Genomic DNA, 115,343 nt, shown 5'->3' with positions numbered 1-115,343 from the left:
AGGAGGCGTCCGCGGCCTCGTAGGTGTAGCCCTTGAGCTCGCGCTCCTTGACCCGCTCGACGACCCGGCCGACCAGCTCGCGGTCGTCGCCGAGGTCGACGCCGAGCTCCTTGCCCTTGAGCTCGATGGAGGCGCGTCCGGCCATGTCGGAGACGAGCATCCGCATGGTGTTGCCGACCAGTTCGGGGTCGATGTGCTGGTAGAGGTCGGGGTCGACCTTGATGGCGGAGGCGTGGAGTCCGGCCTTGTGCGCGAAGGCGGAGACACCCACGTAGGGCTGATGGGTGGAGGGCGTCAGATTGACGACCTCGGCGATGGCGTGCGAGATGCGGGTCATCTCGGCGAGCGCGCCCCGGGGCAGCACCCGCTTGCCGTACTTGAGCTCGAGCGCGGCGACGACCGGGAAGAGGTTCGCGTTGCCGACCCGCTCGCCGTAGCCGTTGGCGGTGCACTGGACGTGCGTGGCGCCCGCGTCGACGGCTGCCAGCGTGTTGGCGACGGCGCAGCCGGTGTCGTCCTGGGCGTGGATGCCGAGCCGGGCGCCGGTGTCGGCGATGACGGTGGCGACGACGGCCTGGACCTGGGCGGGGAGCATGCCGCCGTTGGTGTCGCAGAGGATCACGACGTCGGCGCCGGCCTCGTGGGCGGCGCGGACGACATCCTTGGCGTACTGCGGGTTGGCCTTGTAGCCGTCGAAGAAGTGCTCGCAGTCGACGAAGACCCGGCGGCCCTGGGAGCGCAGGTAGGAGACGGTGTCGCGGACCATCTCCAGGTTCTCGTCCAGGGTGGTCCGCAGCGCGAGCTCGACGTGCCGGTCGTGCGACTTGGCGACCAGGGTGATCACCGGGGCGCCGGAGTCGAGGAGGGCCTTGACCTGCGGGTCCTGGGCGGCGTTGCCGCCGGCCCTGCGGGTCGCGCCGAAGGCGACGAGCTGGGCGTGCCGGAAGTCGATCTCCTGCCGGGCGCGGGCGAAGAACTCGGTGTCACGCGGGTTGGCGCCGGGCCAGCCGCCCTCGATGAAGCCCACGCCGAACTCGTCGAGGTGCCGCGCGATGGTCAGCTTGTCCGCGACGGTGAGGTTGATCCCCTCGCGCTGCGCCCCGTCGCGCAGCGTGGTGTCGAAGACGTGGAAGCTGTCGTCGGGACGCGAGCTCGCGTCGGTCTCCGTGGTCATGACTGTGTTGGCTCCTGTCGGATGTGGCTCCGGAAGGTCTGGCTCCACTTGCCCCCATTTTCGCGCGCGGTCCGTCTCCGGCGTGGGTGGGGCCGGAAAACGAAAAAACCCCTCGCGGGTGCGAGAGGTCTGCGCGCGGGTCTGGGGCACGGTGTCCACTGCCGCGGAGGTCGAGCCGCGGTTCAGCGGTCACTGCGGACCGGCGCGCTGCTGCCGATAATCATCGTGGTAGCAAGCACGCCCGCAGTCTGCCACACGCCTGCGGCGCGCGGGACACGGATCTCACGATGCGGGCACACCCGCCCACGCCGGGGCACGGCGATGGCGTACAGCAGGTGACGTCGGGGCGCGGATGCCGGCCGGAAGAGCTCGATCGGGTCTCCTCGCGTGCCTTACGGGCGCGCGACCAGCGCGTCCTCCACGAACTCCCTGACGTGGGCGAGGACCTGCTCGCGCCCGGTGCCGGGGATGCCGACCGCGACATGGACGCTGAACCCGTCGAGGAGGGCCCGCATCCGGGCCGCGAACCGGTCCGGGTCCACCGCCCGGAACTCCCCGCGCGAGACGCCCTCGGCGATCAGCGCGACCAGGTCCCGGTGCCAGGCCCCCTCGATGGCGGCCTGCCGGGCGCGGGCGTCGGCCTCGGCGTTCTGCGACCGGTTCCAGACCTCCAGCCAGAGGGTCCAGTGGGGGTCCCGGGGACCGTCGGGGACGTAGACGTCGATGTATCCGTCGAGCCGCTCGCGGGCGGTCCCGGGCCGCGAGAGCAGCGCACTGCGCTCGGCGCCGAGCCGCCCCTCGCTCCACTCCAGGGTCTGCAGGAGCAGCTCGTCCTTGGTGCGGAAGTAGTAGAGCAGGTGCCCGCTGCTCATCCCGACCTCTCGCCCGAGCCCTGCCATGGTGAGCCCGTCGAGCCCGCGCTCGGCGATGGTGTCCATCGCGGCGGCGAGCAGCTCCTCGCGAGGCGGGGCGGCCTGGTTGCGGCGCCGGGGGCCGGCGGGGTTGATGCGGGTCACTCGTACGTTCTACCTCATGCCGTTCGTCGTGGTTCCGTCCGCGTTCCGCCCGAAGGCGGCCTCCAGGACGGCGGGGAGATCGTCCTCCGGAACGGTCGTGCGCAGGTCGGCGAAGACCCCTGCGAACGTCTCGTCGTCGATGACTCCCAGGTGCTCCCGCCGCAGCTCGCGGATCACCTCGACGAGCTCGGGACGCAACCGCATCCACGCGCGGGACGTGCGGATCTCCTCGGCCACCTGGTCCATGAACCAGCGCATGACGTCGTACGGGATGCGATGGGGCCCCGACACGGGGTCGACGCACACGGTCGGCTCCCGTGCCGGATCCTCGTCCGGCACGCTCGCCGTCACCGGCGCCCGGTTCCCGCCCCGCTCGGCCGGCTCCGGGTACCAGGCGTCATCGGGTACGGAGGATCCGGAGCGCGTAGGCCCGGTCCTCATGCGTGATCGGCGGCATGGCCGCAGGCTGTCACAGCCCGCGGCCCGCCCATCGGATTTCTCAGACCTTCGGCTGCTGCTGTGTGATGCAGTGAATGCCGCCCCCACCTGCGAAGATCGCCCGCGCGTCCACCAGCGTCACCGTCCGTTCCGGGAAGAGCCGGCGGAAGATGCCCGCCGCGAGCTCGTCGTTCGGGTCGTCGAAGCCGCACAGCACCACGCCGCCGTTGCAGAGGTAGTGGTTGATGTACGAGTAGTCGACCCAGTCACCCTCCTCGTCCTTCAGGACCGTGGGGGCCGGGATCTCGACGATCTCCAGGGTGCGGCCCTTCGCGTCGGTCTGGCCGCGCAGGAGGTCGACGTACAGGCGCGAGCGCTCGTGGTCGGGGTGGGCCGGGTCCTGCTGGCTGTGGACGACCACGACGCCGGGCTTGGCGAAGGCGGCGACGATGTCGACATGGCCTTGGGTGCCGTAGAGGCCGTAGTCCCCGGCCAGACCGTGCGGGAGCCAGATCGCCTTCGTCGTGCCGAGCTTCGCGTGGATCTCGGCCTCGACCTCCTCGCGCGTCCACTCGGGGTTGCGGCCCGCGCCGAGCTGGACGGTGTCGGTCAGCAGGACCGTTCCCTCACCGTCGACGTGGATCGCGCCGCCCTCGTTGACGAGCGGCGAGGAGAGCACCGGCACCCCGGCCAGGTCCGCGACATGGCGGGCGATCTTGGAGTCGTGCTCCCAGCGCGCCCAGTCCTGCGCGCCCCAGCCGTTGAACACCCAGTCCACGGCGGCCAACCGCGAGCCGTCGGTCACGAACGTGGGGCCGATGTCACGCATCCAGGCGTCGTCCAGGTCCCGCTCGACCAGGTCGACCGAGTCGCCGAGCAGGGCCCGCGCGGAGTCCAGCTGGCCGGGGCCGACCACCATCGTCACCGGCTCGAAGCGGCGCACGGCACGGGCCACCGAGGCCCAGGCGGCGCGCGCCTCGGCCAGCTCCTCCTCGTTGGTGAAGGTGGGGTTGGGGCCGGGCCAGGCCATCCAGGTGCGCTCGTGCGGGGCCCACTCGGGCGGCATGCGGAAGCTCATCAGATGCGTCCTCAGAGGAAGTAGAGACGGTTGAGGGAGATGGACTCGGCCGGTTCGGAGCGGATCGGGTCGCCGTCCAGCGACACCAGGCCCGTCCGGCCGTCGACCGAGACGTCTCCGATACGGGAGTTGAGGAGCAGGTCGCCGGGGCCGATGCCGCGCGTGCCGCGGACGGCCACGCGGCGACGGCGGGTCGGCATCGAGTCGGAGCCGAGGTCGACGGCGGCCTGGGCGACGAAGGCGACGGAGATGTCGGCCGGGGTCGCCCCGTGGGCTCCGAACAGCGGTCCGAGGACGAGCGGTTCGCAGGTGTCGGTGGCGGCGTTCGGATCGCCCACGACCCCCCACGCCGGGAAGCCGGACTTCAGCACCATCTGGGGCTTGGCGCCGAAGAACTCGGGCCGCCACAGCACGATGTCGGCCATCTTGCCGACCTCGATGGAGCCGATCTCGTGCGCGAGGCCGTGGGCGATCGCCGGGTTGATGGTCAGCTTGGCCATGTAGCGCAGCACGCGCGCGTTGTCGTCGTGCGCGCCGTCGCCCTCCAGCGGGCCCAGCTCGGCCTTCATCTTCCCGGCCATGGCGAAGGTCCGGCGTACGGTCTCGCCGGCCCTCCCCATCCCCTGCGCGTCGGAGGAGGTGATCCCGATCGCGCCGAGGTCGTGCAGGACGTCCTCCGCGCCCATCGTCCCGGCCCGGATCCGGTCACGCGCCATGGCGGCGTCGCCGGGGAGGTCGGTCTTCAGGTCGTGGACGGAGACGATCATCCCGTAGTGCTCGGCGACCGCGTCACGGCCGAAGGGCAGCGTGGGGTTGGTGGACGAGCCGATGACGTTCGGCACGCCGGCCATCTTCAGGACGTTGGGCACGTGTCCGCCGCCGCAGCCCTCGATGTGGAAGGCGTGGATCGTACGGCCTTCCAGGACGCGCAGGGTGTCCTCGACGGAGAGGCACTCGTTCAGGCCGTCGCTGTGCAGGGCGACCTGGACGTCGTGCTCCTCGGCGACCCGCAGGGCGGTGTCGAGGGCGCGGGTGTGCGCGCCCATGTCCTCGTGGACCTTGAAGCCGGACGCGCCGCCCTCGGCGAGCGCCTCGACGAGCGGGGCCGGGTCCGAGGAGGAGCCGCGGGCGAGGAAGCCGATGTTGACGGGCCAGGCGTCGAAGGCGTTGAAGGCGTGCTTGAGGGCCCAGGGCGAGTTGACGCCGACGCCCCAGACGGGGCCGAACTCCTGGCCGATGACCGTGGTAACACCGGAGGCCAGCGAGGCTTCCATGATCCGCGGCGACAGCAGGTGGACGTGGGTGTCGACGGCTCCGGCGGTGGCGATCAGGCCCTCGCCGGAGACGATGGAGGTGCCCGTGCCGACGACGACGTCGACGCCGTCGAGGGTGTCCGGGTTGCCGGCCCGGCCGATGGCGTGGATGCGGCCCTCGCGGATGCCGATGGACACCTTGCGGATGCCCTGGACGGCATCGATCACCAGGACGTTGCTGATCACGACGTCACAGGTCTCGCGGACGGCCGCGGCCTTGAGGTGCAGGCCGTCGCGGGCGGTCTTGCCGAAGCCGGCGAGGAACTCGTCGCCGGGCTTCTGGGAATCCGACTCGACCCGGACGACGAGCCCGGAGTCGCCCAGGACGACCCGGTCTCCGGCGCGGGGGCCGTGAACCGACGCGTACTCGTACGGGTCCATCAGTTGCCCTCCTTCGGGGACTCGGCACCCAGGTAGCCACAGGCCGCCGCCCTGCGCAGCGCCTCTTCCTTCGCGCCCGGCTCGTCCAGCGGGCCGTCGACCAGGCCCGCGAAGCCGATGGCGACGCGGGCGCCGCCGATCGGGACGAGGCCGACCTCGGCCTCGCCGCCCGGGTCGAAGCGGAACGAGGACCCGGCGGGGACGGCGAGCCGCATGCCGTAGGCGGCGGCGCGGTCGAAGTCGAGGCGCGGGTTGGCCTCGAAGAAGTGGAAGTGCGAGGTGACGCTGACGGGGACGGCCGCGGTGTTGCGGACGGTCAGGGTGAGCGCGGGCTGCCGCTCGTCCTGCGTGGGCCCCGGCAGCAGGGCGCCCGGGGCGCCGTCGCCGAGTGCTCCGCCGCCGATCGGGTCGGAGACGACCGCGAGCCGCGAGCCGTCGTCGAAAACGGCCTCGACATGTACTTCGGTGACGACGTCGGCCACACCCGGCAGCACGTCGTCCGGGCCGAGGACCGAGCGGGCCGCCGCGATCGCCTCGGCGAGTCGCTTCCCGTCGCGGGCCGCCTCGCAGACCGTGTCCGCGATGAGGGCGGTCGCCTCGGGCACGTTCAGCCGCAGGCCTCGTGCCCGGCGGGCCCTGGCGAGCTCCGCGGCACCGAAGAGCAGCAGCCGGTCCCGCTCGGTGGGGGTCAGTCGCACCTGGAAAACACCTCCTGTTTGAGCAACACTCTAAATGGTGAAACCGCTGGATCCAAGCATTGACGTACGCGGGAGTAGTGGGTCACATTGAGCGCCACTCAAAAACCTGTCCGTCCGCTTGCCCGCAGGGAGCCCCCATGCCGATAGAACAGCGCGGAGTCGACACCATCCCCGAAGCGGAACGCACCAGCGGTCCGCGTGACCTCGTCTCGATCCTCCTCGGATCCAACCTCTGCCTCGGCGTGATCGTCTTCGGCTGGCTGCCGGTCTCCTTCGGCCTCGGGCTGTGGGCGTCGGTGACCTCCGTCGTCGCCGGCACACTCGCCGGCGTCGCCGTGACCGCCCCGCTCGCCCTCGTCTCGCTGCGCACCGCGACGAACCTCTCCACCTCCAGCGGCGCCTTCTTCGGCGTCCGGGGACGGCTCGTCGGCTCCGTCGTCGGTCTCCTGCTCTCCCTCGGCTACACCGCGCTGACGCTGTGGATCGGCGGGGACGTGATCGTGGGCACGCTGGACCGGCTGGTCGGGCTGCCGACCGGGGACGTCACGCACACCGTCGTGTACGCGGTGCTCGCCGCCTGCACGGTCGTCGCCGCCGTCTACGGCTACCGGCTGCTGCTCAAGCTCAGCAAGGCCCTCGCGATCGGCATGACCCTGCTGCTCGCGCTGGGGCTGTTCGCGTACGCCGGGGACTTCACCACGGCGGCGGTGCCCGAAACCCCGTACCTGCTCGGCTCGTTCTGGCCGACCTGGGTGCTGTCCGCGGTGGCCGCAGGGCTCAGCGGACCGGTCGCCTTCATCACGCTGCTCGGCGACTACACGCGTTACATCTCGCCCGAGCGGCACAGCTCGAAGTCCGTCTGGCGAGCCACCTGCCTGGGCCTGCTCGTGGGCCTGCTGATCCCTCAGCTCTTCGGCACGTACACGGCGTTGGCGGCGCGCGGCGCCCTCGACTACGCCGGGCCGCTCGTCGACGCCTCCCCCGTCTGGTACCTGGTGCCGCTGCTGCTCGCGGCCACCGCCGGCTCGGTCGGCAACGCGGGGCTGATGCTGTACTCGATGGGGCTCGACCTGGACGCGATCCTGCCCCGCGCGACGCGCACGCGGGCGACGCTCGTGGTCGCGGTGGTGGCGACGGCCTTCGTCTTCCTGGGCCACTTCGCCACGGACGCGCAGACGGCGATGACGTCGTTCGTGCTGCTGCTCACCGCGATCGGAACCCCGTGGGCGGTGATCACGCTGATCGGGCACGCGCGATGCGCGGGCGCGTACGACCCGGAGGCGCTGCAGGTCTACAACCGCCGGGCGCGGGGCGGGGCGTACTGGTTCACGGCGGGGTGGAACGCGCGGGCGACCGCCTCGTGGGCGATCGGCGCGGGCGTGGGCCTGGCGTCGGTCTCCACGCCGCTGTACGAGGGCCCTCTCCTCGCCCTCACGGGCGGGATCGACTGCAGCTTCGTTCTCTCGGGTGTGGTGGGCGGCGGGCTGTACGCGGCCCTGACGCCGAAGCCGGCGGTGGCGGCGGAACCGGAGGCCGCCGTCTCCTGACGGCAGGCGGGGGTGCTGCGGGGGGAGGTGTGCGGGGGCGCCCTGGATCCGGGGCGCCCCCCCTTGTGCGTACCGGGCGCCCCGTATGCGTACCGGGCGCCCTCGCACGCGTACCGACTAGCCCAGCTGGTGCGTCCAGCCGTGGACGTCCTCCGCCTTGCCGGTCTGGATGGCGAGCAGCGCCTCGCGCAGGCGCATCGTGACCTCGCCGGGCTCTCCGTCCGACTGCCGCCACTCGCCGCGGGCCGCCTTGACCGTACCGACGGGGGTGATCACCGCGGCCGTGCCGCAGGCGAAGACCTCCGTGAGGGTGCCGTTCAGCGAGTCGGCGTGCCACTGGTCGATGGAGACGCGGCCCTCCTCCGCCTCGTAACCGAGGTCCTTCGCGAGCTGGAGGAGCGAGTCACGGGTGATGCCGGCGAGGAGCGAACCGGTCAGCGTGGGCGTGACGATCCGGGGCTTCCCGCCGGCCTCGGAGCCGTACACGAAGTACAGGTTCATGCCGCCGAGCTCCTCGACCCACTTGTGCTCCACGGCGTCGAGGTAGGCGACCTGGTCGCAGCCCTTCGCCGCCGCCTCGGCCTGGGCGAGCAGCGAGGCCGCGTAGTTGCCGCCGGTCTTGGCGTCGCCCACACCGCCGGGGACCGCGCGGACGCGGTCCTCGGAGAGCCAGATGGAGACGGGCTTCACACCGCCGGGGAAGTACGGACCGGCGGGCGACGCGATGACGACGAAGAGGTACTCGTTGGCAGGCCGGACGCCGAGCCCGACCTCGGTCGCGATCATGAACGGACGCAGGTAGAGGGACTCCTCGCCGCCGTGCGCCGGGACCCATGCCTTGTCCTGCTGGACGAGCACGTCACACGCCTCGATGAAGGTCTCGACGGGCAGCTCCGGCATCGCCAGACGGCGGGCGGACGCCTGGAAGCGCCGGGCGTTGGCGTCGGGGCGGAAGCTGGCGACCGAGCCGTCGGGGCGGCGGTAGGCCTTCAGGCCCTCGAAGATCTCCTGCGCGTAGTGCAGGACGTTCGTGGCCGGGTCGAGGGAGAGCGGGCCGTACGGCACGAGCTGGCCGTCGTGCCAGCCGCGGCCCTCGGTCCACCGGATGGTCACCATGTGGTCGGTGAAGTGGCGGCCGAATCCCGGGTTGGCCAGGATCGCCTCGCGCTCCGCGTCGGACAGCGGGCTGGAGGAGGGCTTGAGCTCGATCGTGGGCGTCGTCATGAGTGCTTGTCCTTCACCGGTTGTGTGTGACGGACCGCGCTCACGCCGCTATCAGTGCTCTGCTAGGACGTCCGAGCTTTCCCGCATGCCGCGGCCCCACGCTCGATTATCGCCCGTGGGGTCCGGTGCACGAAAACGGTGTGCATACGGTCCAGGATGTGATGGTGGCACCCTGCGACCGCATAGGTACAGCCGCCGGGTGCGGAATGCGACCCGGCGGCTGTGTGATGCGTCAGTCGGCGGGTCAGCTCGCTACGCGTACCGCGAGCGCGTCACCGATCTCGTCCGTCGTACGGAGGGAGTCGCCGCGCTCGGTCAGGTCGGCGGCGACGGCCGCCTCGATGCGGCCGGCCTCGTTCTCGTAACCGAGGTGGCGCAGCAGGAGCGCGACGGACAGGACGGTGGCCGTGGGGTCGGCCTTGCCCTGGCCCGCGATGTCCGGCGCGGAGCCGTGGACCGGCTCGAACATGGACGGGAACTCGCCGCTCGGGTTGATGTTGCCGGAGGCGGCGACGCCGATGCCGCCGGAGACGGCCGCGGCGAGGTCGGTGATGATGTCGCCGAAGAGGTTGTCGGTGACGATCACGTCGAAGCGCTCGGGCTGCGTGACGAGGAAGATCGTCGCCGCGTCCACGTGCAGGTAGTCCGTGGTGACCTCGGGGAACTCCTCGGCCACCTTGTTGAAGATGTTGGTCCAGAGGTGACCCGCGTACGCCAGGACGTTGTTCTTGTGGACCAGCGTCAGCTTCTTGCGCGGGCGGGCCTGGGCGCGGGCGAAGGCGTCGCGGACGACGCGCTCGACACCGAAGGCCGTGTTGACGGAGACCTCGGTGGCGACCTCGTGCGGCGTACCGGTCCTGATCGAGCCGCCGTTGCCGGTGTACGGACCCTCGGTGCCCTCGCGGACCACGATGAAGTCGATCTCGGGCTGGCCCTTGAGCGGGGTCGACACGCCGGGGAGCAGCTTCGAGGGACGCAGGTTGACGTGGTGGTCGAAGAGGAAGCGGAGCTTCAGCAGGAAGCCGCGCTCCAGCACGCCGGACGGGACCGACGGGTCGCCGATCGCGCCGAGCAGGATGGCGTCGTGCTGCTTCAACGCCGCGACATCGGCGTCGGTGAGGGTCTCACCGGTCGCGTGGTAGCGCTTGGCGCCGAAGTCGTACTCCTTCGTCTCCAGCTTCACGTCCTGCGGGAGCGCGGCGGCGAGGACCTTGAGGCCCTGGGCCACGACCTCCTGGCCGATGCCGTCGCCGGGAATGACTGCGAGATTGATGCTGTGAGACATGTCGGCACCCTACTCCTCGTCCCAGCGGCTGACACTCATTGTCCACCATCCGGACGGATTCGCTTGCGGCGAGATTCTTTGGATTTCGTTCATCCCGTGTCTGGCGCGCGGTCGTAAGTTACTGGCAAGTTGCCCGCCATGACTGAGGACACCCCACGCTTCGGGATCCCCGAGGCCCTCGCCCGTCGTATGTCCATGCCGGAGCAACACGAGTACCTGCGCGCGAAGTTGACGCGGCGTCGCGTTCTCGCCGGGTCGGCGGCGGGGGCCGCCGCGGCCGGTACCGGGTTGCTCGCGACCGGCCCGGCGGCCGCCTCCCCGGCCTCCGGCGCGAGCGTCCGCCCGAACCTCGGCCCGACCCTGGTGACGGCCGCCGCCACCGCCGCCGTGGACGGCTCGCTCGTCGCGCCGTTCGGGCGCCACCTCGCGTTCGGCGCGGACCCCCGGACCCGGATGCGGATCTCCTGGCAGGTGCCGTTCGCCGTCTCCCGCCCGTACGTCCGGGTCGGGACGCGCCCGTGGGAGCTCGGGGCGCGCGTCGAGGCCGAGGTGCGCGCGCTGCACACGCCCTCGCTCTCCCGGAAGCTGCCGGCGGTCGACCAGTACTACCTGCACGTCGGTCTGGACGGGCTGCGGCCCGGCACGACGTACTACTACGGCGTGGGGCATGACGGTTTCGACCCCGCCTCCCCCGAGCGGCTCTCCACGCTCGGTTCGTTCCGTACGGCTCCGGCGGCGCCCGAGACCTTCGTCTTCACGGCCTTCGGCGACCAGGGCGTGAGCTACCACGCGCTCGCCAACGACCAGCTGATCCTCGGCCAGAACCCGGCCTTCCACCTCCACGCCGGCGACATCTGCTACGCCGACAGCACCGGTCAGGGCAAGGAGTCGGACACGTACGACGCCCGCGTCTGGGACCAGTTCCTGGCGCAGACGGAGAGCGTGGCGGCGCGCGTGCCGTGGATGGTGACGACGGGCAACCACGACATGGAGGCGTGGTACTCGCCGAACGGCTACGGCGGCCAGGCGGCCCGCTGGTCGCTCCCGGACAACGGCCCGGACCCGGACCGCGCGCCGGGGATCTACTCCTTCACCTACGGCAACGTCGGGGTCGTCGCGCTCGACGCCAACGACGTCTCGTACGAGATACCGGCCAACCGGGGCTATACGGAGGGGCGCCAGACCGCCTGGCTGGACCGGCGGCTCGGCGAGCTGCGGGCCCGCCCCGAGATCGACTTCGTGGTGGTCTTCTTCCACCACTGCGCCTACTCGACCTCCACCCACGCCTCGGACGGCGGAGTCCGCGACGCGTGGCTGCCGCTGTTCACCGAGCACCAGGTGGATCTGGTGATCAACGGCCACAACCACGTCTACGAACGCACGGACGCGATCAAGGGCGGCGAGGTCGGCAGGCCGGTGCCGATCGGCGGGACGACGGACCCGACGCGCGACGGCATCGTGTACGTGACGGCCGGCGGCGCGGGCAAGGATCTGTACGGCTTCGGGCTCGGCGTCCAGGACAGCTACGAGGGGCACGTCCACGACCACGAGCACATCGTGACGTACCACTGGACCAAGCTGCGGCTGCCGGACCCGGACACCGTGGAGTGGTCGCGGGTGCGCTACACCGGCTTCTCGTTCCTGGCGGTGGAGGCGGTGGCCGGGGCTTCGCCGGTGCTCAAGGTCTCGGCGCTCGCCGAGAGCGGCGAGCGCATCGACCACTTCGAGGTCAAACGGTCCTAGACGAGGGGCTCAGTGGCCCGTGGACCCGCCGTTGTCGCGGCGGTCGAGGGCCCGCTGGAGGGCGGCGGCGGCGTTCTTACGGGCGTCGTCGCTGGGGCGGGTGGCGGAGTGGCGGACGCGGCGGACGGTCTCAGCGGCCATGGGGATCGACTCCTTGAGATCAGTGGTGATCCGAGATCAGTGGTGATCGAAGGCGCCGGAAGGGGCGGGGAGCGCCGCCGCAGGGGTTGCCTGCACAGGGGCATCGCGCTCACGACCGCCATTCGCTGATGGAGCGAGACGTTCGGCTCCTACAAAGCTAGGACAGGCGGCCGCGTCTGTCTCCACAATTACTCGGACTTCCTACTATCTGAGACGGCGGGTTTCCCGCAGGGCCCGGATGAGGGCCTGGACGGCGAGCGATTTCGCCAGTTCAGGGGTGGTGACATAGCCGACGGACCGGGTCGGGGGCTCTGGACCGAGATCGCTGATCGCCACCGAGGGCGGTGCTCCGACCAGGGACATCTCCGGCATCACGGCCATCCCGAAACCGCTGCTCACCATCGACAGCACCGCTCCGTCGTCCTCGGCCTCGACGGTCGCCGGCGGCAGCCACTCCTGGGCCGCCCACCACTCGCGGGTGTACGAGGTGCAGTTCTCCGCCCAGTCCACCAGCGGCAGCGAGCGCGGGGCCGCGTGACCCGCCGGGTGCACCAGGGCGTACCCCTCCTCGACGAGCACCCCGCCGACCAGCCCGGGCGGTACGGGAGAGGTCGTCCCGATCGTCGCGACACCGAGGTCCGCCCGCCCGTCCAGGACCTCACCGGCCGTCCCGCGCCCCACCTCCCGCACGATCCGCACCTCGGGGACAATCTCGGGATGGCGGGCGGCCAGGCGCTCGAGGGCGGGCGGCAGCAGATGCAGGGCGGCGCTGCGGAAGGCTGCGATCCGCAGCGGCCCGGCTGCGGTGCCGGTCTCCGCGCCGCGCACCTCGGCGGCCATCACCTCCAGAAGCCGCAGCACCCGTCGCGCGTAGGCGAGGGCCCGCTCCCCGGCCGGCGTGGGTGTGGCGCCCGTCCGCCCCCGGTCGAAGAGGACCGCACCCAGCTTGCGCTCGCTGGCGCGCACCGAGTGGGAGACGGCGGACTGCGTCATGCGGAGCGCGACGGCGGCGGTCGAGAAGCCGCGCTCGCGCCCGACGGCGACCAGGACGCGCAGCTCCCGGGGCGCGAGATCGTTCATCAATGGGGTCTCACCTCGGGGTATGAGCGGAATTCATGGCTCGGTCGGTTCCATCGACGCAACCTACTGCCCGACCGCCGGATTCCTTCCTACGGTCTCGGGCATGACGAACGACACCATGATCACCGTCCAGCAGACGGCCCGCCCCGACGGCTTTCCCACCCCGGCCCACTTCGCCTTCGTCGAGGGCCCCGTCCCCGCCCCGGCGCCCGGCACCGCCCTCGTCGAGAATCTCCAGTGGTCCGTGGACCCCTACCACCGTGAGGCGATGGAAGACGGTTCCCTGTGGGCGCTGAACGCTCCCATGGAGGGGCGCACCCTCGGCCGGGTCCTCGACTCCCGTACGCCGGAACTGGCCCCCGGCGACCTGGTCCTGCACCGCGAGGGCTGGCGCACCCACGCCGTGGTCGCGCCGGACGAGGCGAGGCCGGTTCCGGACTTCGACGGCGTGCCCCTCGCCGCGCACCTGAGCGTGCTCGGCGGTACGGGCCTGTCGGCCTATGTCGGCCTGACCCGGATCGCGCGGCTCCAGCGGGGCGAGGACCTGTTCGTCTCCGCCGCGGCCGGCGGGGTCGGCACGGCCGCCGGCCGTTTCGCCCGCCTCCTCGGCGCCGGCCGGATCGTGGGCAGCGCGGGCTCGGCGCGCAAGGTCGCGTACCTCACCGAACGGGTCGGGTACGACGCGGCGTTCGACTACCACGGCGGACCGGTCACCGAACTGCTGGCCGAGGCGGCCCCGGACGGGCTCGACGCCGTGCTCGACGGCGTGGGCGGCGACCACCTGGAGGCCGCCATCGCCGCGCTGCGCGACCACGGCCGGATCGCCTGGGTCGGCGCCGTCGCTCAGTACCACTCCCTCTCCGCTCCCCCGCCCGCCCCGCGCAACCTCTTCGACGTGGTGGGCAAGAACCTGCGCCTCGAAGGCTTTCTGGTGCGCGATCACCAGGACGCGCAGCGGGAGTTGTACGACTTCGCGGTGCCCCACCTCCAGAGCGGGCGACTGCCGCTGGACGTGACGGTGGTGGAGGGGTTCGAGAACATCGTGGACGCCTTCCTCGGGATGCTGCGCGGCGAGAACACCGGGAAGATGCTGGTGTCCCGGCTCGTCGACCACGCTAGCTAGATTGCTTTCCTACCTAGGTGGTGATGGAATGCACTCATGGCCGCAGACCGCAGATCCAGCTGGCTCAAGGGAGTCCTCGACCTGCTCGTCCTCTCCTGCCTGACCGACGGCGAGAGTTACGGGTACGAGATCGCCAAGTCGCTCGCCGAGGCGGGACTCGGCGAGGTCAAGGGCGGGACGCTCTACCCCGTGCTCAACCGGCTGGAGGAAGCGGGCCTGCTGGAGGCCGAGTTCCGGGCCGCCGAGCGGGGACCGGGGCGCCGTTACTACCGGCTGACCGAGCGGGGGCGCGAGCATCTCGCCACCGAGAGCGGGGCCTGGCTGGACTTCCACACGGCCGTACGGATGAAGCTGCACCCAGGGGGATCGACACCATGACCACGGACACGTACTTCCAGGAGCTCGCCACCGCGCTGCGCACCGCGGGCGTGCCGCGCGCGCAGATCGACGCGACCGTCGACGACCTGCGCGGCCATCTCGCCCAGACGGGGATGACGGCGGAGGAGGAGTTCGGTCCGGCCGCCGCCTTCGCGGCGCAGCTCGGCGGTCTCGCGCCGCTGCCCGGCGAGCCGGACGAGGCGGCGGAGAGCTGGACCTGGACCGCGGACCTCTTCAACGACCGGCGGATGCTGGCGGTCCACGGCGACCAGGGCTGGGAGGTGGAGTCCCTCGACGCGCTCGGACGGTTCGTGTGCCGCCGGGCCCCGGGGGCGGCGCTGCGCTGGGAGTACCGGCGCGAGGTGATCAAGGGCCGGCGCCGCGATCAGGTCTTGGGAGAGCTGGAGCCCGAGGGCTGGGAGTTGTGCGGCGAATGGATGATGTACGGCTACTTCAAGCGCCCGAAGGCGGCGAGCGCGGGCCCGGCGGGCGAGCTCGGCGCCCGTCCGGCACGCCCTCGCGGATGGCTGTTCCTGAGCCGCCGGGGCAAGGTGGCGCTCGCCGTCTGGGCGGTCGCCGTGGTGGCCTGCCTGGCGGCGGTCGGCATGGGGCTCGGGATGCCGGGGTACGCCATCGCGCTCTTCGGCGTGGGCTGGGCGATCTCGGCGACGTACACGGCGAAGCTGGAGACGGACAAGGGGCGCGTGGGCCAAGGCCGTTGAGGGGGCGGACGGACGCGGTGGCACCGGCCGCGCCGCTCCCGAGCCTCACATCACATCGCCGTCACGCCAGTCGAAGACGAGCGGGGCGGCGGGGTCGGGCAGGCGGCCGCCCCCGGCCGGGCGCAGATACGTGGAGTCCTCCTCGTCCCGCAGCCGGACGATCCCGTCCGGGCTCAGGACCTCGATCCGGCCCTGCCACAGCGTCCAGCCACGGGCGCGGTAGAGCGCGGCCCCCTCGTCGGAGGCGGACAGCGCCCCGAAGGCGTACGCCCCGTCGATCACCCGCTCCAGTTCGGCCATGACGACGCCGGCCAGTCCCTGCCGACGCCGATCGGCGCGGACGGCGACACCTTCGACGTAACCGACGCGCAGGGAACGTCCGTCGTGCAGCACTCGGCGCATGACCACGCTGCCGTGGGCGGCGACGCCCCGCTCGTCCTCCACGCAGGCGTGCACGCCACCGAGGGTGTGGTCCCAGTCCTCGTCGGAGAAGTCTCCCTCGAAGGCGGTGTCGAGCATCTGCCGGACGGCGAGGAGCCGTTCGGTTCCCAGAGCGTGGGTGGGCGCGGTCGTCAGAGTCATGCTCCGAGTCTCCCCCTCCACGCCCACCTAACCACTCACCGGCTCTTGACCAGTTAACCCTGACGGTGCTTGACTCCCACTTATAACCATCAAAGAAGACTTGAGGGGTTAGGCATGCTCACCGTGCAGCAGGTACACCACCGCACCACCACGGTCCGGGGCCACGAGATCCATTACCGCGAGGCGGGCTCGGCCGACGCCCCCGTCCTCCTCCTGCTGCACGGCTTCCCCACCAGCTCGCACATGTTCCGCGACCTGATCCCGCTGCTCGCCGACCGCTACCGGCTCATCGCCCCCGACCATCTCGGCTTCGGCCGCAGCGCCGCGCCCCCGGCCGACGAGTTCGACTACACCTTCGCCGAACTGGCCGCGCTCACCGCCGAGTTCACCGAGACCCTGGGTCTCGCCCGGTTCGCGCTGTACATCCAGGACTACGGCGCCCCCATCGGCCTGCGCCTGGCCCTCGCCCACCCCGAGCGCATCACCGCGATCGTCACCCAGAACGGCAATGCCTACGAGGAGGGCCTGGGCAAGGAGGCCTGGGCGCCCGTCCTCGCCCTGATCGCCGACCGCACCCCGCGGACGGAGGCCCCGGTCCGCGCGATCCGCTCACTGGACGGCATCAGGTGGCAGTACGAGACGGGCGTCCCGGCCGAGTTCCGCGACCTCCTCAGCCCCGACGCCTGGCATCACGACGCGGCGCTGATGGCCCGCGACGGCCAGGACGCCGTCCAGCTGGACCTGATCAGCGACTACGGCTCCAACTTCGCCCTCTACCCCGCGTTCCAGGAGTACTTCCGCACCTCCCGGGTCCCCCTGCTCGCGGTCTGGGGCGCGGGCGACGAGGTCTTCGTCCCGGCGGGCGCCGAAGCCTTCCGCCGCGACCTCCCGCACGCGGAGATCCACCTGCTCCCGACGGGTCACTTCGCCCTGGAGACACACGCGCCGTCGATCGCGGCGCTCATCGGCGATTTCCTCGAACGCGCTGTGCGGGTGGACGCCGACAGGGCACCCCGGTGACCCCGCCCGCACAGGAACCGCCCCCGTCCTCGGTTGGGGGACCCAGGAGGGGGGCGGTGTCAGGGGGGCCTCAGGGAGGCGGGGGCGTCAGCCCATGTGGGGGTAGCCGTAGTCGGTCGGCGGGACCAGGGTCTCCTTGATCGCGCGGGTCAGCGTCCAGCGCATCAGGTTCTGCGGGGCGCCGGCCTTGTCGTTCGTGCCGGAGGCGCGGCCGCCGCCGAAGGGCTGCTGGCCGACGACGGCGCCGGTCGACTTGTCGTTGATGTAGAAGTTGCCCGCGGCGTAGCGGAGCTTGTCCATCGCGTGGGCCGCGGCGGCGCGGTCACCGGCGATGATCGAGCCGGTCAGCGCGTACGCCGACACCGACTCCATCTGCTCCAGCATCTGCTCGTACTTGTCGTCCTCGTAGACGTGCACGGCGAGGATCGGGCCGAAGTACTCGGTCGTGAAGACCTCGTTCTCCGGGTCGGAGCACTCGATGACGGTCGGGCGGACGAACCAGCCCTCCGAGTCGTCGTAGCTGCCGCCGGCGACGATCGTGCAGGTCGGGTCGGCCTTCGCGCGGTCGATCGCGGCCTTGTTCTTGGCGAAGGCACGCTCGTCGATCACGGCGCCGATGAAGTTCGACAGGTCGGTGACGTCACCCATCTTGATGCCGTCGACCTCGGCCGCGAACTCCTCCTTGAAGCCCGAGTTCCAGAGGGAGGCCGGGACGTACGCGCGCGAGGAAGCGGAGCACTTCTGGCCCTGGAACTCGAAGGAGCCGCGGGTCAGCGCGGTCTTCAGGATGGCGCGGTCGGCGCTCGGGTGGGCGACGACGAAGTCCTTGCCGCCGGTCTCGCCGACGATCCGCGGGTAGGAGCGGTACTTCTCGATGTTGTTGCCGACCGTCTTCCACAGGTGCTGGAAGGTCTTGGTCGAGCCGGTGAAGTGGATACCGGCCAGCTCCGGGTGGTTCAGGGCCACCTCGGAGACGGCGATGCCGTCGCCCGTCACCAGGTTGATGACGCCCTTGGGCAGACCGGCCTCCTCCAGGAGCTCCATGAGGAGCACCGCGGAGTGGGTCTGCGTCGGGGACGGCTTCCAGACCACCACGTTGCCCATGAGGGCGGGGGCGGTGGGCAGGTTGCCCGCGATGGCGGTGAAGTTGAACGGCGTGATCGCGTAGACGAAGCCCTCCAGCGGGCGGTGGTCCAGACGGTTCCACACACCCGGGGAGTTCGCCGGCGGCTGCTCGGCGAGGATCTGGCGGGCGTAGGACACGTTGAAGCGCCAGAAGTCGACGAGCTCGCACGGGGTGTCGATCTCGGCCTGCTGGGCGGTCTTCGACTGGCCGAGCATGGTGGAGGCGGCCAGCGTCTCGCGCCAGGGGCCGGCGAGCAGCTCGGCGGCGCGCAGGATGATCGCGGCGCGGTCGTCGAAGGACATCGCGCGCCAGGCCGGAGCGGCGGCCAGGGCGGCGTCGACGGCGTCCTGGGCGTCCTGCCGCGTGGCCCCGGCGAAGGTGCCGATGACGGCCTTGTGGTTGTGCGGCTGTACGACGTCGACGCGCTCACCGCCGCCCATGCGCTTCACGCCGCCGATGGTCATCGGCAGCTCGCGCGGGTTCTCGGCCAGCTCCTTGAGCTTGGCCTCCAGGCGGGCACGCTCGGGGGAACCGGGGGCGTAGCTGTGCACCGGCTCGTTGACCGGAGTGGGGACCTGGGTGACAGCGTCCATGAGTCTCGTAACTCCTTGTGAGAGGTGGGCTCAGCCCTTGGTGAGGATGGAACGGGCGAAGAAGAGGAGGTTGGCCGGCTTCTCCGCGAGGCGGCGCATGAAGTAGCCGTACCAGTCGGTGCCGTACGCGGTGTAGACGCGCATGCGGTGACCCTCGGCGGCGAGACGGTTCTGCTCCTCGCTACGGATGCCGTACAGCATCTGGAACTCGTACTCGTCCAGTTTGCGCCCGGCGCGGCGCGCGAGCTCCTGGCCGATCGAGATCAGGCGCGGGTCGTGCGAGCCGATCATCGGGTAGCCCTCGCCGTCCATCAGGATCTTCATGATCCGGACGTACGCCTTGTCGATCTCGGCCTTGTCCTGCAGGGCGACGGACGCGGGCTCCTTGTAGGCGCCCTTCACGATCCGGACGCGGGAGCCGTCGGCGGCGAGGCGGCGGGCGTCCTCCTCCGTGCGGAAGAGGTACGCCTGGATGACGCAGCCGGTCTGCGGGAAGTCCTTCCGCAGCTCCTCGTGGATGGCGAACATCGAGTCGAGGGTGGTGTGGTCCTCGGCGTCGAGAGTGACCGTGGTGCCGATCCCGGCGGCGGCTTCGACGACCGGGCGGACGTTGGCCAGAGCCAGCTCGTGCCCGTTCTCCAGCGCCTGGCCGAACATCGACAGCTTGACGGACATCTCGGCGCGCTCGCCGAGGCCCAGCTCCTCGAGGCGGCCGATGAGCTCCAGGTAGGCGTCCCGGGCGGCGTAGGACTGCTCGACGGTGGTGATGTCCTCGCCCACGACGTCGAGGGTGACCTCCAGGCCCCGGCCGGTGAGGTCCTCGACGATCGGGATCACGTGCTCGACGGTCTCACCGGCGATGAACCGGTCGACGACCTGCTTGGTCCCCGGGGCGGCCGAGACGAAACGGCGCATCTTGTCGCTGCGGGACGCGGCGAGGATCACGGGACCCAGCACGGGGCACCTCCTGAGGGCGGGGTGTTGAAAGGTGCCGTATCCGAACGTACGGAAAGTTTCGGAAACAGCACGGAGAACCACCGTGAAACCTAAGGATCGCTCCGATCGTCTGCCATCGACAGCTGTCACGCATCCGTGGACGGCATCTCAGACATCTGTATGAAGGATCCGGCGGCGGGTGCGAGAATGGCCGGGTGAAGGGCGATTACCAGGAGCTGGTGGACGAGATCTCGGCACTGCTCGGCGCCCCGGCGACGCTGGAGAACCGGGATTTCGGTCTGATCGCCTTCGGGGCCCACGACAGCGACAGCTTCTTCGACGAATCCGCGCTGGACCCGGTCCGCACCCGCTCGATCCTGACCAGGAAGTCGACGCCGGCGGTCCGGGCCTGGTTCGAGGGCTTCGGCATCACCCGGGCGACCGGGCCGGTGCGGATCCCGGCGGCGCCGGACGCGGGAGTCCTCCGGGACCGGATCTGTCTGCCCGTACGGCATCGGGGCATCGTCCTCGGATACGTCTGGCTCCTCGACGCCGAGCCGGGGCCCTCCCCCGCCCGGCTGGCGGCGGCGATGGAGGTCGCCGCCCGGATCGGCGACCTGCTCGCGGACGAGGAGCGGGCGGGCGCGGACCTCTCCCGAGAGCTGCGGGCGGCCCTGAGCGCGGAGCGCGGCTGGCAGTACGACATGGCACTCGCGGCCCTGCGCACGGCCCTCGGTCCCGACGCGGACGGTCTGCACGCGCTGGTGTGCGTCGCCCCGTGGCCGGACGAGGAGGGCCCGTCCTTCCGTACGATCCCCGGCGCGGCGGCGCTGTGCACCCTCCCGTGGCGGCTTCCGGCGGGATCGGGCTCCGGCGGTACGGCCGGCCGGACCGGGTACGGCGAGGCACCGGGCCCCACCGGAGCGGACCCGGGCGCCGGACCCGGTGCGCGCGGCGCGGCCGGGGCCCGATCGCGACACGGCGAAGCATCCGGGGGTGCCAAGGTCCGGGACACGACGGACGCCGCCGGCCCCCTCGCCGTCACGGGACCGGCCGGGCCGTACGGCGCCCGGGGATCCGACACCGCCCACGCGCTGGCGGTCGTGGTGCGCCTGCGGTCCGCCGACAACCTGGCGCCCGCGACGACGGCGGCCACCCGGCTGCGGGACGCCGCCGGCCCGGGCGCCGTCGCGGGCATCGCCGGGCCCCGGCGCGGGCTCCCGGAGCTCGACACGGCCTGGCACGAGGCCACCGCCGCCGCCCGGGCCGCCGCCGCCCAGCCCCGGCTCGGGCCGCAGGCCCTCTGGTCCGCCATCGGCCCGTACCGTCTGCTCACCGCCCTCCCGGCCGGCGAACCCGACCCGGCGGTCCGCGCCCTCCTCACCCCCGCCCACGCCGAACTGGCCCGCACGGCCGAGACGTTCCTCGACCACGCGGGCCAGGCGGGCCGCACGGCGGCCGCCCTCGGCATCCACCGTCAGACCCTCTACTACCGCCTCTCCCGCGTCGAACAGCTCACCGGCCTCGACCTCGACGCGGGCGAGGACCGCCTGCTCCTCCACATGGCGCTCAAGGCGGCGCGACTCTGACGGCCTCCAGCGGTTTATAAGATCAGGCTCATGCCGATGGGGAGCAGGGCAACGGAAACCTGGGCACCGCCGACGCCCACCGAGCGGTCGCTGCGCGAGGCGGTGACGCGGGGGGACGAGGCGGGGTCGCTCGACGTACTCGCCCGCGGGCGTCTGTACGTACTGACCGCCCGGGTGCACGCCGACGCCCCGGGCTACACCGCTCCCCTGCCGTCGCAGCGCGACAAGGCCGCCCGCCGTACCGTCGTCCCGGTCCTCACCGAGGGCATGCTGCCGCCGTGGCACCCGGAGTGGGTGTTCCGGCAGACGACGCTCGACCAGCTCGCACAGGCATGGCCGGACAACAAGTGGTGGCTCGCGGTCAATCCGGACACCCCGTACGCCGCCGTCCTCCAGGCCCGGCCCGCGCATCGCCAGGCGTGGCGGGACGCCGCCGCGCGCTCGGCCGGGTCGACGCGGATGCGGCTGATCACCCACGCCGGCGGACACCTGCACGGGCCGGTCGCGTCCGGTCTCGCGCTCGGCGCCCATCTCGCGATCGTCAACGGCCTCGCGTGGAACCTGCTCGGCGCCGCCTACGAGGACTACCCGACGGACGTCGCGCGGCTGCGCAGCCCGTGGGGCGTCACCCAACGGGCCGGTTACCACCGGACGTTCGAGAGCCTGCTGGCCACCCGGCTCGTCGGACGCGTCGCCGAACTCGTCCTGCGGACCCGGCGAGGGCTCGTGGCGCGGCTCGGCCGGACGCCCTCCCCCGAGGAGTGGGCCGCCGGGGTCACCACGGCCCTCGGCGGACGGTACGCGGACGAGGACGACCTCCGGGAGGCCGCCGAGTTCCGGCGGAGGATCGCGCACTACGAGGACCGGTTCCGCGCCGACGGCGTCCTCGCGCCCGACGGCCGGGTCGACACCCTGGCCGCCTTCGACCACGGCCGCGCGGTGAACGTCGTACGCCTGGCGCTCGGCGCGCGGTACTGCGACCCGGCGGAGGCCGAGCAGGCCGTCCTGCGGATCGTCGGCCCCGCCCGGCAGGCGTACGGCTCCTGGGCGGACTTCTCCCTCGGCTACCTCCTCGCCCGGCTGATCCACTTCGACGAGGGCGATCCCGAGGGCATGTACCAGGAGTGCCTGGCTCTCCACCGCACCCTCACCCAGGACCCCGCGAGCCCGTACCGGAACATCCCATGGTCATGACTCCCCCGCCCGTTCCCCCGCCCCTCCCCCACGGCGTCCCCTGGGCGCCGCCGACGGAGACCGAGCACCTGCTGTACGAGGCGGGCCTGCGGGGCGACGTGGAGGCCCAACTCCGCGTGCTCGCCGGGACGCACCTCTTCATCGGCGTGCCGAAGGCCGAGGTCGACGCGGAACCCGAGACGGTCTACTGGCGCGCCCTGCCCCACGAGAGCGGGCGCACCGTCCGGCCGCTGCTCACCCGGGGGATGCTGCCGCCCTGGCACCCGGAGTGGGTGTTCCACAGCGTCACGCTCCGGTGGGCCGCCGAGTTCGAGGGATGGCGTGATCCGTGGCAGCTGCTCGCGGTGAACGGCGGCACCCCCGCGCAGCTGCTGCTGCCCACCACGCCGCAGCACCGCGCCTTCTGGCTCCGCTGTTACGCCGAGAACGACCGGGCGGCCGGCGACCGGCTCGTCGCCCTGCGGCACGGCGCCCTGTACGGGCCGCTCGCCTACGGCCTGGCCTGCGGCGCGCACCTGGCGATCGGCAACGGCGTTCCGTGGAACGAGGTCGGCACCGTGTACACCGGCTACACCGACGAGCTCGACACGCTGAGCGAGTCGTGGGGCATCACCGATCGCGCGGGCTGGCAGCGGCAGTTGAACGTCCTGCTCGACGCGCGCAACAGCCCGCCGGAGCCCGACTTCGCCCTGCGGGTGCGCGAGGAGCTGCGGTCCCGTCACGGCGAGCTGCCGTCGCCCGACATGTGGCGCGAGACCGCCGCGGGCCACGCCCAGGACATCGGCGCGGGCCAGGCGGCGGTCACGCACATCGAGGAGCTGGTGCGCCGCATCCTGCGGTACGAGGCCCGGTTCCGCGCCGACGGGCTGCTGCCGCCGGACGGCAGGGTGCGGACGACGGTCGCCTACGACTACGGCCGGGCGGTCAACCTGGCCCGCTGGGGCCTGTCGGCCCGGTTCTGCGCGCCGCCGGAGGCCGAGCAGGCGATCGTCTACGCGGGGGCGCTGAGCAAGTCGGCGTACACCTCGTGGCAGGAGTTCTCGGCCGGGTACGCCCTGGGGCGGGTGCTGCGCTTCGACGGCGAGGAGTACGGCCGGTTCTACGAGCAGAACGTCATCGCGCACCGCGCCCTGTCGGAGCACGAGGGCAGCCCCTGGCACCACATCCCGTGGCGCTGACGGGCCGCTGCCCGCCGCGGGGACGGTGCCGGGCCGGCGGGTGCCGGGCCGGCGCGCCCGGTCCTTCGTGCCAGTGCCGGGGTGTCAGTCGCGCTCGCCCATCAGGACCCTGAGCCCCTCGGTCAGATCGTCCGCCGTCGGCGCCGTCTCCGGGTCCACCATCCACTGGATCATCACGCCCGTCGCCAGCGCCTGACAGAGCAGACCCGCCACCCTGGCCTTCTCCGGGTCCGCCTCGGGGTCCAGACCCAGGAAGGTCTCGGCCATCCCCAGGCGGCCTTCGCGCTGCGGCTCCTTGATCGCCTCGCGGAGCTTCTCGTCGTCGTCGAGACGCGTGACGACCTCCGTCTGCAGCTTCCAGACCGGCCGGCTGGCGTCCGCCGCCCCGATGACCTGCTCCCAGACGGCGTGGAAGCGCTGGTACGGATCGGCCGGCAGCTCCTTCCTGTCCTCACCGCCGCCGGCCGGGCCGACCTGGTCGCCCCACTCCTCCGTCAGCGCCAGGTAAGCCTGCTGGAGCAGCGCGTCCTTGGAGCCGTAGTGGTAGCCGATGGAGGCCAGGTTGGTGCCCGAGGCGGCGACGATGTCCCGCGCCGTGGTGCGGGCGTACCCCTTCTCCAGGAGGCAGCGCTTGGCGCCGTCGAGCAGGTCTTCGCGATGTCCCATGACAGCACTGTACCCGGCACCTAGACGACCGTGTAAGACGGACGTCTGCGTACCGGGTACGGATGCGGGAGCGTACGAACGCCCCTCAGGTCAGATCAGGTTGACCGAACGGGCCGAGGTCGCGCCGATCTCCTCCGCGATCTCCGCGAGCACGTTCGCCGGCACCGTGTCGTCGACGGTGAGCACGACGAGGGCCTCGCCGCCCTCCTCCGTACGGGAGACCTGCATGCCCGCGATGTTCAGGCCGGCCTCACCGAGGATCCGGCCGACGGTGCCGACGACACCCGGACGGTCTTCGTAGCGCAGCACCACCATGTGGTCGGCGAGCGCCAGGTCCACGTCGTACTCGCCGACGGCGACGATCTTCTGCAGGTGCTTGGGGCCGGCCAGCGTGCCGGAGACCGAGACCTCCTCGCCGCCCGAGAGCGTGCCGCGCACGGTGACCATGTTGCGGTGGTCCGGCGACTCGCTCGACGTCGTCAGCCGAACCTCGACACCGCGCTCCTGCGCGAACAGCGGGGCGTTGACGTACGACACGGTCTCGTCGACCACGTCCTCGAACACGCCCTTGAGCGCGGAGAGTTCGAGCACCTTCACATCGTGCTGGGTGATCTCGCCGTACACCTCGACGTCGAGACGGACCGCGACCTCACCGGCCAGCGCGGTGAAGATCCGGCCGAGACGCTCGGCGAGCGGCAGGCCCGGCTTGACGTCCTCGGCGATGACACCGCCCTGGACGTTGACCGCGTCCGGCACCAGCTCGCCGGCGAGCGCGAGGCGCACCGAACGGGCGACCGCGATACCGGCCTTCTCCTGCGCCTCGTCCGTGGACGCGCCGAGGTGCGGGGTGCAGACGACCTGGTCGAGCTCGAAGAGCGGGGAGTCCGTGCAGGGCTCCTTCGCGTACACGTCGAGGCCCGCGCCGGCGACCCGGCCCTCCTTGAGGGCGGAGAAGAGCGCGGCCTCGTCGACGATCCCGCCGCGCGCGGCGTTGACGATCCGGACGCTCGGCTTGACCTTGTGCAGCGCCTCGTCGCCGATGAGACCGAGGGTCTCGGGGGTCTTCGGCAGGTGGACGGTGATGAAGTCGGCGACCTCCAGGAGCTCGTCCAGGGCCAGCAGCTTCACCCCCATCTGGGCGGCGCGGGCCGGCTGCACATAGGGGTCGTACGCGACGATCTTCATGCCGAACGCGGACATGCGCTGGGCGACCAGGACACCGATGCGGCCGAGGCCGACGACGCCCAGGGTCTTCTCGCTCAGCTCGACGCCCGTGTACTTCGACCGCTTCCACTCGCCGTTCTTCAGAGCGGTGTTGGCCTGCGGGATGTTGCGGGCGGTGGCGACGAGCAGACCGCACGCGAGCTCGGCGGCGGTGACGATGTTCGAGGTCGGCGCGTTGACGACCATCACGCCGGCCTTGGTGGCGGCGGAGACGTCGACGTTGTCCAGACCGACGCCGGCGCGGGCGACGACCCGCAGCTTGTTCGCGGCGGCGATGGCCTCCGCGTCGACCTTGGTCGCGGAGCGGACCAGGATCGCGTCCACATCGGCGATGGCGGGGATCAGCTCGTCGCGGTCGGCGCCGTTGCAGTGCCGGATCTCGAAGTCCGGGCCCAGCGCGTCGACGGTGGCGGGCGACAGCTCTTCAGCGATGAGTACGACAGGTTTCGAGCTCACGTGAGTCCTCACAGATCCAGTGCGGACGGCCGTCCCGACGGCCGCAGGCGGTGGAGGGGGCTTGCCGCGTGAAAGCGCACGACGCTGTGGGCCTGAACGCGAATGTTGTTGAGAGTGTAGTGGTGCGCCGGCGCGCTTCATGCGCCTCGTTGGAAGGATCACCCGTCCGTGGTTGGACGGGCTGTCCAACGATGTGGGGAGGGGCCGGACACACCGTCCGGCCCCTCCCCCGAGGCTTACGCCTCCTCGTCGTTCACCCAGCTCATGAGCTTGCGCAGCTCCTTGCCGGTGGTCTCCAGGAGGTGCTTCTCGTCCTGGGTCTTGTACTCGTTGTACTTCTTCAGGCCACCGTGGTACTCGTCCATCCAGTTCTTGGCGAACGTGCCGTCCTGGATCTCGGTGAGGACCTTCTTCATCTCGGCCTTGGTGGCGTCGGTGATGATGCGCGGGCCGGTGACGTAGTCGCCCCACTCGGCGGTCTCGGAGACCGACCAGCGCATCTTCTCCAGGCCGCCCTCGTACATGAGGTCGACGATGAGCTTCAGCTCGTGGAGGCACTCGAAGTAGGCGATCTCCGGCTGGTAGCCGGCCTCGACCAGGGTCTCGAAGCCCGCCTTCACCAGCGCCGAGGCGCCACCGCAGAGGACGGCCTGCTCACCGAAGAGGTCGGTCTCGGTCTCCTCGGTGAAGGTCGTCTTGATGACGCCGGCGCGGGTGCCGCCGATGGCCTTGGCGTACGAGAGCGCCAGGGCGAAGGCGTTGCCGGTCGCGTCCTGCTCGACGGCGGCGATCGCGGGGACGCCGCGGCCCTCCTCGTACTGACGGCGGACCAGGTGGCCCGGGCCCTTCGGGGCGACCAGGGCGACGTCCACGTTGGCCGGGGGCTTGATGAAGCCGAAGCGGACGTTGAAGCCGTGGGCGAAGAACAGCGCGTCGCCGTCCTCCAGGTTGCCCTTGATGGACTCCTCGTAAACCTGGGCCTGGATCGGGTCCGGGATCAGGATCATGATGACGGAGGCCTCGGCGGCCGCCTCGGCGGGCGTCACCACGCGCAGGCCCTGCTCCTCGGCCTTGGCCTTGGACTTGGAGCCCTCGTGCAGACCGACGCGGACGTCGACACCCGAGTCACGGAGCGACAGCGCGTGGGCGTGGCCCTGGCTGCCGTAACCGATCACCGCGACCTTGCGGCCCTGGATGATGGACAGGTCGGCGTCGTCGTCGTAGAACAGCTCGGCCACTGGGAATCTCCTTGATGTGCTGGTGTTGCGTCCCACCGTACGGCGGGGAGCGGAAGGAAAGTTTTCGGGTCTCGCCAGGCGGACCGCCGAACGGACCGGCGGTTGACCGCCCGGCGGTCCGTGAGGGGTCAGGCGCTGCGGTCGAGGGCGCGCAGCGACCGGTCCGTGATGGACCGGGCACCACGCCCTATGGCGATCGTGCCGGACTGCACGAGCTCCTTGATGCCGAACTGCTCCAGCATCTTGAGCATCGCGTCGAGCTTGTCACTCGAACCGGTGGCCTCGATGGTGACCGCCTCGGGCGAGACGTCCACGGTCTTGGCGCGGAACAGCTGGACGATCTCGACGATCTGGGATCGGGTCTCGTTGTCGGCGCGGACCTTCACCAGGACGAGCTCGCGCTGGATCGCGGCGCTGGGCTCGAGTTCGACGATCTTCAGGACGTTGACCAGCTTGTTGAGCTGCTTGGTCACCTGCTCCAGGGGCAGGTCCTCGACATTGACCACGATGGTGATGCGGGAGATGTCGGGGTGTTCGGTGACACCGACGGCGAGCGAGTCGATGTTGAAGCCGCGGCGGGAGAACAGTGCGGCGATCCGGGCGAGGATGCCGGGGGTGTTCTCCACCAGGACGGAGAGCGTGTGCCTAGTCATGTGCGTCGTTCCTCTTCCTACGGCTCTCGGTCTCAGTCGTCTTCGTTGTCGCCGAAGTCGGGGCGGACGCCCCGGGCGGCCATGACCTCGTCGTTGGAGGTGCCGGCGGCGACCATCGGCCAGACCTGGGCGTCCTCGTGGACGATGAAGTCGATCACCACCGGGCGGTCGTTGATGGCGTTGGCCTCGGCGATGACCTTGTCCAGGTCGGCCGGGTCCTCGCAGCGCAGCGCGACACAGCCCATGGCCTCGGACAGCTTGACGAAGTCCGGGACGCGGGTGCCCTTGGAGGGCTCCAGGCCGGTGGCCTCCGGGCCGGAGTGCAGCACCGTGTTGGAGTACCGCTGGTTGTAGAAGAGGGTCTGCCACTGGCGGACCATCCCCAGGGCGCCGTTGTTGATGATGGCGACCTTGATCGGGATGTTGTTGAGCGCGCAGGTGACCAGCTCCTGGTTGGTCATCTGGAAACAGCCGTCGCCGTCGATCGCCCAGACCGGGCGGTCCGGCATGCCGGCCTTGGCGCCCATGGCGGCCGGGACGGCGTAGCCCATCGTTCCGGCGCCGCCGGAGTTCAGCCAGGTGGCCGGCTTCTCGTAGTCGATGAAGTGGGCGGCCCACATCTGGTGCTGGCCGACGCCCGCGGCGAAGATGGTGTCGGCGGGGGCGAGCTGGCCGATGCGCTGGATGACCTGCTGCGGCGAGAGGCTGCCGTCCTCCGGCAGGTCGTAGCCGAGGGGATAGGTCTCGCGCCAGCGGTTGAGGTCGATCCACCATGCGGTGTAGTCGCCCCTGTTGCCCTCGCTGTACTCGGCCTGGACGGCCTGGACCAGGTCGGCGATGACCTCGCGGGCGTCACCGACGATCGGGACGTCGGCGGCGCGGTTCTTGCCGATCTCGGCCGGGTCGATGTCGGCGTGGACGATCTTGGCGAACGGGGCGAAGCTGTCCAGCTTGCCGGTGACGCGGTCGTCGAAGCGGGCTCCGAGGGCGACGATCAGGTCGGCCTTCTGCAGCGCGGTGACGGCGGTGACCGCACCGTGCATGCCCGGCATTCCCACGTGCAGCGGGTGGCTGTCGGGGAACGCGCCCAGCGCCATCAGGGTGGTGGTGACGGGGGCGCCGGTGAGCTCGGCGAGGACCTTCAGCTCGGCGGTGGCGCCGGCCTTCAGGACGCCGCCGCCGACGTACAGGACGGGGCGCTTGGCGGCGGTGATGAGCTTGGCGGCCTCGCGGATCTGCTTGGCGTGCGGCTTGGTCACCGGGCGGTAGCCGGGCAGGTCGGTCTGTGGCGGCCAGCTGAAGACGGTCTTCGCCTGGAGGGCGTCCTTGGCGATGTCGACCAGGACCGGGCCGGGGCGGCCGGTGGAGGCGATGTGGAACGCCTCGGCGATCGTCCGCGGGATGTCCTCGGCCTTGGTGACCAGGAAGTTGTGCTTCGTGATCGGCATCGTGATGCCGCAGATGTCCGCCTCCTGGAAGGCGTCCGTGCCGATGGCCTTCGAGGCGACCTGGCCGGTGATCGCGACCAGCGGGACGGAGTCCATGTGCGCGTCGGCGATCGGGGTGACCAGGTTGGTGGCGCCGGGGCCGGAGGTCGCCATGCAGACGCCAACCTTGCCGGTGGCCTGGGCGTAGCCGGTGGCGGCGTGGCCCGCCCCCTGCTCGTGACGGACCAGGATGTGACGGACCTTCTTGGAGTCCATCATCGGGTCGTACGCGGGGAGGATGGCGCCGCCCGGAATACCGAAGACGGTGTCGGCCCCCACTTCCTCGAGAGAACGGATGAGGGACTGCGCACCCGTGACGTGCTCGACGGTGGTGGCGGTCTGTCCGCCGCTACGGGCCCGCGGCTGCGGATGGTGCCCGGTGGCCTGCTCGGTCATCAGCATTCTCTTCTCGAAGCAGAGGGTTTTTGCGAGGGTTTTGCGAGGGTTTGGCGGGAGCCGGTGCAACAAAAAACCCCTCGTGCCGGGAGGCAAGCGAGGGGAGCGCGTCGGTAGCGTTCAAGCCGGGCCGTTGTCTGGCCCTGCTTCAGCCGACGCGCTTTCCAAGTACGAGAATTCGGGTGCGCATGGCACTGACCCTCCCCCCGACGCACTATCAGTGTCAAGTGGGTGGGACGGGCGTCTCAGTATTTGAGCGGATCGGGGGATGGTTTCCGACAGGGACGGGAACCGCTTCGACGTCCCGTCCGGGAAGCGGATAGTCGTCCCGTACGAGCGCGCGGCGCAGCCGGTACTCGTCCAGCGGTCCCGCGAAGGCCATGCCCTGGCCGTGCGTGCAGCCCATGGCGCGCAGGGCGAGCACCTGCTCGGGCACGTCCACGCCGTCGGCGACGGACTGCAGGCCGAGGTCGCGGGCGATACGGAGCAGCCCGCTGGTGATCTTGCGGAGGCGGGCGGACTCGACCACGCCCTCGACCAGACCTCTGTCCAGTTTCAGTACGTCGACGGGGAGGCGGCGCAGGGCGTTGATGGCCGCGTATCCACTGCCGAAACCGTCCAGCGCGATCCGTACGCCGAGACGGCGCAGGGCGACGAGTCGCTGCTCCAGCTCGTCGAAGGAGACCCGCGGGTCGCTCTCGGCGAGTTCGATCATCAGGGATCCGGACGGCAGGCCGTGGCGGGTCAGCAGGGCCTCGATCGAGCCGAGCGGCAGCGAGCGGTCGAGCAGACCGCGGGCGGAGAGCCGGACGGAGACGGGCGTGCGATGGCCGAGTCTGGCCCGTTCGGCGGCCTGCTCGACGGCCTCTTCGAGGAGCCAGCGGCCGAGCTCGGCGGTGCGCTCGCCGGCGTCGGCCGCCCGCAGGAACTCGGCGGGGGTGAAGAGGATGCCCTGCGCGGAGCGCCAGCGGGCCTGGGCGGCGACGGCCATGATCCGGCCGGTGGTGAGGTCGACGACCGGCTGGTGGAGCAGGGCGAACTCGCCGTCGTGGAGCGCGGTGCGCAGCCGGGTGGCCAGTTCGGTCCTGCGGACGACTTCGGCCTGCATCTGCGGGGCGTAGAGCTCGACGCGGTCCTTGCCGCCGGCCTTGGCCCGGTACATCGCGAGGTCGGCGTTGCGCAGCAGGTCCCCGGCGCTGATGCCGGGCTCGGCGAAGGCGACGCCGATGGAGGCGGCGACCCGTACGTCGTCGCCGCCCTCCAGGCGGTACGGCTGGGAGAGCGTGAGGCGCAGCCGGTCGGCGATCTCGTGGACCTGGAACTCGCGCGCCGACCGGTCCCGTGCGCCGTCGCCGAGGATGAGGGCGGCGAACTCGTCGCCGCCGAGGCGGGCGGCGGTGTCCCCGGCCCGTACGGAGTCCTGGAGGCGGCGGGCGGCCTGGATCAGCAGTTCGTCGCCGGCCTGGTGGCCCAGCCGGTCGTTGACGGCCTTGAAGCCGTCGAGGTCGATGAAGAGGACGGCGGTGCCGGGGTCGGAGGCGCGCCGGCCGCCGAGGGCCTGGCGGACCCGCCGGGTGAACAGGGCGCGGTTGGGGAGGTCGGTGAGGGGGTCGTGCTCGGCGTTGTGCTGGAGCTGGGCCTGGAGGCGGACCCGTTCGGTGACGTCCCGGCTGTTGAAGATGAGACCGCCCTGGTGGCGGTTGACGGTGGACTCGACGTTGAGCCAGTCGCCCCTGCCGGAGCGGAAGCGGCATTCGATCCGGGTCGTGGGCTCCTCCGCGGGAGAGGCGGCCAGGAACCGGCGCACCTCGTGAACCACGCCGCCCAGGTCCTCGGGGTGGATGAGCGAGGCCAGCTCCGAGCCGATCAGCTCCTCGGCGTCGCGGCCGTAGACCCCCGAGGCGGCGGGGCTCACATAGCGGAGTATGCCGCTGGGCGCGGCGATCATGATGACATCGCTGGAGCCCTGCACCAGGGACCTGAAGTGGTTCTCCTTCTGCGCCAGTTCGTGGGTGAGGGCGATGTTGTCGAGGAGCATGATGCCCTGTCGTACGACCAGGGCGAGCACGACCGTGCAGCCCGTGAAGACGACCACGCGGTCCACTCTGCGTCCCTCGACGACGTTGTACAGGATGCCGAGCGTGCAGACGGCCGCGGCGAGGTACGGGGTGAGGGCGGCGAGCGAGCCGGCCACGGGGCGGCTCGGGGTGCGCGGGCCGCGCGCGGCGAAGGCGGCGTCCGGTGCCCGGCGCGCTCCCCAGGGCGCGTACGCGAGGAGCAGCGAGCCGGCGAACCAGCCGGCGTCGAGCAGCTGGCCCGAGGTGTAGTTCTCGCGCAGCAGCGGCGAGGTGAACAGGGCGTCGCACAGCACGGTCAGGGCGAGGGCGGCGATGGCGGTGTTGGTGGCCGAGCGGTTCACGTTGGAGCGGCGGAAGTGCAGGGCGAGGACCATGCTGACGAGCACGATGTCGAGGAGCGGATAGGCCAGCGACAGCGCGGCCCGGGCGACGCTCTCGCCCTCGAAGTGCGCGGTGTGCGCGAGGGCGAGGCTCCACGAGAGGGTCAGCAGGGAGCCGCCGATGAGCCAGGCGTCGAGCGCCAGGCAGACCCAGCCGGCCCGGGTGACGGGCTTCTTGGCGAGGACGAGCAGACCGACGATGGCGGGCGGGGCGAAGAGCAGGAAGAAGAGGTCGGCGATCGAGGGGCTGGGCACCTCCTGGTGGAGGACGACCTCATACCACCCCCAGACGGCGTTTCCGGCGGCGGCCATGGCGGAGGAGAAGCCGAAGAGCAGCCAGGCGGGGCGGAAACGGCTCTCACGGACGCGGGCGTAGAGGAGGCAGGAGACGGCGGCCGCGAGGGCGGCCGCGCTGAGGCCGAAGTCTCCCATGATCAGCGCCAGTTGCCGCGATCCCCAGCCGAGCGCGGCGCCGGTGGCGTAGCCCGCGCAGATCAGCCCGAGGGCGATCTGCGCGACGACCGGGCCGCGTCCGGGCGGCGTGGGGCCGGGGCGCACGGGGTCGGGCCGGTGCGGTGCGGGAGCGGGCGGGGGGCCGGAGACGGGGGCGGGGGCGGCTCCGCCGGCGTGGTGGCGCTCGATGAGCGCGCCGGGGGTGGTCATCGGTGCTCCCCGGCCCTCGGCCGTGCCGTCGCTCCCGCCCGCGGTGAGGTCGGCGGCACCCTTCCCGCCGCGCGGCAGGGCGAGGGAGCCGGTGGGCCCGTCGGTGTCCGCCTCGGTGGGGCGCCGGTCGGCCTGGGCGGGGAGGGCGGCCGCGCCGCGCACCTCGCCCGGGCGGGTGCCCGCCGCGTCAGTCCCCGTGTCGTCGTCGCGCGCGAGGGTCGTCGACGGCGGTCCCGCCGCGTCGGATCGTCGGTCCATCGGCCGTACTTCACCCGTCGCCCCCCTCGGAATCTGATGACCCGTCACGTCGCTCCCCAGCGTCAGCCGTCCTCGACGCGGCCCCCCGCATCGGGACGATACACCAGGTTGGTCACTCAGGGACAGGGGTGCAGTACTCTCCGTGACGATCACGGAATGGTGAGCGACCCTCGCGGAGCCGCCCGGACCCGGGCGTCCGGCGGGCCGTCGGCTCAGGTGGTCAGGACCATGTTCACCAGCCGCTCACCCGCCGCGAACCGGGTCAGCTGGGAGGCGATCAGCCGCTTGGCGCGCGGCAGGAACGCCGAGGTGGAACCGCCGACATGAGGACTCACCAGGACACCGCGAGCGTGCCACAGCGGGTGCCCGGCCGGGAGCGGTTCGGGGTCGGTGACATCGAGCGCCGCGGTGATCCGGCCGCTCTCGACCTCCTTGAGCAGCGCGGCCGTGTCCACGACCGGTCCCCGCGCCACGTTCACCAGCAGGGCGCCGTCCTTCATCCGGCCGAGAAAGCCCGCGTCGGCGAGGTGCCGGGTCTCGGGGGTGAGCGGCGTGGAGAGCACGACCACGTCCGCCCGCGGCAGCAGGGCGGGCAACTCGGCGAGCGGGTGCACCGGTCCGCGCTCCGTGGTGCGTGCGGAGCGCGCGACGCGCACCACCCGCGCGCACTCGAACGGCGCGAGCCGGTCCTCGATGGCGGCGCCGATCGACCCGTACCCCACGATCAGCACCGACTTGTCCGCGAGCGCCGGATAGAAGCCGGCGCGCCACTCCTCGGCGTCCTGCCCGCGCACGAAGCCGGGAATACCGCGCAGCGAGGCGAGGATCAGGGCGAGGGTGAGCTCGGCCGTACTGGCTTCGTGCACCCCCTTGGCGTTGCACAGCTCGACCCCGGGGCGCAGGGCGGGAAGGCCGGGGGTCACATGGTCGGTCCCGGCGGAGAGCGTCTGCACGGCCCGGAGCGACGTCATACCGGCGAGCGGCCGGACGGCGATCTCCGAACCCTTCATGTAGGGGACCACGTAGAAGACGCAGCGCGCCGGATCGGCGGGGAAGTCCGGTCCGCCGTCCCAGAAACGGTAGTTCAGCCCCGACGCGCCCGGTGCGGGAAGTCCGTCGATCTCCTCCGCCGGAATCGGAAGCCACACGTCACGGGTCGTGTCATCGAGTGTCATGACCGGGAGGCTATGCGAAGAATCCGGTGCGCCATTGGTTACTTTGGGGGACGGCACAGGGAGGGGTACCGGCAGGTGGAGCGCAGGACTATCGGGGCGGCGGCGCTCGACGTGGGGGCGGTGGGCCTGGGCTGTATGCCGATGAACTGGGCCTACAGCGGCTCGCAGCAGCGGGGCGACCGTTCGCTGCGGACGGTGCACGCCGCGCTGGACGCCGGGGTGAGCCTGCTCGACACCGCCGACATGTACGGGCCCTTCACCAACGAGCTGCTGGTGGGACGGGTGTTGAAGGAACGCCGGTCCGAGGCGTTCGTCTCCACGAAGTGCGGCCTCCTCGTCGGCGACCAGCATGTCGTGGCCAACGGTCGTCCCGGGTACGTCCGGCGGGCCTGCGACGCCTCGCTCAGGCGGCTGCAGACGGATGTGATCGACCTGTACCAGCTGCACCGCGCGGACCCGGAGGTTCCGGTCGAGGAGACCTGGGGTGCCATGGCCGAGCTGGTGTCGGCGGGCAAGGTGCGCGCGCTCGGGCTGTGCGCGGTGGGCGCGCGGGCGGCCCGGCGCAGTGGAGCGCCCCATGTGTACGACGGAACGATCCGCCAGCTGGAGCGGGTCCAGCAGGTCTTCCCGGTGAGCGCGGTGGAGGCCGAGCTGTCGGTGTGGTCGCCGGAGGCGCTGGAGCGGCTGCTGCCGTGGTGCGAGGCACGGGGTGTGGGGTTCCTCGCCGCGATGCCGCTGGGGAACGGTTTCCTGACCGGGACGCTCACGCCCGGCGGCGGCTTCGAGCCGGACGACCCGCGGGCCCGGCACCCCCGCTTCACGGCCGAGATGATGGCGGCCAACCAGCCCTTGGTCGCGGGGCTGCGGCGGGTGGCGGCCCGGCACGGCGAGGAGGTCACCCCGGCGCAGGTGGCGCTGGCGTGGGCGCTGGGGCAAGGACGGCACGTGGTACCGATCCCGGGGACGAAGCGGGAGTGCTGGGCCGTGGAGAACGCGCGGGCGGCCGACCTCGTCCTGACGGCGGCGGACCTGGCGGAGATCGCCGCGCTGCCGCCGCCACGGGGGTCGTGGGACTGAGAGCGGGAACGCGATCGGGTCGAGCGGTGTATCAAGGGTGAAGGGGATGCCGCTCCGAGAGGGGACCGAACCGTGAGCCGACCTGTTGTGAAGGCCCTGTGGGGCGCCGCCGTGTTCCTCCTGGTGGTGGGATGCGCCTCGGGCGAGGGCGCGGGCGGGGAGCGGACCACGCCCTCCGCCTCACCGCCTTCCGCCTCGTCGCCCGCCGCCTCACCTCCGGCCGCCCCCTCGCCGCAGGCGCGGGTGACCGTCACGGGCACGCTCACGGAGGATCTGAGGTCGCCGTGGGGTGTGGCGGCGCTCGCGGACGGGGATCTGCTGGTCTCCTCGCGCGACGAGCGGACGGTCACCCGGGTCGACGCCGGGACCGGGAGGAAGACACCGGTCGGAGAGGTGCCGGGGGTGGTGCCCGGAGGCGAGGGCGGACTCTTGGGCCTGGCCGTGCGGGGCGGCTTCGTGTACGCGTACTTCACGGCGGACTCGGACAACCGCATCGTCCGGATGCGGTACGGCGGCGGGGCGACGGACCGTCTTGGCACGCCCGAGGTGATCCTCTCCGGCATCCCGAAGGGGAACGTCCACAACGGCGGGCGGATCGCGTTCGGTCCGGACGGCATGCTGTACGCCGGCACGGGCGAGCGGGGCGAGCCGGACCTGGCGCAGAGCGTGGAGTCGCTGGGCGGGAAGATCCTGCGGATGACGCCCGAGGGCGACCCCGCGCCCGGCAATCCCTTCCCCGGTTCGGTGGTCTATTCGTACGGGCACCGCAATGTGCAGGGCCTCGCCTGGGACACCGAAAGGCGGCTGTGGGCGGCCGAGTTCGGTCAGACGACCTGGGACGAGCTGAACCTCGTCGAGCCGGGGAAGAACTACGGCTGGCCGGAGGTGGAGGGCCGCGGGAACGCCTCCGGCTTCGTGAACCCGGTGGCCCAGTGGAGGACGTCGGAGGCCTCGCCGAGCGGGATCGCCTACGCCCGGGGCGCGATCTGGATGGCCGGACTCCGGGGCGAGCGGCTGTGGCGCGTCCCGCTCTCGGGCGCCGAACGCGCCGGGGAGCCCGAGGCGTTCCTGACCGAGGAGTACGGCCGGCTGCGCACGGTGGTGGCGGCGGGTGAGGGCCGGCTCCTGCTGACGACCAGCGAGACCGACACACGGGGTACACCCGGCCCCGGTGACGACAGGATTCTCCGGCTGGACGTGCGATGAGGCGGCGGACACGAGGGGGTGGGCCGACGGTGGACGGGGAACGACTCCTTCGGCCGACGAAGGAGTGGGAATGACCGATACGGACAGGGCGGGTCGGGGCAAGTGGCCGTTCCGCCGGCGCGGCCGGGGCTCGCGGTCGGAGACGGAGACCTCGGCCGCACAGGCTCCTCCGTCCTCGGCCGCCGTACCCGGGCCGTCGCCGGCCCCGGACGCGGCGGACAGCGAGGGTGAGCTGACAGGCCTCGGCTCGTACCGGATCACCCATCACGAGGGGGAGAACGGCATCCCCGTGATGAAGGTGAAGCTCTCCCTGACGCCGTCGGGAATGACCCGTCTGAAGCTGAGTCATCTCGTGCGCGAACACGGTCCGCACCACCCCGAGGTCGTGCGGCTCTCGTTCGAGCTGGCCGAGCAGCTCCGCCGTGAAGGAGAGTTCGACGAGGCGGAGGAGGTCTTCCGCTGGGTCGTGGCGGAGCGCAGGGCGGATCTGGGGCCCGCCCACCCCGACACCCTCGCGGCTGAGACCGCTCTCGCGTCCCTGTTACGGGCGCGCGGACGGCCGGAGGACGCGGAGCGGCTCCGCCGTTCCGTCTTCGTCCAGCGCGAGGCGACCCTGGGCCCGGACCACCCGGACACGCTCACCGCCCTGGCGGATCTGGCCCTCGTCGTGCACGAGCTGGAGCGGCACGAGGAGGCGGAACAACTGGCGCGCACCGCGCTCGATCGCCGGACGCGGGTGCTGGGGCCCGAGCACGAGGACACGCTCGTCAGCCGGAACACGCTGGCGGGGGTGTTGCGGGCCCGGGGCGCGCTGGAGGCGGCCGGGGCGCTCTATCTCTCGGTGCTGCGCGATGCCGAGCGACTCCTGGGACCGGAGTCGAGGCTGACCCTGACGGCGCGGATCAACCACGCGGCCGTCCAGTACCACCTCGGGCATGTCGCCGAGGCCGCGGAGTCGATGCGTGGCGCGGTGCGGCAGTCGGTGAGGATCAAGGGCGCCGGCGATCCGGACACGCTCTCCGCGCACGCCACCCTGGGCGCCATGCTCCAGGCACTCGGCCGGGTCGAGGAGGCCGCGGCGGAGCTGCGGGCGGCCGTCGAGGGCATGGAACGGTTGCACGGCGCCGGCCATCCGGACGTCCTGGAGTACCGCACCAGCCTGGCCGCCACCTTCTTCAACGCGGGCCGGCACGCGGAGGCCGAGGAGGAGTGCCGCCTGGTCGTCGCCGGCTACGAACGGCTCTACGGCGCGGCCGACCCTCGCACCGCGCAGGCCCGGGAGAACCTGCGGATGGTCCGGGCGGCCCGGGGGTAGCGCGGGCGGGGCGCTCAGGGGCCGATGTGGATGTGCGCTCCCCACAGCGAGGGGAGCAGCGGATGGTCCGTGTGCGCCCGCCGTACGGCGGCGTGCAGCGCGTGCGCGGCCCCGTGCGGGAGCCGGCCGTAGAAGGACTGGGCGATGCGCGGGGCGATCTCGTCCGCCACGGGCCACAGCGTGCCCACGACATGGCGGTATCCGGCGAGTTGGAAGGCGCTGGTGATGTGGATCGCCTCGTCCGCCAGCTCGGGGCGGGTCCCGGAGGTGGAGCAGCTGGAGAGGTACGCCAGGCCGGCTCCCGACGGCCGCAGGGCGGAGATGTCGCTGACGGTGAGCGCCCCTTCGAGGTGGTCGTGGGTGAGGATGCGCGAGGCGGAGGGGTCGTGCGGGTCGGTGACGGCGTGGCAGACGAGATGGACGAACGGGCTGGAGCGCAGGGCCTCCCGGACACGGACACGGGTGGCCTCGTCGCCGGTCAGCAGGCGTGCCTCGGTGGTTCCGGGCAGCAGTGTCCGCACCGCTTCCGCTTCGCGCAGGGCGTTCGGCAGGGGCGCGGCCCCCGGCGTGTTCCGTATGGCCACGACCAGCGGCGGTCGCATGCCTCCCGGGGCGGGTCCGGGCCGTCGGCGCGCGTGGTGCAGAGCGCCGACGGTCGGGGTGTAGGAGGAGACGGCGAGGTCGAGTGCGCAGCGCGGCCGGTCCGGGTCGGCCCGGGCGCCGTGGTAACCGGCGGCGTGCAGCGGCAGGAAGGCCAGCGTGCCCTGCGGGCACCACCAGATCCGCCGGGGCGACTCTCCCGGGGCGGGCGGTTCCGTGTAGCCGAGGCGCTGGAGTACGGGTCCGGTGATGGTGTCCCACAGCCATTCCAGTACGCCCGAGAGGGTCTCCTGCGCGGACCAGATCTCCTCCAGGGAGGCTCCGGACCGGGAGGCGGCGCGGGTGGCGTCGAGGAAGAGTGCGACCTGCTCGGCCACGGTGCCGGAGCGCACCTTCAGCGGCAGGACGTCGATCGAGCCGTCGGTCACGATGACGGCGTCGCAGCGGATGCTGATGTTGAGGAGCACCACGGGTCCGTCGCCCGCCTGGCGGAGGATCTCCTCGGCCGGGGGCGGGCGCAGGAAGCCGTCGAACCCCGGCAGCTCCCGGATGCGGCGCAGTAGTCGCTGCCATGCGGCGGCGTGGGCGCGTCGCCGTTCGGCGGCCTGTTCGGTCGTGACCGCCGGGGCGGAGGGGCCGGCCGTCCCGCCGGCCTCCTCCTCGCTCTCCTCGCGCAGCCGCAGGAACTCGTCGGCCAGGGCGGGGGCCTGGTCGCGCAGCCGGTCGAGGTCGAGGTCCCGGGTGCGCAGCAGCCGGCCGAGGAGCACTCCCCTGCCGTGTTCGAGGACCTCCAGGGCTTCCTCGGGCCGTCCGGCCTGGAGGGCGTAGGCGGCGGCCTCCGCCGCGATGCCCGGCAGGCGGGCGAGCGCGTACTGCTGGTCGCTGCGGGTGAGGCTGCGGGTCGCCAGCTCGGGCAGCAGCGACGTGGCCGTCCGCAGGGCGCGCCACGCCGTCTCCCAGTCCTCCAGTACGCCGGACACCTGGCCCCAGGTGACGTGGGCGGCGAGCCGTTCGCGCACCGGAGCCGAGGTGACCGTCGCGATGTCGCGGGCGACGGCGAGGGCCTCGGTGAGCAGGTCGCGGTCCCCGGTCCGCAGGTGCAGGCTGTACAGGCCCTCGGCGAGGGCCTGTCCGGGCTTGATCCGGTCCGGGTCGTCCTGGGGGCGGGCCCGTACGACGGTACGGAGGAGGTCGACGCACTCCTGGAGGTCGGCGAGGTCGTGGCTGATCTCGTAGCGGCCGCGCAACGACTGGGCGAGGTTGTGTCCGGCGACCTCCTGCTGGGTGGGCAGCAGGCTCATGGCATGGCGTTGCAGGCCGATCGCCTCGTCGAGGTCGGCCGGTGTGCCGTCGGCGTGTTCGAAGCGGGCGAGGAGGGCGCGGGCGAGGTTGCTCGTCGCGCTCGCCCGCAGGCCCGGGTTGCCGGCGGTGAGGGCCTGCCGGAAGGCGCCGAGCGCCGCGCTCAGCGCCTCCGGCCGAGCGGTGTGGTGGAACCGGGCGAGGTGGGCGTCGCCGAGCAGGACGAGCACGACCGGCCGGTTCGCGTCCCCCTCGGGCAGCACCAGCAGGGCTTGGCGGCACAGTTCGGCGCACCGGTCGAGGTCCGTGATGTCACCGTGGACGCCGAAGCGTTGGTTCAGGCACGCGGCGAGGCCGGCCTGGTCGAGGGCCCGGTCGGCCGCGTCCCGGTCGGTCGCGGCGGCCAGCGCTTCGCTGTGCAGTGCGATCCCCTCGTCGAGGTCGGCCACGGCTCCGCGCGCCGCGTGCCGGGTCCGCAGGGCGGTGGAGAGTTTGTTGCGCAGGGCGCAGGCGTTGTGGTGGCCGAGACCGGGTTTGCCCAGGGCCGCGCGGAGCAGGGTGACGGCCTGGTCCAGGGAGTCGGCCTCCCCGGTCAGGTCGTACCGGGTGTCGTACGCCGATCCCAGCATTCCGGTCAGCACGGCCCGCCGGGCGCTGTCGGCGGGTTCGCCGGCGACGGCGCCCCGAAGCACGGCGATCGCCTGGTCCGCGAAGTGCGGCCGGCCGGTCCTCACGCCCCGGTCCTGCAGCGCGTCGGCGGCCCGCAGTGCGGCCTCGCCGTGGTCGGCGGTCCCGGGGGCGGTGTTCGAGACCGCGCGCAGGCGCAGGGCGATCACCGTGTCCAGGTCCTCCAGCCGGCCGGTGTCGTCGTAGCGGTCCTGCAGAGCTTGTGCCAGGGCGCCGAGGAGGGCCTGCCGTTCCGGGCGGTCGGCGGGCAGCAGGGCCAGGGCCCGGGAGTGGGCGTCGATGGACTCGTCGCGCGGGCCGGGCTCCCGCGTCAGCCTGTGGAGAACGCCGAGCGCGGAGCCGAAGTTGACCAGCCGGATCGCGAGGTCCTCCTGTTCGGCCTCGGGGGTCAGGCGTACGGACTGGCGGTACAGACGTACGCACTCATCCAGGTCGCCCCGGTCCCCGGTCAGGCGGTTGCGGTCGAAGAGCGTCTCGGCGAGGCCGGCCAGCTGGGCGGGCAGCTCCAGCCCGGCCCGCTGGTCGCCGGAGAGCGCCCGCCGCTGCCAGTCGACGGACGCGTCGAGATGAGCGGGGTCGCCGGTCGCTCCGTACAGCCGCCGCAGGGCGCGTCCGAGCCCGTAGGCGTAGGCGGGCCGGTAGACGTGGTCGGCGGGAGCCTCGTCGAGGGCCTGACGGTAGAGGACGACGGCGTCTTGGAGGGGGCCGAGAGCGCCGGTCCGCTCGTACGTCAGTTCCTCGGTGTAGGCGAGGTTCCGGAAATGGACGTGCCGGTCGGGGGTGCGCGGGCCGAGGGAGGCCACGGCCGTGTGGAACACGGTCCGGGCCCGCTCGAGAGCGGTGGGGTCGCCGGAGCGGATGTAGTCGTCGAGTTCCCGGAGTCCGCGCTCGTGCAGAGCGTGGACACGGTCGTTGCGGCGGCGGTCCCCCATCGCTGACATGAGGCCACGGTATTGCGCTTCGGCGCCGAGGGGGGCCTCAACGGGTCATACGGCGGGCGGCACTTCGGGATGCTCGTACGTGTCCGGCGGCGGCAGACCTTGCCGCCAGGACGCGCACAGGGCCGCCGCCCGGGTGCGCTCCTCGTCGAGTCCGGCCGGCAGCGGAAGGTGCAGAGCCCGCAGCAGATCGAAGCGGTGCAGGTCGAACGCGGTGTGTACGGCGTCTCCGTAGGCGACGGCCGCCTGGACTGCACCGTGGTAGGCGAGGCAGGCGACGGTCAGGGGGATCAGGGCCAGGGCGAGCCACCACCCGCTGGACCACAGCAGTACGGCGGCGGTGAGCCCGGTGACTCCCCCGGTGACGGCGAGCCGCACGGCGCCGTCGAGCGAGTCGCGGGAGTCGTCGACGAGGGCGCGCGACCGGTCGCCGAGGACCAGGTAGAGGCGGGGCCAGGCCACCGCCGCGTCCCAGCCGTGGTCACGGCCCGCGGTGTCGAAAGCGGCGGTCAGGACGTTGCCCAGGGCGGTGGGCCGGACGAGGTGGTCGGGCAGCGGATACCGGCGGCGCAGTCGCGCGGCGGCCGCGCCGGCCCGCTGCACGGCCGCCGCCGTCACCTCCTCCGGCGGCCCGCCGCCCGTGGCCCGGGGCAGTACCGTACGGCGTTCGAGCCGGGCCTTGCGGCGGCGCTGCCGGGCGCGGCACAGCCCCGCGCCGAGGACGTCGGGCCAGCCACCTTGGAGCAGCCGCACCATGGCGAGTTGCAGGGGCTGGAAGACCACGGCGACGACGGTGATGCCGGCGGCGATCAGCACGATCTCGCCGACGCCGAGGCCGGCTGCGGTGCGCCAGGCGCGGCGCATCGACAGGGCGCCGCCGGGGGCGCCCGCCCAGACCAGCCAGAGGATGCTCAACGCCCCTGCGTAGGTGGGGAGGTAGGAGACCAGGAAGAACCGTCCTGAGCTTCCCGAGGCGAGGCCCGAGGGTGCCGTGGCGACGGTGGCGAGGCTGGCCTGGCTCATCGGCGGCTCACCGCAGTTCCATCGGTCCGTGGCCGTCCGTCTCGCACGACGGCCGGTACCGCTCGTCGTAGAAGGCGGTCCAGGCCGTCCGGTCGCAGGACGGGCAGCCGAAGGTCAGCAGGGTGTACTGGGTGGATTCGACGGGCTGGCGGCCACGGTCCTCCTCGCCCGCGCCCCGCACGACCCCGAGCGCGCGCACGGTGCTCAGATGGCCCCGGGTGGTGACCCCGACGACCCTGCCGCCCACGACGAGGACCACGCCGTCCGCCGTCGGCCGGGTGGCCAGCAGGAGGTCGAGCGCGCCGGCGGTGTCGTCCAGGGTCGCGCCGTCCGGCACCTCGAGCCGTGCCGCGCCGTCCGGCGCCGCGCCCTGTCCCACCAGCATCGCGTACTTCATGCAAGCTCCCCCAACGGCTTCCGCTCGGCTCTTCGTTCGGCTGTCAGTCTGCCCGCTCGGCGCGGCCGTTCAGACGGTTTCCCGGAGAAGGTGGAGGCGATGGGCCATCGCCGCGGCCTCGCCACGGCCGGAGACGCCCAGCTTGGCGAGGATGTTGGAGACGTGGACGCTCGCCGTCTTCGGCGAGATGAAGAGCTCCTCGGCGATCTGGCGGTTGGTGCGGCCCGCGGCGACCAGGCGCAGGACGTCCTGTTCCCGGGGGGTCAGGCCGAAGGTGTCGTCGCCGTGCCGCGGCTGGGGGGCGCCGGCCGGGGCGGTCAGCGGGAGGCGAGCGCGGGCGGCGAGGAGTTCCACGTCCTCGCGCAGCGGGTGCGCTCCCAGGCGTACGGCGGTGGCGTGCGCCTCGCGCAGCAGGGTCGCGGCCTCCTCGCGCCGGCCGCCTTCGACCAGGAGGACGTCGGCGAGGCGGTGCCGGGCGAGGGCCAGCTGGTAGGGGCGCTCCGTCCGTCCGTACGCGGCGACGCTCTCGGCCCAGCGCTCGACGGACGCGCGGCCCTCGGCGCGGTCGAGCTCCGCCGAGACGTGCAGGGAGTAGGCCTGCCAGACGGGGGCCGGGGTCGCCAGCCGCCGCGCGCACCGGCGGATCAGGGCGAGCGCCTCGTCGCGTCCCGGCGCGGCGGCGGGCAGGCCGAGCCCGTCGGCCTCCGCGGTGGCGGCGGCGAGGAGCAGCGGCCAGCCGTCGCGGTGGGTGCCGGGCGGGAAGCCGCTCTCCGCGGCCCGGGCGAGGACGGTCCGTACGTCCTGGATCCGTCCGGCCGCGGCGGCGATGCTCAGCTCGACCAGTTCCACCGGAACCGTGTACTGCGGCATCGGATCGGCCTTGCCGTAGTGGCCGCGGGCTGCGGTCAGCAGGGCGGTGGCCGTGTCCGGCTCCCCTCGGGCGACGGCCAGTTGGGCCAGGCGCACGGCGGCGGTCCCGCGGGGCTTGGAGCTCGTTCCGGCGCGCTCCAGCCACTCGCAGTTGTGCTGGGCCTCCTCCCACAGCCCGAGGGGGAGCTGGGACTCGGCCTGGTTGGCGCGGATCCAGCCCTGGCTGTCGAGCAGTCCGTGCTCGCGGGCGAACCGGATGCCGTCGTCGGCGACCTCGACGGCCTCGCGGGAGCGACCGAGGTTCTCCAGGGCGTGCGAGAGGTTGATGTGGGCGCGCGCGGACTCGTGGTAGAGGCCGAGTGCGCGGGTGCGGTCGCGCACCTCGTACAGGGCGGCGATCCCCTCGTCGCGGTCGCCGGCGGAGACCTGGAGGGTGCCGAGGGTGAGCCGGGCATGGAGCTCGATCGCCTCGTTCTTGACCAACCGGGCGTATTCGTAGGCGCGTTCGGCGGCGGCGAGACTCTCGGGGCCGGGCTTGTGGAGCATGCCCCAGCCGGCGGCCACTGCGAGGACGACGGCGTGGACGGCCGACGGGGGCAGCCCGCGGACGAGTTCCTGCGCGGTGGCGATCTCGGCCCAGCCGTCGGAGCGGCCGAGGCCGGACATGACGCGGGAGCGTTCGGTCCAGAACCAGGCGGCCCGCAGCGGGTCGCGTTCTTCGCCGTCGTCCCCCTCGAGCAGCCGCAGCGCCATCTTGCCGATCTTCAGGGCGCGTTCACGCTCACCGCAGACGCGGGCGGCGACGGCGGCCTCGGCGAGCAGGTCGAGGTAGCGCAGGGGGGTGGTCTCGGGGTCGCAGCCGCAGGCGGGGTAGGCCTCGGCGTAGTCCAGCGGACGCAGCGAGCCGCGCACCTCGGCGGGAACCTCGTCCCACAGCTCCATGGCCCGTTCCAGGAGCCGTAGTTGCTCCGCGTACGCCGAGCGCTTGCGGGTCTCGACGGAGGCGCGGAGCACGGCCGGGAGCGCCTTGACGGGGTCGTGGGCGTGGTACCAGTAGGTGGCGAGGCGGGTGGCGCGTTCGTCGGGCCGTACCAGCGAGGGGTCGGCCTCCAGGGCTTCGGCGTAGCGCCGGTTGAGGCGGGAGCGTTCGCCGGGCAGCAGGTCGTCGCTGACGGCCTCGCGGACCAGGGAGTGACGGAAGCGGTAGCCGTCGCCGTCGGGGACGGCGAGCAGGATGTTGGCGCCGACGGCGGCCCGCAGGGCCTCGATGAGCTCGTCCTCGGGGAGCCGGGCGACGGCGGCGAGCAGCGCGTACTCGACGGCGGAGCCGCCTTCGGCGACCGTTCTGGCGACCCGCTGGGCGTCCTCGGGCAGCGCCTCCACCCGTACGAGCAGCAGATCGCGCAGGGAGTCGGTGAGGGAGCCGGGTGTGCGGCCGGAGCCCTGGGAGGCGACGAGCTCCTCGACGAAGAAGGCGTTGCCGTCGGAGCGCTCGAAGATCTCGTCGACGAGGGCCGGGTCGGGTTCGGCGGCGAGGATGCCGGTGAGCTGGCGGCGCACCTCGGCGCGGGTGAACCGGGGGAGTTCGATGCGCCGGACGGTCCGCAGCCGGTCCAGTTCGGCGAGGAGGGGGCGCAGCGGGTGGCGGCGGTGGATGTCGTCGGCGCGGTAGCTGGCGACGACCACGATCCGGCCGCGGCGCAGTGTGCGGAAGAGGTACGCGAGCAGGTGCCGGGTGGAGGCGTCGGCCCAGTGCAGGTCTTCCAGGACGAGCACGATCGTGTGGTCGGCGGCGAGCCGTTCCAGGAGCCGTACGGTCAGTTCGAAGAGGCGGGCGGTGGCGTCCTCGTTGGACGGCTCGTGGCTGCCGACGTCGCCGAGTTCCGGCAGCAGCCGGGCCAGTTCGCCCTCCTGCCCCGCCGCGGCGGCCGCGAGCTCCTCGGGGAGCCGGCGGTTCAGGGAGCGCAGGGCGGTGGAGAAGGGCGCGAACGGCAGTCCGTCCGCGCCCACCTCCACGCAGCCCCCGAGGGCGACGATCGCGCCCCGGCCGCAGGCGGCGTCGACGAACTCCTCGATGAGCCGCGTCTTCCCGACACCGGCCTCGCCGCCGATGAGGAGAGCCTGCGGCTCGCCGTCCGCGTGGGCCCGGGCGAGCGCGTCGGTGAGGGCGGTGAGTTCGCCGGCCCGGCCGACGAACACGGGGCTGACTGAGCTGGTCTCCACGGCGCCGAGCATCGCACAGCCGTCCGGGACCGTCCTCATACGGGGGTCACGCGGCCCGGGCGAAGCGGCTCCGCTCGGCTCCCACCCGCCCTTCCGCGTCTTGGTCGCCGGACCGGCGCGCGGCGGCCTTCGCGGCCCGCCGCGCCTTGGCGGCCTGCCGGGACAGACGCTGGGCGGTTGCCTCACGGACGAGGTCGGTGTGGTGGGCGCGGTGCAGTTCGTACGCGAACATCTCGTTCTCCCTGGGGTGTCGGTATCGCTCCTCGCGATGCCTCTACTGTCGTCGCCCAGGGGGTGCGGCCACATCGGGAGAGTGCCGGATCTTCGGGGTCAGGGGGGCCTTAGGGGGCTCCCGGGGATGCCTTAGGAAGTGGCGGTCGGGAGGCCGAGGAGGAGGTCGAAGTACATCGCGCCCGAGAGCAGCAGTCCGATGCCGCCGAGGACGGCTCCGGCGACGGCGACCGCGCGGACCCAGGCCGGGCGGCCGGGGCGGGTGAGGACGAGGACGAGGACGGCGGTGATCAGGGCGAGGAAGGCGAAGACGCCGTTGACGAGGGCGGTGGCGTGCCAGGCGTCGCCGTAGATCTCGGAGATCTGCTGGGCGGTGCTGCCGCCCTGGGAGGCCTTGATCTGGCCGATGAGGGCTTCCCGCTCGGCGGCGATCTTGCCCGTCCAGGTGCCGGTCAGGGCGGCGACCCCGAGGGCGGCCGAGACGACGGCGGCGGCGCCGGCGCCGAGGCCCGAGGCACCGGAGGTGCCCGGCGAAGCCTCGTCGTCGGCCTCGTCGGTCAGGTCATCGGTCAGGGCGTCGTCGGCGTCGTCGGCGGTCAGATCGTCGGCGGTCAGATCGTCGTCCAGCGGGGCGACCGTGTCCGCGGCGGACTTTCCGGGCGCTGCTGTCTCATCGGTCTTGGCATTCATGACGGGCACGCTAGGCGGCCCCCATGAGAGGCGTCTTAAGACTCCCTCTCAGACCTTCCCAGCCACCTCCGCGGCCGCCTCCCCGGCCCGCCAGTGCGGCGCGAGGACCGACCAGATCTCCTCGTCATGGCGCTGCCCCCGGTAGAGGTAGCTCTCCCGCAGCACACCCTCCTTCGTCATCCCCAGGCGCCGAGCGACGTTGATGCTCGGCTCGTTCCCGGACGACACCACCCACTCCACGCGATGGATGCCCCGCTCCTCGACCGCCCAGTCGACGAGGACGCGTACCGCCCGCGTCACCAGACCCTTGCCGACCGCCGACGGCTCCAGCCAGCAGCCCGCCTCGGCGACGCCCTGGGCGACGTCCATCGTGCGCAGGATGACGGCGCCGACGAGCCCGCCGTCGTACCAGATGCCGAGGATCCGCCCCGTGTCGGCCGCGGTCTTCTCCGCGTACGCCTGGAGGAACGCCCGGCTCGACTCCAGGTCCTTCACCACGTCGGGCAGTCCGTTGTGCCGCCCGATGAACTCACGGCCGCGGTCGATGTGGGCGAGGAACTCCTCGGCGCGCCACGGCTCCAGCGGTCGCAGCTCGGCGCCGTCGTCACCCAGCGATATCGCGAACATCCTCGTTCTCCTCGGGCCTCGAGAGCGTCACGCGTTGCGTGGGGATCTTCGCACGCGTGGCGTCCCGCACGTCGGCGGCCGCACGGCACTCGGGAGGTTCGATGCTGATTCTCGGCAGCCGCCGGTCGAGCCACCGCGGAAGCCACCAGTTCGCCCCGCCGAGCATGTGCATCAGAGCGGGGACGAGCAGCGTCCGCAGGACGAACGCGTCCAGGGCGACGGCCGCGGCGAGCGCGATGCCGAACATCGCGATGACCCGGTCGCCGGAGAGCACGAACGCCAGGAAGACGGAGATCATGATGACGGCGGCGGAGTTGATCACCCGGCTGGTCTCGGCGAGGCCGACCCGGACCGCCCGCCGGTTGTCCCCGGTCTCCAGCCACTCCTCGTACATCCGGCTGACCAGGAAGACCTGGTAGTCCATGGAGAGCCCGAAGAGCACGGAGACCATGATGACCGGGAGGAAGGGTTCGATGGGTCCCGCGCTGCCGAGCCCGACCAGCTCGCTCCCCCACCCCCATTGGAAGATCGCGACGACGATCCCGAAGGAGGAGGCGACGGCGGCCACGTTCATCGCCGCGGCCTTGAGCGGGATGCCGATCGAGCGGAAGGCGAGCAGGAGCAGCAGACAGCCGAGCGCGACGACGACACCCACGAAGAGCGGCAGCTTGCCGACGATGATCTCGGCGAAGTCGTCGTACGACGCCGTCACACCGCCCACATGCACGTCGAGGGAGGTCCGGTGCTCCGCCGTCGGCAGGACGTCCGCGCGCAGCCGGTCGACGAGGTCGCTGGTGGCCTTGGACTGGGGTGAAGACTCCGGTACGACGGTCAGGACCGCCGCGTCTCCGGCGCTGTTGTAGATGATCGGCGAGACGGACTCGACCCCGCGGGTGTTCGCCAGCGTGGCGGGCAGCTCGTCGAGCGCGACCCGGTCGTCGGCGCCGTCGAGCTGGGCGACGAGGGTGAGGGGCCCGTTCACCCCCGGCCCGAAGCCGTCGGCGAGGAGGTCGTACGCCTTGCGGGTGGTCGCCGTGGCCGGGTTGTTGCCCTGGTCGGAGGTGCCCAGGTGGAGGGAGAACGTCGGCAGCGCGAGGACCAGCATGACCACGGCGGCGACCGCGCCCAGCAGCTTGGGGTGGCGCTCGACGAAGGCGGACCAGCGGGCGGCGAACCCGGTGGGCAGCTCGGGCTGCGGGCCGTGCTCGGCGAGCCGCGCGCGTTCGCGCCGGCTGAGGGCGCGCATCCCGATGAACGAGAGGAGCGCGGGCAGCAGCGTGACGGAGGCGGCGACGGTCAGGACGACGGTGAGCGAGGCGGCGATGGCCACGCCGTTGAGGAAGCCGAGCCGCAGGATGAGCATGCCGAGCAGGGCTATGCAGACGGTGGCGCCGGCGAAGACGACGGCGCGGCCGGTGGTGGCGACGGCGATCCGGGCGGCTTCGGGGACGGCCAGTCCTCGCTTGAGTCCCTTGCGGTGGCGCGTGACGATGAACAGCGCGTAGTCGATGCCCACGCCGAGACCGATGAGCATGCCGAGCATGGGGGCGAAGTCGGCGACGGTCATGACATGGCCGAGGAGCACGATCCCGGAGTACGCGATGCCGACGCTGACGAGCGCGGTGGCGATGGGGAGCGCGGAGGCCGCGAGGGAGCCGAAGGCGAGGAAGAGGACGGCGGCCGCGACGACGACGCCGACGGCCTCGGCGATGTGTCCGCCGGGGGCCTCGGTGAGGGCGACGGCCGTGCCGCCGAGCTCGACCTGGACGTGGTCGTCGGCGGCCGCCTTGGCGGTGTCGACGAGGGCCTGCGCCTGGGCCTCGGGGATGTCGTCGGCCTGGGCGTGGAAGGTGACGGTGGCGTAGGCGGTGTGCCCGTCCTCGCTGATCGCCGCGTGGGCTCCGGGAGACTGCTCGTAGGGCGAGGTCACGGCGGCGACGCCGGGAAGCTCGGCGACCTCGTGGAGCATGTCGGTCATGCGCTGCTCGACGGCGTCGGCGCGGACGCTGCCCCGGTCGGTGTGCCAGACGATGGTGTCGTTGTCGCCGCCCGCGCCGGAGAACCGGCTGTCGAGGAGGGCGGTGGCACGGCCGGACTCGGTGCCAGGGGCCTCGTAGTCGTTGGAGTACGCGCTGCCGGCGAACGATGCTCCGGCGACGGCGCCGCCGAGGGCGACGAGCCAGAGCAGAACGACGACGAGGCGGTGCGTGACGCACCACCGTGCGATGGCTGCCAAAGGACGTGCTCCCTGGTGGTTCGTGGATCTTTACCGGGGAACAGCCCGCAAAGAACGCATGACCTCTATGACGCCACTCTCCCAGCCTTAAGAGATCCTTTGCCCCTTTCGTGGTGTTAGTCACAACGGTGCGCGGAAGGCCGGCCCGTTGATCGAGACGCTTCCGCGCACCGCACCCGCACCGCGGCGGGCTCAGCCGGAGACGCTCGCGCGGCCGTTCTCGATGTGCCCCATCAGACGCCGGCGGAAGCCGCCCGGGGCCGTGACCTCGATGTCGTACCAGCCGTGCGCGTCGGAGGCGGAGTGGACGACCGTACGGCTCCTGCCGGGCTTGACGGTGACCGTGCGCGTCCAGCCGTCGCGACCGGAGAGGTCCTCCTGGTCCACGTATCCGAGCGGCCGGACGGTGAAGGAGATGGGGGCGGCGGAGGTGTTGCGGACGGTGAGGTGCAGGTCACGGTCGTGGTGGTCGATGTGCGAAGCGACCTCGGCGCCGCCCTCGGCGGGGCCCTCGAACTCGCGGCGGAAGCCGTTCGGGCCGGTGATCGTGAAGCGGTAACGATCACCCGCGAGCGGGACCGCCCATTGCGCCGTGCCCCTGACGTCCCGGTGCTGGGGGACGGCGAACTCTCCCGCGTACGGGTAGAGGGCGAAGTGCGCGCTCGCCCTGCCCTTGTTGCTGAGCGCGACGGTGATCCCGGACGCGCCGTCCCCGACCGTGGCGGAGGCGTCCGGCTGGTAGGGCAGCGGGCGGGCGGGGCGGCGGCCGGGTTCCTGGACCGGCATGCGCTGCACCAGCGGGGGCTGCGGCCGCCAGCGGCCGCTGAACGGCGGGATCGGCCCGGGCTGCTCGACCTCGGGCCGCCGGTGGGCGCGCCGGAAGTCGAAGGCGGAGGTGAGGTCGCCGGTGACGGTCCGCCGCCACGACGTGATGTTGGGCTCCTCGACGCCGGTGAGCCGCTCCAGGAAACGGACCACGGAGGTGTGGTCGAAGGTCTCCGAGCAGACATAGCCTCCGACCGACCAGGGCGAGACGACGAGCAGCGGGACGCGGATGCCGAGGCCGGTGGGCAGGCCCTTCCAGCGCTCAGCGTGTCCCGCCGGGTCGTCGGCGTTCGGGACGGGCGGCGGCACGTGGTCGAAGAAGCCGTCGTTCTCGTCGTAATTGATCAGGACGACGGTGTGGCGCCAGACGTCCGGGTGCGAGCCGAGGGCGTCGAGCACCTTGTAGACCAGGGTGGCGGAGGCGATCGGCGAGGAGGAGCCGGGGTGCTCGGAGTCGATCGCGGACGGGACGAGGTAGGACACCTCCGGCAGCGTCCCGGCGGCGACGTCGGCGCGGAAGGCGTCGGCGAGCGTCCCGGTCTCGACGCGGCGCAGCCCGCGCTCGAAGAGGGAGCGCTCGGCGTCGGTCAGCGTGGCCACGCCGTCCTCGAGGGCGGCGAGCAGCCTGGCCCGCTCGGCGGTGTCGTCGGTGTCGCGGACTGAGGCGTAGAAGGACTCCATGAAGGTGTGGCCGCCGGTGCCGGCCAGCGCCTTGCGGGCGATCTTCTTGAAGGAGGTGAAGAACTCGATGTTGTTGTCGGTGAAGTTCTCCCACTCCGTGTACGTCTTCCAGGACCGCCCGGCCGCTTCGAGACGCTCGGCGTACGTCGGCCAGCCGTAGCCGGGGTGCGTCCCCTCGGCGTAGGCGGCGTTGGTGACGGCCCGGCTGCCGTCGGCCTCGAAGCCGGTCCAGCCGGACCACAGGTGGTTCCGGTTGGGGCTCGTGGAGGTGTGGATGGAGGAGTGGTAGGCGTCGCAGATGGTGAAGGTGTCCGCGAGTTCGTAGTGCAGCGGCAGGTCACGCCGGTCGTAGTACGCCATCGTCGCCGCGGTCTTGGCGGAGACCCAGCCGTCCATCCAGCCGCCGCGCCAGGCCTTGCCGCCGCCGCTCCACGAGTGGTCGAGGTCGCCGATGTACTGGAGGTCCTTCTTCTGCGCCTCGGCGGCCTCCCGGATGGGGAAGGGCAGGACGGTCCGGCCGAGCGGGGCCGGCTGCTCGAAGACCGACGCGCCGGAGGGGAGTTCGATGGCGTTGCGGTCACCGAAGCCGCGGACCCCGCGCAGGGTGCCGAAATAGTGGTCGAAGGAGCGGTTCTCCTGCATGAGGATCACCACGTGCTTGACGGCCGACATGCCTCCGGCCGGCGGCTCGGCGGCCATCGCGGCCTGCAGCGACGGCGGGAGCATCGAGCCTGCCGCGGCGGCGCCGAGGGCGCCTCCGCCCAGCGCGAGGAGCCTTCTGCGGGATATCTCGGGTGACAAGACCGGCCTCCAGTCGACGGCCAATGGTTCGCCTTCGAGCCATTGGGTGGTTCGCCGGGGACGGTAGTGAGAGCGAATGACGGAGAGAAGACTCTGTGACGTCCCGGTGGTGAACGTCCAAGAGGACTCGACGTCCGTCCAAGCGATATCCGGCCACTACCGCGCCGCCGCGTGGAAACGGGCGACGAGATTCACATGCGGGCACATGAAATTGACAGGACTTCCAAAGGAAGGAAGGCTGCACACGGCGTGACATCTCTGCCTGCGTACGTGCGAACGGCGGCAAACAGAGGTCCACGTTGCAAGGCCAGCCGATCCTGCGCAAGTCAGGCTCCAGCCTGCGCATGATCGTGCATCCGTGTCCGACCCGGATGTCTCCCCGTGCGTCGGCCGTGGAGGGCGGCCACCTTCGACCGGCCGATCCCTGGGGGGACGATGACCGCCAATCAGATATCCGAGCTCGCACCCCTTGCGGGATCGGCTCCACCGGCGCCCGCCGAGGCGACCCCGTCCGGTCCTCCCGCACAGGACGCCGCCGCCCTCAAGAAGGCCCAGCCTCCGCGCCTCGCGCTCGTCGACGGTCTGCGGCTGGTGGCGGCCCTCGTGGTCGCCGCGTTCCACTTCCTCGGCACGACGAATCCGGCCATCTGGGGTGAATCCCCCAAGGTCTTCGCGTACCTCGTGCACCGTGCCTCCATGTACGGCTGGCTCGGCGTCGAGATGTTCTTCCTCATCAGCGGCTTCGTGATCTGCATGAGCGCCTGGGGCCGGACACCGGGCGAGTTCGCCATCTCCCGGATCTCACGCCTCTTCCCCGCCTACTGGTGCGTCACCCTGCTGATCGTCGCGCGCATCGCGCTGATCCCCATGCAGACCGGTGACATCTGGTCGGTCATCCACCCGCGCGTCATCGTCGCGAACCTCACGATGTTCCCCGGCCCGCTCAAGGTCGACCTGCTCAACGGGGTGGCGTGGACGCTGGACGTGGAGGCGCGCTTCTACCTGCTCATGGTCCTCGTACTGAAGTTCGGCGCGACGTACGAGCGGATGCTGGGCTTCTGCACCGTGTGGCTCGTCGCCGCGTTCATCACCCACTCGATGCAGATCAAGCTGCTCGACCAGTTCGTCCTCAGCATCTACGCGGGTCTGTTCATCGCCGGCATCGTGCTCTACCTCATGTGCCGCTTCGGCCAGAACCTCATGCTCTGGACGATGATGGGCATGGCCTGGGCCTATCAGCTCAGCGTCATGCAGGTGCGGGTGAACTGGCACCTCGCCACGTCCAACACCACCAAGACGGTCTCCTGGACGCTGTGCGCCCTCCTCCTCACCGCGTTCCTCGTGGTCCTGATGCTGGCCACGCTCGGCCCCCTGAAGAACCTCCGATGGCGCTGGCTGGTCACCGCCGGAGCGCTCACGTACCCCTTCTACCTGGTGCACATGAGCCTCGGCATCCCGCTGGCCAAGGGCCTCACCCGCCACGTCCCGGCCCTCGGTCACTGGGGCAACATCGTGGTGACGACGACAGCCATGCTGCTGCTGTCGTACGTCATCTACCGCTGGGTGGAGAAGCCTCTCGGCAAGCTGATACGGAGGAAGCTCCAGCGCGGTCTGAAGCCCAAGGAGAAGCCGGGCTTCGCTCACTGAGCCGAGGCCGAGGCCAAGCCCAAGAGGGCTAGAAGAGGTCTGCCAGCAGGACGACGGCGCCCGGGACTGCCTGTCCCAGGGCGCCGCGCCACAACCTGGGGTCGGAGACGAAGAGCATGATCCCGCCGCCGATCATGAACGCGGAGAGGTAGATGATCAGCGTCCGGCCGGCGGTCTCGTGGCCGAGGTGGAGGGCGACGAAGCCGGCGATCATGCCGAGGGCCAGGAAGAGGTTGTAGAAGCCGACGTTGAACCGCCAGAGCCGGACCTCGGGGGCGTCGGCGGTGCTGCCGGTGAGGAAGACACGGACCCGCGGGTGCCCGTAGAGGAAGCTCTCCAGGGGCCAGACGAAGACGTGGACCGCGGCGGCGATCAGGGCGAAGACCTGGCTGACGACGTGCATGCCGACCATGGTCGCGGCCCCCGGGGCGGGACCGAAGGCCCGCGCCCGAACGTCACCCGCACGGCACAACCGTGATCGTGGAGAACAGCCTCTACAACCGGCCGTGGGACCAGTGGGGGGACACCGCGCCGCGCGAGCGCTCCATGAGCAACGCGGTCGTCGTCGTCAAGCGCCCGTAGCTCCCACCAGCCCACCCACCCCCGCGAACTCGCACCAGACGATCTTGCCGGGGTTGCGCTCCCCCACGCCCCAGCGGTCGGCGAGGGCTTCGACCAGGAGGAGGCCGCGGCCCGACTCGTCGGAGGGTTCGCGGCGGTGCGGGGTGCCGTCGCCGCTGTCGTGGACCTCGACGCGGAGGGGGCCCGGCCGCTCCAGACGCAGATGGAGGCGGTAGCCGCGGCCGGGTGGGACGCCGTGGAGGAGGGCGTTGGTGGCGAGTTCGCTCACACACAGGAGTACGTCATCCGTACGCACGTCCAGCCCCCAGTCGGTCAGCGCCTTGCGGGCGAACTCCCTGGCGAGAGGGACGGATCGGCGCTCGCGCCGGAAGAACGCCTGGTGAAGGAGGGTGAGTTGGTTGCTCATGGTGGCACGATGACGTTTCGCGCCGCATCCACCCCAGGTGGCGAAGCCGTACACATTCTTTGTACGGCTTCGAAATGCGTCGGGTACGCGCGGGGCGGGGAAGGCACCGCTCATGCAGCAGGCAAAGAAGCCCGGGAAGAAAGTCCCCTCGTGGGAGGTCGTCGGAGCCCTGGTCGGGCTTTACCGGAAACACGCGGGGATGACGCAGCCGCAGCTCGCTTCGATGGTGTGTGTGGGGCTTGAGACGCTGGGCTCGATCGAGCAGGGGCGGCGGCCGCTGAGACTCAAGCTGGCGGCAGAGCTGGACGAAGTGCTGGATACGAAGGGGGCGTTGACGGCAGCCGTGGGGAAGGTACCGGAGCGGGAACGGTACCCGGAGTTCGTACAGGACTTCATCGACGAGGAGGCGCGGGCTCTCGGCCTCCTCTGGTACGAGAACAAGGTCGTGCCCGGCCTGCTCCAGACGCCCGAGTACGCACGTGCGATCTTCGACTGCCTCTACCCGCCCCTCACGGAACAGCAGGCCGAGGAGCGGCTCCTGGCCCGCATCGACCGGCAGCGGATCTTCGACCAGAAGCCCTGGCCACCGATGATGACGTTCCTCATCGATGAGTCCGTCCTGGAGCAGCCGATCGGAGGCGCGGATGTCCTGCGCGGAGAGATCCGGCATCTGCGGGAGATGGCAGAACTGCCCTTCCTCGCCATCCAGGTGATCCCGAAGAAGCGCACCACACATGCCGGACTCGACGGCCCCATGGTGCTCATCGAGACGCCCGAACACGCCCACCTCGCGTACATCGAAGGCCAGCGCGTCAGCTTCCTCATCGACGACCCCGACGAGGTCGGCATCCTCCAGCGGAAGTATGGAATGCTGCGATCACAGGCCCTCACGCCAGAAGAAACCATGGGCCTGCTGGATCGCCTGGCAGGAGAGACATGAGCTCAGCAGCACTCACATGGTTCAAGTCCAGCTACAGCGGTAGCGAAGGCGGCGCCTGCCTCGAAGTCGCCTACGACTGGCGCAAGTCCAGCTACAGCGGCAGTGAAGGCGGCGACTGCGTCGAGGTGGCCGCCCACCCCGCCGCCGTCCACGTCCGCGACTCCAAGCTCGCCGACAGCAGCCCCGTCTTCAGCGTCTCACCCGCCGCCTGGGCCGAGTTCATCACGGAGGCGACGTGTTAGCGGAGTCGCTGACCGCCCTGGCCGCAGCGGGCGGCGGAGCCGTGGTCGCCGCCATGGCGACGGACGCGTGGCAGGTCACCCGGGACGGGGTGGTTCAGCTGTTCCGGGGCCGGGAGGGGGTGGCCGCGCGGCTGGAGGAGGACGCCGCCCTGGTCGAGGGCGCGGAAGACCCGGACGGAGTGCGCCAGGCACTGCTGCCCGCTTGGGTGGTACGGCTCGGTGCCCTGCTGGCCGAGCACCCCGAGTACCAGGACGAATTGCGTCGGCTGATCGGGGACGCGCCCCGGGCCCAGTCGGTGCAGTACATCACCGGCCACGACCAGAGTCGTAACCACGGCGCCATGTACGGCAACGTCATCGTGCACGAGGCCCCCGAGCCCCGCTCCGACGCGTGAGCGTCGAGCAGCACGTCACGTCCACCGGCGGGTACGCGTACGGCGTGATCGGTGGGGACATCCATGTGTTCGGAGACGGGTCGCCCGTCTATCTCCTCCAGAATTGGCGCCCCGCCCCCGAAGCCGACCCGGAGTGGCTCCGCGAGTTACCGAGCCGGATGCTCAACTCCCGTTTCGAGGTGGTCCCGTTCACCGGGCGGGAGGCCGAGCTGGCCGACCTGCGCGCGTGGCGCGACCAGGGGCCCCGGCTCGCCGTCCGCTGGATGCACGCGCCCGGCGGGCAGGGCAAGACGCGCCTCGCGGCCCGGTTCGCCGACGAGACGCAGCAGACCGGCTGGCGGGTCGCCGCCGCCACGCACGGCCCCAGCTCTGTGCAGCCGCCACCCGGCAGCCAAAACCTGACCACCGACGGTCACGGTGGCGTGCTGCTGATCGTCGACTACGCGGACCGCTGGCCGCTCACCCACCTGACCTGGCTCTTCAGGAACGCCGTCCTGCACCAGGAGGGGGTACGGGCCCGGGTTCTCCTGCTCGCCCGTACCGCCGACGCCTGGCCCGCCATCCGCAACTCACTCGAAAACCAGCAGGCCGGTACGAGCAGCCATCTCCTGAGCGAGCTCCCGTCCGGGTCCGAAGCTCGCGCGGAGATGTACGACGCCGCCCGGGACGCCTTCGCCGTACGGTACGGAGTCCCGGCCGTGCCCGGCCCCCCACCCCCGTACGGGCTGACCCTCGCCCTCCACATGGCCGCCCTCGTCTCCGTCGACGCCCACTCGCACGGCCGCCGCCCGCCCACCGACATGGCCGGACTGACCGTCTACCTCCTCGACCGGGAGCATCTGCACTGGGCCACCCTGCACGCCCGGGGCGGTACGTATGCCACCCCGCGGCAGGCCATGAACCGGGCCGTCTTCGCCGCCGCGCTCACCGGGACGCTCGACCGGCCCACGGGGTCGGCCGTCGTGGCCGGTCTTGAGACCGGCTTGTCCCCCGGCCGGGTCCTCGACGACCACGCCTTCTGCTACCCGGCCGCCGAGCCGGAGCGCGGCACGGTTCTCGAGCCGCTCTACCCGGACCGGCTCGCCGAGGACTTCCTCGCCCTCACCCTCCCGGGGCACGGCGCCGACTATCCGGCCATGGAGTGGGCCCCGCCCACGACCGCGAGCTTGATCGGTCCGCACGCCGAGCGCGCGGTCACCTTCCTCGCCTCCGCCGCCCAGCGCTGGCCCCACCTCGGGCCACAGCACCTCTACCCCCTCCTCACCGCCGACCCCGGCCTCGCGGTCGCCGCGGGGGGCGCTGCCCTGAGCGCGCTCGCCGTCCTCGACGACATACCGCTGCGGCTCCTCGCCGCCATCTGCGCCGTCTTCCCCGACCGCCATGTGGATCTTGACGTGGGGATGGCCGCCCTCATGCGCCGGACCGTCCACACGATGCTCACCGTGGACGACTCCCCCACCGCTCGGGCGACCGGCTACTACCACCTCAGCACCCGCCTCCTCAACGCGGGCCACCTCGACCAGGCCCTGGTCGCGGCCGAACGGGCCGTCGCCGCTCAGCAGGAAGCCCCCGACGACGTTCCGGCACGCGCCGCCGCTCTCGCTCGCCTCGGCAGGTGCCTGGGCAAGACCGGGCGGCCCACGGAGGCCGTGACGGCGATCGAGTTGTGCGTCGCCGTGTTCGAGCGGCTCGTCGAAGCCGAGCCCGCGCGATGGGGTGGGGACCACGCCGGAGCTCTCAACGACCTGGGCGCCTGGCTGTCCAGGACCGACCGGCACCACGAGGCGCCGGCCGTGGGGAAGCGGGCTGTGGCCGCCTGGCGCAGGTTCGTCTCTTTGCGTCCCGAACACGAGCAACACTTGGCCGAGGCCCTGCACAATCTCGGCAACTACCTGTCCGCGATGGGCCGTTGGCCCGAGGCCGCCGACGCCACCCGCGAGGCGCTCACGATCTGGCTGCCGCTCGCGGCGCGGGAACCCGCCGCCTACGAACCAGACCTCGCGGGCGCGCTCGTCAACCTCGGGAACCAGTTGAGCGCCCAGGGGAGGCAGTCCGATGCCCTGCTGCTCCTGCGTCAGGCGGTGACGACCCTGCGCGCCCTTGCCAGGGTCAACGCCGCCGCGCACGAGCCTGATCTCGCCCTCGCGCTGACCAATCTGGGCGCCGACCTGGCGGCGACCGGTCGTCTGCCCGAAGCCGTGGACGCGTCGGCCGAGGCCGTCGCGATCCGCCGCCGGCTCGCCGCGGGCAACCTGGCCGCCCACTCCCCCGGCCTCGCGCAGTCGCTGTCGCTTCTGGCCGGCCACCTGTTGGGGGTGGACCGTCCGGCCGAGGCCCTCGTCGCCGCCGAGGAGGCCGTCTCGATCAGCGAGCGCCTGTACGCCGAGCATCCCGAGCTCCACCGGGCCGATCTCGCCCGGTCGCTCTCCCACCTCGGCCTGTGCCTGGAACCCGCCGGGCGGTCTTCCGAGGGTCTCGCCGCGGCCCTCCGCGCCGTGGAGCTGTACCGTACGGCCTTCGACGGCAACCCCGCCGCATACACCTTCGACCTCGCCCGCACGCTCCTCGACCTCGGCCGCTTCCTCGCCCTCGACGGGCGGTGGGAAGAGGCGCTGGGCCCGCTCGACGAGGCCGTCTCGCTCGCGCAACGGTCCGTCGCCGCCAACCCGCCGGTATACGGATTACTCCTCGAGGAGCTGCACCAGGCCCGGGCCGGCTGCCTCACGATGCTACGAAGAGGGCGGCGCCCCCGGTCGTGAGACCCGGGGCGCCGCCCTCGTACGCGTACGAGAAGAACAGGGTCAGCCCTCGCTGACGCCCAGCTTCTCCAGGATCAGGTCCTTCACGCGCGCCGCGTCCGCCTGGCCGCGCGTCGCCTTCATGACCGCGCCGACCAGCGCGCCGACCGCCGCGACCTTGCCGCCGCGGATCTTGTCGGCGATGGCCGCGTTGGAGGCGATGGCCTCGTCGACGGCCGTACCGAGCGCGCCCTCGTCGGAGACGACCTTCAGGCCGCGCTTCTCGACGACCTCGTCGGGACCGCCCTCACCGGCGAGGACGCCCTCGATGACCTGGCGAGCCAGCTTGTCGTTCAGGTCGCCGGAGGCGACGAGCGCCGAGACCCGGGCCACCTGGGCCGGGGTGATGGCGAGCTCGTCCAGGGACACGCCCGCCTCGTTGGCGGAACGGGCCAGTTCGCCCATCCACCACTTGCGGGCCTGGTCCGCCGGAGCACCGGCGTCCGTGGTCGCGACGATCAGGTCGACCGCGCCCGCGTTGAGGATCGACTGCATGTCGTGCTCCGACACGCCCCACTCCTCGCGGAGCCGGTTGCGGCGCACGCGCGGCAGCTCGGGCAGACCGGCACGCAGCTCCTCGACCCACTCGCGGGACGGGGCGACGGGGACGAGGTCGGGCTCCGGGAAGTACCGGTAGTCCTCGGCGTTGTCCTTGATCCGGCCGGAGGTGGTGGAGCCGTCGTCCTCGTGGAAGTGACGGGTCTCCTGCACGATCGTGCCGCCCGACTGGAGGACGGCCGCGTGCCGCTGGATCTCGAAGCGCGCCGCCCGCTCCACGGAGCGGAGCGAGTTGACGTTCTTCGTCTCCGAGCGCGTGCCGAACACGGACGTGCCGTGGGGACGCAGCGACAGGTTCACGTCGCAGCGCATCTGGCCCTTGTCCATCCGCGCCTCGGAGACGCCCAGTGCGCGAATCAGCTCCCGCAGCTCGGCGACGTACGCCTTCGCGACCTCGGGGGCCCGCTCGCCGGCGCCCTCGATCGGCTTGGTGACGATCTCGATCAGCGGGATGCCGGCCCGGTTGTAGTCGAGCAGCGAGTGCGAGGCGCCGTGGATCCGGCCCGTCGCGCCGCCGATGTGCGTCGACTTGCCGGTGTCCTCCTCCATGTGGGCGCGCTCGATCTCCACGCGGAAGATCTCGCCGTCCTCCAGCTGGACGTCCAGATAGCCGTTGAAGGCGATCGGCTCGTCGTACTGCGAGGTCTGGAAGTTCTTCGGCATGTCCGGATAGAAGTAGTTCTTCCGGGCGAAGCGGCACCACTCGGCGATCTCGCAGTTCAGCGCGAGACCGATCTTGATGGCGGACTCGACGCCGATCGCGTTGACGACCGGGAGCGAGCCGGGCAGGCCGAGGCAGGTCGGGCACGTCTGCGAGTTGGCGTCCGCGCCCAGCTCGGTCGAGCAGCCGCAGAACATCTTCGTCTTCGTACCCAGCTCGACATGGACCTCCAGGCCCATGACGGGGTCGTACGCCGCGAGGGCCGCGTCGTACGACAGCAGTTCAGTGACGGTCACGGTGAGACTTTCCCTCTCAGCCCAGCAGGACGTCGTCGTCGCCGAGCTTCTTCAGCTCGCGGTAGAGCAGAGCGAGGCCGGTGACGATGGCGGCGGCGGAGACAGCGGCATCGACGAGACGGAGCGTGTCATTGTCCCTGCGGGCCATACGGGCCTGCTTGACGACGCTGATCGCGCCGAAGGCGGTGGTGCCGATCGACAGGTATGTACCGGCCTTGGAATTCTTGAATCCCTTGGCCTTGATGGGCATGGGGCTCACAGCGACGGTGCCTCCTCAAGCAGCGGGTGCCCCCACTTTTCCACGAAGGCGGCCTCGACGGCGGCGCCGACCTTGTACAGCCGGTCGTCCTTCATGGCGGGGGCGATGATCTGCAGCCCGACCGGCAGCCCGTCCTCCGGCGCGAGACCGCAGGGCAGCGACATGGCGGCGTTGCCGGCCAGGTTGGTCGGGATGGTGCACAGGTCCGCGAGGTACATCGCCATCGGGTCGTCGGCGCGCTCGCCGATCGGGAAGGCCGTGGTGGGGGTCGTCGGGGAGACGATCACGTCCACCTGCTCGAAGGCCTTCTCGAACTCGCGGGTGATGAGGGTGCGGACCTTCTGGGCCGAGCCGTAGTACGCGTCGTAGTAGCCGGAGCTCAGCGCGTACGTACCGAGGATGATGCGGCGCTTGACCTCGTCGCCGAAGCCGGCCTCACGGGTGAGGGCGGTGACGTCCTCGGCGGACCTCGTGCCGTCGTCGCCGACGCGCAGGCCGTAGCGCATGGCGTCGAAGCGGGCCAGGTTGGAGGAGCACTCGGACGGCGCGATGAGGTAGTACGCCGAAAGGGCGAGGTCGAACGTCGGGCAGTCCAGCTCGACGATCTCGGCGCCCAGCGACTTCAGCAGCTCGACGGACTCGTCGAAGCGCTGGACGACACCGGCCTGGTAGCCCTCGCCGCGGAACTGCTTGACGACACCGACGCGCATGCCGGCGACGGAGCCGTTGCGGGCGGCCTCGACGACCGGCGGGACCGGGGCGTCGATGGAGGTCGAGTCCAGCGGGTCGTGCCCGGCGATGGCCTCGTGGAGGAGCGCCGCGTCCAGGACCGTACGGGCACAGGGGCCGCCCTGGTCGAGGGAGGACGAGAAGGCCACCATGCCGTAGCGGGAGACCGCGCCGTAGGTCGGCTTGACGCCGACGGTGCCGGTGACGGCGGCGGGCTGACGGATCGAGCCGCCGGTGTCCGTACCGATGGCGAGCGGGGCCTCGTACGAGGCGAGGGCGGCGGAGGAGCCGCCGCCCGAGCCGCCGGGGATACGGGTCAGGTCCCAGGGGTTGCCCGTGGGACCGTAGGCGCTGTTCTCGGTGGAGGACCCCATGGCGAACTCGTCCATGTTGGTCTTGCCGAGGATGACGACGTCGGCGGCCTTGAGGTTCTTGACCAGGGTCGCGTCGTACGGCGGGATCCAGCCTTCGAGGATCTTCGAGCCGACGGTCGTGGGAACGCCGACGGTGGTGAAGATGTCCTTGAGCGCGAGGGGGACACCGGCCAGCGGCCCGAGCTTCTCGCCCTTCTCCCGCTTGGCGTCCACGGCACGGGCCTGGGCGAGGGCGCCCTCGCGGTCGACGTGGAGGAAGGCGTGGACCTTCTCGTCGACGGCCTCGATGCGGGCCAGGTGGGCCTCGGTCACCTCGACGGCGGTGAGCTCGCCGGAGGCGATCTTCCCCGCGATCTCGGCGGCCGTGAGCTTGATGATGGTGCTGTCCGTCATGGTGATTAGTCCTCCCCCAGGATCTGCGGCACCTTGAAACGCTGCTGCTCCTGGGCCGGGGCGCCGGAGAGCGCCTGCTCGGGGGTGAGCGACGGACGGACCTCGTCCGCGCGCATGACGTTCGTCAGCGGCAGCGGGTGGGAGGTCGGCGGTACGTCTTGGTCGGCGACCTCGGAGACGCGGGCGACCGCGCCGATGATGTCGTCGAGCTGACCGGCGAAGTGATCGAGCTCTTCGCCCTTCAGCTCCAGACGCGCCAGCCGTGCGAGGTGGGCGACCTCCTCGCGCGTGATGCCAGGCATGCGATCCTCACGGGGTGCGTTTGATGGTGTTGAGCCCAATCCTATGGGGCCCGCGCCGCTGCCCGTGAAACGGTTTGCCCGGGGGCGCCGGGGAGCCCGCCGCCGAGGGGGTGGGGCAGGCGCCGCCGACGGGCCCGTGCGGGGCTCCACCCGGGCCCGCGCCGCTGCCCGTGAAACGGTTTGCCCGGGGGCGCCGGGGGAGGCCGCCGCCGACGGGCCGGGACATGTGCCGTCGGCGGGCCCGTGCGGGGCTCCGCCCGGGTCGGACCGCCGGGACGCCGGGACGCCGCCCCGTCTCCCTACTGCACCACCTGGTCCTTGTTCCGCTCGGCCGCCAGGTCCGCGGGGCGGCGCCAGCCGTGCTCGCCCCGGGCGCTCAGCCAGGCCGTGGCCTCGCTCGGCGGCATCGCGGCGGCGACCAGCCAGCCCTGGACCGCGTCGCAGCCGAGGTCCCGCAGCCGCTCCCAGGTCTCGTCGTCCTCGACGCCCTCCGCGACGACGAGCAGGCCGAGCGAGTGCGCCAGGTCGACCGTACAGCGGACGATCTCGGCGTCCTCGGTGTCGACGGCGAGCCGGGCCACGAAGGAGCGGTCGATCTTCAGCTCGCTCACCGGCAGGCGGCGCAGATGCACCAGGGAGGAGTAGCCGGTGCCGAAGTCGTCCAGGGACATCTTCACGCCGTGGCCCGTCAGGCCGGCCAGGGTGTCCGCCGCCCGCTGGGGGTCCTCCAGGAGGACGTGTTCCGTTATCTCCAGCTGGAGCGCTCCCGCCGGGACGCCGTGGCGGGCGAGCCGCGCCGCGACCGCGCCGGCGAAGCCGGGGGTGTGGACGTCGCGCGGGGAGACGTTGACCGCGACAGGAACGTTCAGGCCCTGCGCCCGCCACCGCGCGACCTGCGCGAGCGCCGTCTCCAGGACGTACTCGGTGAGGTGGGGCATCAGTCCGGAGGACTCGGCGATCGCGATGAACTCGTCGGGGGGGACCCGGCCGCGCTCCGGGTGCACCCAGCGCACCAGGGCCTCCAGGCCGGCGACCTGCCCGTCGAAGCGGACCTTGGGCTGGTAGTGCAGCTCGACCTCGCCGGCGTCCAGGGCGCGGCGCAGGTCGCCCAGGAGCCCGAGACGGTCGGGGGTGTTGGAGTCGCGCTTGGACTCGTACACCTCCACGCCCGTACGGTCCCGCTTCGCCTGGTACATCGCCACGTCGGCCCGGCGCAGCAGGCCCTCCGCGTCGAGGGCGTGGTCGGGGAAGACGGCGACTCCGGCACTGGCCTCCAGGACGAGGGTCAGCCCGTCGAGGTCGAGCGGGGAGGAGAGTTCGGCGACGAGGTGGCGGGCGACCCGCTGGGCGCTCGTCGTGGAGTCGGCGGTCGGCAGGAGCACGGCGAACTCGTCGCCGCCGAGCCGCGCGGCCTCCGCCCCGCGCGGCAGGGCGAGCTTGAGCCGCTCCGCGATCTGGAGCAGCAGCCGGTCTCCGGCGAGGTGCCCCAGGGTGTCGTTGACCGAACGGAAACGGTCGAGGTCGATCAGTACGAGGGCGGAGCGCGCCCCCTCCCCCTCGGCCGCCTCCAGCGCCGTCCAGGCCCGCTCCAGCAGCCACTGACGGTTCGGCAGCCCGGTCAGCGGGTCCTTCAGCTGTTCCTCGGCACGGGCGCGGGCGATCCAGAGAGTGGAGTCGAGGGCGATGAGGGGGACGGCGAAGAGCGGCAGCAGCACCGGCTGGGAGACGGCGACGACGCAGATGAGCGGGGCGATGCCGAGGAGGGCGACGGCGACGAGGCCCTGCCGGAGCAGGGCGGTGCGGGCCACGGTGGGCAGTCCACCGCCCTGCGGCGCCAGGGCATACCACAGGAGGAGCCGGGTCACCACCAGATACGCGGCCGCGGCGAGCGCGACTTCCGGTACGTCCGCGATCCCCCAGTCGAGGGGCCGCCACGGCTCCTCGACCGTCGGTACGTCGCCGAACGCGGCGAGGACCAGGGCGGCGGCGCCGATGCCGAGGACGTCCACGGCGCCGTGCAGCAGCCCTTGGCGCCAGCGGTGGCGGCGGGCCACGCCGACGAGGACGACGACGGCCATGGAGACGACCCCGGCGGGCACCCAGCCGTACAGGAGGAGCACGGCGAGGGTGAGGGCGGCGCCGGAACCGGTGCCGCCCCACCAGCGGTCGCGGCCGAGCGCGACGAGGTGGCCGACGATGAGCCCGGTGAGGACGGCGAGGGACCAGCCCGCGGCGCCGGCCGGGAAGAGTCCGTGACCCGTGGTCAGCGCTCGGTAGAAGCCGGTGGCGAGCAGGACCGCGGCGATGCCCACGAAGGCTCCGGGCAGCCCGGAGGTGATGCCCACGAAGGCCGCACGGCCGGGCGGCCGTGAGACCCGGGCGGCACTCTCGGTCGGTTTCATTCCGTCCCTCTCACAGCCGGCGGTGCCGTTGCAACGCGATGGGCCGTTGTCATGCCGCCACGACCGGCGGAGCCCTGCACGGTCGTGGCTGACAGACGCACGTCACAACAGTAGGCCGCGGAGGGCGCCGACGGGCAGCGCTCTCCATGTCTTGCCCGAATGCGACCCGGCCACCCGTAACGATCTGGTATGCGCCGAACGGGTGACGTTCAAGGGCCGGAACACGCCTATCCGGTGACCGGAACCGCTGCCTCTCGGGCGGCCTCGGAACCCTGCTCCAGCAGCACGACGAAGCCGTCCTCGTCCAGAACCGGAACCTTCAGCTGCATCGCCTTGTCGTACTTGGAACCGGGGTTTTCACCGACGATCACAAAGTCGGTCTTCTTCGAAACGGAACCGGTCACCTTCGCTCCGAGGCTCTGCAGCGACTCTTTTGCGCCATCCCTGGTGAAGTTCTGCAGGGTGCCCGTGACGACGACCGTGAGCCCCTCCAGCGGACGCGGCCCGTGGTCCTCTCCGGCGCCCTCCTCCTCCAGAAGGACCCCGGCCTCGCGCCACTTGCGCACGATCTCGCGGTGCCACTCCTCGGCGAACCACTGCTTCACCGCGGTCGCGATGATCCCGCCGACCCCGTCGACGGCCGCCAGCTCCTCCTCCGTGGCCTGCTCGATCCGGTCCAGGGAGCGGAACTCACGGGCCAGCGCCTGGGCGGCCACCGGGCCCACGTGCCGGATGGACAGACCGTTGATGAACCGCGCCAGCGGTCGCGTCTTGGCGGCCTCGATGTTCGCCAGCATCGCCAGGGCGTTCTTCTTCGGCTCGCCCTTCTGGTTGGCGAAGACCGTGACGACCTTCTCCTCGCCCGTCTTCGGGTCCCGCTTGGGCAGCCCGCTGTCCGGGTCGAGGACGTACGCCTTGATCGGCAGCAGTTGTTCGATGGTCAGGTCGAACAGATCGCCCTCGTCCACCAGCGGCGGCTCGGCGGGCTCCAGCGGCCGGGTCAGCGCCGCCGCGGCCACCGAACCGAAGTTCTCGATGTCCAGGCACTCCCGGCCGGCCAGATAGAAGAGACGTTCACGCAGCTGCGCCGGACACGTCCGCGCGTTGGGGCAGCGCAGATCGATGTCGCCCTCCTTCATGGCCCGCAGCGGCGTCCCGCACTCGGGGCACTCGGCCGGCATCACGAACTCCCGCTCGGTGCCGTCCCGCAGATCGGCCACCGGACCGAGGATCTCCGGGATGACGTCACCGGCCTTGCGCAGCACGACCGTGTCGCCGATCAGCACGCCCTTGGCCTTCACCACCTCCTGGTTGTGCAGGGTGGCGAACTCGACCTCGGATCCGGCGACCGTGACCGGCTCCACCTGCGCGTACGGAGTGACCCGGCCCGTGCGGCCGACGCCGACCTTGATGTCGACCAGCTTGGTGTTGACCTCCTCCGGCGCGTACTTCCAGGCGATCGCCCAGCGCGGAGCGCGCGCGGTGGAGCCGAGCCTGCCCTGGAGCGGGATCTCGTCCAGCTTGACGACGACGCCGTCGATCTCGTGCTCCACGGAGTGCCGGTGCTCGCCGAAGTACGCGATGAACTCCCGCACCTCGTCGAGGGATCCGACCACCTTGTTGTGACGGGCGGTCGGCAGGCCCCACTCGCGCAGCAGGTCGTACGCCTGCGAGAGACGGCTGATGTCGAAGCCCTCGCGGGCGCCGATGCCGTGCACCACCATGTGCAGCGGGCGGCCCGCGGTGACCTTGGGGTCCTTCTGGCGCAGCGAACCGGCCGCCGCGTTGCGCGGGTTGGCGAACGGCTTGTCGCCGGCCTCCACCAGGCGGGCGTTGAGCCCCTCGAAGGCCTCCATCGGGAAGTAGACCTCGCCGCGGATCTCGACGAGGTCCGGGATGCGCTCACCGCGCAGCCGGTCCGGGATGTCCGCGATCGTACGGACATTGGGAGTGATGTCCTCGCCGGTGCGGCCGTCACCGCGGGTGGCGGCGCGGGTCAGCCGGCCGTGCTCGTACGTGAGGTTCACGGCGAGGCCGTCGACCTTGAGCTCGCACAGGAAATGGTGGTCGGGAGTGCCCACGTCCCGGGCGATCCGCTCGGCCCAGGCGGCCAGTTCGAGGTCGTCGAAGGCGTTGTCGAGCGAGAGCATGCGCTCACGGTGCTCGACGGCCGTGAATTCCGTCTCGTACTGACCCGCGACCTTCTGCGTGGGCGAGTCGGGCGTGCGCAGCTCCGGGTACTCCTCCTCCAGCGCCTCCAGGTCGCGCAGGAGCTTGTCGAACTCGCCGTCGCTGATGACCGGCTGGTCCTTCACGTAGTACCGGAAGCGGTGCTCTTCGATCCGCTCGGCCAGGTCGGCGTGCTTCTCCCGCGCCTCGGCGGGCGGAGCCCCCTGTTCGACTGCCACCGTTACTCGTCCTCCCGTTGCCTCGAAGCCCTGTCACTCAGGGTTGTCCGCGAGCGATCTCGCCGCCCGCGCGCAGTGGGCAAGGGCAGCTCGGGCATATGCGGGCGAAGCGCCCGCGAGCCCGCATGTCGGGGTGACGACCACGGACTCGGCGAGAGTCCCCGGATTCAGCCCCAGCCTGCGCCACAGCGTCCTGACACCCATGACGCTACCGCCAGGGTCCGACAATGCCGTGTCGGTGGAGGGCACCACGCCCGCGAACAGCCGGGTGCCGGACTCCACGGCCTCGCCGATCGGCTCCTCGTCACGTTCGGTGAGGAGGCCGAAGTCGAACGAGACACCGGCGACTCCGGCCCGGCGCAGCAGCGCGAACGGTACGTCGGGGGCGCAGGAGTGGACGATCACCGGGCCGTCGTGGACGGCGATCACCTGGCGCAGGGCGCTCTCCACGACCTGCCGGTCGACGGCGCGGTGGGTGCGGTAGCCGCTGGCGGTGCGGACGTGGCCGCGCAGGACGGCCGTCAGCGACGGCTCGTCGAGCTGGAGGACGAGCCGGGCGCCGGGCACGCGCCGGCGCAGCTCGGCGAGGTGGGCGCGGAGCCCCTCGGCGAGGGAGCCGGTCAGATCGCGGCAGGCCCCGGGGTCGCCGAGGGCGGCCTCGCCGCCGCGGAGTTCCAGGGCGGCGGCGAGCGTCCACGGCCCCACCGCCTGGACCTTGAGCGGACCCTCGTAGCCCTGGGTGTACTCCTCCAGGGCGTCGAGGTCCTCACCGAGCCAGGACCGGGCGCGCCGGGTGTCCCGCCCCGGCCGGTCGCTGACCCGCCAGCCGCTGGGCTCCACGTGCGCGTACATCTCGACGAGCAGGCCGATGGTCCGCCCGATCATGTCGGCGCCGGGTCCGCGGGCCGGCAGCTCCGCGAGGAAGGGGAAGTCCTCGAAGGACCCGGCGACGGTCTTGGCGGCCTCCCGCGCGTCGCCGCCGGGCATGGATCCGACGCCGGTCGCGGGGCCCCAGGTGAAGGACGTCTTCTCGGTGTTCTCGCTCACACCGGGAAGCGTACGCGGAGCCGGTGCGGAGCTACCGTCCCGGCCTCACGGTCAGGTCGTTGATCTCCGCGTCGCGGGGCAGGTCGATCGCCGTCAGGATCGCCGTCGCGACCGACTCGGGGTCGATCCACCGCGAGGCGTCGTACTCCTTGCCCTCCTGGGCGTGCACCTTCGCCTGCATCGGGCTCGCGGTCCGCCCCGGGTAGACCGACGTGACCCGCACCCCGTGGCCGTGCTCCTCCTGGCGCAGGGAGTCGGCGAGCGCCTTCAGCCCGTGCTTGGAGGCGGCGTAGGCGGCCCACTCGGCGTGGGCGCTGAGCCCGGCGCCGGAGTTGACGAACACCACGTGCCCCTTGGAGAGCCGCAGTTGCGGCAGGAAGTGCCGGGTCAGCTCGGCGGGGGCGACGAGGTTGACGTTCAGCTGGTGGTGCCAGGTCTTGGGGGTGAGCTCGCCGACCGGACCGAGGTCGACGACGCCCGCGATGTGCAGCAGGGTGTCCACCCGCTCGGGCAGGCTCTGGTGCGAGAACGCCCAGGACAGCCGGTCAGGATCGGCGAGGTCCCCGACGAGCGTCCGCGCCCCGGGAAACTCCCCCGCCAGCTCCTTGGCCCGCCCCGCGTCGCGCGCGTGCAGCACGAGCTCGTCCCCGCGCGCGTGCAGCCGCCGCGCGACGGCCGCGCCGATGCCGGAGCCCGCTCCGGTGATCACATGAGTAGCCATGGGAGCCATCGTCGCACTCCGGCGGGCGGGCGGGGGGTCAGCCGGAGGGGGTGGATCGAGCCAGGTCGCCCTGGGTCCTATTCGCCCACCTCTCCGTCGATCGCTTCGCGGAGCAGGTCGGCGTGGCCGTTGTGGCGCGCGTACTCCTCGATCATGTGGGTGAGGACGTAGCGGAGCGAGATGACCTCACCCCGGAAGTCCACCGTGTCGTCGAGGGACTCGAAGGCATCCGTGACGGCACGGGAGTCCTCGCACGCCTCACGCCAGAACACGAACGCCTCGTCCACGTCGGCGTCGTCCACGTGGAATTCGGCGAACTCGCCCTTGACGCTGGGCCAGAGGGCCTTGCGGTCCTCTCCGCTCAGCGCCGACCGGAACCAGCTCCGCTCGACCTCGGCCGCATGCCGTACGAGGCCCAGGAGGGACAGGCCCGAGGTCGGAACCGCCTTCCGCTTCAGTTGGCCGCCGGTCAGCCCCTGGCACTTCATGGCGAGGGTCGCGCGCTGGTAGTCGAGGAACGCGATCAGCGACGCGCGGTCGCCTGCAGTCTTGGACGGGTGTATGCGCTGGTCATCAGTCATCTGGCGATGATCGCAGGGGACCGGTGGGTCTCGGTCGCGCCCTGGCACTCACGTTCGCGAACTCAGTGGATGCCCGCCGACTCCTCCAGGTACGCGAGCGCCGCCACGCCGTCCTCCGCGAAGAAGACGAGATCGGTGAGCGGCAGCGGCAGGAAGCCCTCGGTCTCCATGCGGCGGAACTGGGTCTTCAGGCCGTCGTAGAAGCCCGCCGTGTTCAGCAGGACCACCGGCTTGGTGTGCAGGGCGTGCTTCTTCAGCTCCAGGATCTCGGTCGCCTCGTCGAGCGTGCCCGTGCCGCCGACCATGATGACGATCGCGTCGGACTTGGCGAGCAGCAGCGCCTTGCGTTCGGCGAGGTCCTTGGCGACGACCATCTCGTCGGTGCCGGGGCGGGCCTTGGCGGCGAGGAAGTCGACGGAGACGCCGACGAGCCGGCCGCCCGCCTCCTGGACCCCGTCGGCGACGACCTTCATCAGGCCGACGTCGGAGCCGCCCCAGACGAGGGTGTGGCCGGCCTTGCCGAGCAGGGTGGCGAACTCGCGGGCGGGGGCGGTGTAGCGCTCGTCGAGGTCGGCGGCGGAGAGGAAGACGCAGATGTTCATGGGCACCACCGTAGGGCCTGGCCTCGGGGTTCAAGATTTTCCGGGAAAACGCGCCGGGCACCGATGAGTTCCGGGAACGGCCCCGGTCGTAACCGGCATGGACGAGGCGAGCAGCACACTGAGCAGGGCCCGGGGGCGGGTCACGTCGGGGGACGGTACGCGGATCGCGTACGAGCGGCAGGGCGAGGGCCCGCCGCTGATCGTGGTGAGCGGCGCCCTGTGCACCGCCGGTGGGGAGCGGCCGCTGGCCGACCTCCTCGCGCCGCACTTCTCGGTCGTGACGTACGACCGGCGGGGCCGCGGCGGGAGCGGTGACACCGGCCCGTACGCGGTGGAGCGGGAGATCGACGACCTGGCCGCCCTGATCGAGGAGGCGGGGGGTGACGCGTACGTCCACGGCATGTCGTCGGGCGGGGCGCTGGCGCTGGCCGCTGTGGCCGCCGGGCTGCCGGTCGAGCGCCTGTCCGTGTACGAGCCGCCCTACTCGGCCGACTCCGGAGCGCGCGAGACCTACGCGGCCCACCGGCGTCGTCTGACCGGGCTCCTGGACCGGGGACAGCGGGCAGCGGCGCTCGAGCTGTTCCTGGCCGACGCGATGGCACCGGAGGCGCTGGCCGGCATGCGGCGTTCGGCGGCGTGGCCGGGGCTCGAGGCCGTGGCGCACACCCTCGCGTACGACCACGCGGTGCTGGGCGACGGTCTGGTGCCGTACGGACGGCTCGGCGGGGTCCACGCGCGCGTGCTGGTGGTCGACGGCGGCGCGAGCCCCGCCTGGATGCGGCGCGCGGCCCTGGCCGTCTCGACCGCTCTCCCCCGGGGCCGCCACCGCACTCTGACGGGCCAGACCCATGTGGTGGCGCCGCATGTGCTCGCGCCGGCCCTGGAGGAGTTCTTCACGGAGGAGTGAGGGCGGCGGCGGAGTCTTCCCGGCGCCGCCACCGGGCTACGCGCCGCTCGGACCGCCACGGCCCTCGGACCGCCGCGGCACTCGGACCGCCGCGCCGCTCGGACCGCCACGGCCCTCGGACCGCCGCGGCACTCGGACCGCCGCGCCGCTCGGACCGCCGCGACCCTCAGACCGCCGCCGCCTCGGACGTACGCCGCTCCGTCGTCGCGATCGTCGCCGAGCCCACCACGCGCGTGCCGTCGTACAGCACGATCGCCTGCCCCGGGGCCACGCCCCGGACGGGCTCGTCGAAGCTCACCCGCAGCTCGCCCTCCACCAGCTCCGCCGTCACCGCGGTCTCGCCGCCGTGCGCCCGCAGCTGGGCGGTGTAGCGGCCGGTGCCCTCCGGGGCCGTGCCGCACCAGCGGGGCTTGATCGCGGTCAGGGCGGTCACGTCGAGCGCCTCGACCGGGCCGACCGTGACCGTGTTGTTCACCGGCGAGATGTCCAGGACGTAGCGCGGCTTGCCGTCCGGCGCGGGGTGTCCGATCCGCAGCCCCTTGCGCTGGCCGATGGTGAAGCCGTACGCGCCCTCGTGCGTGCCGAGCTTCCGCCCCGCCTCGTCGACGATGTCGCCCTCGGCCGTGCCGAGCCGGGAGGCCAGGAAGCCCTGCGTGTCGCCGTCGGCGATGAAGCAGATGTCGTGGCTGTCGGGCTTCTTCGCCACCGCGAGACCGCGCCGCTCCGCCTCCGCCCGGATCTCGTCCTTGGTGGTGAGGGTGTCGCCCAGCGGGAACATGGCGTGGGCGAGCTGCTTCTCGTCGAGCACGCCGAGGACGTACGACTGGTCCTTGGCCATGTCGGAGGCCCGGTGCAGCTCGCGCGAGCCGTCCTCCTTGAGGACGACCGTGGCGTAGTGGCCGGTGCAGACCGCGTCGAAGCCGAGCGCGAGCGCCTTGTCGAGCAGCGCGGCGAACTTGATCTTCTCGTTGCAGCGCAGGCAGGGGTTGGGTGTGCGGCCCGCTTCGTACTCCGCGACGAAGTCGTCGACGACGTCCTCGCGGAATCGCTCGGCGAGGTCCCAGACGTAGAAGGGGATACCGATGACGTCGGCCGCCCGGCGTGCGTCGCGCGAGTCCTCGATGGTGCAGCAGCCGCGCGCGCCCGTACGGAAGGACTGCGGGTTCGCGGAGAGCGCGAGGTGCACCCCGGTCACGTCGTGGCCGGCTTCGGCGGCGCGGGCGGCGGCCACGGCGGAGTCCACACCGCCGGACATGGCGGCCAGTACCCGGAGGGGGCGGGGGTGGGGGTGCTGGGGAGTCTGAGTCATAGCCCTACCAGGGTACGGGGCCCGGGAACCATGGTCGCCTGTGTAGGCGTTCACGCTCACATGGGGAGTGAGAAGAAGCGGGGGGTGGGTCGGCGAGCCGTCCTGCTCGGCGGTGGCGCGGCGGTCCTGGGTACGGCGGTGCTGGCCCAGGAGGAGCTGAGACGTGCCTGGTGGCGGCTGCCCGGGACGGAGAAGGAGCGGATCGAGGGCGCGCTCGACCACAAGGGCGCCGACTGGTCCGCCGCGTCCCGGGCGAACTGGCGGCGGGCCGACCGGCCGGACGACTTCACCATCGACCGGGTGGTGATCCATGTCGTCCAGGGGAGCTACGCCACGGCCCTGAAGGTCTTCAAGAACCCGGGGCACGGGGCGGCCACGCACTACGTCGTCCGCAAGGACGGCCATGTCGCGCAGATGATCCGCGAGCTCGACGTGGCCTTCCACGCCGGGAACCGGGACATGAACGAGCGGAGCGTCGGCATCGAGCACGAGGGCTTCGTCGACCGGCCGCAGGACTTCACGAAGGCGATGTACGAAGGGTCGGCGCGGCTGACCGCCGGGATATGTGCTCGGTACGCGATACCGGTGGACCGCGAGCACATCATCGGGCACGTGGAGGTCGAGGGCACCGACCACACCGATCCCGGCCCGCACTGGGACTGGCCGCGCTACATGAAGCTCGTACGGGAGGCGTCCGCGAAGCTCCCGCGCACCGAGGTCACGTGAGGCCGGCGGTACGCGCGCGTTCCACGGCCGGGCCGATCGCCCCGGCGACCGCCGCCACGTCCTCCTGGGTGGAGGTGTGGCCGAGGGTGAAGCGCAGGGTGCCCCGGGCGAGGTCCGGGTCGGTGCCGGTGGCGAGCAGGACATGGCTCGGCTGGGCGACGCCGGCGGTGCAGGCGGAGCCGGTGGAGCACTCGATGCCCTGGGCGTCCAGGAGCAGCAGCAGGGAGTCGCCCTCGCAGCCGGGGAAGGTGAAGTGCGCGTTGGCGGGGAGCCGGTCGACCGGGTCGCCGCCGAGGATCGCGTCGGGGACGGCGGTGAGGACGGCCGCGACCAGTTCGTCGCGCAGGGCGCCGATCTCGCGGGCGAACTCCTCGCGCCGTTCGGCGGCGAGCCGTCCGGCGACGGCGAAGGCGGCGACGGCGGGTACGTCGAGGGTGCCGGAGCGGACATGGCGCTCCTGCCCGCCCCCGTGCAGGACGGGTACGGGGCTGTACTCGCGGCCCAGGAGCAGCGCGCCGATGCCGTAGGGGCCGCCGATCTTGTGGCCGGACACGGTCATGGCGGCGAGGCCGGAGGCGGCGAAGTCGACCGGGATCTGGCCGAACGCCTGGACGGCGTCGGCGTGCAGGGGAACGTCGAACTCCCTCGCCGCGTCCGCGAGTTCGCGGACCGGCATGACCGTGCCGATCTCGTTGTTCGCCCACATGACGGTGGCGAGGGCCACGGTCTCGGGCTCGCGGGCGATCGCCTCGCGCAGGGCGGCGGGGTGGACGCGGCCGTACCGGTCGACGGGGAGGTACTCGACGGTGGCGCCCTCGTGGGTGGCGAGCCAGTCGACGGCGTCGAGCACGGCGTGATGCTCGACGGGGCTGGCCAGAACGCGGGTACGGAGGGGGTCGGCGTCCCGCCGGGCCCAGTACAGGCCCTTGACGGCGAGGTTGTCGGCCTCGGTGCCGCCGGAGGTGAAGACGACCTCGCTGGGCCGGGCGCCCAGGGCGGCGGCGAGCGTCTCGCGCGCTTCCTCGACGGTCCGCCGGGCGCGCCGCCCGGCCGCGTGCAGGGAGGAGGCGTTGCCGGTGGCGGCGAGCTGGGCGGTCATCGCCTCGATCGCCTCGGGCAGCATGGGCGTGGTCGCGGCGTGGTCGAGGTAAGCCATGGTTACTTGATTCTACGAGGCCGTTCCCGTGCCTCGGCCCCGTGGCCGGTTCGCGCCCTCGACTCGTCGGCCGTGAGCCCCGTGAGCGTCCGCTCGGAGCGGCGGGTCGGACGTCACCGGCCCCTCGACTCGTCGGCCGTGAGCCCCGTGACGTCCGTTCGGAGCGGCGCGGTGGGACGTCACCGGCTCACGCTGTCGGGGGGTCAGCCGCGCGGGGCGCGGGCCAGTTGGCGGGACTGCGCGACGAGGCGGTCCGCGCTGTCCCAGACCTCGGCGTCCTCCTCCAGGAAGCCGCCGGCGAGGTTGCGGGTGGTGATCGAGACGCGCAGCGGTCCGGGGGCCGGGCGGCAGCGGATGTGGGTGGTGAGCTCGACGGTCGGGGTCCAGCCCTTGAGGCCGAGCTCGAAGGAGGTCGGCGGCAGGGCGTCGACGGTCAGGAGCAGCGAGAGCGGGTCGGGCTCGCGGCCGTCGGCGAGACCGAACCAGCCGCGCATCTCGCCCTTGCCGGAGGGCGCGCCGACGGCCCAGCCGACGGTGGCCGGGTCGAGCCTGATGTCGAGCCGCTCGGTGATCGCGGAGGAGCCGGGGATCTGGGGCGTGGGGCCGTCGGAGGTGCCGAAGCAGTTCTCGATGGGCGCGATGGCCGGGGGCTGCGCGGAGGTGCGCACGTCGTCGGGGAGCGCGTCGAGGTCTCCGTACGAGGCGAGGACGCGGATGCGCTCGACCTCGGTGCCGTCCTCGGCGTACTGGAAGAGGGACGCCTGGCCGGTGGAGAGGGTGCGGCCGGTACGGACCGTCTCGGTGCGGATCACCGCGGGGCCGGGCACGGACGGCGTGAGGTAGTGCGCCGAGATCGTGAACGGGTCCGGGTGCGGGAGGTGGTCACCGAGGGCGCGGCCGAGCAGGGCGAGGAGATAGCCGCCGTTGACGGCGTGGATGATCGTCCAGCCGGCGGAGAGATCGGCGTCGTAGACGCCGGGGGCGCGGAGGGTGACGGCGGTGTCGCGGTCGAACTCGCTCGTCGCGGGGCTCGTCGCGGGGCTTGTCGACGCGACCGTCGACGCGGCCGTCTCGGTGCTCGTGCTCATGCGCCCGACGGTACAGCAGGTAACTACTGAGCGGTAGCTTTTTCCGGCTCCTCGCGAGCGGATGAGCGCCGGTTCCAGGCCCGGGGGGCGCGCCAGTGGTAGCGCATGGCGAGCAGGCGCAGCGCGAAGGCCGTGAGGACGGCTGCGCCGCTGGTGAACGCGTTGAGCGTGTCGAAGCGGATGCAGAGGACGACCATCGTGGCGCCGACCATGGCGGGTACGGCGTAGAGGTCACGGTCCCAGCGGAGCAGGGACGGGACCTCGTTGGCGAGGACGTCGCGCAGGACGCCGCCGCCGACGGCGGTGGCGAGGCCCAGGGCGGCGGAGGAGGTGAGGCCGAGGCCGTATTCGTACGCCTTGGTGGTTCCGGTGACGCAGAAGAGGCCGAGGCCGGCGGCGTCGAAGACGTTCACGGCGGTCTGGGTGCGCTCGACCTGGGGGTGGAGGAAGAAGACCAGCACGGTGGCGACGAGCGGCATGAGGAAATAGCCGAGATCGGTGAAGGCGGCGGGGGGTACGGCGCCGATGATCAGGTCACGCAGGAGGCCGCCGCCGAGTGCGGTGACCTCGGCGAGGACGGCGATGCCGAAGACGTCGAAGTTCTTGCGGACGGCGAGCAGGGCACCGGAGATGGCGAAGACGAAGATGCCGACGAGGTCGAGCGCGTGCTGGACGGAAGGCGTGAACAGATCGTGAACCACGGCGCCCATTGTGACGGGTGGCGCGCGGATTCCCTGCCGGGCGGGCGAGCGGGCGCGGGTGGGCGCCCTGACGACCTGGGCGGGCACCGGGCCCCTGCCGGGCGGGCGAGCGAGTCCGCTGGCGGGCGGGCGAGCGGGCCCGCTGCCGGGCGGGCGAGCGGGCGCGGGTGGCCGCCCTGAACGACCTGCGGGCGGGCACCGGGCCCCTGCCGGGCGAGGGCACCTGCACTGACGGCCCTGGCGGGCGGACGCGGGTGCGTCCCCGGCCCTTCCCCGCGCGACGGACGCCGAAGGGGCGGGGCGGGGAACTCCCCCCCGCCCCGCCCCTTCCCGAAACCGTGACGGGAGACGCCGAGGGGCTCGCCCCCCGCGCCCCCGTCCGGCGGCTTCGTGCTGCCGTCACTCCTTGGGCGTGCCGGCCTCGTCCTTCGCCTCCGGCGCGTCGGCCACGGCCGCCCCGTCCGGAGCCTCCGTCCCCGACGACGACGCCGTCTTCGTGATCGACACCTCCACCGACTCCCGCGCCACCGGCACCGTGAGGCCCTCGGCGTTCTCCGGGTGGTGGCAGGCCACGCGCTGGCCCGGGCGGAGTTCGAGCAGGGGCGGTTCGTCGGTCTTGCAGACCGCCGTCGCCTTCCAGCAGCGGGTGTGGAAACGGCAGCCCGGCGGCGGGGCGATCGGCGACGGTACGTCGCCGGTCAGCAGGATCCGCTCGCTCTTCACGCCCCGGCGCCGCGGGTCCGGCACCGGGACCGCCGACATCAGGGCCTTGGTGTACGGGTGCATCGGCGACTCGTACAGGGACTTGCGGTCCGCGAGCTCCACGATCTTGCCGAGGTACATCACCGCGATCCGGTCCGAGACGTGCCGGATGACCGACAGGTCGTGGGCGATGATCACGTACGTGAGGCCCAGCTCCTGCTGGAGGTCGTCCAGGAGATTGACCACCTGCGCCTGGATCGAGACGTCCAGGGCCGAGACCGGCTCGTCGGCCACCACCAGCTTCGGCTTCAGCGCCAGCGCCCGGGCGATGCCGATGCGCTGACGCTGGCCGCCGGAGAACTCGTGCGGGTAGCGGTTGTAGTGCTCGGGGTTCAGGCCGACCAGGCCGAGCAGGCGCTGGACCTCCTGCCGCACCCCGCCCTCGGGCTCGACGCCCTGGAGCTTGAACGGCGCCGAGACGATCGAGCCGACCGTGTGCCTCGGGTTCAGCGAGCCGTACGGGTCCTGGAAGATCATCTGGATGTCGCGGCGCAGCGGACGCATCTTCGCCACACCCAGGTGGGAGACGTCCACGCCCTCGAACTCGATGGTTCCGCCGGTCGGTTCGAGGAGCCGGGTGATGAGCCGGCCCATCGTCGACTTGCCGCAGCCGGACTCACCCACGACGCCGAGGGTCTCGCCCGGCAGCACCTCGAAGTCGATGCCGTCGACCGCCTTGACCGCCCCGACCTGGCGCTGCAGCATCCCCTTCTTGATCGGGAAGTGCTTCACCAGGCCGCTGACCTTGAGCAGGGGCTCGGGGGTCGTCCCCGTCGTGTTGTTCTCGCTCACAGCTTCGGCGCAATCTCTTCGGTCCAGATCCGGGTCCGCTCTTCCTGCGACATGTGGCAGGCGGAGTGGTGACGGCCGGAGCCCTCGTCACTCGTCGCGAGCCGCAGCTCCGGGCGCTCGGTGCGCGTGATGCCGCCCTTGGGCACGTCCGCGTACGGGCAGCGCGGGTTGAAGGCGCAGCCGCTCGGGATGTTGATGAGGCTGGGCGGGTTGCCCTTGACCGGGATGAGCCGGTCGGTCTGCTCCCGGTCGATCCGCGGCATCGAGCCCAGCAGGCCCCAGGTGTAGGGATGCTGCGGCTCGTAGAAGACCGCCTCGGCCGGTCCGCGCTCCACGCACCGGCCGCCGTACATCACGAGGATGTCGTCGGCGACCTCGGCGACGACGCCGAGGTCGTGCGTGATCATGATGACCGCGGAGCCGAACTCCTTCTGCAGGTCACGGATCAGGTCGAGGATCTGCGCCTGGACGGTGACGTCGAGCGCGGTGGTCGGCTCGTCGGCGATGAGCAGTTCCGGGTTGTTGACCAGCGCCATCGCGATCATGGCGCGCTGGCGCATACCGCCGGAGAACTCGTGCGGGTAGCTGTCGACCCGCTTGGCCGGCTCGGGGATGCCCACGCGGTCGAGGAGTTCGACGGCCCGCCTGCGGGCGGTCTTCTTGTCCACGTCGTGGTGGACGCGGTACGCCTCCACGATCTGGGCGCCGACCGTGTAGTACGGGTGCATCGCGGAGAGCGGGTCCTGGAAGATCATCGCCATGTCGCGGCCGCGCAGCTTGCGGACGGACTCGGCGTCCGCGGAGAGCAGCTCCTGGCCGTTGAGCCAGATCTCGCCGGAGATCCGCGCCTTCTGCCGGCCGTACTGGCCGACGGTGTGCAGGCCCATGATGCCGAGAGAGGTCACCGACTTGCCGGAGCCGGACTCACCCACGATGCCGAGGGTCTTGCCCTTCTCCAGCTGGAAGGTGAGGCCGTCGACCGACTTGACCACGCCGTCGTCGGTCGGGAAGTGGATCTTCAGATCGCGTACGTCGAGGAAGGCGTCGGACGGCGCGGACTTCCCGGACGCGACCGGCTCCCCCACAGCGGCTCCGGTCTTCAGAAGCTTGTCCGTCATGCGAGCCTCACTCGGGGGTCGATCACCGCGTACAGAAGGTCCACCACGAGGTTCGCGAGAACGACACAGGCGGCGGTGATGAGCGTGACCGCCATGATCAGCGGCAGGTCGCGCTCGCTCACTCCCTTGATGGCCATCCAGCCGAGGCCCTGCAGGTTGAACGCGGTCTCGGTCAGGATCGCGCCGCCGACGAGGGCGCCGAGGTCCATGCCGAAGATGGTCAGGATGGGCGTCATCGTGGAACGCATGGCGTGCTTGCCGAGCACGACCGGCTCCGGCAGACCCTTGGCCCGTGCCGTACGGATGTAGTCCTCGCCGAGGACTTCGAGCATCGTGGCGCGGGTGAGCCGCGCGTACATCGCCGCGTAGAGGAAGGCGAGGGTGATCCAGGGCAGCAGCAGGCCGCCGAACCAGCCGCCGAAGGACTCGCTGATCGGCACGTACGAGGCGTTGAGCCAGCCCAGTTGGGTGCGGAAGATCAGCATCGCCAGCATGGCGGTGAAGAAGATGGGGAGCGAGACACCGGCGAGCGCGGTGATCATCGCGACACGGTCCACGATGGTGCCCCGCTTGAGGGCGGAGACGACACCGGTGGAGACGCCCATGAGCAGCCACAGGATCGCGGCGCCGATGACCATGGAGAGGGTGACGGGGAAGGCGTCCACCAGCATCACCGAGACGTCCTGCTCGGTGCGGAACGAGTAGCCGAAGCAGGGCGCCGCGCAGTGGATCGTGCTGCCGCCGCCGGTGTAGTCGCGGCCGACGAAGATTCCGGAGACGAAGTGCCAGAACTGGACCAGGATCGGCTCGTCCAGGCCCAGCTTCTGCCGGATGCCTTCGATCGAGGCAGGGTCCGCCTGCTTGCCGACGAACATCGCGGCAGGGTCGCTGCCGGTCATCTTGGGGATCAGGAAGAAGATGCTGAGCGTCACCAGGGTGACGACCATCAGCATCACTACGACGGCGAACAGCCGTCGGACGATATATGCAAGCATGCGGTCGGCCGACCGGTGGCCGGGGATCCCGATCGGGGTCCCCGGCCACCGTGAGCGGCCATCACCTGCCCTTCGGACCTAGCGGCGGGTGGTGCGCCGGTGGAGCGAGTTGGTGGACACTCGACTGACTCGACTTACTTGACGACGCCGAGCGACGCGTAGTCGTAGCGGCCGTTGTAGGCGTCGGCCGTGTAGACGTTGGTCAGTCGCGACGAGCGCCAGATGATGTTCTTCTCGTGGGTGAAGGGCAGGTAGACCGCCGCCTCGGAGACCTTGGTGTTGATCTGCTTGTAGAGCTCGCCGGCCTTGACCGGGTCGGTCTCCTTCAGCGCCTCGTCGAAGAGCTTGTTGACGGCCGGGTCGTTCAGCTCGGAGAAGTTGTTGTTACCGCTCTGCAGGATGAAGCGGCCGTCGACCAGCGGCTGCAGGAAGCCCTGGCCGCTGGGGAAGTCGGCGCCCCAGCCCATGATGATGATGCCGTAGCCCTTGTCCTTGACCACCTTCGGCGAACCGATGATGCCGGAGGTCTGGGCGCCGTCGAACTGGTCGATCTGGGCGTCGATGCCGACGGCCTTCAGCGACTGCTGGAGCGACTCGGCGGTGGCGATCTCGATCTTCTTGTTGTTACGGACGGCGATGGTGGTCTTGAAGCCGTTCGGCTTGCCGCACTTCTTCAGCGCCTCCTTCGCCTTGGCGATGTCCGGCTTGCCGGAGAGCTTGCCGTAGGGGTCGGCCTTCGGGTCGGCACCCTTGATGGCCGGCGGCAGCATGTTGGTGGCGATGTCGCCACCGGCCTGCGGGCCGCCACGGGCGGTCTGGAGGGACTTGGAGTCGGCCGCGTAGATGATCGCCTTGCGGCACTCGACGTTGTCGATGACCGTCTGGGGGAAGACCGCGTACCGGATGAAGCCGGTCTGCGGGTTGTCCGCGTTCGCCTTGTGCTGCTGGAGCACCTTGCCACGGGCCGACGCGCCGACGCCGGTGGCGTTGAGGTCGAGGTCGTACTCGCCCTCGATCAGACGGTTGTCCATGTCGTCGGCGTTGGTGGTGAACTTGACGCTGATCTTGTCCGGAAGCGCCTTGCGGACGGTGTCCGTCTTCGCGTCCCACTTGTCGTTGCGGACGAGCATGATCGACTTGTTGGGCGTGTACGACTGCCACTTGTACGGGCCGGAGGAGAAGGGCTTCAGGCCGTACTGCGCCTTGGTGTCCTTGTCCTGGCGCACCGGGGAGGCGGCCGGCATGGCCAGCATCTGCAGGAAGTCACCGTTGGCGACCGGCAGCTTGAAGATGATGGTCTTGTCGTCCGGGGTCTCGATCGCCTTCAGGCCGAGCTTGTCCGGGGAGGTGTCCTTGTACGGACCCTTGTACTCGCCCTTGGGGTCGAGCACCTGCTGGAGGTAGATCGGGCCGCCGGAGATCACGTCCTGGGCCCAGATGCGCTCGATGCCGTACTTGATGTCCTTGGAGGTGATCGGCTTGCCGTCCTCCCAGGTGACCCCGTCCTTCAGCGTGAAGGTGTACGTGAGGCCGTCGGGGGAGACCTTGCCGGCGTCCGTGGCGAGGTCGGGGACCAGCTCGGTGGAGGCGGCGCCCGGCTCGGCCTTGAACGTGACCAGCTGGCGCGTGTAGTAGCGGGCGAAGTCCCACACGAAGCCGTAGTAACCGCGCTGCGGGTCCCAGGAGTCGGCCTCCTGCGAGCCGATGAACTTCAGCTCACCGCCCTTCTTGTCGGAAGGGTTGGCGATCTTGTTCACCGCTGCGTTGAAGCCGGGCGCGCCGGACTTGCTGTCGCCTCCGCCGTTTCCGCCGCCACACGCCGTGGTGACGACCATGGTGGCCGCGGCGAGCAGAGCGCCCGCGGCGATTCTGCGCCGGGAAGAGCTGTTCAGGTTCATGGTCTCGCAACCTCCGGAATAGTGGCGGCCGTCGGGGCGGTCCGCCGGTGTTGATTGCCTCCTGTCACCAGCGGCAGGGGCGGGTCTGTGCGGGGTGGCAGGTGCTCAGCGAGCGGCCTTCGGGTCGAGCGCGTCACGCACGCCGTCGCCGAAGAGGTTGAACGCCAGAACGGTGATGAAGATCGCGAGGCCGGGGATCACCATGAACAGGGGGTCCGATTCATAGGTGGTGATGGCCGTCGACAGCATCTGGCCCCAGGAAGCGGTGGGAGGCTTCACACCCGCTCCCAGGAAGCTGAGCGCCGCCTCGGTGAGGATGTTGGTGGGGATCATGAGGGTCGCGTAGACCATGATCGGCGCGACCAGGTTGGGCAGCAGCTCCCGGCGCAGGATGTAGAGGCGGCCGGCGCCCAGGCTGCGGGCGGCCTCGACGTACTCGCGCTCGCGCAGCGAGAGGGTCTGGCCGCGGACGATCCGGCCCACGTAGGGCCAGCCGAAGAAGCCGATGACGATCACCAGGGCGCCGATGCGTACGCCGGAACCGGAGACTCCGAGGATCTCGTTGGGCAGTACGGAGACCAGGGCGATGGTGAAGAGCAGCTGCGGGAAGGCGAGCATGACGTCCATGACCCGGCTGAGCGCCGCGTCGACCCAGCCGCCGAAGAAGCCGGCGGTGATGCCGAGGACGGTGCCGAGGACGACCGCGAAGAGCGCCGCGAGGACGGCGACGAGGAGCGAGATCCGGGCGCCGTAGACGACGCGGCTGAAGACGTCGCGGCCGTTGACCGGCTCGACCCCGAGGAGGAAGTCGGAGCTGATACCGCCCCAGGAGCCGATCGGGGTGCCGAAGAGCGGGTCGATCTGGTCCTCGTGGAACTCGTCCGGCGGGTGGCCGAGGAGGCCCACGATCACCGGCGCGAAGATCGCGACCAGGACCAGGAAGATCACGACGGCGCCGCCCGCGAGGGCCAGTTTGTCGCGCTTGAGGCGCGTCCAGGCGATCTGCCAGGGCGAACGGCCCTGGATCACGTCGGCGGGGCCTTCGGGCACGGCGTCGACGGCCGCGGTCGACTCGGCCGCACTCGTCTCGTGCAGTGGTGCCGTCATCGTGGTGAGGACCCCTCTCGGCCGCCGGTAGCCGGCCCTTGCCCGCCGCGGGTAGCGGCTTGGTGGAACAACTGCGGGGCACTGGCCATGACGGCCGAACGCCCGGTGTTCCGGGGAGTCTTCAATGGGTTCGCGATCACCCGCCAGACCCAGCGGTGAATGTTTGCTCAAACGTGATGCGGTGCGTTGCCTTCCGTTATCCGGACGTCGTGATCGCGTGAGCGGACCATCTCACCCGCTAATCCAGCAGAACGGACATGTCGCTCAACTGTGCTCGCGCGGGCCGGAATTGGGGGAACGGAACAGTCGGAATCAGTACGTACGGGGCGCGGCCGACGGGTATCCGTGGCCCGGGCCGTGCGGAGCGGGGGCCGCGTGGGCGTCCCGGTCGTAGAAGGGGCGGGCGTTGGCGCGCAGCCACATCGCCACCGGGTCGTACTCGTCGGACATCGCGACCGTCGAGACGGGAAGCCCGTCGGGGACGGCGGAGATCGACTGGCCCATCATCGCCCGCACGGAGTCGACCGAGGCCGGGGAGGTGTCGTAGAGGTCGAGTCCGATGGCGAGGTACGGGGAGCCGAGCGCGGGCTGCACCCAGGCGCGGCGAAGCGCCCGTACGGACGGGGTGCGGTGCGCGTTCTGGGTCAGCAGGGCGTAGAACTGGGGGATTTCCAGGGCGGGTTCGGTCAGCCGCAGCGGCCCGGCGGGCATCCGGTCGAGGCCCGTGGCGATCCGGCGCAGGTCGGCCCAGGGGATGCCGACGCCGCCGCCGGAGTCGTGCGGGTTGAGCCAGATGCCCCAGCGGTCGGGGTAGAGGGCGCGGGCGATGTCGCGGCCGGTGACCACCTCGTGGGCGCGGTTCCAGCCGGAGGCGGCCAGTTCCTGGGCGGAGGTGACGCAGGGGGCGTAGCCGAGGCCGTCGATCTCCATGTTGCCGTACTGGGCGTCGGGCGCGCCCGCCTGGCCGTGCCAGAGCAGCATCCAGACGTCACCGTCCGCGAGGGCGTGCAGCAGTCGCTCGTACGCTTCATAGCGTCCGGGTGCCACCTGGCGCAGCATGTGCTCGACCTGTCCGGCCGCAGCGGTGCCTGACGCGCTCACCCTGTGTCCCGCCCCTCTTCCGTCCACCGGTTCAGCTTAATGACGCTCAATGCCGTGGTGCGCCGCTCAGCCGGCGGTCCGCTGGTAGAAGGGGCGCACCCGCTCCAGCATCCAGTCGCCCACGGGGTCCTGCGCAACGTCCAGGAGGATGAGATTGACCGGCCAGGCCACCTCGACCCGGCCCAGCGCGCGGCCGAGCGCGTCGAGCGGGGCGTTGCGGTCGACGCCGTCCCAGCCGACGAGCTGGACGCCGACGAACAGGGCGGGTTCGGTGCCCTCGACGCTGGCCAGGGCGCGGCGGGCGGTGAGGACGACTCCGGTGGCCTCGAACTCGGCGGCCGCGGCGGAGAGGAAGTCGACGGGGTCGTCCTGCCAGTCGGGCTCGAAGAGCCGGACCCGGCCGCCGGTCGCGGGGCCGTCCAGCGGGGTGCGTCCGACCCGGCAGAGTTCGGCGACGGCGGGCGGAGGCAGCGGGGCGCCGACGGTGCCCCCGGGGTTCACGGCGATGCCGAGCTGCGGCGGCAGACCGCGGGCGAACTCGCGGGCGGGCGCGACGGTGAAGGACATGTGGCTGCCGACGCAGGCCAGGAACTGCTGCTCGGAGCTGAAGACGGGGACGTACGGGATGCCGTCGATCTCCATCGTGGGCAGGTCGAGGTCGGTGCTCTCGGGGCTGCCGCCGTTGGGCAGCGGCACCCAGACGGGGCTGCGGCCGAGCACCTCGACGAGCCGGCCGCCTGCGGCGGGGTTGCCGAGCGAGGCGGCCAGCACCTCTTCGAGCTCATTGCCCGGCCACGTAACGTCCACGGTCTCGGTTCCCCTTCTCACGCGCCTGGTCACGCGCCCTCGGGGCAGAACCCTAACGCCGCCCCGACGCCGTCGTGGCCACAAGCGTACGGACCGCGCCGGTCCGGAACGCCGCCGCTCCCCCGCCGGTCAGTGCGCGTCCCGGAAGGCGATCTTCCGGAGTGCGCCCGCCGCGTCCCGGTCGAGCAGGGTCGCCGAGGCGCAGCCGCGGGGCAGCCGGCCCGCCTCGACGGAGCGCAGCAGCCGGCCGACCGCCCGGCGGTGCCGGGCGAAGGCGTACCCGGACACTCCGCGGCCCCGCTCCCGCTGGCCGTCGCGGGCGGCGGCGGGGGTGACGTCGAGCAGGACCAGATGCAGGGAGCGGCCCCGGCGGCGGGCCTCCCGGGCCAGCCAGTTGCGCACCCACGACTGGGTGCCGCAGTCGTGGACGATGACGCTCCGGCCGGCCCGCAGGGCCCGGCGCAGCCCGGCGTAGTGGGCGATCCGTACCAGCGGGCGGTAGACGGCGTACGGCAGGAAGCGGGGCATCCGCGCCTCCCAGCGTTCGCGGGCGTCCTGCGAGTCGATGCCGCGTCCGTCGGCGGCCTGCCGCATCAGCGTCGACTTGCCGCTGCCGGGCAGCCCGGAGACGACCACCAGGTCACCGGCGGCGAAGGCGAGCACGCGCGGACCGCGCCCGTCCCGCTCGCGCAGGTCGCGCAGCAGGCGCGCGGTGCCGCGCCGGGTCCTGGCCCGGGCGCGCTGGGCCGGTATGCCGGTGGCCGCGTAGGCGCCGGTTCGCTGGAACGTCATCGCTTCTCCCCCTGTCGGGTCCTGAAGACCCTTCCCCAAGAAGTGTAAAGAGACGGTAATGAGGCACAAGCGATTTGCCGATCAGGACCCGCGTGCAATGATGTGCGCGCCAAGCGCACACAACCACATACCGGCCGCTCGAATCCGCGCGGGAGAGTCCCGGACAGGCTGTAGCAGTGCTGTAGCAGTCCGGGCGCCGAAGGAGCAAGACCCTCCCTTGAATCTCTCAGGCCCCGTACCGCGCGGATGAGGCAGATCTGAAAAGCGGGCGCGCTGTCGCGCCCCACCCAAGGTGCAAGCCGAGGATGCTCTCGGTGAACCTCTCAGGTTCCATGACAGATGGGGAGGATCGTCCTCGTCCGTCATGATTTTTTTCGCCCTGGGACCCGGGAGCCACACCCATGAGCACTGCCCCCCGCCTGACCGCCCTCGATGCCCTGCATCGCTCCCTGGGCGCGACCATGACCGACTTCGCGGGCTGGGACATGCCGCTGCGTTACGGCAGCGAGCGCGACGAGCACAACGCCGTCCGCACCAAGGCGGGTCTGTTCGACCTCTCCCACATGGGGGAGATCACCGTCACCGGGCCGCAGGCCGTCGAGCTGCTCGACTTCGCGCTGGTCGGCAACATCTCCACGGTGGGCGTGGGCCGGGCCCGCTACACGATGATCTGCCGGGAGGACGGCGGCATCCTGGACGACCTGATCGTGTACCGCCTCGGTGACACCGAGTACATGGTCGTCGCCAACGCCTCCAACGCGCAGATCGTCCTCGACGCGCTCACCGAGCGGGCGGCCGGCTTCGACGCCGAGGTGCGGGACGACCGTGACGCCTACGCCCTGATCGCCGTCCAGGGCCCCGAGTCCCCCGGAATCCTGAAGTCGCTGACCGACGCCGACCTGGACGGGCTGAAGTACTACGCCGGTCTGCCCGGCACGGTCGCCGGGGTCCCCGCGCTGATCGCCCGCACCGGCTACACCGGCGAGGACGGCTTCGAGCTGTTCCTGAAGCCCGAGCACGCCGAGGGCGTCTGGAAGGCGCTGACCGAGGCCGGCGCCCCGGTCGGCCTGATCCCCTGCGGTCTGTCCTGCCGTGACACGCTCCGCCTGGAGGCGGGCATGCCGCTGTACGGGCACGAGCTGACCACCTCCCTGACCCCGTTCGACGCGGGTCTGGGCCGGGTCGTCAAGTTCGAGAAGACGACCAACGAAGGCCGCTTCGTCGGCCGCGAGGCGCTTGAGAAGGCCGCCGAGCGCGCCGAGACCGCCCCGCCGCGCAAGCTCGTCGGCCTGATCGCCGAGGGCCGCCGGGTCCCGCGCGCCGGGATGCCGGTCGTCGCGAACGGCGAGGTCATCGGCGAGGTCACCTCCGGCGCGCCCTCCCCGACCCTCGGAAAGCCGATCGCCATGGCGTACGTGGACGCGGCGCACGCCGAGCCGGGCACGCAGGGTGTAGGTGTGGACATCCGCGGCACCCACGAGCCGTACGAGGTCGTGGCGCTGCCGTTCTACAAGCGCCGGAAGTGACGTTTCCGGGCAGGACCGGTCCCACCGCCCCGGTGGCTCGGTTCGCCTCCGGGGCGCTTCGCGCCTCTTCGGCTCACTCGCCCCGTCTCACCTCTTGTCTCATCCCGCAAGACCCACGTTCATCAGCACTCCCCCGATCCAGGAGAATCAGGTCATGAGCAACCCCCAGCAGCTGCGCTACACCAAGGAGCACGAGTGGCTGTCGGACGCCGAGGACGGCGTCGCGACGGTCGGCATCACGGAGTTCGCGGCCAACGCGCTCGGTGACGTCGTCTACGCCCAGCTCCCCGAGGTCGGCGACACCGTCACCGCGGGCGAGACCTGCGGCGAGCTGGAGTCGACGAAGTCCGTCAGCGACCTGTACTCCCCCGTCACCGGCGAGGTCGTGGCGGCCAACCAGGACGTCGTGGACGACCCCTCGCTGGTGAACACCGCTCCGTTCGAGGGTGGCTGGCTGTTCAAGGTACGCGTCACGGGCGAGCCGGACGACCTGCTCTCCGCCGACGAGTACGCCGAGTTCTCCGCCGGGAACTGAGACCCCTTAGGGATCGATTCATGTCTGTGCTGAACACCCCTCTTCACGAGCTGGACCCGGACGTCGCCGCCGCTGTCGACGCCGAGCTCCACCGCCAGCAGTCCACCCTCGAGATGATCGCCTCGGAGAACTTCGCTCCGGTCGCCGTCATGGAGGCCCAGGGCTCCGTTCTCACCAACAAGTACGCCGAGGGCTACCCCGGCCGCCGCTACTACGGCGGCTGCGAGCACGTGGACGTCGCCGAGCAGATCGCGATCGACCGGGTCAAGGACCTCTTCGGCGCCGAGTACGCCAACGTCCAGCCCCACTCCGGCGCCTCCGCCAACCAGGCCGCGCTGTTCGCCCTGGCCCAGCCCGGCGACACCATCCTCGGCCTGGACCTGGCCCACGGCGGCCACCTCACCCACGGCATGCGCCTGAACTTCTCCGGCAAGCAGTTCAACGTGGTCGCCTACCACGTCGACGCCGCCGGGCTGGTCGACATGGCCGAGGTCGAGCGCCTCGCCAAGGAGCACCGCCCCAAGGTGATCATCGCGGGCTGGTCCGCCTACCCGCGTCAGCTGGACTTCGCCGCCTTCCGCCGCATCGCGGACGAGACCGGCGCCTACCTGTGGGTCGACATGGCCCACTTCGCCGGCCTGGTCGCGGCCGGTCTGCACCCGAACCCGGTCGAGTACGCGGACGTGGTGACCTCCACCACGCACAAGACGCTCGGCGGCCCGCGCGGCGGCATCATCCTGGCGAAGAAGGACTTCGCGAAGAAGCTGAACTCCTCGGTCTTCCCCGGCTTCCAGGGCGGCCCGCTGGAGCACGTGATCGCGGCCAAGGCGGTCTCCTTCAAGGTCGCGGCCTCGGAGGAGTTCAAGGAGCGCCAGCAGCGTACGGTCGAGGGTGCCCGCATCCTCGCCGAGCGTCTGGTCCAGGCCGACGTCACCGAGCACGGCGTCGCCATCCTCTCCGGCGGCACCGACGTCCACCTGGTCCTGGTCGACCTGCGCGACAGCGAGCTCGACGGGCAGCAGGCCGAGGACCGTCTCCACGAGGTCGGCATCACCGTCAACCGCAACGCCATCCCGAACGACCCCCGCCCGCCGATGGTCACCTCCGGCCTGCGGATCGGCACCCCGGCGCTCGCGACCCGCGGCTTCGGCACCGACGACTTCACCGAGGTCGCCGACATCATCGCCGAGGCCCTCAAGCCCGGCTTCGACGCCGACAAGGCCGAGGCGCTGAAGGCCCGGGTGTCCGCACTCGCGGAGAAGCACCCGCTGTACCCCGGCCTGAAGTAATTTCGTACGCTTTAGTTCCAGGTTTCGTTCGTACGATTGTTCCGGGGCACCGCGCACACTGGACAGTGAGCGCGGTGCCCCAGCCCGTTTCCCCGCTCTGCTCTGTTCTGCACCACCCCGGCAGACAACGGCGTCTACCACCCCACAAGGAGTTCCCCGTGGCCATCTCGGTCTTCGACCTGTTCTCGATCGGCATCGGCCCGTCCAGCTCCCACACCGTGGGTCCGATGCGCGCGGCGCGCATGTTCGCCCGCCGGCTGAAGAACGAGGGCCTGCTGGCCCACACCGCCTCGATACGGGCGGAGCTGTACGGCTCCCTGGGCGCCACCGGCCACGGCCACGGCACCCCGAAGGCCGTCCTGCTCGGCCTGGAGGGGAACTCTCCGCGCACGGTCGACGTCGAGACGGCGGACGAGGAGTTCGAGCGGATCAAGTCGAGCGGCCGGATCAACCTGGTCGGGGCCCACGAGATCCCCTTCGACTTCGACGAGGACCTGATCCTGCACCGCCGCAAGGCGTTGCCGTACCACGCCAACGGCATGACGATCTTCGCGTACGACGCCGAGGGCGCCCTGATCCTGGAGAAGACGTACTACTCGGTCGGCGGCGGCTTCGTCGTGGACGAGGACGCCGTCCAGGGCGAGAACCCGATCGTCCCGGACGACACGGTCCTGAAGTACCCCTTCCGTACCGGTGACGAGCTGCTGCGCCTGGCGAAGGACACGGGTCTGTCGATCTCGGCGCTGATGCTGGAGAACGAGAAGGCCTGGCGCACCGAGGAGGAGATCCGCGAGGGTCTCCTGGAGATCTGGCGTGTGATGCAGGCGTGCGTCTCGCGCGGCATGTCCCGCGAGGGCATCCTGCCGGGCGGTCTGAAGGTCCGCCGCCGCGCCGCGAACACGGCCCGCAAGCTGCGCTCCGAGGGCGACCCGGCGGGGCTCGCGATGGAGTGGATCACCCTCTACGCGATGGCCGTGAACGAGGAGAACGCGGCGGGCGGCCGGGTGGTCACCGCCCCGACGAACGGCGCGGCCGGCATCATCCCCGCGGTCCTGCACTACTACATGAACTTCGTGCCCGGCGCCGACGAAGACGGGGTGGTCCGCTTCCTCCTCGCGGCCGGCGCGGTCGGCATGCTCTTCAAGGAGAACGCCTCGATCTCGGGCGCCGAGGTCGGCTGCCAGGGCGAGGTCGGCTCGGCCTGCTCGATGGCGGCCGGCGCCCTCGCCGAGGTCCTGGGCGGCACCCCGGAGCAGGTGGAGAACGCCGCGGAGATCGGCATGGAGCACAACCTGGGCCTGACCTGCGACCCGGTCGGCGGCCTGGTCCAGATCCCGTGCATCGAGCGCAACGGCATGGCGGCGGTCAAGGCGGTCACGGCGGCGAAGATGGCGATGCGGGGCGACGGCAGCCACCTGGTCTCCCTCGACAAGGTCATCAAGACGATGAAGGAGACCGGCGCCGACATGTCGGTCAAGTACAAGGAGACGGCGCGCGGCGGTCTCGCGGTGAACATCATCGAGTGCTGAGGTCTAGACCCGGCCCTGACTGGCGCTTGTGTCTCTTCAGCGCTGGTCAGGGCCTTCCTCGGGCGGTCACGCCCCAGGACGCGATGGCAAGGGTTTCATTGACGTCGCTCCACGGCTACCCCCTCCCGGCCCCCGGCAAAGGACCAGTCCGGCCCCGTATCCGTCTCGCTGCATGAAGGCCCCTTCGCGGTGCTACGTGGAAGCCCGCGTTCAGCGTCCGACCAGGACATCGGCCAGTTCGGCCCTGGCCACACAACTGCCGCCCCTTTCTCTGACAGCGGGGCTTACCAGCGTCCTCGTCGCGGGCGACGCTGCGGTGGGGCCACTCTCTCTGCCGGCCAGGCGACCAGTGCGGTCTCGTCGGGATCCAGCAACGCGACGCGGACTCGGGAATGGCACCCTCGGCCAGATCGATTTCTACGACGGCGTTACGGCGGGTCCTGACCAGCTCGCTCGACCAACGTAGTCGCTCGCCCTCAACCGAGCACGTCTCTACGCTCACTCTGCCGTTCCGATATTCGCTCCCGTGATGCGCGAGGCGAATTCTTCCATGTACTCACGGTGTTCCACCTGGATAGCGGATTCCGGGATTTCCCCCAAGGGTGAGAGATCGACACCTTCTAGCATCCCGCACCCGTCGAGATCGGTCAGCGCGTGCAGGAGGGCCTCCAGAGCCACCCGGGACTCCTCGTGCGAGGCCAGCATGGCGATCAGGTCACCGGCCACTCTGGCCTGGGTGTCGGAGAGGAGGTTCACGAAGTCCTGTACGCGGTCGCTCGCCTCCGTACGCACCGCTTCATCGGGACTCAAAAGGTCCCGGAGGAAGTCGACGTAATACTTTCTTTCCATCCGTTTCATCTTCCAGATCAGTGCGGGTACGGTATTGGCAGATGACTGGGCCACGGAATGTGGGTATCGTTGATGGCCGCCTCATTATAGTTCGGACTGTTCGGGTTTCCGATCTTCGCGTGATATAGCGTGCCTGCCTCGTCCTGAAATTGGTGCCCGATCTGGATGCGGTAGATGGGACCGCTGCTGGCATTGGGGCCGGCGTGTGGGCCGAGGTCGGGCCCGTGAACACGCATACGCACCGTCTTACCCGTGACATCGTCCGTCCACTTCCACTTGATGCCGTGCTCGACACCACCCGGGATCGGCTTCCAAGGTTCCTGAACGGCGTCCTTCGGGATGATGCTGAGCGGGTTTGCATCCCCACGGAGGTCCCAGCCTCCACCCTCGATCCGGGGCGGACAGGGACCGAGCCCGAGCGGGTCGCTCCACGTGTGTGGATTGTGGACGTACGTGACCGGGTTGTCGGCCGGGGTAAGCCCGAGTGGGTCGGGGGTGAGGTAGCGGGCCGACTCTGGGTCGTAGTAGCGGAAGAAGTTGTAGTGGAGTTCCGATTCGCGGTCGAAGTACTGGCCCGGGAAGCGGAGCGGGGTGTATGCCGTCGCGTCGCGGGTCCAGGCGGTGGTGCCCCAGAGGTTGGTGCGCGTGCGCCAGGCCAAGGCGCCAGATTCGTCGACGAGTTCCGTCGGGGTGCCGATCAGGTCCGTGACGATGGCGAAGAAGCGGTCGTCGGTGGAGCCGTGACGACGTTCCGTCTGGGTCAGGGGACGCAGACCGGCGTGGTCCCAGGTGAGGATCGTGTCCTCGGTCGTCTGCTCGCAGAGGGTCGCCCCGTCCCAGACGAAGTGGACCGTCTCGAAAGGGGACTGCTTCGATATACGGCGGCCCAGAGGGTCGTACGCGTACCGCCAGACCGTTCCGTCCGGTGTCGTCACCGCGGTGAGGCGGTCCTCCGCGTCCCACTCGTAGCGCCAGGTGTCGGGCTTCCGGGAGAGACGGGTCTTCTGGCGCAGGACGATCCGGCCCTGGTCGTCGTGTTCGTAGCGGACGGCACCGGCGCCGGTGATCCGCGTGCCTTGGTAGGCGCGTGTGCCCGTCGCGGAGTGGGACGGGTGCGTGGCCGGCCAGGAGGCCTCCGTCTGGTTTCCGGCGTCGTCGTACGCGTACCGCTCCGTCCAGATCCGCGCGTGGACGGCCGTGACGCGGCCGGCCGCGTCCAGGTCGAAGCGGCGGGCGCCGGAGAGCGCGTCCGTGATGCCGATGAGTCCGCCGTCCGCACGGTAGGTGTACGTGCGGTGCTGCAGGCGGCGACCTGAGTCGGCGGTGACCTCCTGATCGGTGAGGCGGCCCATCGCGTCGAACGAGGAGGTCAGGACGGCGAAGTCGGCGACATTGCGGCTGGTTTCACGGCCGAGAACGTCGTGGGTGAAGGACAGCCTCCGGCCCGAGGACGTCAGTTCCGTACGACGGCCCGCTGCGTCGTACGACCACGCGCTCGTGGAACCGCCTGGAGTCGTCCGACCCGTTCTCCGCCCCACGGCGTCGTGTGAGAACGAGAGGGTGCGGCCGTTCACGGTCTCCGAGGCGAGGCGCCCGTAACGGTCCCGGAGACGCCCCAGTGTCGCATCCGGCCCGGTCGCTGCCGCCAGTTCGTCGAAGATGTCGTACTCATAGGTGCTGACCGCCCCTTCGGCGTCCTTGCGGACGATCCGGCCGAGGCTGTCGCGGTCGAACCGGATCGTCTGCCCCAGGCCGTTCGCGCGGGAGGCCAGACGGCCTGCCACGTCGTAGTCGTAGCTCAGCGCCCGACCGTCGAAGTCCGTCTCCGTGACCAGCCGGCCCGCCGCGTCGTAGGCGTATTCCCACGTCAGGCCCTGTGGGTTGGTCACCCGGGTCAGTCGCAGGTTCGTGTCGTGGGAGAACTCGTAAGTGACTCCGTCCGGGCCGGTGCGGGAGGTCAGTAGGTCGAAGTCGGTGTACGTGAAACGGGTCGTGGCGCCCATCGCGTCGGTGTGGCTGAGGCAGTTGCCCTCGCCGTCGTACGTCCAGGACTCCACCGTGCCGTCGGGTGCGGTGCGCCGGGACGGCCGACCCTCGACCGTCCACTCCATCCGGGTCTCCGCGCCGAGGGGGTCGGTGATCCGGACCGTACGGCCGAAGGCGTCGTGTTCGTAGCGGGTTGTGGCACCCAGCGGATCCGTGACCTCGACGGGGAGGCCCCGGTGGTCGAGGACCAGCCGGGTGGTGGCGCCGAGCGGGTCCGTCACCGAGGTGAGCCGGCCGACCGCGTCGTACGCGAACTTCGTCGTCGCGCCCGAGGCATCGGTCACCGACGTGCGGTTGCCGCGCTCGTCGAAGGTCTGGCGCGTGACGTTGCCGTCGGTGCCGACGATGCGTACCGGCATCCCGTCGTCGTCGTACTCCGCTCGCGCCTGCCGTCCGTCCGGGCGCTCCAGCACCGTCACGCGGCCGTGTTCGTCGTAGGTGGAGCGGCTGACGTGGCCCAGTGGGTCCGTCCGTGACAGCAGTCGGTTGTGGTGGTCGTACGCGAAGCGCGTGACCGCGCCCAGTGCGTCGATCTCGGCGACGACCTGCGCACGTTCGTTGATCAGATGGCGCTCGGTGTGCCCCATGCCGTCGGTGAAGGTGGTCAGGCGGAGCCCGGTCGTCGGGTCGACACCGTCCCAGGTGAACGTGGCTTCTAGGTGTCCGTTGGTGCCCGACTGGTAGATGCACCGGTCCTGGTCGTCGTAGACGTAGTCGAAGCGGCTGCCGTTGGTGTCCGTCCACGAGGTGATGCGGCCGTGCTCGTCGCAGCCGAAGCGCAGGGGACGGCCGGAGGAGTTGGTGACCTCGGTCAGGTGGCCGTCGGTGTAGCCGTAGCGCAGGATCTCCTGATCGGATCCGTCCGCCGCCGCTGCCGCAAGGTGGAGGGCGGTCACGCGGCCTTCGCTCGTGGTGAGCTTCAGGTGGTAGCCGCCGTGGTGAATGATCGACGTGGGAGTGCCCGCCGCGTCGTACTCGAAGGCGATCCAGCGGCCGTTGCGGTCGTCGATCTGGGCCAGGAGCGCGAGTTCGTCGCTGTGGTCGACGAAGTGCCAGACCCTGCCGGTGCCGGGGTCGGTGATGATGTAGCCGTCCTCGACCCGGTCCAGTGGCCACTGCCGTCCGTGGGTGGGCATGACCGGGACGCCGGGGGCGGGGTGCGGATAGGCGAGCAGGCTGCCCTCGTCACAGCTGAAGATCACACCCTCGGAATCGATCTCCAGCCGCTGGTCGACCGTCGACGACCACGCCGGGCCGAACCACCGACCCGAACGGCGTGAGGAGTCGAAGGTGCGCCGGAAGACGAGCGGCAGTGAGCCGGGCAGGGTGATGTCCGTCTGCGGCAGCAGCATGCGGCCCGTCGCGATGTCGATCGGGTCGTTCTTGCACGCCGTCTCGCCGCACGTCTTGCCGTTGCTGTGGGGATCCTTCTCGTGTTCCCCGCGGCTGCCGCCCGGTTTCCGCCCGTCGGGCAGGTGCTTGGTGCCGTTCATGCCGGCGCGCAGACCTCCCCTGACCACGCCTGCGCCCTTCGTCCCGATCAGCTCCGGTATGAGGCGGCCGAGGAACTCCGACGGGTCGCCCTTCGCCGCGTCCCAGGCGTTCTTCAGTGCCCTGTCCGGATTGGCCGCTGTGGACACCAGGCCGGCGAGGGTCATGTTGACGCCCTTGTAGAACTCCGCCGGGTGGGTCAGGTTGTACAGGTCCAGCGGGTTGACCGAGCGGACGAAGTTGACCAGACCCGCCGTGCCCTTGACCACACCGCCGCCGAAGTGGGCCAGCTCGAAGCCCTGCCCCAGGCCGTAGTCCAGCAACTCGAGCTTGGCCTTCTCGACTCCGGTCGGCTCTTTGGGCGCATGCGCGAGCGCGGCATGGACCGCTGCCCTGGCAGTCTCCGCGGCCTCCTTCCGCGCGGTCCGGGCGTCGGTCAGGATCTCCCGGGCGCGCTGCCGCTTGGCTTCGCCGGGGTCGGAGAACGTTCCGGGATGGGGCAGCGGGCTGTCGCTGTCGCGGGCGGCGTCGTAGGCTGCGGCCTTCTTGCGGTAGGCGTCGTCCGCAGCCTTGGAGTCCTTGTCGCCCTCGTTGTAGAGGGCGATCGCCTCACGCGCCTTACCCTGCGCACTCGTGATCGCGCTCGAGTACGTCTCCAGCGCCTTGGCCGCGTTCTCCATCGCGTCCGCCGCGTGCAGCCAGTCGGTTGGCAGGGTCTGGAACTTCTCCCGGAAGGCGTTGGCCGCCTCGCCCCTCCAATGGTCGGAGTCCAGCTTCTTCATGCCACCGCCGACCAGGTCGAACGCGCGTCGGAAGTCCCGCAGGTTCTTCACCGCGGAGGCGATCTTCTCCGGCTTGCCGTGGATCAGCTCGTTCGCTTCTTCCGTCTGCCCGAGCTGCTTCTCCCCGACCTCCGCACCGAGAGAGGAAGCAGTCTCGTCGCCCCAGTCCTCGACCGCGTCCGCCCAGTCGTGCGCGCCGACCTTGTCCAGGCCCTGGCCTGCCTTGTCGGTCGCATAGTCGACACCCTCGCCGACGATCTCCTTGCCCTTGTCGAGGCCCTGGTCGACACCGTCGACGATCTTGTCGCCCCACCCCCGCCAGTCCACCATCAGGGGTTCTCCCCCCAGCGCGGCTGCTCGGCCTGATCGATGGTCGCCTGGTCGGGACCGAGCATCTCCTTGAGTTCCTCATCCATCCCGTCACGCAGCTTCGCGTCCAGCACGCCCGAACGCTCCATCGAGTCGAGCATCGAGTCCTCAACGTCGTACGCGGTGTTCTTCCAGGTCTGCTTCACCTCGCCGTGCACCTCGGAGAACGACTCCGGGCTCCAGTCGGCGTTGTCCCACGTGTGCTGGTCACGAATGGTTTCCCAGCTCATCTGCTTGACCTCGTCCTCGGACAGATGCGGGTTCCCGTTGAGCGAGTTCACCCCGATCTTGAACGAGTCCTTGACGTACTGCTCCTGCTCCGCGAACGAGCCCGCCGACAGGCCCACACCCTGCGCAAAACCATTTCCTCGGAGAGTCAGTGCCCGTACGCCCCACTCCCACCGGTTGCAGAAGGTCTCGAACTCCGAAGTCAGACCGCTGTGTCCCAACTCCAACCCGGACAAGGCAAGATCGGAGAACCCGCGGCCCGCCGACGCCTCACCGATCAACCCGAGCTCCTTCAGCTCGGAATGCGCCAGGTTGATGCCCTTCACGATCTCCGCCAACGCCCCCGCCAGCGCCGCGAGATCGGGTTCCTCACCACTCACCGCGTCCCCGTTCCCCCGAGATCCACCGCCACCTCATCCGGGACGACGCCCGCCACCGGCGGAAACAGCATCCCGTCAGCACTGCCCGCGTCCAGAGCGACTCCGCCCGGACCGGGCAGCATCGGCACCATCACGTCCAGCAGCCGCGCACCCAGAATCGTCCGGTACGTCCACTCACGCCCCGCATCCCCTTGCGCGACCGCGAACCGCGCCAACGCCTCCTCGTCCGAGAACGCACAGATCCACCGCACCCCGTTGAAATCCGCCGTCCACAGACTCCCCTGCGCATCGAACGGCACCAGAACCGCGTTGCGCCGGAACTCCCCCAGCAAACGCGCGAACTCCCGGCGCGCCAACGTCACCTCGGCGGCCGCTTCCGGCTCCGACCGCGGTTCCGGCTGCGCCGCCGGAACCGACGCAGCCGCCAACTCAGAGAGGCTCGACACGTGTTGGCGCTTCCGTATGCCCTCCCCGTTCCCAGTCACTCAAGAATGCTGTCACGCGATCATTCCCGGTAGCAACGTAGAACTTAGACAGTCCCTGGTCAGAATGAAATGTCCCTGGAAGTCCCTGATGCGGCGACTCTGAGCCGAGAACTCAAGGAGACCGCGCGGGCGGTCCCGCGGTGAACATCATCGAGTGCTGAGGTTCTAGGACAAGCCCTGACCAGCGCGTTCGGCGCCTTCGGCTGGGTCAGGAGCCCTCCGTGGCGGGTGGCTCGGCGCCGAGGCTGAGTCGGCGGCGGAGTGCCTCGTTCTCGGACTCGAGGAGGGAGATGCGTTTGCGGGCGAAGTACAGCTCCATCACGGCGTCGTGGAATTCGGAGACCAGCTGCTCGGGGGTCAGTTCCATGGGTGCCTCGAAGACTCGGGTGCGGATCAGGCCGGCGCGATGACGGTGACGGAGCCGGCCGAGCCGCGCCACTTCAGGGCGCCGGCCTCGACGAACAGGACGCCGCCGTTCGACGGATTGGTGGTGGGCGGGGTGGTGGCGTTGCGGATCCCCACGACGCCGTCCCCACCGCCGTACGATTCGGCGCCGGCGACTCCGAACTGGGCGTTGTGAGCGGCCAGCGTCCCGCTGTTGAGGACCCGTACCTTCGCGACGCCCGCCCGGTCTCGCAGCTCCACCAGACGGCTGGCGGAGTCCGAGTTGGCCTGCATCAGCAGCCCGATCGCGGAGTCCCGCTGAGCGATCTCCACGCGGCCCCGGGGCGTGGCGCCGATCGGAACACCGATCCCCACCGCTCCCGTGCCCTTCACCACGAAGTCGTCCACGGCGTTGTTCCGCAGGGTGATGAGGTTGCCCTTCGTGGCCCCGGTGGTGTGGGTGACGAGGATGCCCTGTGCGGCCGTACCGCCCGACGCGTCCGTGACCCCCGTCGTCTCCAGGTAGATGGAGACCGCGGCGGCTCCCCCGTCGGAGGCGTCCGTATAGCCGCGGTGGGCGATCTTGAGCGTGCCCCGGGCCTTCTCCGTGCCGGACAGGTACATCGCCGAGTCGTCCGGGTTCTGGGAGACGACGTTCAGAGCGACGCCGTTCCCGGCCACTCCGTCCTGCACCACGGTCACCGCGTGCAGCTTCGACGTCGTCGCCGTGGACGTCGTCCGGAACGTCGAGGTGGCGCCGGCTTCGGTCCGGAAGCTCTGGGCCTTCACCTCGCCCGCGAAGGTCACGTCCTCCTCCGCCTGGCTGCCCGCCTCGGCCGCCGACGCGGTACCGGCCCCCGCCGCCACCGTCACGGCCCCCGCCGTGAACGCCCCCAGGAACAGCCTTCGCGTACTTGTCACGACGCCCCTCATCCCCACCCATGTGTTCGACAGAATCAGCACGGCACGGTACGCGGTCAAGGGCGGCCCGCGCCAGGGCGGGTCGGTGCGGCCGTCCGGTGTGCGCGAGAGGGGCCGTACCGCCATCCGTGTGACCGGGGGATCACGCGGGGCTGAGCCAGTGGGGGTCCGGCACCACCGTGAGCACCGCGGAGATCAGGACGATCGCGGCCAGCACCCCCAGCTCGATCCTGGCGGGTGCCTCGGCGTCACCGCCCCGGAGCATGCGCCGCCGGGCGGTCAGGGCGAGTGCGCTCGCCACGCCGAGCAGGGCGAGTTTGGCCAGCAGGACCCTGCCGTACGCCGTGGACAGGACGACGTCCAGGGGCAGGCGGCGCAGGGCCGAGAAGGTGCCGGTGACGACGAGGGCGGCGTAGAGGCAGGCCGCCGTCCGGGCGTAGCGGACGAGCACCTCGCGGCCGCCCCGCCGTATTCGCATGGTCCGCAGGACGTACAGCAGGGCGCCGAACCAGAGCGAGGCCGCCGTCAGATGGACGACGGTGAGCGAGACGCCGACCGCCGGGCTGTACGTCTCCGGGTGCGCGCGCAGCGCCTCGGCGCCGATCGCGGCGGCGAGCGGGAGGAGCGCGAGCGCGGGGCGGCGGCTCGCGGCGCAGAGGGCCGCGAGGGCGAAGGCGTTGGCGGTGACGAGGAGCAGCCGGCCCTCGCGCATGCCGTACACGGTGGTGAGGCCGAGGCCGCTGACGGCGGCGAGGAGCAGGAGCAGCGCGGCGGAGGCCGCGGCGCCGAGCAGTGCGGCGGCCACGGCCCAGCGGCGCGGCAGCGGGCCTTGGCCGGCCAGCCGGACGCCGGCGAGTTCGCCGAGGTGGACCGCGAGGGCGGCCAGGACGAACGTCCGCAGCAGCGTGGTGGTGCCCGCGGCGGGGATCGGGAGTTCTCCGGTGCCCGCCTGGGCGAATCCGGCGCCCAGAAGGGCGACGGTGAGGACGGTGAGCGCGGCGAGGACGGCCGCCGTCAGACGTATCGGGGTACCTATCGGTCCGGGAGGCGTCACCGGTCGATCGTCACCGAGGGCCGGACGGGCGGCAACTCACGTACGTACGCGCGAGCCGCCCGTCCCCGCCCGGCGGGTCAGGCCTGCGTGGCGCCCTTGTCGAGGTGCGCCCAGAACTCGTCCCACGAGAGCTTGCCGTCGGCGTTGCCGTCGCGCTGGTTGATCAGCGCCTCGGCGACCGTCTCGGTGACGTGGAAGTCACCCAGCTGCGCCATGACGCTCTTGTACTCGGCGGCGGTGATCAGGCCGTCCCCGTCCACGTCGAACCGCTCGAATGCCCTGCGTGCCGACTCGATGTCCGCCACTGTTTCCGCCCCTTCTCGATGCTTCGATGACGGGGTCAGATTATCGGGCCGTCGCATGGCGGATCATGGGGGTATGAGCAGCGATGTGGCGCGGATCCTGGCGGCGGCGGCGCGCGGGCGGTTCCCGCCGCCGGACGGGACGACGGCGGTGGTGCCGCAGCCGAACGGGAGGGACGCCGGAGTCCTCGCCTTCACGGCCCATTCGGTGGTCTTCACGGACGAGGACCCGCGGTGGGTGCGGGCCGAGCTGGCGGCCGCGTCGAGCGACCCGCTGTCGGCCTCGATGAACCCGGGGTTCCTCGCCGCCCTGATGCGGCGGACGGGCCGGCACATGAACACCATCGACCTGCTGACGGTCGCTCCGGCGCTGCCCGGCGAGCCCGAGCTGCCGCTGCGGGAGATCGAGGACCCGGAGCATCCCCGGGTGGCGCGGGCGATGAAGTTCCGTGACGACGTACGGGTGTGGGCGGCGGACGGCGGTGTGGTGATCCTGGGGCGGGGCGTGGCAGGGCGCTGGGAGGCCGCGATCGAGGTCGACGAGCGGGTGGGGCACCGCGGTCTGGGCCGGGCCCTGGCCCTCGCCGCCCGGCATCTGACCCCGGACGAGGTCGTCTGGGCCCAGCAGTCGCCCGGCAACGCCCGGAGCGTCCGCGTCTTCCAGGCCGCGGGCTACCGTCCGGTGGCCTCCGAGGCCCTCCTCGTCGCGGTCTGACCGCCCCGCGGAGACCCCCGGCGAGTGCCCCGAAGCGCGCGCCGGGGAAACAGGTCGCGCGGGTGCCCGCCCCCGGCGAGTGCCCCGAAGCGCGCGCCGGGGAACAGGGCCCCGGAAATCACCTGAAGATGCCGGTGTGGCCCAGCGAGTAGCGGCCCGGCTGGGGGTAGACCGCCAGGCCGTGGGGGCCGCTGCCGACCGGGATGCGGGCGAGTTGGCGGCCGGTCGTGGTGTCGATCGCGTAGACCTCGGAGTCGTAGCGGCCCGAGAGCCACAGCACCTTGCCGTCGGCCGAGACTCCGCCCATGTCCGGGGAGCCGCCGTCCGGCAGCCACCACTTCTTCGTCAGTTTGTTCCGCGCGAAGTCGAAGACGGAGATGGATCCCTCACCGCGGTTCGGTACGTACATCTCCTTGGAGTCCCGGGAGATGTAGAGGCCGTGGCAGCCCTTGCCGGTCGGCAGGAGGCTGGGGGTGGTGAACTTGTCGCCGTCGAGGACCCACATGCCGTGGGCCATCATGTCGGCGATGTAGAAGGTCTTGCCGTCCGGGGAGATCTTCACGTCCTGCGGCATCGCGCCCTCGAAGGGAAGCTTCTGCTGGCCGACGACCTCCATCTTCTCCGTGTCGACCTTCAGCAGTTCGCCGGAGAACTCGCAGGAGACGACGAAGTACCGTCCGTCGGCGGAGAAGTCGGCGTGGTTGACGCCGTAGCAGGAGACGGGGACGGTCTTCCTCCGCTCCATGGTGTGCGGGTCGCGGAAGACGAGTTCGCGGTCCAGGGACGCCATGACGACCGCGTACCTGCCGTTGGGCGTGAAGTAGAGGTTGTACGGGTCGTGGACCTCGACCGGATCGCCCGCGACGCCGGTGGCCGGGTTGATGGGCGTGAGGGTGTGGCCGCGGTTGTTGTTCACCCAGAGGGTCTTCATGTCCCAGGAGGGCACGACGTGTTGCGGCTGGATGCCGACCGGGATGGTCTCGATGACCTGGTACGTCGCCGGGTCGATGACCGAGACGGTGTTGGAGTTGGTGTTGGGGACGTAGACCCGGGACGGGAAGTTCTTGACCACCGGGGAGAGGTTGTTCGGCCGGTCGGCCGCGTACACGTCCTTGGGGTCGAGGACCGGCGGCATCCCGGGCAGGCCGGGCGGGGCGGCGCCTTTCGTCACGGCGGGGTGCGCGGCGGCCTCCTCGCGGGCTCCGCCCTGGGGTTCGGCGCCGGTGTCGGCGGTTCCGCAGCCGGCGAGCGCGGCGAGCAGCGCGGCCGCGAGGAGACTCTTCGAACGCTTGGTGAGAGGCAGCATCAGGTCAGCAGCTCCGTGGTGGACACCGCGCGCAGGCCGCGGCGGTCGAGGTCGGCGAGGAGGAGGGGCAGCGCGGCGACCGTGTCCGCGTAGCCGAAGTGCAGGCTCACCACTGATCCGTTGTGGATCCGCCCGGTGACGTTTGCGACGACGGCCGAGGCGCCGGGCGAGGTGAAGTCGAGGGAGTCGACGTCGTACGAGAGGACGTGCGGGTATCCGGCCCGCCGGGCCGCGCGCTGGACGGCGGGGGTGGCGTGTCGGGTGCGGGAGGGCCGGAACCAGGTGCCGATGGAGCCGGTGAGCCGGCGCAGCCGGGTGGCGCAGGCGCTGATCTCGGCGTACGCCTCCGTCTCGGTCATCGCGGTGATGTCGAGGTGGCGCTGGGTGTGGTTGCCGAGGTCGTGGCCGCCGTCGAGGATGCGGCGGGCGAGCGCGGGGTGCTGGTCGAGCCAGTCGCCCACGGCGAGGACGGTGATCCGGGCACCGGCTCCCTCGGCCTGGGTGAGCAGGGTGCGGGCGATGGCGGGGTCGCCCTGGCCGTGGAAGGTGAGGGCGACGCGGGGGCGGTCGCGGGGGCCGTGCGCGATCTCGGTGGGGTGGCCGGGGAAGCGGCGCGGGAACGGGGCGGCGGCGGGCGCGGGCACGGGCGGGGTGTGCCGGGGGCGGGGTTCCGTTCCGCAGGCGGTGGTGAGGGCTCCGGCGACGGCGGCGGCCGTACCGGCCCGCAGTGCGGTGCGGCGGTCGGTCAGGATCACCCGATTATTTAAAGGCCGGTATGCCCAAGAAGTGATGATTGAGCCATATCAGGACGTTTGCATGGCACCCTCGCCCGTCCAGCATGCGGGACGACTCGATGAATCAATCAGTGAAGCCCATATTTATTCATAGTTTACAAGGTGAGTGCTCTAGGTCACCAAGGATTCATCTGCGATATGTCCCGTTATGGCGATGTTTACCCCTGGAGGGACTTTTGGCGGCAAGGCCCCTTGTCTGCGATAGTCGGAGCCACGACCCCCATTGACCCGGGCCAGGTCGTCCAAGCGGCCGTGGATACACCCCCCTGATCCACGGCGCTCCCCATAGAAGCCCCTCGGCGCCTCATCACGGCGGACAGGGGCTTCTGTGCGTCCGGGCCACGCTCAGCGGTCGCTCACCCTCATCTCGAACCAGGTGGTCTTGCCGCGCGGCTGCAGGTCGACGCCCCAGCGGTCGGAGAGCTTGTCGACGAGGAAGAGCCCGCGGCCGCTGATGTCCATCTCATGGACGGGCATCAGACAGGGCAGCCCGCGCGAGGGGTCGCGCACCTCGATCCGGATCCAGCCGCGTCGGCGCAGCAGGCGCAGCGCGAAGACGCGCGCTCCGGTGTGACGGACGGCGTTGCCGACGAGTTCGGAGACGAGGAGCACGGCGTGCTCGGCGATCTGGGGGGCCAGCGCCCACTGGCGCAGGACGACGCACTGGGTGAGACGGCGGGCGACGGCGGCGGATTCGGGCCGGGACGGCAGCCGCACATCGTCCTCCGCCGGATTGCCGTACAACTCCAGCGCTTCGAGGGCCTCTTCGTCCTCGGCGGCCGGTACCCACCGTGCGGCGGTCGCCCCGCCGTGCTGCCGCGGCTGTTCCATACCTTCCAGGCCCGCCATGCCCCCATCATGGCCGCACCGACGGGCCCGCGTGGCCGTTCCGCGGGAATCGGTCCCCCGGAATCGACAATTCCGGGGGATTCGCTTGGCATATGCCAGAGGCGGGGCGCCGGTCCGGAAGCCCCGCCGCCGGGTCAGACGAACTTGGCCTTGCCCGGGCCCTCTTCGACGAAGCTGCGCATCCCGCGCTCCCGGTCCTCGGTCGCGAACAGGCCGGCGAACCAGTTGCGTTCGATCGCCAGACCGGTGTCGATGTCGGCCTCCAGGCCCTGATCGACCGACTCCTTCGCGGCCCGCAGCGCGAGCGCCGGTCCCTGGGCGAGCTTCGCGGCCCAGGCGTGCGCCTGCTCGTACACCTCGGCGGCCGGGACGACGCGATCCACCAGTCCGAGCGACAGGGCCTCGTCCGCCTTGACCATCCGTCCGGTGAAGATGAGGTCCTTGGCCTTCGAGGGGCCGATGAGACGGGAGAGGCGCTGAGTGCCACCCGCGCCCGGGATCAGACCGAGCAGAATCTCGGGCTGGCCGAGCTTGGCGTTGTCGGCGGCGATCCGGTAGTCGGCGCAGAGGGCCAGTTCGCATCCGCCGCCGAGGGCGTAGCCGGTGACCGCGGCCACGACCGGCTTGGGGATGCGCGCGACGGCGGTGAACGAGTCCTGGAGCGCGCGTGACCGCTTGACCATGGCCGCGTGGTCCATAACCTGCATCTCCTTGATGTCCGCGCCGGCCGCGAACACCTTCTCGCCGCCGTAGAGGATCACGGCCCGCACGTCGTCGCGGTCGGTCGCCTCGGCGGCGAGTTCCCGCAGCCGGTCCTGGGTGGCGATGTCGAGGGCGTTCATCGGAGGGCGGTCGAGACGGATGGTGCCGACGCCTTCGGCGACTTCGAGGTTCACAGTCATACCCCGCAGGTTAGTGGCCGTTAACGAGACGGGGCCCGGTGCCGTTGGTCACAGCACCGGGCCCGCCCTCAGTCGCGTACGACTACTTGATCCACTCCGACCAGTCCATGTTCCAGCCGTTCAGGCCGTTGTCCGGCTTGATCTGCTTGTCCTTGGAGTTCTTCACGATCACGACGTCGCCGATGAGCGAGCGGTCGTAGAACCAGGCCGCCGGGGTGGAGCTGTCGCCGGCGCCGCGCGCGTCGCGCAGACCGACACAGCCGTGGCTGACGTTGGCCGAACCGAACGTCCCGGACGAGGCCCAGTAGTTGCCGTGGATGAAGGTGCCCGAGGTGGACAGGCGCATGGCGTGCGGCACGTCCTTGATGTCGTACTCGCCGCCGAAGCCGACCGTGGCTCCGTTCATACGGGTCACCTTGTACTTCTCGCTGATGACCATCTGACCGTTGTACGTGGTGGTCGACGGGGCGCCCGCGGTGATCGGGATCGTCTTGATGATCTTGCCGTCGCGCTCGACCTTCATCGTCTTGGCCGCGGCGTCCACGGTCGAGACCTGGCGGCGGCCGATGGTGAAGGTCACCTTCTTCTTCTGCTTGCCGTAGACGCCCGGACGGCCCTCGACGCCGTCCAGGTTCAGCTCCACGGTCACCTTGGTGCCCGCGGCCCAGTACTTCTCCGGACGGAAGTCCAGCCGGTCGTTGCCGAACCAGTGGCCCTCGACGGGCACCGACGGCTCCGCGGTCACCTTGATGGCCTTCTCCACGGCCTCCGGGTCGGTGATGCCCCGGGTGAAGTTGATGGAGACCGGCATGCCGACGCCGACGGTGGAACCGTCCTCGGGCGTGTAGTGGCCGATGAAGGTGTTCTTCGGGACGAGGGTGGTGAAGGTGGTGTCCTTCGCCGACTCGCGGCCCTCGGCGTCCTTCGCGATCGCGTGGACCTTGTACTGGGTGGCGGCGGCCAGGTGGCCGACGGGCTGCCAGCTCGTACCGTCCGCGGCGATCTCGCCCTCGACCTCGGTGCCCTTGGAGTCGGCGACCGTGACCGTGGTCAGCTTGCCCTGTTCCGCCGTCACCTTCAGCGCGCCGGAGGTGGCGACCGACTCGGCGCCGTCCTTCGGAGCGATCGTCACGACCGCCTGCGACGCCGTGGTCTCCTGCTTTCCGCCGCCGTTCCGCGCCGGATCCTGCCCGCCCTTGTCCCCGCCTGCCGGGTCCCCGCCCCCGCACGCCGTCAGGACGAGAAGCAGGGCGCCCACGGCCACGGCCTGCAGACGCGCGGCCCCGCCACGTCCACGGCCCCTTCGCCGCGTAGCCCCGACCGATGCCCCCGATATCGGCTGCCCGTTCACAATGGTTCGTCTCCCCTCGCACGGCCTGGCCACGCCACGCCCGCACCCCCGCGCGCGTCCTCCGCGCACACGGCGTTAGATAATCACACCGCAGGACACGAAAGTTCCACGTGAATGTCACCGTTCAGTCCCAGTTGTGCGCGGGCGGTGCAGGTCAGCGAGGGGATGACGGAGTCTCACCGCACGGCGGAACCGGCCTTCCACTGGTTCCACTCCATGTTCCAGCCCCCGAGGCCGTTGTCGGGAGCCACCTTTCGGTCACGGGAGTTGACCACTTCCACCACGTCGCCGATGAGCGTCCGGTCGAAGAACCAGCCGGCCGGGGAGTCGGAGCTGCCGCCCTTCACATCCCGCAGACCGACACAGCCGTGACTGACGTTGGCGGAACCGAAGGTGTCCGCCGAGGCCCAGTAGTTGCCGTGCAGGAAGGTGCCGGACTCGGTGAGCCGCATGGCGTGCGGCACGTCCTTGATGTCGTACTCGCCGCCGAAGCCGACCGTCCGGCCGTCCATCCGGGTCACGTCGTACAGCTCCGTGACCACCATCCTGCCGTTGTACGTCGTCGTCTTGGGCGCCCCGGCCGTGATCGGCAGGGTCGCCAGGAGCTCGCCGTCCCGGCGCACCTCCATGGTGTGCGCGGCCGCGTCGACCAGGGAGACCTGCGACCGCCCGACGGTGAACCCGACCTTCTTGTTCTGGATGCCGTACACCCCGGGAGCGCCCTCGACATCGCGCAGCGCGAGCTCGACGGTGACCTTCGTCCCGGGCTTCCAGTACTCGGCGGGGCGGAAGTCGAGCCGCTCCTTGCCGAACCAGTGGCCGGCCACCTCCACCGGCGGGTCGGAGGTGACCCTGATGGCCCGCTCGACCGCCGCGCGGTTCTCGATGGGCCGGTTGAACCCGAAGGAGACGATCATTCCGGTGCCGACCGTGGAACGGTTCTCCGGCTTGAAGTAGCCGATGAAACGGTGCTCGGGGACGGCCGTGGTGAAGGTGGTGTGCCGGGCGGAGCGCCGGCCGTGCCCGTCGAGCGCCACCGCGTCCACGCTGTACTTCGCGGCCAGCGCGAGCCGGGTGTCCGCGCGGGGCCGCCAGCGCAGCCCGTCCGCGCTGATCTCGCCGGGCACCTCGGCCCGCTGGGCGTCCTCGACCCGCACGACCTTCACCCGTTCGAGCCGGCCGCTGTCCACCCTCACCTCGATCGGGCCCTCGGCCGGCACGGCCCGGCTGCCGTCCTCCGGGCTGATCCGGATGACATCGCCCGGCGCCCGGGCCTTCCCCGGCAGTGATACGCCGAGACCACCGCCATCACCGTTCCCGGTGCAGCCCGCGAGCCCGGCCACCAGTCCCGCCGCCGCCAGGGCGAGCACCGCACCGGCCCCCGGGCTCTTCCTCCGGGTCTTTCCGGGTTCGCGACCCGGAAGACAGGCCCACACCCGCTTGAGTACGTGTTTCACGACCGGCCCAACGACGGCCACCCTCCAGGGGAAACGTGCGTGCGGGTCATGTTGGGAGTGCGGCACTCCGGGCAGAACAGGTGGGAGGACCATGTGCGGGAGGCCGCGGCCGGGACGCCGCGCTCCGGACAGCACGGGGCCCGACGAGCCGCGGGAGGCCGGACAGGTGTCGAGCGCAGCCGAGCAGGAGGCGGTACAGGAGGACGGGTCGCGGAAGGGAGCGCGGCCCTCCCCTGTCGTGGAGCGGCCCTCCCCCGTCGCGGAACGGCGCGGACCGGCCGTGTGGCCGGGTGCGCCCACCCCGTTGGGGGCGCGCTGCCGCGTCGGCCCCGACGGGGTGGCGGGGACGAACTTCGCGCTGTGGGCCGGTGGGGCGGAGGCCGTCGAGCTCTGCCTCTTCGACGCCGACGGCGCCGAGAGACGGCTGCCGCTGACCGAACTCACTCATGAGATCTGGCACGGTTTCGTGCCGGGGGTGAGGCCGGGTCAGCGGTACGGGTACCGGGTGCACGGCCGCTGGGACCCGTGGACCGGAGCCCGCTGGAATCCGGCCAAGCTGCTCCTCGACCCGTACGCGCGGGCGGTGGACGGCGAATTCGCGCTGCCGGCGGAGGTGTACGGGCACGTCCGGGACTGGCCGCAGCAGCATGTGGCCGACACCGTGCGGGACGACCGGGACTCGGCGCCTTTCGTGCCGAAGGGGGTGGTGGTCCAGGACGACGACGACTGGTCCGACGACCGCCGGCCGAAGACCCCGTGGCCGGACTCGGTCATCTACGAGCTGCATGTGAAGGGCTTCACCCGGCTCCACCCCGGCATCCCCGAGAAGCTGCGCGGCACGTACGCGGGGCTGGCGCATCCGGCTGCCGTCGAGCATCTCGTACGGCTGGGGGTGACGGCGGTCGAGCTGCTGCCGGTGCACCAGTTCGCGCACGAGGACCATCTGCTGCGGCGTGGCCTGCGCAACTACTGGGGTTACAACTCCATCGGCTATTTCGCCCCGCACGCGGGCTACTCCTCGTCCGGGACGGCGGGGCAGCAGGTCGGTGAGTTCAAGCGGATGGTGCGGGCGCTGCACGGCGCCGGGATCGAGGTCATCCTCGACGTGGTCTACAACCACACGGCGGAGGCGGGCGAGCTGGGGCCGACGCTGTCGCTGAAGGGCATCGACAACCGCGGCTACTACCGGCTCCAGCACGACGCCCGCCGGTACGCCGACTACACCGGCTGCGGCAACACCCTGCACGTCGTCCAGCCGCAGGTGCTGCGGCTGATCACCGACAGCCTGCGCTACTGGGTGACGGAGATGGGCGTCGACGGCTTCCGCTTCGACCTGGCGGCGGCGCTCGCCCGCTCGATGCACGACGTCGACATGCTCTCCCCGTTCCTGGCGGTCATCGCGCAGGACCCCGTGCTGCGGCGGGTCAAGCTGATCGCCGAGCCGTGGGACGTGGGCAACGGCGGCTACCAGGTCGGCGCGTTCCCGCCGCTGTGGACGGAGTGGAACGACCGCTACCGCGACGCCGTCCGCGACTTCTGGCGCGGCGCGCTGCCGGACGTACGGGATCTCGGCTACCGCCTGTCGGGCTCCAGCGACCTGTACGCGTGGGGTGGCCGGCGGCCGTACGCCTCGGTCAACTTCATCACCGCGCACGACGGCTTCACCCTGCGGGACCTGGTGACGTACGAGCGGAAGCACAACGAGGCGAACGGCGAGGGCAACCGGGACGGCACGAACGACAACCGGTCCTGGAACTGCGGGGCCGAGGGCGAGAGCGGCGATCCGGAGGTGAACGCCCTGCGCCTGCGGCAGCTGCGCAATCTGCTGACGACGCTGCTGCTGTCGACCGGGGTGCCGATGCTGGTCGCGGGCGACGAGATGGGGCGCACGCAGGGCGGCAACAACAACGCGTACTGCCAGGACGACGAGACGAGCTGGCTGGACTGGTCGCTGCCCGAGGACCCCGGCCGGCGCGGTCTGCTGGAACTGACCCGCCGGCTCCTCGCGCTGCGCCACACCCACCCGGTGCTGCGCCGCCGGGCGTTCTTCTCCGGCCGCCCGCAGGGCGCGGACGGGCTGCGGGACCTGGCCTGGTTCACGGCGGACGGCGCTGAGATGACCGAAGAGGACTGGTACGCGCCCAGGGCCACGCTCGGCCTGTATCTGTCGGGCCGCGACATACCGGGCCGGGACGCGCGGGGCGGCCAGATCACGGACGACAGTTTCCTGGCGGTGCTGCACGCGGGGGCCGAGCCGGTGGAGTACCTGCTGCCGGGACCGCCGTGGGCGGAGACGTACGAACTGGTCCTGGACACCACCGCGGAGGACCAGACCCGGGCGCCGGGGACCGTGCACCGCGCCGGGGAGCGGGTGACGGTGGGAGCGCGGTCGGTGGTGCTGCTGCGGGTCGGGGGGTGAGGGGCGCCGACCGATCCGGGTGGGGGCGGAGGCCGGAAAACCACGTGAGGGTTGTCAGGGGTGAACCGTAGGCTCGGGCCTGATGCCTGAAGAACCCACACCCTCCCAGGATTCCGCCGACGGTTCCGCCGACCGCTCGGCCGTGCGCGCGCTGTTGCGCCTGTGGCCCTATGTGCGTCCGGTGCGGGGGCGGTGGGCAGCGGCCGCCGTGGTCGCGATCGTCGCCTCGTGTCTGTCCCTCGTCATTCCGCTCGTCCTGAAGTGGATGGTGGACGGGCCCATCACCGCGGGCGAGCCGGGCGGGGTGTGGCTCGGCGCGCTGTATCTGCTGCTGCTCGGCATCGCGGAGGCGCTGCTCTTCGGCTTCCGTCGCTGGCTGGTGGCGCGGCCGCTGGCCGGGGTGGAGGCGCGGATGCGGGCGGATCTGTACCGGCACCTCCAGCGGCTGCCGATCGCCTTCCACGACCGGTGGGCCTCGGGGCAGCTGCTGTCGCGCGGCACGACCGATCTGATGCTGGTACGGATGTTCCTCGCCTTCCCGTTGACCTTTCTGCTGGTCAACGGGGTGACGATTCTGGCCGGTTACATCCTTCTGCTCGCCCAGGACTGGACGCTTGGCCTGGTGCTGCTGACTCCGGTCGTGCCGCTGGTGATCCTCTGCTCCGTCTTCGAGAGCAAGTACGCCGTGGTCGCCCGGCGGGCGCAGGACCAGGTCGGCGATCTGACCACGGTGGTGGAGGAGAGCGTTCTCGGCATCCGTGTCGTCAAGGGCTTCGGCCGCCATCGCAGCCAGGCCCTCGCCTTCCGTGCGCTGGCCGAGCGGCTGCGCTCCACGGAGCTGGTCAAGGCGCGGCTGCTGGCCGGGATCTGGGCGCTCATCACGATCCTTCCGGAGCTGGCCATCGGCGCCGCGCTCGTCCTCGGCACGGTCCAGGTCGCCGACGGCGAGCTGTCGGCCGGCACGCTGGTCGCCTTCCTGTCGACGGCGCTCGCGCTGCGCTGGCCGGTGGAGTCGATCGGCTTCCTGCTCGCGATGAGCCAGGAGGCGGCGACCGCGACCGAGCGGTACTTCGAGGTGATGGACGAGCCGGAGGAGTCCTCGGGGCCGGGCCGGGAGCGGCGGTCCACGGGGGTACGGGACGGCGTACGAGACGGGGCGCGGGACGGCGTACGGGACGGCGTACGGGACGGGGTGCGGTTCGAGGGCGTCTCGTTCCGTTACCCGGACGCGCCCGACGACGCCCCGCCCGTGCTCGACGGGATCGATCTGCACATTCGGCCCGGCGAGACGCTGGCCCTGGTCGGCGGGACGGGTTCCGGCAAGACGACGCTCACCGCCCTCGTACCGCGGCTGCACGAGGTGACGGCCGGCCGGATCCTGCTCGACGGCGAGGACATCACGCTGATGGAGCGCGAACGGCTGCGCGCACTGGTGTCGGTGGCGTTCGAGGAACCGACGCTCTTCTCGGCGAGCGTCGGCGAGAACGTCCTGATGGGCGCGGCGGCGGGGGCCGGTGAGCCGGAGCTGCGGCGCGCGCTGGAGGTCGCCCAGGCCGACGGCTTCGTCGCGGCGCTCCCCGAGGGCCCCGACACGCAGGTCGGCGAGCAGGGTCTGAGCCTCTCCGGCGGTCAGCGTCAGCGCCTGGCCCTGGCGCGGGCGGTGGTCGGACGGCCGCGCTTCCTGGTCCTCGACGACCCGCTGTCGGCGCTGGACGTCCACACGGAGGCGCTGGTGGAGGCGGCGCTGCGGGACGTGCTGCGCGGGACGACCGCCCTGGTCGTGGCACACCGCCCGTCGACCGTCCAGCTCGCGGACCGGGTCGCGCTCCTGTCCGGGGGCCGGATCGCGGCGGTGGGCACCCATCACGAACTGCTGCGCGGCAACGCCGAGTACGCCTGGCTGATGTCCGGCGAGGAGGACGAGGAGCGATGACGGACGCGACGCCGAGCGCGGCGAAGGCGGGGCCTGCGGCGAGTGCGGCCGGGACGGGGGAACCGGGCGGCGGTGACCCGTTCGACCGGGACGATCTGCCCGCGGCCCCCGGGGCGACCGGGGCTCTGCTGCGGTCGCTGCTCTCCGCCCACCGGGTGCGCGTCGGCGTCGCCGCGTTCGTGCTGCTCCTCCAGCAGGCCGCCGTACAGGCCGGTCCGCTGCTCGTCGCGTACGCCATCGACAGCGGCGTCCCGGCCTTCCGGAAGGGGGACCACGGCCCCCTCGCCGCCGTCGCCTTGGGCTACCTCCTCTGCGCGGCCGGCGCCGGGCTCCTCCAGTACGCCTTCGTCCGCGGTGCCGCCCGGGTCAACCAGGACGTGCTCCTGGACCTGCGCGGCCGGATCTTCCGCCACGCCCAGCTGCTGAGCCTGGACTTCCACGAGCGCTACACCTCCGGCCGGCTGATCTCCCGCTCCACGACCGACGTGGAGTCGCTGCGCGAGCTGCTCGCCGAGGGCCTCCAGGAGCTGATCGGCGTCGTCCTCGCCTTCGTCTCGATCTCGGCGATGCTGCTCTGGCTGGACCTGGGCATCGGAGCGGTGGCCGTCGCCTCCTTCGTACCGCTGTATCTGCTCGTACGGCTGTACCAGCGGCGCGCCGCCGTGGTCTTCGCCGAGCGGTCCACGGCGATCGCGAGCGTGATCGTGAAGTTCGCGGAGACGATGAACGGGATCCGGCCGGTGCGGGCCTTCCGCAGGGAGCCGGCCAACGACGGCGAGTTCGCGGCGCTCAACCACCGGCACGAGCGCAGCAACGGCGACGCGCTCCTCGAGATGGCGCGTTATGTCGTCGGCTCTCGGCTCGTCGCCAATACGGCGGTGGCCGGAATGTGTCTGTGGGGCGCGTACCGCGTCGCCGACGGGACGCTGGCGCTCGGGGTGCTCGCGGCGGCGGTGCTGTACATGCGGCGGCTGTACGACCCGATCGACCGGCTGGGCATGTTCCTCAACTCCTACCAGTCGGCGGCCGCCTCGCTCGGCAAGATCGCGGGCCTGCTGGCCCAGGAGCCGGGCGTTCCGGAGGCCGCCGCGCCACGGGAGCTGCCGGCCGCCCGGTCCGGGATCCCGGGGCGGGAGGTGGTCTTCGAGGGGGTGCGGTTCGCGTACCGGACCGGTGGCGAGGTGCTGCCCCGCTTCGATCTGACCATCCCGGCGGGGCAGACGGTCGCGGTGGTCGGCTCGACGGGCGCGGGCAAGTCGACGCTCGCCAAGCTCCTCGCCCGCTTCTACGACCCGACGGAGGGGCGGGTGCTGCTCGACGGGGTCGATCTGCGCGAGCTGGCGACGCCCGAACTGCGGCGCGGTGTGGTGATGGTGACGCAGGAGGCGTTCCTCTTCTCCGGGACGGTCGCGGAGAACATCGCGATCGGGCGGCCGGACGCGACCCGGGAGGAGATCGAGCACGCGGCGAAGGCGATCGGCGCGCACGACTTCATCGCCGGGCTTCCGGACGGGTACGACACGGACGTACGCAAGCGGGGCGGGCGGATCTCGGCGGGTCAGCGGCAACTGGTCGCGTTCGCCCGGGCGTTGCTCGCTGACCCGGCGGTGCTGATCCTGGACGAGGCGACCAGTTCGCTGGACGTGCCGGGCGAGCGGGCGGTGCAGCGGGCGATGGACACGGTGCTCGCGGGGCGCACGGCCGTGGTGATCGCGCACCGCCTGTCGACGGTGGAGATCGCGGACCGGGTCCTGGTGATGGAGGCGGGGCGGGTGGTCGAGGACGGTTCGCCCGCGGCGCTCGTGGGCGGGGAGGGCCGTTTCGCGACCCTTCACCGCGCGTGGCGCGACAGCCTGGTGGGCTGACGGGGGCAGGGGCTCGCGGGCCCGTGCCGTGCGGCGAAACGTCCGCTCAACGAACACGGCCTTTCGGACAGCGGACGATTTCCGGCCAACTTCTTGACGCGCTCCTGACACGGGGTGTTCATGACTGCCACTCTCTCCCCGGCTCTTCGCATCACCGTTCGCGCACCAAAGCTCTGTTTGCTCTGCCCGTTCGACCCACCCAGTCGACCGGTACCCCCCTCGCAAAGGAGTTCGCGTGAGATCCACGCCAAGCCGTCGCGCCACCGCCACCGGCGCTCTGATCGCCGCCGCCGCCATGCTCGCCGTGGGCGTGCAGACCGGTGCCGCCACCGCCGACGAGGGCCGGGCCATCGCCCCCAAGGCGCAGTCGGGCAGCCAGGCCGACCCCGGCAAGCTGCCGGCCGAACTCTCCCCCGCCCAGCGCACCGCGCTCATACGGGCGGCCGACGCGGACAAGGCGGCGACCGCCAAGGCCCTCGGCCTCGGCGCCCAGGAGAAGCTGGTCGTCCGTGACGTCGTCCAGGACCGCGACGGCACGACCCACACGCGCTACGAGCGCACCTTCGCCGGACTCCCCGTCCTCGGCGGCGACCTGATCGTCGCCGAGAGCAAGGCCGGACAGACGCAGGGCGTCACCAAGGCGTCCCGCGCGGAGCTGAAGCACGTCGATGTGAACGCCGTGACCGTCGCTCCGGCCGCCGCCGAGAAGCAGGCGCTGGCGGAGGCGAAGGCGGAGGGCGCGGACAAGGCCACCACCGAGCACGCCCCGCGCAAGGTCGTCTGGATGGCGCAGGGTTCGCCCGTCCTCGCGTACGAGACCGTCGTCGGCGGCCTCCAGCACGACGGCACCCCGAACGAGCTGCACGTCGTCACCGACGCGAAGACCGGCAAGAAGCTGTACGAGTGGCAGGCCGTGCACACCGGCACCGGCAACACGCAGTACGCCGGCCAGGTCACCCTCGGCACCAGCGGGACCGGCCCGTTCACGCTGACCGACGCCGCCCGCGGCAACCACCGGACGTACAACCTCAACCGCGGCACGTCCGGCACCGGAACGCTCTTCTCCGGCTCCGACGACGTGTGGGGCGACGGCACCCCGCAGAACCTGGAGACCGCGGGCGCCGACGCGCACTACGGCGCCGCGCTCACCTGGGACTACTACAAGAACGTGCACGGCCGCAACGGCATCCGGAACGACGGTGTCGCGCCGTACTCGCGGGTCCACTACGGCAACGCGTACGTCAACGCCTTCTGGCAGGACTCCTGCTTCTGCATGACGTACGGCGACGGCGCGAACAACACCAAGCCGCTCACCTCGATCGACGTGGCCGCGCACGAGATGACCCACGGCCTCACCTCCAACACCGCCCGCCTGGTCTACAGCGGTGAGTCCGGCGGTCTCAACGAGGCCACCTCCGACATCTTCGCGGCGGCCGTCGAGTTCCACGCCAACAACGCCCAGGACAAGGGCGACTACCTCGTCGGCGAGAAGATCGACATCCGGGGCAACGGCACGCCGCTGCGCTACATGGACAAGCCGAGCAAGGACGGCTCCTCCAAGGACGCGTGGTACTCGGGCATCGGCTCGATCGACGTCCACTACTCCTCCGGCCCGGCGAACCACTGGTACTACCTGCTCTCCGAGGGCAGCGGTGCCAAGACCGTCAACGGCGTGAACTACGACTCGCCGACCTCCGACGGTCTGCCCGTCACCGGCATCGGCCGGGACAAGGCCTCGCTCATCTGGTTCAAGGCGCTCACCACCAAGTTCAGCTCGAACACCAACTACGCCGGTGCCCGCACCGGCACGGTCGCGGTGGCCACCGAGCTGTACGGCGCGGGCAGCGCCGAGGTCAAGGCGGTCGAGCACGCCTGGGCCGGCGTCAACGTGGGCTCCCGTCCCGGCGGCGACCCCGGCACCGGCAAGGTCTTCGAGAACACCGCCGACGTGTCGATCCCGGACAACGGCGCCGCGGTGACCTCCACGGTCAACGTCACCGGCATCACCGGCAACGCGCCCT

At 71.4% G+C, this 115,343-nt stretch carries 95 protein-coding genes and 1 riboswitch (1 of these 96 running past the window's edge); of the genes, 28 read left to right on the top strand and 67 right to left on the bottom strand.

Annotated elements, in window-relative coordinates; all coding sequences use genetic code 11:
* From cimA to ureA, 6 genes are all read right to left on the bottom strand, one after another.
* Window positions 1-1,174, bottom strand: the 5' portion of a protein-coding gene (cimA, locus tag ABZY12_RS17895; RefSeq protein ID WP_356891251.1) for a citramalate synthase. The gene continues 443 nt to the left of window position 1, outside the view; 1,174 of the gene's 1,617 nt are visible here — the first part of the coding sequence; the start codon lies at window positions 1,172-1,174; its stop codon lies off the left edge, out of view.
* A 392-nt stretch (window positions 1,175-1,566) separates the two neighbouring features.
* The gene (locus tag ABZY12_RS17890) at window positions 1,567-2,181 is read right to left on the bottom strand and encodes a TetR/AcrR family transcriptional regulator (protein ID WP_356891275.1); all 615 of its coding nucleotides are present in this window, start codon (window positions 2,179-2,181) and stop codon (window positions 1,567-1,569) included.
* Between the two features lie 18 nt (window positions 2,182-2,199).
* On the bottom strand, window positions 2,200-2,631 hold the full coding sequence (locus tag ABZY12_RS17885; protein ID WP_356891249.1) for a hypothetical protein: 432 nt from the start codon (window positions 2,629-2,631) through the stop codon (window positions 2,200-2,202).
* Window positions 2,632-2,689: 58 nt separating this feature from the next.
* Window positions 2,690-3,706: an agmatine deiminase family protein gene (locus tag ABZY12_RS17880; protein WP_356891247.1), complete on the bottom strand. Its 1,017-nt coding sequence runs from the start codon at window positions 3,704-3,706 to the stop codon at window positions 2,690-2,692.
* An 11-nt stretch (window positions 3,707-3,717) separates the two neighbouring features.
* The gene (locus ABZY12_RS17875; RefSeq protein ID WP_356891245.1) at window positions 3,718-5,400 is read right to left on the bottom strand and encodes an urease subunit alpha; all 1,683 of its coding nucleotides are present in this window, start codon (window positions 5,398-5,400) and stop codon (window positions 3,718-3,720) included.
* Window positions 5,400-6,098: an urease subunit gamma gene (gene ureA / locus ABZY12_RS17870; protein ID WP_356891243.1), complete on the bottom strand. Its 699-nt coding sequence runs from the start codon at window positions 6,096-6,098 to the stop codon at window positions 5,400-5,402. Before ureA ends, ABZY12_RS17875 begins: the two co-directional genes overlap by 1 nt.
* 137 nt (window positions 6,099-6,235) lie before the next feature.
* On the opposite strand from ureA, the gene ABZY12_RS17865 reads away from it, so the two are divergent.
* Complete coding sequence (locus ABZY12_RS17865; protein ID WP_356891241.1) at window positions 6,236-7,645, top strand: cytosine permease; 1,410 nt, start codon at window positions 6,236-6,238, stop codon at window positions 7,643-7,645.
* Window positions 7,646-7,762: 117 nt separating this feature from the next.
* On the opposite strand, the gene ABZY12_RS17860 is transcribed toward ABZY12_RS17865, so the two are convergent.
* Window positions 7,763-8,869, bottom strand: coding sequence for a branched-chain amino acid aminotransferase (locus tag ABZY12_RS17860; protein WP_356891239.1), 1,107 nt, complete (start codon window positions 8,867-8,869; stop codon window positions 7,763-7,765).
* A 244-nt stretch (window positions 8,870-9,113) separates the two neighbouring features.
* On the bottom strand, window positions 9,114-10,154 hold the full coding sequence (locus ABZY12_RS17855) for a 3-isopropylmalate dehydrogenase (RefSeq protein WP_356891237.1): 1,041 nt from the start codon (window positions 10,152-10,154) through the stop codon (window positions 9,114-9,116).
* Window positions 10,155-10,292: 138 nt separating this feature from the next.
* On the opposite strand from ABZY12_RS17855, the gene ABZY12_RS17850 reads away from it, so the two are divergent.
* Window positions 10,293-11,897: a metallophosphoesterase family protein gene (locus tag ABZY12_RS17850; RefSeq protein WP_356891235.1), complete on the top strand. Its 1,605-nt coding sequence runs from the start codon at window positions 10,293-10,295 to the stop codon at window positions 11,895-11,897.
* A gap of 9 nt (window positions 11,898-11,906) precedes the next feature.
* On the opposite strand, the gene ABZY12_RS17845 is transcribed toward ABZY12_RS17850, so the two are convergent.
* Together ABZY12_RS17845 and ABZY12_RS17840 are read right to left on the bottom strand one after the other, a co-directional pair.
* Window positions 11,907-12,038: a hypothetical protein gene (locus tag ABZY12_RS17845; RefSeq protein ID WP_356891233.1), complete on the bottom strand. Its 132-nt coding sequence runs from the start codon at window positions 12,036-12,038 to the stop codon at window positions 11,907-11,909.
* Between the two features lie 204 nt (window positions 12,039-12,242).
* On the bottom strand, window positions 12,243-13,118 hold the full coding sequence (locus ABZY12_RS17840) for a LysR family transcriptional regulator (RefSeq protein ID WP_356891231.1): 876 nt from the start codon (window positions 13,116-13,118) through the stop codon (window positions 12,243-12,245).
* Window positions 13,119-13,221: 103 nt separating this feature from the next.
* On the opposite strand from ABZY12_RS17840, the gene ABZY12_RS17835 reads away from it, so the two are divergent.
* The 3 genes from ABZY12_RS17835 to ABZY12_RS17825 are packed head-to-tail and all read left to right on the top strand — an operon-like array spanning window position 13,222 to window position 15,341.
* Window positions 13,222-14,241, top strand: coding sequence for an NADP-dependent oxidoreductase (locus tag ABZY12_RS17835; protein ID WP_356891229.1), 1,020 nt, complete (start codon window positions 13,222-13,224; stop codon window positions 14,239-14,241).
* Window positions 14,242-14,277: 36 nt separating this feature from the next.
* Window positions 14,278-14,619: a PadR family transcriptional regulator gene (locus ABZY12_RS17830; protein ID WP_356891227.1), complete on the top strand. Its 342-nt coding sequence runs from the start codon at window positions 14,278-14,280 to the stop codon at window positions 14,617-14,619.
* Entirely contained in the window at window positions 14,616-15,341 is a 726-nt protein-coding gene (locus ABZY12_RS17825; protein WP_356891225.1) for a hypothetical protein, read from the top strand. The genes ABZY12_RS17830 and ABZY12_RS17825 overlap by 4 nt, the downstream gene beginning before the upstream one ends.
* Window positions 15,342-15,386: 45 nt before the next feature.
* On the opposite strand, the gene ABZY12_RS17820 is transcribed toward ABZY12_RS17825, so the two are convergent.
* Window positions 15,387-15,923: a GNAT family N-acetyltransferase gene (locus ABZY12_RS17820; RefSeq protein WP_356891223.1), complete on the bottom strand. Its 537-nt coding sequence runs from the start codon at window positions 15,921-15,923 to the stop codon at window positions 15,387-15,389.
* A 114-nt stretch (window positions 15,924-16,037) separates the two neighbouring features.
* On the opposite strand from ABZY12_RS17820, the gene ABZY12_RS17815 reads away from it, so the two are divergent.
* Window positions 16,038-16,943 (top strand): alpha/beta hydrolase, encoded by a 906-nt coding sequence (locus ABZY12_RS17815; RefSeq protein WP_356891221.1) that lies wholly within the window; start codon window positions 16,038-16,040, stop codon window positions 16,941-16,943.
* A gap of 87 nt (window positions 16,944-17,030) precedes the next feature.
* Here the strand turns inward: ABZY12_RS17815 and pruA are convergent, their stop codons facing one another.
* Together pruA and ABZY12_RS17805 are read right to left on the bottom strand one after the other, a co-directional pair.
* A complete protein-coding gene (gene pruA, locus ABZY12_RS17810; RefSeq protein WP_356891219.1) occupies window positions 17,031-18,662 on the bottom strand; it encodes an L-glutamate gamma-semialdehyde dehydrogenase in 1,632 nt (543 codons plus the stop codon).
* A 30-nt stretch (window positions 18,663-18,692) separates the two neighbouring features.
* Window positions 18,693-19,619 carry a proline dehydrogenase family protein gene (locus ABZY12_RS17805; RefSeq protein WP_356891217.1) on the bottom strand — a complete coding sequence of 309 codons (927 nt, stop codon included), beginning with the start codon at window positions 19,617-19,619 and terminating at the stop codon, window positions 18,693-18,695.
* 194 nt (window positions 19,620-19,813) lie between these two features.
* Between ABZY12_RS17805 and ABZY12_RS17800 the strand changes: the two genes are divergently transcribed.
* Genes ABZY12_RS17800 through ABZY12_RS17790 form a run of 3 tightly spaced genes read left to right on the top strand, consistent with a single transcriptional unit; the run spans window position 19,814 to window position 23,559 of the window.
* Complete coding sequence (locus ABZY12_RS17800; RefSeq protein ID WP_356891215.1) at window positions 19,814-21,187, top strand: helix-turn-helix domain-containing protein; 1,374 nt, start codon at window positions 19,814-19,816, stop codon at window positions 21,185-21,187.
* A 30-nt stretch (window positions 21,188-21,217) separates the two neighbouring features.
* Window positions 21,218-22,381, top strand: coding sequence for a DUF1266 domain-containing protein (locus tag ABZY12_RS17795; protein WP_356891214.1), 1,164 nt, complete (start codon window positions 21,218-21,220; stop codon window positions 22,379-22,381).
* A complete protein-coding gene (locus ABZY12_RS17790) occupies window positions 22,378-23,559 on the top strand; it encodes a DUF1266 domain-containing protein (protein ID WP_356891213.1) in 1,182 nt (393 codons plus the stop codon). Before ABZY12_RS17795 ends, ABZY12_RS17790 begins: the two co-directional genes overlap by 4 nt.
* Before the next feature lie 84 nt (window positions 23,560-23,643).
* Here the strand turns inward: ABZY12_RS17790 and ABZY12_RS17785 are convergent, their stop codons facing one another.
* The 7 genes from ABZY12_RS17785 to ABZY12_RS17755 form a co-directional block, all read right to left on the bottom strand.
* Window positions 23,644-24,225 carry a TetR/AcrR family transcriptional regulator gene (locus tag ABZY12_RS17785; protein ID WP_356891211.1) on the bottom strand — a complete coding sequence of 194 codons (582 nt, stop codon included), beginning with the start codon at window positions 24,223-24,225 and terminating at the stop codon, window positions 23,644-23,646.
* Between the two features lie 90 nt (window positions 24,226-24,315).
* Window positions 24,316-25,905 carry a phosphoglycerate dehydrogenase gene (gene serA, locus ABZY12_RS17780; RefSeq protein ID WP_356891209.1) on the bottom strand — a complete coding sequence of 530 codons (1,590 nt, stop codon included), beginning with the start codon at window positions 25,903-25,905 and terminating at the stop codon, window positions 24,316-24,318.
* A 236-nt stretch (window positions 25,906-26,141) separates the two neighbouring features.
* Entirely contained in the window at window positions 26,142-27,143 is a 1,002-nt protein-coding gene (gene ilvC, locus ABZY12_RS17775; protein ID WP_356891207.1) for a ketol-acid reductoisomerase, read from the bottom strand.
* Between the two features lie 128 nt (window positions 27,144-27,271).
* Window positions 27,272-27,796, bottom strand: coding sequence for an acetolactate synthase small subunit (gene ilvN / locus ABZY12_RS17770; RefSeq protein ID WP_215065241.1), 525 nt, complete (start codon window positions 27,794-27,796; stop codon window positions 27,272-27,274).
* Window positions 27,797-27,828: 32 nt separating this feature from the next.
* Complete coding sequence (locus ABZY12_RS17765) at window positions 27,829-29,679, bottom strand: acetolactate synthase large subunit (protein WP_356891204.1); 1,851 nt, start codon at window positions 29,677-29,679, stop codon at window positions 27,829-27,831.
* A gap of 223 nt (window positions 29,680-29,902) precedes the next feature.
* A complete protein-coding gene (locus ABZY12_RS17760; RefSeq protein WP_356891273.1) occupies window positions 29,903-32,800 on the bottom strand; it encodes an EAL domain-containing protein in 2,898 nt (965 codons plus the stop codon).
* Between the two features lie 470 nt (window positions 32,801-33,270).
* Window positions 33,271-34,233, bottom strand: a complete 963-nt coding sequence (locus ABZY12_RS17755; RefSeq protein ID WP_356891202.1) for a 2-hydroxyacid dehydrogenase — start codon at window positions 34,231-34,233, stop codon at window positions 33,271-33,273.
* A 75-nt stretch (window positions 34,234-34,308) separates the two neighbouring features.
* Between ABZY12_RS17755 and ABZY12_RS17750 the strand changes: the two genes are divergently transcribed.
* The 3 genes from ABZY12_RS17750 (at window position 34,309) to ABZY12_RS17740 (ending at window position 37,831) form a co-directional block, all read left to right on the top strand.
* Window positions 34,309-35,310: an aldo/keto reductase gene (locus ABZY12_RS17750; protein ID WP_356891200.1), complete on the top strand. Its 1,002-nt coding sequence runs from the start codon at window positions 34,309-34,311 to the stop codon at window positions 35,308-35,310.
* A 72-nt stretch (window positions 35,311-35,382) separates the two neighbouring features.
* The gene (locus ABZY12_RS17745) at window positions 35,383-36,516 is read left to right on the top strand and encodes a PQQ-dependent sugar dehydrogenase (RefSeq protein ID WP_356891198.1); all 1,134 of its coding nucleotides are present in this window, start codon (window positions 35,383-35,385) and stop codon (window positions 36,514-36,516) included.
* 70 nt (window positions 36,517-36,586) lie between these two features.
* Complete coding sequence (locus ABZY12_RS17740; RefSeq protein WP_356891196.1) at window positions 36,587-37,831, top strand: tetratricopeptide repeat protein; 1,245 nt, start codon at window positions 36,587-36,589, stop codon at window positions 37,829-37,831.
* A gap of 14 nt (window positions 37,832-37,845) precedes the next feature.
* Here the strand turns inward: ABZY12_RS17740 and ABZY12_RS17735 are convergent, their stop codons facing one another.
* From ABZY12_RS17735 to ABZY12_RS17695, 9 genes are all read right to left on the bottom strand, one after another.
* Window positions 37,846-41,358 carry a CHAT domain-containing protein gene (locus ABZY12_RS17735; RefSeq protein WP_356891194.1) on the bottom strand — a complete coding sequence of 1,171 codons (3,513 nt, stop codon included), beginning with the start codon at window positions 41,356-41,358 and terminating at the stop codon, window positions 37,846-37,848.
* A gap of 45 nt (window positions 41,359-41,403) precedes the next feature.
* Window positions 41,404-42,378, bottom strand: a complete 975-nt coding sequence (locus tag ABZY12_RS17730; protein WP_356891192.1) for a hypothetical protein — start codon at window positions 42,376-42,378, stop codon at window positions 41,404-41,406.
* A gap of 7 nt (window positions 42,379-42,385) precedes the next feature.
* Complete coding sequence (locus ABZY12_RS17725; RefSeq protein WP_356891190.1) at window positions 42,386-42,775, bottom strand: hypothetical protein; 390 nt, start codon at window positions 42,773-42,775, stop codon at window positions 42,386-42,388.
* A gap of 69 nt (window positions 42,776-42,844) precedes the next feature.
* On the bottom strand, window positions 42,845-45,880 hold the full coding sequence (locus tag ABZY12_RS17720; protein ID WP_356891271.1) for an AAA family ATPase: 3,036 nt from the start codon (window positions 45,878-45,880) through the stop codon (window positions 42,845-42,847).
* 34 nt (window positions 45,881-45,914) lie between these two features.
* A complete protein-coding gene (locus ABZY12_RS17715) occupies window positions 45,915-46,100 on the bottom strand; it encodes a hypothetical protein (protein ID WP_356891188.1) in 186 nt (61 codons plus the stop codon).
* 131 nt (window positions 46,101-46,231) lie between these two features.
* The gene (locus ABZY12_RS17710; protein WP_356891186.1) at window positions 46,232-46,789 is read right to left on the bottom strand and encodes a hypothetical protein; all 558 of its coding nucleotides are present in this window, start codon (window positions 46,787-46,789) and stop codon (window positions 46,232-46,234) included.
* Between the two features lie 48 nt (window positions 46,790-46,837).
* Window positions 46,838-47,416 (bottom strand): GNAT family protein, encoded by a 579-nt coding sequence (locus ABZY12_RS17705; RefSeq protein ID WP_356891184.1) that lies wholly within the window; start codon window positions 47,414-47,416, stop codon window positions 46,838-46,840.
* Window positions 47,394-49,652, bottom strand: a complete 2,259-nt coding sequence (locus tag ABZY12_RS17700; protein WP_356891182.1) for an MMPL family transporter — start codon at window positions 49,650-49,652, stop codon at window positions 47,394-47,396. The genes ABZY12_RS17705 and ABZY12_RS17700 overlap by 23 nt, the downstream gene beginning before the upstream one ends.
* A gap of 192 nt (window positions 49,653-49,844) precedes the next feature.
* Window positions 49,845-51,959, bottom strand: coding sequence for a phosphocholine-specific phospholipase C (locus tag ABZY12_RS17695; protein WP_356891180.1), 2,115 nt, complete (start codon window positions 51,957-51,959; stop codon window positions 49,845-49,847).
* Window positions 51,960-52,394: 435 nt separating this feature from the next.
* Here ABZY12_RS17695 and ABZY12_RS17690 point away from each other — a divergent pair, with 435 nt between their 5' ends.
* Window positions 52,395-53,606, top strand: a complete 1,212-nt coding sequence (locus ABZY12_RS17690) for an acyltransferase (RefSeq protein ID WP_356891178.1) — start codon at window positions 52,395-52,397, stop codon at window positions 53,604-53,606.
* Between the two features lie 28 nt (window positions 53,607-53,634).
* Here the strand turns inward: ABZY12_RS17690 and ABZY12_RS17685 are convergent, their stop codons facing one another.
* Window positions 53,635-54,009: a DUF1304 domain-containing protein gene (locus ABZY12_RS17685; RefSeq protein WP_356891176.1), complete on the bottom strand. Its 375-nt coding sequence runs from the start codon at window positions 54,007-54,009 to the stop codon at window positions 53,635-53,637.
* Between the two features lie 165 nt (window positions 54,010-54,174).
* Window positions 54,175-54,594 (bottom strand): ATP-binding protein, encoded by a 420-nt coding sequence (locus ABZY12_RS17680; protein WP_356891174.1) that lies wholly within the window; start codon window positions 54,592-54,594, stop codon window positions 54,175-54,177.
* Window positions 54,595-54,706: 112 nt separating this feature from the next.
* On the opposite strand from ABZY12_RS17680, the gene ABZY12_RS17675 reads away from it, so the two are divergent.
* From ABZY12_RS17675 to ABZY12_RS17660, 4 genes are read left to right on the top strand one after another with little or no spacing between them, the layout of a single operon-like run.
* Window positions 54,707-55,534: a helix-turn-helix transcriptional regulator gene (locus tag ABZY12_RS17675; RefSeq protein ID WP_356891172.1), complete on the top strand. Its 828-nt coding sequence runs from the start codon at window positions 54,707-54,709 to the stop codon at window positions 55,532-55,534.
* Window positions 55,531-55,776, top strand: coding sequence for a DUF397 domain-containing protein (locus ABZY12_RS17670; protein WP_356891170.1), 246 nt, complete (start codon window positions 55,531-55,533; stop codon window positions 55,774-55,776). The genes ABZY12_RS17675 and ABZY12_RS17670 overlap by 4 nt, the downstream gene beginning before the upstream one ends.
* Window positions 55,770-56,171: a hypothetical protein gene (locus ABZY12_RS17665; RefSeq protein WP_356891168.1), complete on the top strand. Its 402-nt coding sequence runs from the start codon at window positions 55,770-55,772 to the stop codon at window positions 56,169-56,171. The genes ABZY12_RS17670 and ABZY12_RS17665 overlap by 7 nt, the downstream gene beginning before the upstream one ends.
* On the top strand, window positions 56,168-58,930 hold the full coding sequence (locus tag ABZY12_RS17660; RefSeq protein ID WP_356891166.1) for a tetratricopeptide repeat protein: 2,763 nt from the start codon (window positions 56,168-56,170) through the stop codon (window positions 58,928-58,930). The genes ABZY12_RS17665 and ABZY12_RS17660 overlap by 4 nt, the downstream gene beginning before the upstream one ends.
* 42 nt (window positions 58,931-58,972) lie before the next feature.
* Here ABZY12_RS17660 and gatB read toward each other — a convergent pair whose 3' ends face one another.
* The 10 genes from gatB to ABZY12_RS17610 all read right to left on the bottom strand — a co-directional run bounded on the left by gatB (window position 58,973) and on the right by ABZY12_RS17610 (window position 70,302).
* Window positions 58,973-60,484 carry an Asp-tRNA(Asn)/Glu-tRNA(Gln) amidotransferase subunit GatB gene (gene gatB / locus ABZY12_RS17655; protein WP_356891164.1) on the bottom strand — a complete coding sequence of 504 codons (1,512 nt, stop codon included), beginning with the start codon at window positions 60,482-60,484 and terminating at the stop codon, window positions 58,973-58,975.
* Window positions 60,485-60,500: 16 nt separating this feature from the next.
* Window positions 60,501-60,734, bottom strand: a complete 234-nt coding sequence (locus tag ABZY12_RS17650) for a hypothetical protein (protein ID WP_355108337.1) — start codon at window positions 60,732-60,734, stop codon at window positions 60,501-60,503.
* A gap of 5 nt (window positions 60,735-60,739) precedes the next feature.
* The gene (gene gatA / locus ABZY12_RS17645; RefSeq protein ID WP_356891269.1) at window positions 60,740-62,245 is read right to left on the bottom strand and encodes an Asp-tRNA(Asn)/Glu-tRNA(Gln) amidotransferase subunit GatA; all 1,506 of its coding nucleotides are present in this window, start codon (window positions 62,243-62,245) and stop codon (window positions 60,740-60,742) included.
* Window positions 62,245-62,541: an Asp-tRNA(Asn)/Glu-tRNA(Gln) amidotransferase subunit GatC gene (gene gatC / locus ABZY12_RS17640; protein ID WP_015036350.1), complete on the bottom strand. Its 297-nt coding sequence runs from the start codon at window positions 62,539-62,541 to the stop codon at window positions 62,245-62,247. The genes gatA and gatC overlap by 1 nt, the downstream gene beginning before the upstream one ends.
* Window positions 62,542-62,840: 299 nt before the next feature.
* Window positions 62,841-64,943 (bottom strand): bifunctional diguanylate cyclase/phosphodiesterase, encoded by a 2,103-nt coding sequence (locus ABZY12_RS17635; protein WP_356891162.1) that lies wholly within the window; start codon window positions 64,941-64,943, stop codon window positions 62,841-62,843.
* 227 nt (window positions 64,944-65,170) lie between these two features.
* Window positions 65,171-67,351 carry an NAD-dependent DNA ligase LigA gene (gene ligA, locus ABZY12_RS17630; RefSeq protein WP_356891160.1) on the bottom strand — a complete coding sequence of 727 codons (2,181 nt, stop codon included), beginning with the start codon at window positions 67,349-67,351 and terminating at the stop codon, window positions 65,171-65,173.
* 33 nt (window positions 67,352-67,384) lie between these two features.
* A complete protein-coding gene (locus ABZY12_RS17625; RefSeq protein ID WP_356891158.1) occupies window positions 67,385-68,398 on the bottom strand; it encodes a methionine synthase in 1,014 nt (337 codons plus the stop codon).
* A 31-nt stretch (window positions 68,399-68,429) separates the two neighbouring features.
* Window positions 68,430-69,128, bottom strand: a complete 699-nt coding sequence (locus tag ABZY12_RS17620) for an SDR family oxidoreductase (RefSeq protein ID WP_356891156.1) — start codon at window positions 69,126-69,128, stop codon at window positions 68,430-68,432.
* Between the two features lie 68 nt (window positions 69,129-69,196).
* On the bottom strand, window positions 69,197-69,700 hold the full coding sequence (locus ABZY12_RS17615) for a DinB family protein (protein WP_356891154.1): 504 nt from the start codon (window positions 69,698-69,700) through the stop codon (window positions 69,197-69,199).
* Between the two features lie 62 nt (window positions 69,701-69,762).
* The gene (locus tag ABZY12_RS17610) at window positions 69,763-70,302 is read right to left on the bottom strand and encodes a TIGR00730 family Rossman fold protein (protein WP_356891152.1); all 540 of its coding nucleotides are present in this window, start codon (window positions 70,300-70,302) and stop codon (window positions 69,763-69,765) included.
* A 97-nt stretch (window positions 70,303-70,399) separates the two neighbouring features.
* On the opposite strand from ABZY12_RS17610, the gene ABZY12_RS17605 reads away from it, so the two are divergent.
* Window positions 70,400-71,209, top strand: coding sequence for an alpha/beta fold hydrolase (locus tag ABZY12_RS17605; RefSeq protein ID WP_356891150.1), 810 nt, complete (start codon window positions 70,400-70,402; stop codon window positions 71,207-71,209).
* A 166-nt stretch (window positions 71,210-71,375) separates the two neighbouring features.
* Here the strand turns inward: ABZY12_RS17605 and mnmA are convergent, their stop codons facing one another.
* On the bottom strand, window positions 71,376-72,518 hold the full coding sequence (mnmA, locus tag ABZY12_RS17600) for a tRNA 2-thiouridine(34) synthase MnmA (protein ID WP_356891148.1): 1,143 nt from the start codon (window positions 72,516-72,518) through the stop codon (window positions 71,376-71,378).
* Between the two features lie 60 nt (window positions 72,519-72,578).
* Between mnmA and ABZY12_RS17595 the strand changes: the two genes are divergently transcribed.
* The gene (locus ABZY12_RS17595; protein ID WP_356891146.1) at window positions 72,579-73,244 is read left to right on the top strand and encodes an N-acetylmuramoyl-L-alanine amidase; all 666 of its coding nucleotides are present in this window, start codon (window positions 72,579-72,581) and stop codon (window positions 73,242-73,244) included.
* Here ABZY12_RS17595 and ABZY12_RS17590 read toward each other — a convergent pair.
* The 11 genes from ABZY12_RS17590 to ABZY12_RS17540 form a co-directional block, all read right to left on the bottom strand.
* On the bottom strand, window positions 73,237-74,400 hold the full coding sequence (locus ABZY12_RS17590; RefSeq protein ID WP_356891144.1) for a cysteine desulfurase family protein: 1,164 nt from the start codon (window positions 74,398-74,400) through the stop codon (window positions 73,237-73,239). The genes ABZY12_RS17595 and ABZY12_RS17590 overlap by 8 nt on opposite strands.
* 203 nt (window positions 74,401-74,603) lie before the next feature.
* Window positions 74,604-75,488: a thioesterase family protein gene (locus ABZY12_RS17585; protein ID WP_356891142.1), complete on the bottom strand. Its 885-nt coding sequence runs from the start codon at window positions 75,486-75,488 to the stop codon at window positions 74,604-74,606.
* Between the two features lie 23 nt (window positions 75,489-75,511).
* Complete coding sequence (locus ABZY12_RS17580) at window positions 75,512-76,189, bottom strand: trimeric intracellular cation channel family protein (protein WP_356891140.1); 678 nt, start codon at window positions 76,187-76,189, stop codon at window positions 75,512-75,514.
* A gap of 399 nt (window positions 76,190-76,588) precedes the next feature.
* Complete coding sequence (locus tag ABZY12_RS17575) at window positions 76,589-77,743, bottom strand: dipeptide ABC transporter ATP-binding protein (protein WP_356891138.1); 1,155 nt, start codon at window positions 77,741-77,743, stop codon at window positions 76,589-76,591.
* A complete protein-coding gene (locus ABZY12_RS17570) occupies window positions 77,740-78,861 on the bottom strand; it encodes an ABC transporter ATP-binding protein (RefSeq protein WP_356891136.1) in 1,122 nt (373 codons plus the stop codon). The genes ABZY12_RS17575 and ABZY12_RS17570 overlap by 4 nt, the downstream gene beginning before the upstream one ends.
* Window positions 78,858-79,856 (bottom strand): ABC transporter permease, encoded by a 999-nt coding sequence (locus ABZY12_RS17565; protein ID WP_356891134.1) that lies wholly within the window; start codon window positions 79,854-79,856, stop codon window positions 78,858-78,860. Before ABZY12_RS17565 ends, ABZY12_RS17570 begins: the two co-directional genes overlap by 4 nt.
* A 134-nt stretch (window positions 79,857-79,990) precedes the next feature.
* A complete protein-coding gene (locus ABZY12_RS17560) occupies window positions 79,991-81,754 on the bottom strand; it encodes an ABC transporter substrate-binding protein (protein ID WP_356891132.1) in 1,764 nt (587 codons plus the stop codon).
* Window positions 81,755-81,859: 105 nt separating this feature from the next.
* On the bottom strand, window positions 81,860-82,861 hold the full coding sequence (locus ABZY12_RS17555) for an ABC transporter permease (protein ID WP_356891130.1): 1,002 nt from the start codon (window positions 82,859-82,861) through the stop codon (window positions 81,860-81,862).
* Window positions 82,862-83,173: 312 nt separating this feature from the next.
* Window positions 83,174-83,962: an enhanced serine sensitivity protein SseB C-terminal domain-containing protein gene (locus ABZY12_RS17550; RefSeq protein ID WP_356891128.1), complete on the bottom strand. Its 789-nt coding sequence runs from the start codon at window positions 83,960-83,962 to the stop codon at window positions 83,174-83,176.
* 66 nt (window positions 83,963-84,028) lie between these two features.
* Window positions 84,029-84,769 carry an enhanced serine sensitivity protein SseB gene (locus tag ABZY12_RS17545; RefSeq protein WP_356891126.1) on the bottom strand — a complete coding sequence of 247 codons (741 nt, stop codon included), beginning with the start codon at window positions 84,767-84,769 and terminating at the stop codon, window positions 84,029-84,031.
* A gap of 129 nt (window positions 84,770-84,898) precedes the next feature.
* Window positions 84,899-85,561: an AAA family ATPase gene (locus ABZY12_RS17540; protein WP_356891124.1), complete on the bottom strand. Its 663-nt coding sequence runs from the start codon at window positions 85,559-85,561 to the stop codon at window positions 84,899-84,901.
* Between the two features lie 139 nt (window positions 85,562-85,700).
* A riboswitch (glycine riboswitch) is annotated at window positions 85,701-85,812 on the top strand.
* Window positions 85,813-85,962: 150 nt separating this feature from the next.
* Between ABZY12_RS17540 and gcvT the strand changes: the two genes are divergently transcribed.
* The 4 genes from gcvT to ABZY12_RS17520 all read left to right on the top strand — a co-directional run bounded on the left by gcvT (window position 85,963) and on the right by ABZY12_RS17520 (window position 90,440).
* The gene (gene gcvT / locus ABZY12_RS17535) at window positions 85,963-87,087 is read left to right on the top strand and encodes a glycine cleavage system aminomethyltransferase GcvT (protein WP_356891122.1); all 1,125 of its coding nucleotides are present in this window, start codon (window positions 85,963-85,965) and stop codon (window positions 87,085-87,087) included.
* Between the two features lie 154 nt (window positions 87,088-87,241).
* The gene (gene gcvH / locus ABZY12_RS17530) at window positions 87,242-87,622 is read left to right on the top strand and encodes a glycine cleavage system protein GcvH (RefSeq protein ID WP_356891120.1); all 381 of its coding nucleotides are present in this window, start codon (window positions 87,242-87,244) and stop codon (window positions 87,620-87,622) included.
* A gap of 20 nt (window positions 87,623-87,642) precedes the next feature.
* Window positions 87,643-88,911 (top strand): serine hydroxymethyltransferase, encoded by a 1,269-nt coding sequence (glyA, locus tag ABZY12_RS17525; RefSeq protein ID WP_356891118.1) that lies wholly within the window; start codon window positions 87,643-87,645, stop codon window positions 88,909-88,911.
* Window positions 88,912-89,069: 158 nt separating this feature from the next.
* Window positions 89,070-90,440 carry an L-serine ammonia-lyase gene (locus ABZY12_RS17520; RefSeq protein WP_356891116.1) on the top strand — a complete coding sequence of 457 codons (1,371 nt, stop codon included), beginning with the start codon at window positions 89,070-89,072 and terminating at the stop codon, window positions 90,438-90,440.
* 498 nt (window positions 90,441-90,938) lie between these two features.
* Here the strand turns inward: ABZY12_RS17520 and ABZY12_RS17515 are convergent, their stop codons facing one another.
* The 8 genes from ABZY12_RS17515 to ABZY12_RS17480 all read right to left on the bottom strand — a co-directional run bounded on the left by ABZY12_RS17515 (window position 90,939) and on the right by ABZY12_RS17480 (window position 99,734).
* On the bottom strand, window positions 90,939-91,343 hold the full coding sequence (locus tag ABZY12_RS17515) for a hypothetical protein (RefSeq protein WP_356891114.1): 405 nt from the start codon (window positions 91,341-91,343) through the stop codon (window positions 90,939-90,941).
* Window positions 91,307-95,938 (bottom strand): putative T7SS-secreted protein, encoded by a 4,632-nt coding sequence (locus tag ABZY12_RS17510; protein ID WP_356891112.1) that lies wholly within the window; start codon window positions 95,936-95,938, stop codon window positions 91,307-91,309. Before ABZY12_RS17510 ends, ABZY12_RS17515 begins: the two co-directional genes overlap by 37 nt.
* Window positions 95,938-96,585: a hypothetical protein gene (locus ABZY12_RS17505; protein WP_356891110.1), complete on the bottom strand. Its 648-nt coding sequence runs from the start codon at window positions 96,583-96,585 to the stop codon at window positions 95,938-95,940. The genes ABZY12_RS17510 and ABZY12_RS17505 overlap by 1 nt, the downstream gene beginning before the upstream one ends.
* Entirely contained in the window at window positions 96,582-97,031 is a 450-nt protein-coding gene (locus ABZY12_RS17500; RefSeq protein WP_356891108.1) for an SseB family protein, read from the bottom strand. The genes ABZY12_RS17505 and ABZY12_RS17500 overlap by 4 nt, the downstream gene beginning before the upstream one ends.
* Before the next feature lie 247 nt (window positions 97,032-97,278).
* On the bottom strand, window positions 97,279-97,437 hold the full coding sequence (locus ABZY12_RS17495) for a hypothetical protein (protein ID WP_356891106.1): 159 nt from the start codon (window positions 97,435-97,437) through the stop codon (window positions 97,279-97,281).
* Window positions 97,438-97,463: 26 nt separating this feature from the next.
* A complete protein-coding gene (locus ABZY12_RS17490) occupies window positions 97,464-98,375 on the bottom strand; it encodes a hyaluronoglucosaminidase (protein WP_356891104.1) in 912 nt (303 codons plus the stop codon).
* A gap of 142 nt (window positions 98,376-98,517) precedes the next feature.
* Window positions 98,518-99,429, bottom strand: a complete 912-nt coding sequence (locus ABZY12_RS17485) for a CopD family protein (protein WP_356891102.1) — start codon at window positions 99,427-99,429, stop codon at window positions 98,518-98,520.
* Between the two features lie 77 nt (window positions 99,430-99,506).
* Window positions 99,507-99,734 (bottom strand): EF-hand domain-containing protein, encoded by a 228-nt coding sequence (locus ABZY12_RS17480; protein ID WP_356891100.1) that lies wholly within the window; start codon window positions 99,732-99,734, stop codon window positions 99,507-99,509.
* A gap of 73 nt (window positions 99,735-99,807) precedes the next feature.
* Here ABZY12_RS17480 and ABZY12_RS17475 point away from each other — a divergent pair, with 73 nt between their 5' ends.
* Window positions 99,808-100,446: a GNAT family N-acetyltransferase gene (locus tag ABZY12_RS17475; protein ID WP_356891098.1), complete on the top strand. Its 639-nt coding sequence runs from the start codon at window positions 99,808-99,810 to the stop codon at window positions 100,444-100,446.
* 118 nt (window positions 100,447-100,564) lie between these two features.
* On the opposite strand, the gene ABZY12_RS17470 is transcribed toward ABZY12_RS17475, so the two are convergent.
* From ABZY12_RS17470 to ABZY12_RS17445, 6 genes are all read right to left on the bottom strand, one after another.
* Window positions 100,565-101,752 carry a YncE family protein gene (locus ABZY12_RS17470; protein ID WP_356891096.1) on the bottom strand — a complete coding sequence of 396 codons (1,188 nt, stop codon included), beginning with the start codon at window positions 101,750-101,752 and terminating at the stop codon, window positions 100,565-100,567.
* A complete protein-coding gene (locus tag ABZY12_RS17465) occupies window positions 101,752-102,507 on the bottom strand; it encodes a polysaccharide deacetylase family protein (protein WP_356891094.1) in 756 nt (251 codons plus the stop codon). The genes ABZY12_RS17470 and ABZY12_RS17465 overlap by 1 nt, the downstream gene beginning before the upstream one ends.
* 384 nt (window positions 102,508-102,891) lie before the next feature.
* On the bottom strand, window positions 102,892-103,395 hold the full coding sequence (locus ABZY12_RS17460; protein ID WP_356891092.1) for an ATP-binding protein: 504 nt from the start codon (window positions 103,393-103,395) through the stop codon (window positions 102,892-102,894).
* A 134-nt stretch (window positions 103,396-103,529) separates the two neighbouring features.
* On the bottom strand, window positions 103,530-104,297 hold the full coding sequence (locus tag ABZY12_RS17455; protein WP_356891090.1) for an enoyl-CoA hydratase-related protein: 768 nt from the start codon (window positions 104,295-104,297) through the stop codon (window positions 103,530-103,532).
* An 82-nt stretch (window positions 104,298-104,379) separates the two neighbouring features.
* Entirely contained in the window at window positions 104,380-105,648 is a 1,269-nt protein-coding gene (locus tag ABZY12_RS17450; RefSeq protein WP_356891088.1) for an Ig-like domain-containing protein, read from the bottom strand.
* Between the two features lie 176 nt (window positions 105,649-105,824).
* On the bottom strand, window positions 105,825-107,198 hold the full coding sequence (locus ABZY12_RS17445; protein WP_356891086.1) for an Ig-like domain-containing protein: 1,374 nt from the start codon (window positions 107,196-107,198) through the stop codon (window positions 105,825-105,827).
* Between the two features lie 73 nt (window positions 107,199-107,271).
* Here ABZY12_RS17445 and glgX point away from each other — a divergent pair, with 73 nt between their 5' ends.
* The 4 genes from glgX to ABZY12_RS17425 form a co-directional block, all read left to right on the top strand.
* The gene (gene glgX, locus ABZY12_RS17440) at window positions 107,272-109,524 is read left to right on the top strand and encodes a glycogen debranching protein GlgX (protein WP_356891084.1); all 2,253 of its coding nucleotides are present in this window, start codon (window positions 107,272-107,274) and stop codon (window positions 109,522-109,524) included.
* An 82-nt stretch (window positions 109,525-109,606) separates the two neighbouring features.
* Window positions 109,607-111,457 (top strand): ABC transporter ATP-binding protein, encoded by a 1,851-nt coding sequence (locus ABZY12_RS17435; protein ID WP_356891082.1) that lies wholly within the window; start codon window positions 109,607-109,609, stop codon window positions 111,455-111,457.
* The gene (locus ABZY12_RS17430) at window positions 111,454-113,322 is read left to right on the top strand and encodes an ABC transporter ATP-binding protein (protein ID WP_356891080.1); all 1,869 of its coding nucleotides are present in this window, start codon (window positions 111,454-111,456) and stop codon (window positions 113,320-113,322) included. The genes ABZY12_RS17435 and ABZY12_RS17430 overlap by 4 nt, the downstream gene beginning before the upstream one ends.
* Before the next feature lie 235 nt (window positions 113,323-113,557).
* Window positions 113,558-115,343, top strand: a 1,786-nt coding sequence (locus ABZY12_RS17425; RefSeq protein ID WP_356891078.1) for a M4 family metallopeptidase, incomplete at its 3' end; no start/stop codon positions are given.

The sequence above is a fragment of the Streptomyces sp. NPDC006551 genome (assembly GCF_040611675.1).
Taxonomy (GTDB): Bacteria; Actinomycetota; Actinomycetes; order Streptomycetales; family Streptomycetaceae; genus Streptomyces.
The sequence above is the reverse complement of the archived record's forward strand: the minus strand, read 5'-3'. Positions and strand labels throughout refer to the sequence as shown.

Coding starts and splice junctions, on each gene's coding strand:
- ABZY12_RS17885 (WP_356891249.1), bottom strand. CDS start 2,631: ATGAGGACCGGGCCTACGCGCTCCGGATCCTCCGTACCCGATGACGCC.
- ABZY12_RS17880 (WP_356891247.1), bottom strand. CDS start 3,706: ATGAGCTTCCGCATGCCGCCCGAGTGGGCCCCGCACGAGCGCACCTGG.
- ABZY12_RS17875 (WP_356891245.1), bottom strand. CDS start 5,400: ATGGACCCGTACGAGTACGCGTCGGTTCACGGCCCCCGCGCCGGAGAC.
- ABZY12_RS17865 (WP_356891241.1), top strand. CDS start 6,236: ATGCCGATAGAACAGCGCGGAGTCGACACCATCCCCGAAGCGGAACGC.
- ABZY12_RS17860 (WP_356891239.1), bottom strand. CDS start 8,869: ATGACGACGCCCACGATCGAGCTCAAGCCCTCCTCCAGCCCGCTGTCC.
- ABZY12_RS17855 (WP_356891237.1), bottom strand. CDS start 10,154: ATGTCTCACAGCATCAATCTCGCAGTCATTCCCGGCGACGGCATCGGC.
- ABZY12_RS17850 (WP_356891235.1), top strand. CDS start 10,293: ATGACTGAGGACACCCCACGCTTCGGGATCCCCGAGGCCCTCGCCCGT.
- ABZY12_RS17845 (WP_356891233.1), bottom strand. CDS start 12,038: ATGGCCGCTGAGACCGTCCGCCGCGTCCGCCACTCCGCCACCCGCCCC.
- ABZY12_RS17840 (WP_356891231.1), bottom strand. CDS start 13,118: ATGAACGATCTCGCGCCCCGGGAGCTGCGCGTCCTGGTCGCCGTCGGG.
- ABZY12_RS17835 (WP_356891229.1), top strand. CDS start 13,222: ATGACGAACGACACCATGATCACCGTCCAGCAGACGGCCCGCCCCGAC.
- ABZY12_RS17830 (WP_356891227.1), top strand. CDS start 14,278: ATGGCCGCAGACCGCAGATCCAGCTGGCTCAAGGGAGTCCTCGACCTG.
- ABZY12_RS17825 (WP_356891225.1), top strand. CDS start 14,616: ATGACCACGGACACGTACTTCCAGGAGCTCGCCACCGCGCTGCGCACC.
- ABZY12_RS17820 (WP_356891223.1), bottom strand. CDS start 15,923: ATGACTCTGACGACCGCGCCCACCCACGCTCTGGGAACCGAACGGCTC.
- ABZY12_RS17815 (WP_356891221.1), top strand. CDS start 16,038: ATGCTCACCGTGCAGCAGGTACACCACCGCACCACCACGGTCCGGGGC.
- pruA (WP_356891219.1), bottom strand. CDS start 18,662: ATGGACGCTGTCACCCAGGTCCCCACTCCGGTCAACGAGCCGGTGCAC.
- ABZY12_RS17795 (WP_356891214.1), top strand. CDS start 21,218: ATGCCGATGGGGAGCAGGGCAACGGAAACCTGGGCACCGCCGACGCCC.
- ABZY12_RS17790 (WP_356891213.1), top strand. CDS start 22,378: ATGACTCCCCCGCCCGTTCCCCCGCCCCTCCCCCACGGCGTCCCCTGG.
- ABZY12_RS17785 (WP_356891211.1), bottom strand. CDS start 24,225: ATGGGACATCGCGAAGACCTGCTCGACGGCGCCAAGCGCTGCCTCCTG.
- ilvN (WP_215065241.1), bottom strand. CDS start 27,796: ATGACTAGGCACACGCTCTCCGTCCTGGTGGAGAACACCCCCGGCATC.
- ABZY12_RS17765 (WP_356891204.1), bottom strand. CDS start 29,679: ATGACCGAGCAGGCCACCGGGCACCATCCGCAGCCGCGGGCCCGTAGC.
- ABZY12_RS17760 (WP_356891273.1), bottom strand. CDS start 32,800: ATGACCACCCCCGGCGCGCTCATCGAGCGCCACCACGCCGGCGGAGCC.
- ABZY12_RS17755 (WP_356891202.1), bottom strand. CDS start 34,233: ATGACACTCGATGACACGACCCGTGACGTGTGGCTTCCGATTCCGGCG.
- ABZY12_RS17740 (WP_356891196.1), top strand. CDS start 36,587: ATGACCGATACGGACAGGGCGGGTCGGGGCAAGTGGCCGTTCCGCCGG.
- ABZY12_RS17735 (WP_356891194.1), bottom strand. CDS start 41,358: ATGTCAGCGATGGGGGACCGCCGCCGCAACGACCGTGTCCACGCTCTG.
- ABZY12_RS17730 (WP_356891192.1), bottom strand. CDS start 42,378: ATGAGCCAGGCCAGCCTCGCCACCGTCGCCACGGCACCCTCGGGCCTC.
- ABZY12_RS17725 (WP_356891190.1), bottom strand. CDS start 42,775: ATGAAGTACGCGATGCTGGTGGGACAGGGCGCGGCGCCGGACGGCGCG.
- ABZY12_RS17720 (WP_356891271.1), bottom strand. CDS start 45,880: ATGCTCGGCGCCGTGGAGACCAGCTCAGTCAGCCCCGTGTTCGTCGGC.
- ABZY12_RS17715 (WP_356891188.1), bottom strand. CDS start 46,100: ATGTTCGCGTACGAACTGCACCGCGCCCACCACACCGACCTCGTCCGT.
- ABZY12_RS17710 (WP_356891186.1), bottom strand. CDS start 46,789: ATGAATGCCAAGACCGATGAGACAGCAGCGCCCGGAAAGTCCGCCGCG.
- ABZY12_RS17705 (WP_356891184.1), bottom strand. CDS start 47,416: ATGTTCGCGATATCGCTGGGTGACGACGGCGCCGAGCTGCGACCGCTG.
- ABZY12_RS17690 (WP_356891178.1), top strand. CDS start 52,395: ATGACCGCCAATCAGATATCCGAGCTCGCACCCCTTGCGGGATCGGCT.
- ABZY12_RS17685 (WP_356891176.1), bottom strand. CDS start 54,009: ATGCACGTCGTCAGCCAGGTCTTCGCCCTGATCGCCGCCGCGGTCCAC.
- ABZY12_RS17680 (WP_356891174.1), bottom strand. CDS start 54,594: ATGAGCAACCAACTCACCCTCCTTCACCAGGCGTTCTTCCGGCGCGAG.
- ABZY12_RS17675 (WP_356891172.1), top strand. CDS start 54,707: ATGCAGCAGGCAAAGAAGCCCGGGAAGAAAGTCCCCTCGTGGGAGGTC.
- ABZY12_RS17670 (WP_356891170.1), top strand. CDS start 55,531: ATGAGCTCAGCAGCACTCACATGGTTCAAGTCCAGCTACAGCGGTAGC.
- ABZY12_RS17650 (WP_355108337.1), bottom strand. CDS start 60,734: ATGCCCATCAAGGCCAAGGGATTCAAGAATTCCAAGGCCGGTACATAC.
- gatC (WP_015036350.1), bottom strand. CDS start 62,541: ATGCCTGGCATCACGCGCGAGGAGGTCGCCCACCTCGCACGGCTGGCG.
- ABZY12_RS17635 (WP_356891162.1), bottom strand. CDS start 64,943: ATGAAACCGACCGAGAGTGCCGCCCGGGTCTCACGGCCGCCCGGCCGT.
- ABZY12_RS17620 (WP_356891156.1), bottom strand. CDS start 69,128: ATGGCTCCCATGGCTACTCATGTGATCACCGGAGCGGGCTCCGGCATC.
- ABZY12_RS17615 (WP_356891154.1), bottom strand. CDS start 69,700: ATGACTGATGACCAGCGCATACACCCGTCCAAGACTGCAGGCGACCGC.
- ABZY12_RS17610 (WP_356891152.1), bottom strand. CDS start 70,302: ATGAACATCTGCGTCTTCCTCTCCGCCGCCGACCTCGACGAGCGCTAC.
- ABZY12_RS17605 (WP_356891150.1), top strand. CDS start 70,400: ATGGACGAGGCGAGCAGCACACTGAGCAGGGCCCGGGGGCGGGTCACG.
- mnmA (WP_356891148.1), bottom strand. CDS start 72,518: ATGACTCAGACTCCCCAGCACCCCCACCCCCGCCCCCTCCGGGTACTG.
- ABZY12_RS17595 (WP_356891146.1), top strand. CDS start 72,579: ATGGGGAGTGAGAAGAAGCGGGGGGTGGGTCGGCGAGCCGTCCTGCTC.
- ABZY12_RS17590 (WP_356891144.1), bottom strand. CDS start 74,400: ATGGCTTACCTCGACCACGCCGCGACCACGCCCATGCTGCCCGAGGCG.
- ABZY12_RS17585 (WP_356891142.1), bottom strand. CDS start 75,488: ATGAGCACGAGCACCGAGACGGCCGCGTCGACGGTCGCGTCGACAAGC.
- ABZY12_RS17570 (WP_356891136.1), bottom strand. CDS start 78,861: ATGACGGACAAGCTTCTGAAGACCGGAGCCGCTGTGGGGGAGCCGGTC.
- ABZY12_RS17565 (WP_356891134.1), bottom strand. CDS start 79,856: ATGCTTGCATATATCGTCCGACGGCTGTTCGCCGTCGTAGTGATGCTG.
- ABZY12_RS17560 (WP_356891132.1), bottom strand. CDS start 81,754: ATGAACCTGAACAGCTCTTCCCGGCGCAGAATCGCCGCGGGCGCTCTG.
- ABZY12_RS17555 (WP_356891130.1), bottom strand. CDS start 82,861: ATGACGGCACCACTGCACGAGACGAGTGCGGCCGAGTCGACCGCGGCC.
- ABZY12_RS17540 (WP_356891124.1), bottom strand. CDS start 85,561: ATGACGTTCCAGCGAACCGGCGCCTACGCGGCCACCGGCATACCGGCC.
- gcvT (WP_356891122.1), top strand. CDS start 85,963: ATGAGCACTGCCCCCCGCCTGACCGCCCTCGATGCCCTGCATCGCTCC.
- gcvH (WP_356891120.1), top strand. CDS start 87,242: ATGAGCAACCCCCAGCAGCTGCGCTACACCAAGGAGCACGAGTGGCTG.
- glyA (WP_356891118.1), top strand. CDS start 87,643: ATGTCTGTGCTGAACACCCCTCTTCACGAGCTGGACCCGGACGTCGCC.
- ABZY12_RS17510 (WP_356891112.1), bottom strand. CDS start 95,938: ATGGTGGACTGGCGGGGGTGGGGCGACAAGATCGTCGACGGTGTCGAC.
- ABZY12_RS17495 (WP_356891106.1), bottom strand. CDS start 97,437: ATGGAACTGACCCCCGAGCAGCTGGTCTCCGAATTCCACGACGCCGTG.
- ABZY12_RS17475 (WP_356891098.1), top strand. CDS start 99,808: ATGAGCAGCGATGTGGCGCGGATCCTGGCGGCGGCGGCGCGCGGGCGG.
- ABZY12_RS17470 (WP_356891096.1), bottom strand. CDS start 101,752: ATGCTGCCTCTCACCAAGCGTTCGAAGAGTCTCCTCGCGGCCGCGCTG.
- ABZY12_RS17460 (WP_356891092.1), bottom strand. CDS start 103,395: ATGGCGGGCCTGGAAGGTATGGAACAGCCGCGGCAGCACGGCGGGGCG.
- ABZY12_RS17455 (WP_356891090.1), bottom strand. CDS start 104,297: ATGACTGTGAACCTCGAAGTCGCCGAAGGCGTCGGCACCATCCGTCTC.
- ABZY12_RS17445 (WP_356891086.1), bottom strand. CDS start 107,198: ATGGTCCTCCCACCTGTTCTGCCCGGAGTGCCGCACTCCCAACATGAC.
- ABZY12_RS17435 (WP_356891082.1), top strand. CDS start 109,607: ATGCCTGAAGAACCCACACCCTCCCAGGATTCCGCCGACGGTTCCGCC.
- ABZY12_RS17430 (WP_356891080.1), top strand. CDS start 111,454: ATGACGGACGCGACGCCGAGCGCGGCGAAGGCGGGGCCTGCGGCGAGT.